This window comes from Xanthomonas hortorum, assembly GCF_024339125.1.
In the GTDB taxonomy this organism is placed as follows: Bacteria; Pseudomonadota; Gammaproteobacteria; order Xanthomonadales; family Xanthomonadaceae; genus Xanthomonas; species Xanthomonas hortorum.
The window spans coordinates 2,052,672-2,168,014 of the sequence record NZ_CP101417.1 but is presented as its reverse complement, the minus strand read 5'-3'; the positions used below and the strand labels follow the sequence as shown (position 1 = coordinate 2,168,014).

Sequence of the window (115,343 nt, the reverse complement as noted above, 5' to 3'; positions counted from 1 at the left end):
CCGCACCGCTGGCCGCCGGCCGCGTGACCCTGGTCGATGGCCGCATCGGCATCCGCGGCAATGTGTTGTTCGCCTTCAATTCCGACCAATTGCAGCCGGAAGGCCGCGAGGTGCTGAAGACGCTGGCCGCACCGTTGAAGGAGTACCTGAGCTCACGCGAAGAGATCCTGATGGTCAGCGGCTTTACCGACGATCGCCCGGTGCTGGGCGGCAATCGCCGCTACACCGACAACTGGGAACTGTCTGCGCAACGCGCGCTCACCGTGACCCGCGCATTGATCGCCGAGGGCGTGCCGGCTTCGTCAGTGTTCGCTGCGGCGTTCGGCTCGCAACAGCCGGTGGATTCCAATGCCGATGAGACGCGCCGCGCCAGGAACCGGCGTGTGGAGATTGCACCGATTGCGCGTCCTTCCACCTCGCGCGCTTCCGCCACGTCACAGCCAACACCGGCCGCAACCACGCGATGAGCACGCAGGCGACCTCCGCACACGCGCGCCTGGAGCGCTGGCGCGAGCAAGGTGCCGATCAGCTGGATCCGGTGCATTTCCATCTGATGGAAACACTGGCAGCACGTGCCGGCACGCAGGCGGATGCGGTGCGCGAAGTGCTGGAAGAAAAGCTGCGCAACTTGATCGATGCGTATGCGGCGGCAATCAAGAAAGCAGCGCGCCGTCGTGCAACTACCGATACCGCGCAGCCGTTGCAACGCAGCGCGCTTGGCGCGTTGGCCGACCAGATGGCAGGCCATGCGGCGTTGATGGAGGTGGACAGCAGAAAGACCGCCACACTCGATGCCACGCTGTTTCCCGAGCTGCCGGCGCTGGAGGATTTCCGCCGCACCTGGACCACCGTGCGCACCGCCAGCCAGGTGCGGCAATCGCTGCAGGACGCCCCTAAGGACGCCGGCCCGCTCAATTCCAGCGTGCTGGTGCATCGCTGCATCAGCCTGATGCGCGAATGCTCGCCCGGTTATCTGCAGCACTTCCTCGGCTATGTCGACGCGCTGTCGTGGCTGGAGCAACTGCACAACGGCGGCGCGTTGGCCAGCGATGACGCCGCACCCGCCGCGCCTGGCAAGAAGCGCAGCAAGCGTCCGTCCACGCGTCGCAGCTAAGAGCGACTAACAAGACGACTGACGACCGCTCGCTACGTTTTGTTAGCCGCTCTAAGAGCAACCGATCGAACCCACGGTCCGTCTCAGAACCGCAACCGCACACCCACCGTCCAGCTGCGTGGCGCGCCGGGATACACCCATTGCTCGCTGTACGAGAACGCGGCGTAGCGGCGGTCGGTGAAGTTTTCGACCTTGGCATACAGGCGCAGCCGCTCGCTCAGATCGTAGTGGCCGACCAGGCGCCACACGGTATACGCAGGCAGCACGAAATCGGTATTGCTATCCACCGAGCCCAGCCGCTCACCGGTATGCGAGACACCCACGCCCACCGCCGCACTGCGCTTGTCGGTCAACGGCTGCTCGTAGTTGACGAAGGCATTGCCACTGAAACGCGGCACATTCGGAAAACGTCGTCCCTCGGCCAGGCCGGTAACGGCGGCGGCCTCGCTGCTGCGCGTCACCTGCGAGTCGGTGTAGGCCAGGCCCACCGATGCGGCCAGGCGCGGGGTCAGCCGCCCGAGCAGATCCAGCTCCACACCCTGGCTGCGCATCTCGCCCACCGGCAGCGAAAAACTGGTGTCGGCCGGATCCAGGCTCAGCACGTTTTTCTTGTCGATGCGGAATGCCGCCAGCGTCGCTTCCAGGCCATCGCCGGGCTGCACGTATTTCAAACCGGTTTCCAGCGAACGGCTTTTCTCCGGCGCAAAACTCTGCCCGTCCGCCCCCACGCCACTGTTGGGGCGAAAGCCCGCCGCCGCGCTCGCATACAGCGACAACGCATCGTCGACATGGAAGATCACGCCCGCGCGCGGGCTGACCACGCCATCGGAGGCGCGCTGCGTGGTGCCGCGCAATTGGTTGTCGAGATCCTGCTGATAGTGGTCGTAGCGCAGGCCGAGCAAGGCCTTCCAGCGCGCGCCAAGATCGATCTGATCCTGTGCATACACGCCCCACACCTGTTGCCGCTCTTCGGTGTCGGTGATCGTGGCCAGCCGCCCCGGCTGAGCCACACCGTACTGCGGTGCAAGCACATCGATGCTGTACGGCGTGGCGGCCGAACGTGCGCGCTGCTGAAAGCGGCTGTCGTCGAAGCGATTGCCATCGACACCGAACAACACGTTGTGGGTGACGCTGCCCGCCTGCAAGGTGCCGAGCAATTCGGCACGCCCGGCGATATCGCGGCCCTGGTAATCGCGGTAGCGACGCTCGCGGCGCAGCGTGCGGTCGTCGGCCTGCAGCGTCCATGGCTCGGTGGAAAAACCGCGCATGCCGCTGTCGCGATAGGTCGCCCCGCCCTGCAACGACCAGGTCTGATTCAAGCCGTGCACCACAAACACCTGGTGCCCGGTGGAGTGAAGATCGATATCGCCATCGCGCGGTTCGCCCAGAAAACGCGACGCCGGCAGCCGATTGGCATCGCCATCGATGGCGGTGACGCCACGATCGAACGGCGCGTGGATGCGCACGAATTCCAGCTCATACGACACCGTGGTATCGGGCGTGGGCATCCATAACAACGACGGCGCCAGCAGCGTGTTGTCGCTATCGACGGTGTCGCGGAAGCTGTGCTGATCCTTGTACATCGCATTCAGGCGATAGGCCAGGTTCTCGCCCAGCGGGCCGGTGCTGTCGACCGCAGCGCGATAACTGTCGAAGCGCCCTGCGGACAGATCCACACTGTGCTGCGGCTGAAACAAGGGCTTTTTGGTGACGATATTGACTGCCCCACCCGGCTCGCCGCGCCCGTACAACGCCGAGGCCGGGCCCTTGATCACTTCGATGCTTTGCGTGTTGGCCGCATCGCGCAGGCCGTTGTAACCGCGGCTGGCATTGAAGCCGTTGACCATGTAATCCGAGCTGAAATTCGGGTCGCCGGTGAAGCCGCGCATCGAGTAGCTGTCCCACAGACCGCCCAGGTTATTGGCCTTGGTGATGCCGCTGGCCATCTCCAGCGCGCCGGCCAGATCGTTGACACCGGCATCCTCCAGCAAGGTCTGATCGAGTACGCGCGCACTGATCGGCAGATCGCGCAACGGCGCATCGGTCTTGGTGGCGCCGGTGACGCTCAACGCGCGGTACGGCGTGTACTGGCTGCGCACCTGTACCGCATCCAGATCGCGCGCCTGCGGCTCGGCGGCGTGTGCGTCGGCGCAGGCAATGACGCATGCGCAGGCCAGCATGCTGAGCAACGGCACGGTGTGTGGCATGCGTTGGCGCGACGAGAACACGGACATCGGGCAGGACTCCTGAAGGACCCAGGCACGCAATGCCCGGGTCGCAAGTGAAAGAACCAAAGGTGATGGGTGAAACGCAACGGCCGCTATGACGAGGGATCGGCCCTTGCATCGAAACGCGGCGCTCGCCCGAAGTCCTCGCGCGTAAATGGCCGGTCGCGAAACAGATAGCCGTAGTAGAACGTCCGCAACGCCTGGTGATAGGCGCGAATGCGATCTTGATAGGCCAATTGCGCACGCAGATCGGTACCTGCCAGGCGCGTCAACGCCGCCTGCAATGCAACCGGCGGCAATACGCTGGCCACACGCTGCGCCAGCGCTTCGCGTCGTTGCAGGCCTTGCCGATACGCCGCAACCTGCGGCGCCACCTGCTGATCGCCGTTTTCATGGAAGGCGAAATACCACTTGTAATGGAACGCGCTGGTCAGCGGCGCAGAATCTGCCCACTGCGGGTTCTGCGCGTAGAAGGCCAGCATGGTGTCCTGCCGCGGAATATCCCAGGCGTGGTTGACCGCCTCGCGCTGCAGCCGCGCGATCTCGCTGCCTTGGTTGACCGGCACCGCCTGATTGATCGCCACATGCGCCAGCGCCGGTGCGACCAGTGCCAAGACGACCCAGCAGCTCGCCAAGGCGGTGGCATGCGCGGCGGGGCGCCAGTGGATGCGCCCGACCAGCACCGCCAGCAACACCCAGAACAGCAGATAGGCGCAGCTCAGTGCCAGCACCGCGAGTTGTTGCAGCAGCGGCACTGCATTGAGGCTCGCGGCAATGGCAAACGGCACGCTCAGGCACACCAGCACCGCAGCGGCACGCACCACCACGCGCCGTACCAGCAACGCGGCTCCGGCACCCGGCAGCGCGGCCAGCATGCGTGCGCGCCCGGCCTCGCGTTCGCCCGAGCGCAGATCGAACAGCAACGCGATGACGAACAACGGCAGCAAAAACACCAGCACAAAGGCGTAGTCGAAGCGCCCGGCCAATGCGAGCTCCGGGTTGTAACTGTCGCCATCGTGGATCTGCGCTTCCAGCCCCAGCGCGCGAACACGCAGGATGTACGGCGAGACATCGCGCATGCCCACTGCGGCGAATGCCAATGGCGAAGGGACATCCCAGGTCGGGTGGAAGCTGTAGTAAGCCGCGCTGCCAGCGTCGTTGGTGCGCGCCACATAGTCCTCCACCGCTGCGATGTCTTCCTGCTGCAGCGCTGCGATACCTGCGATGTTGTCGCGCTGCGCAGCGATGACGTGCTGGCCGGAGATCAGGCTGCACACCGTCAACAGGGCAAGCAACAGCAATCCGGCCATCGCGGCAGGTGCGCGCAGCAACAGCAGCAGTTCGTACTTCCACAGCACCATCAGCGCGCCACTCCCACACGCCGGCCGGCTGCGATCAGCATGCACAGCGCAGCCAGCAGCCAGGCACCGACCAGACCGAGCGCAGTGCCTGCGGCACGCAGCACCTCTGTCGTGGCCGGGGGCTGGAAGGCAAACACCGGAATCTCATGCCAATGCGCGGAGGAGATGCGCTTGCGCTGGTCGGCGCCCGCATCCTGGGCGGTGTCGTCGGCCATGCTCACGGAATCGGCCTGCATTTGATTGAGCTGCTGCACCAGCGTGTAACGGTAACGCTCGGCCTGGATAAGAAAGCGCTCATGTGCGCGCAGATCGGTTTCCGCCAGTGTCATCGAGAGTTCGCGCAGGGCAACCGTTGGGCTCAGCAGGGCGAACGTGCGCACCAGCAGATTCTGTTCCTGCTGGATGGCCGAATCACGCGCGGCATACCGTTCGAACAGGCTCGATGTGAGCCGCTCGCCTTCCAGTGCGAGCAGGCCCTTGTAGTTCACCGGCAGGTCTTCCACGCGCTGTACGCCGTAGCGTGTCAGGGTCTGCTGCTTGAACTGCGCAAAGTGCGGATCGTCCGGGTTATGGCTGTCGCCGAGCGTGCGCAGATCGCGCTGGATCGCCACATCGGTTTCCAGCCGCGTGGGCAATCGATACGCGGCACTGGCCACATCCGGTGCCACGCGCGGCACCAGCAAGGCCAGCCACACCCACACCGCCAGCGATACCAGCAACGCATCGCGGCCGCGCCGGCACAGCATCGACACCGCCAGCACCAGCGCGCACCACACCAGCAGATAGACCGCATACGCCAGCACCAGCAGTGCGACCCGCAGCGCCTGGCCCGGCAACAACGCGATGGGCACCAGCCCGACCAAGGCCGGCAACAGGCACGCAGCGGCCACCGCGGCGAGCGCGACATATTTGCCGCCGAACAATTGTCGGCGCGTCGCGCCCTGCAACAACAACGCACGCAGCGTGCCGGTTTCCTGCTCGCGCGCCACTGCGCCATAGCCCAGAAACACCAGCATCAGCGGCGCCAAGACCTGCAGCACAAAGGCAGGCGTCAATTGACCGAAACGCACCAGCAGCGAGCTCTGACGCACGTCACCAAAATTGGCGGTGTTCTGGCGATGGCCTTCCAGAAACATGCTGTTGCCGGTAAACGCATCCACGCCCGCATCGAACGCGGCCAAAGCCGGCAGCGGGCGATAGATGAAGTGACCGTAATGCACCACCCGATGCGGATGGCGGTCCGGCTGCGTTTCGAAGGCCTGCTGCGCGGCCAGTTGCTGACGTGCACGAAACTCGGCCACTTCACGTTGATGATGCGCAGCGGTCAACGCCGCCACCAGCGTGAGCAGCATCAGCAACACCACACCGATGGCGGCGGAACGGTTGCGCGCCATGAAGCGCAGTTCTTCGCGCGCGACCAACAGCACAGGACTCATACGGCAACGCTCATGCAGCCTGATCCTGCGGGCGCGCGAAGCGTGCATGCAAGGTGCGCACATCGAAGCCGCTGTCGCCGGCGCCGATTTCTTCGGCAATACGTCCGTTTTCCAGAAACCCGATCCGGTCGGCCACATCCACCGCACCAAGCAGGTCGTGGGTGACCATCAGCACCGCACCGCCGCGCTCGCGCACACTGCTGACCAGGCGGTTGAAGTCGGCGATGGCGCGCGGATCCAGGCCGGAGGTGGGCTCGTCCAGCAGCAGCACCGGCACCTGGCGCAAGGTGGCGACCGCGATCGCCACTTTCTGGCGCATGCCTTTGGAAAACCCCGCCAGCCGCTGGCTCCAGGCTTCGCGTTGCAGACCGGCAGCGGCGAACGCCTGGCCGATCTCGGCCTGGCTGCGGCGTTGGCCGGCGAGCGCGAGCAGGTAATCGGCATTTTCGATTGCGCTCAGATGCTCGTAGAGCGCGACGTTTTCCGGCAGATAGGCCAGCCGCGCACGCGCGGCGCCGGGGTTGGCGACCGGGTCGATGCCATCCACCAGCAAGCTGCCGGAGCTGGGTTTGACGAAACCGAGCAAGGTGGAAAGCGTGGAGGATTTACCGGCGCCGTTGCCGCCCAATAAGGCATAGACACTGCCCGGCGCGACCTGCAGATTCAGCCCCTGCAACACCGCGCGGCCGCGGTAGGCCACGTGGAGGTTGCTGACGGAAATCGCGGGGGTCGGTGTAGCGCTGAAGGGCATGATAAGGAAGCTCGCCTACTGAAATGATATGTTATCACATTAGATGCAGGTGCCTGCGCAGCGCCGCGCTCTTCCCCTTCGATCAAGACCCCTACGCCCCACATGACCTCCGATACGCGTCCCTCCTGCCTGCACGGCTCACCTGCCCCTCCACGCAATCAGCACGCGCCCGCCCGCGCTGCCACCACTCACGCAGCCCGCACTTGCCGGCACGCCTGCGCCAGCTTGCTCGCAGCAACGTTGTTCACCGCCGCACAGGTCAACGCGCAGTCCATCGACACCAGCGCGCCGCTGCCGCCGGTGCGCGCCTGGCATGGCGCCAGCGAGGCATTGATCGTCAAGCCGGGCGATCCGTGGAGCACACCGGTGGAGCGCAACGATTTCGCCAGCACGCCCAGCTATGACGAAACGCGCGCATGGCTGGAACGCCTGGTCGCCGCCTCGCCGCTGCTGTCGTTGGAAGTATTCGGCAAGAGCAGCGAGGGCCGCGATCTGTTGCTGGTGCGCGCGCACAAGGGCGCACCCGGCAAGCCGGTGGTGCTGGCGCAGGCGGCCATCCATGCCGGCGAAATCGACGGCAAGGACGCAGGCTTGATGTTGCTGCGCGATATCGCCCAACGTGGCAAGGACCACCTGCTCGACCAGGTCGATTTCGTGTTCGTGCCGATCTTCAATGTGGATGGTCACGAACAACGCGGCCCGCTGATCGGCGCCGCCCTGCGCGGCCCGCAACAGATGGGCTGGAACACCACCACACGCGGCATCAACCTCAACCGCGATTACCTCAACCTGGAAGCGCCGGAAACGCGCGCGATGGTCGCGTTGCTGCACCGGTTGGATCCGGCGCTCTACATCGATCTGCATGTCAGCGGCGGGCTGGATCATCAGTACGACATCACCTTTACCTTCGCCGGTTGGGGCACCTATGCACGCTCGCGCGCCACTGCCGATTGGTTGCAGCAACGCTTCACGCCGGCAATGAACACCGCGCTGCGCAGCCAGGGCCATGAGCCTGCGATCTACCCGAGCCTGATCGACGAAGACGAACCGCGCTCGGGCCTGCGTTACGCACCCGAAGGCCCGCGCTATTCCACCGGCTACGGCGACTTTGCCGGCATCCCCACCGTGCTGGTGGAGAACCATCGTTTGAAGTCGTACCGGCAGCGCGTGCTCGGCGACTACGTGTTGCTGGAAGAAGCGCTGCGCGTGGTCGGCCGCGATGCAAAAAAAATCGATGCAGCCAAGCGCGCCGATCGCGCCGCACGCCCGCAGGAATTGATGGTTGCCTGGGAACGCCTGCAACAGCCGATCGCCCAGGTGCCGTTCAAGGGCGTGAGCTATACCCGCGCGCTGTCGCCGGTGTCCGGCCGGCAGGAGCTGCGTTGGGAAGGCCGCGACGAAACCTGGACCATGCCGGTGATCGGCTATCGCCAGACCCAGGCGGTGCGCTACCCGCTCGCTTGGTGGATTCCGCCCGGCAACGACGATGTGGTCGAACTGCTCAAGGCACACGGCATTACATTCGAACGCTTGCAGCAACCGCGCCAGATCAACGTGCAGCAAATCCGCGTGGTGAAGGAAGCCGGCACCCACACACCGCACACCGAGCACATGCACGAAACCTTCGCCGCCGGCAGCATCCGCGTGCCTGCAGATCAACCGATGCGCATGTTGGCGGCCGCGTTGCTGGAGCCGCAGAGCAGCGATTCGCTGCTGGCCAGCGGACGTTTCCGCAATGCCGGCAGCCCCGACAGCGGCTTGTACGGCACCGAGCTGGTGGACTTCACAGAGCGCGTATTGCGCAGCGATGCGGCCCTGCGCGACGCGTTCGAACGCAAGCTCGCCGACGATGCCGCCTTCCGCGCCGATGGCGATGCACGCTTGCAATGGATCTATGCACGCTCGCCGTATGCGGCGATCACTGGCTGGCGTTATCCGGTGCGGCGTCAGCTGGCAGAATGATTCATCGGCATTGCCGATTCCATCGTGTGGGATCGGCAATGCAGTGCGCGTTTCTGTCGCATCAGCCCGTTACCGCAGTGCAGGCGCCCCCACCGGTGCATGCTCAGCCATCAACGCAATCACCCAATCGATAAACACCCGCAGCTTGGCGCTGACATGCCGGTTGGGCGGGAACGCGATCGACAGTGGCATCGGCTCCAGTGACCAGTCATCGAACAGTTGCACCAGCTCGCCACTGGCGACATGCGCCCTGGCCATGTACACCGGCAACCACAGCACGCCCATGCCGGCCAGGCCTGCGGCCAGATAGGCGTTGCCATCGTCGGACGCCACCACGTAACGCCCCTGCAGATTCACCGCTTCATTGCCGCGCTGCATGACATAGGGCACGGTCTTGTTGTTGCTCCAACGCATGAAACCGACACAGCGATGCTGGGTGTTTTCCAACTCCTGCGGGTGCGCCGGCATGCCCAGCCGCTGCAGATACGCTGGCGCCGCATACACACCCGCCTGCAGGTCGCCCACACGGCGCGCAATCAACGATTGATCGGTGATGATGCCGCCGCGCACCACGCAATCCACGTTCTCGCCAATCAGATCCACGCGACGATCGCTCACGCCCATATCCAGCTGGATATCCGGATAGCGCGCATGAAATGTCGGCAGCGCCGGCATCAGGATCAGGCGCGCCAATGGGCTGGGCACATCCACGCGCAAGCGCCCGCGCGGCAGCGCCGATGCATCGGACAGGCTGGTCTCCGCATCGTCCATGTCTGCCAGCAGCCGCAGCACGCGCTCGTAGTACGCCGCGCCATCGGCGGTGACATGCACCCGGCGCGTGGTGCGGTTGAGCAAGGTCACGCGCAGGCGTGCCTCCAGCTGCTGCACCAACTGGGTCACGCTGGCCCGGCTCATGTGCAAGGTCTCGGCCGCTTTGGTAAAGCTGCCGGTCTCAACCACACGCGCAAACGCCTGCATCGCGTCGAACCGATCCATCGCCGCTCCCAACCCAAAGATTGTTTGGATTCTACAAATAGTGTTGGCCGGGGTTGCCGATTTATCGCAGGCGTGCAAGCGCCTACCGTGGCTGTCTGTTCCGACTCGACGCTTGATGGAGATCCCATGGCAACACGTGACGTTGTTTTTCCGCGAGGGCGCCACGCCCTGTATGAGCGCCATCGCTATTCCCCGGCGGTGCGCGCCGAGGGCTTGTTGTTTGTCGCCGGCCAGGTCGGCAGCCGCGAAGACGGCTCGCCGGAACCGGAGCTGGCCGCAGAGATCGCCCGCGCTTTCGACAATCTCGATGCCATCCTCGCAGCGGCCGGTTGCACCTCGCAGGACGTCGTCGACGTCACCTTGTTCATGGTCAACCCGGAAGTGGTCTTCGAGGCCATGTGGGAAAAGTGGGTCAGCTACTGGGGCCCGGCGCCCTACCCCACCGTCACCGCAGTGGGCGTGACCTGGCTGGCTGGTTTTCGGTTCGAGATCAAGGTGGTGGTCACATTGCCGGCATTGCCGACGAAGCAGCAGTAAGCGGTTTCAGTCACTCTGCGGCCGTTAACCGGCCACATCTGATTGCCGCTGATAACGTTTTCAATGGCGGCATGACGACTAGCGATAAATCATTAGCACGTTCGATCAAAGTCACTGAATAAAAACGCCACGCCTGGCTTGCCAGCGCGTGGCGTTTTTTGTTATCGCGCGCTCGAGAACAGTGCGGCAGGCGCCTTCCCAGGTACCCGCGATGCCTCTGTTGCCCTTATCAATCCACGACTTGTCGCGCAGGCAACCTGCAAGCACCAACGACGGACGATTATGTCCGCAGATAATCATCCAGCTGTTTTAAGCAGCCAGATCAGCCGCCTCGATAGGGCAAAACTATCGTCCATTTTTGTAGTGTCTGCGGATTTTTAAGTAGTCCATCGATTTGTAAAAGTCCCGCTAAAGCAACGATGCGAACGGCCGCTACCGGGGATCTGGGCGTTGCGACGCCCGTCACCGTTTTGCCGACGCGCGCCGATGGCGCTGCGCCCATCAAACCTTCAGCAGGGGCTTCAATGAAACTCACCGTCAAACTGCTCAGTGGCGCCATTGCCCTGGTTTCGTCGACTTGCGCCTATGCGCAGCAGGACGCGATGTTTTCCTTCAGCGGCTTCGGCACGCTGGGCGTAGTGCATTCGACCGAGGACCAGGCCGACTTCACGCCCGACATCCAGACCGAAGAAGGCGCAGGCGCCAGTCACTCCATCTCGGCCCGTCCGGACTCGCGCATCGCCGGCCAGGTCAATGCCAACTTCACCGAGAAGTTCACCGGCGTATTGCAGGTGACCAGCGAGTACGCCGAGCGCGGCGATTACGATCCCAAGGTCACGCTGGCGCATGTGAAGTATCAGTTCGGCCCGCAGTTCGCCGCCCGCCTGGGCCGCATCACTGCGCCGCTGTACATGCTCTCGGAGTACCAGCGCGTCGGTTACGCCACGCCCTGGGTGCGTCCGCCCTACGAGGTCTACAACTACCTGCTGCCGATGGACGGCGTCGAAGGCGTGTACACCATCAATGCGGGCGAGAGCGTGGTCAGCGTGCAGGGCTTTTACGGCCGCATCAATTCGAAGAAGGCCGATGTGTACGCCATGCGCGGCCTGGCGCTGGGCCTGGAATCGGGTGCGTCGACGTTCCGCGCCGCCTACATCGTGGGCACCACCGATTTCGACACCCCGCAGCTGGACCGCCTGTTCTCGGCCTATCAGCGCATCAATCCTGCGCTGGCCGATCGCCTGACCACCTATGGCGTTGACGGCAGCTTTGCCAGCGTTGGCTACGCCTACGATCCGGGCAACTGGTTCCTGCGCAGCGAAGTGATTCGCGCCGATTACTCGCCTTCGCTTAACGGCAAGACCACCTCCGGCTATCTCAGTGTGGGCGGGCGTTTCGGCACGCTGACGCCGTCGCTCACCTATGCCAATGTCGATCGCAAAGGCCCGACCATCGCCCCCGGCCAGGATCCGGTCGGGGTGATGACACGCGCCCTGGCGCAGGCCGAAAGCGGCCGTCACAGCTTCACCGCTGCGCTGCGTTGGGACGCGCGTGAGAGCGTCGCGTTCAAGCTGCAGGCCAGCCACATCAACAACAACGCGGGCTCGTTCGGGTCGTTGAACAACATCCAGCCGGGCTTCCGTCCGGGCGGCAGCTACAACCTGCTGTCGGCGTCTGTCGACTTCGTGTTCTAAGAGAGCCCCCATGACCATTTCCAAGTGTTTTGCAGTCTCCCTGCTTGCTGCGTTATCGCTGACCGCGTTCTGTGCCAATGCCGATGTTGTGGTGGTGATGTCGGCCAAGGGCGGCCCGGACAGCCTGAGCGCTGCGCAGGTGTCGCAGATCTTCCTGGCCAAATCCAACAGCCTGCCCGGCGGCGGCGCGGCCGTGCCGATCGACCAGGAAGAAGGCGTCGCCACCCGCGATGAGTTCTACAAGAAAGTGGCCTCGCGCGATTCGGCGCAGCTGAAGTCGTATTGGTCGCAGCTGATGTTCACCGGCAAGGCGCAGCGTCCCAAGCGTGTCAGCGGCGATGACGCGGTCAAGAAGGCGGTTGCGGCCACACCGGGTGCCATCGGTTACATCAGTGCCAGTGCAGTGGACGCCAGCGTCAAGGTCGTCCTGAAGCCGTGACCCGCCACCTGCTCGAGACTCAAGTCATGAGACGTATTCTGTCGCTACCGTTGTTCTGGAAAATCCTGATGCCGGCAGCGGTGGCGATCCTTTGCCTATCGAGCTATGTGGCCTTCAGTACGCTGGTGTTTCACCGCAACAACGACCGTCTGGAAGCGGTGCGCGACGTGCATTTCCCCATGCTCGATGCGATGACGCGCAACGTGGCGGCGCTGGACAAGCTCATCAACGGGCTCAATGGCGCCGCCGCTGCGGGCGATGCCGATATGTTGGCGGCCACCAAGCCGGTGGCCGACGAGATCCACGGCTCGTACGTAAAATTGCAAAAGGCCGACCCGGCCAATGCAAAAGAGCTGGCACGCCTGGGCAAGGAGTTCGATCAGTACTACAGCCTGGCGCATGGCGTGGCTGCGGCGTTCGTGGAGCAGCGCGAACCCGATGCGCAGCAGATGAGCGCGATGGCACCGGCATTGGAGACCTATCGCACCACCCTGACCGCCATGCAGAAGCGCGCCGATGCACGCTTCCGCGGCACCGTGCAGGAAGCGCTGGACAGCTCGGTCACCGCAAGCATGGGCGGCCTGATCCTGGGCCTGGTCGGCGCGGTGGTGTGCATTGGTTTTGGCTGGATCGTGGCACGTGCCATCACCCAGCCGCTCAATCGTGCCATCGGCATTGCACATGCGGTGTCGTCGGGCAAGTTGGAAAACACCATCTCGATCGACCGCAACGACGAAGTCGGCCAACTGCTGCAGGCGATGGACAGCATGCAGCGTCAGCTGCGTCGCGTGATCCAGGCGCAGACGGAGATGGGCGACAAGCACGAGGCCGGCATGGTCAGCCACCGTATTGCCGAGCAGGAATTTCCCGGCGAATTCGGCAGCATGGTGCGCGCCAGCAACACGCTGGTATCCAGCCATCTCGCAGTGACCATGCAGATCGTTGCGCTGACAGAACGCTATGCCGCAGGCGATCTGTCGCAGCAGCTGGCACCGTTGCCGGGCGAAAAAGCGGTGATCAGCCAATCGATCAACGATGTGCGGGCCAGCCTGTTGTCCATCAACGGCGAGATCAAGCGCTTGGCCGCGGCTGCGGCGGCGGGCGACTTCAGCGCACGTGGCGACGAGACCGCGTTCGAACATGATTTCCGCCAGATCGTGGTGGATCTCAATCATTTGATGAGCACCTCGGACAGGAGTCTTGGCGAGGTGTCGCAGGTGTTGCAGGCCATTGCCAGCGGCGATCTGACCACACGCATGCACGGCACTTCTTCCGGTGTCTTTGCGCGCATGCGCGACGATGCCAACACCACGGTGGACCGCCTGACCGATATCGTCGGGCGCATCCAGCATTCGTCCTCGGAGATCGACACCGCTGCCGGCGAAATTGCCGCCGGCAATCAGGATCTGTCGCGGCGCACCGAGTTGCAGGCCGCCAACCTGGAAGAAACCGCTGCCTCGATGGAAGAACTCACCGCCACCGTCAAGCAGAACGCCGAACACGCCCGTCAAGCCAACGCGCTTGCACGCAGCGCTGCCGGTGTGGCCTCGCAAGGTGGCGAGGTGGTCAGCCTGGTGGTCGGCACCATGTCGGGTATCGAAACCTCGTCCAAGAAGATCGCCGAGATCATCAGCGTCATCGACGGCATCGCGTTCCAGACCAATATCCTGGCCTTGAACGCGGCGGTGGAAGCCGCACGTGCCGGCGAGCAGGGCCGCGGTTTTGCCGTGGTGGCAAGCGAGGTGCGCACCCTGGCACAGCGCTCGTCCGGTGCGGCCAAGGAGATCAAGGGGCTGATCGATGCATCGGTGGGCAAGGTGGCCGAAGGCTCGGCACTGGTGCGCAAGGCCGGCACCACCATGACCGAGATCGTTGCCAGCGTGAATCGCGTCACCGACATCATGGGCGAGATCACTGCAGCTTCCAGCGAGCAATCGGCCGGAATCGAGCAGGTCAACCAGACCGTCATCCAGATGGACGAGACCACGCAGCAGAATGCGGCACTGGTGGAAGAAGCCATGGCTGCGGCACGGGCGATGGAGCAGCAATCCAGCACGCTCACGCAATTGGTCTCGCAGTTCCAACTGGCGCCTGCCACCGAACAGCAGCTGGTACGACACGTCGCATAGCGGGTCGCTCGATCGATCGAACCGAACGCCTCACCACACGCTCGACACCCCTCTCTGCACGCACTGCAGACGAGGGGTTTTTCGTTTTGGGATCATGCGAATGCCAAGCTGAGGCGATGTGGTGATCCGGCAATGTTGCCCGGCGAGCCGCCCCCTTCCCATCGAGGAGTGCCCCTGCGTTGCCGACAGGGCCAGCCGAAGCTGGCGTACTTCCTGACCTTCACGTCAGTGGTCCTCCGACGTTACCCACAGCGCATTGCTGATTGCGCGCTATTGCAGAAAGCACGGTTAAGACGCGCATCTGCCCGGTCCGGGCATAACCAATCACTTATCGCCTGCGTGCCGTATGCACGAAAAATCCTGATAAACATCACACTTTTATCGAAAAAAGTGGTGCGAGTGCACATTCCTCACGCCTACGTCACCAACAAGAAACATTTGCGTGAGATAGCTGTTGCGCTCGCTAACCACCGAGCCAACCTGTCCCCCTTCCAGCGCGCGTTCCGCTGAACGTCGATCTGCTCACCGGCAGCCGGCGGTGGCTTCGTGCGTCCGAATGATTCCAAGGAGATTCACTCCCATGCGCTTCAGGACCTTCTTCGCCGTTCTGCTTCTCACCGCTTTCAGTGCCACCGCAAATGCACAGGTCGTCACCCTCAACAAGGGCGGTTACACCCTGAGCTACGACTGCACCAACCACACCGCGCTGCGCTACGAATACGTCCTGCAGGCCGATACCGGCTCGGCGGCGCGTCCGTCCAGCTTCAATCTGGATACCGAACTGCCCAGCGGCTGCGCCGGCCAGACCTCCACTGCCTCCTACGCCAGCGTGCGCACCGGCTACGATCGCGGCCACCTGGTGACCTCCAACCACATGGACTACAACGCGACCTACATCCGTCGCGCCAACCTGATGTCCAACATCGTGCCGCAGGTGGCCAGCTTCAACCAGGGCATCTGGGTGCGTGCCGAAAACGTGGCCGAGTGTTACCGCGACATCGCCAGCGTGCAGGTCTACGGCGGGGTGATCTACAGCGACACCACCAACGATTACTTCCTGACCAGCCACGGCATCCGCACCCCGGATTTCTTCTGGAAGACGATCATCACCGCCAACCCGGGCGGCGGCACGCGCGCGATCAGCTGGCTGATTCCCAACAGTGCCACGCTCGGTTCGCTCGATAGCTACATCGTCAGCATCGACGAACTGGAAGACCTGTACGGCGCCAGCGCCATCGGCATCACCGCTCCGGCCGCCGTCAAGGCCATGCTGCCTGCCACCACCTGGCCGCAGCCGAGCAATTGCGACCTGAGCTGATCACCGGTCAGGGACGCGAAGTAGAAAAGCCCGGGCATGCCCGGGCTTTTTTCTTCACACCATCGCCATGCACGACGAAAGATCAGCTAAGGAACCTCTGAACAACGCACCACAGATACGCGACACTACCCGCCTCATGTTGAGGAGTGATCCATGCAACTGACGTTCGGTGACGCTGAGGGCCTGGGCAAGCGCAAGCAGACCCGGCGGGAGATCTTTCTGGCCGAGATGGAGCAGGTGGTTCCGTGGCAGCAACTGCTCGGGCTGATCGCGCCGCACTATCCCGTGTCGGGGCGGCCAGGTCGGCAGCCGTACGCACTGGCGACGATGTTGCGGATTCATCTGCTGCAGCAGTGGTATGCGCTGAGCGATCCGGCGATGGAAGAAGCGCTGCACGAGATTCCGACCTTGCGGCGCTTTGCCCAGCTCGGTGGCTTGGACAACGTTCCGGACGAGACCACGATTCTCAACTTTCGCCGCCTGCTGGAGACCCATGGCCTTGCCGCGCGGATGCTGGAAGCGGTCAACGCGCATCTGGCGCGTAAGGGCCAGAGCCTGCGGTCGGGCACGATCGTCGATGCGACGCTGATCGCGGCGCCCAGTTCGACCAAGAATGCCGACAACGCGCGCGACCCTGAGATGCATCAGACCAAGAAGGGCAATCAGTGGTATTTCGGGATGAAGGCGCACATCGGCGTGGATGAATTTTCCGGGTTGGTGCACCACGTCCATTGCACAGCCGCCAACGTCGCCGATGTCACGGTGATGCACACGTTGCTGCATGGCAAAGAAGACAGCGTGTTCGGCGATAGCGGCTACACCGGTGCGGACAAACGCGAAGAACTGCAGGCCTGCAAGGCTGCATTCTTCATCGCCGCCAGGCCCTCGACGATGCAAGCCCTCGGCAACAAGCGCGAGCGTGCTCGGGAAAGACGTTGGGAACACTTCAAGGCCAGTGTGCGCGCGAAGGTGGAGCATCCATTCCGGGTGATCAAGCGCCAGTTCGGCTACACCAAGGTCCGCTATCGCGGCCTGGCCAAGAACACCGCGCAGGTGCTGACCTTGTTTGCGCTATCGAACCTGTGGATGAAGCGAAAGCAGTTACTGCCGACGATGGGGAGCGTGCGCCTGTAACCCGGGGAATTCCCAAGGAAAGCTCCAGAAATTGCGAAAAATCCGAAGATCCAAACGCGACTCTCCGGAACGATGCGACATCCCGCACTCTCAGGCCTCATTGTTCAGACCTTCCTTAGGTAGTATGGGTTTGAAATTAGTTTGATCGAATAACGGCGTTCTGTGAGGCATGGCTCCCTCCAAGCAAAACATTTCTGGTTTAGTCGACCCAATGCGCAACTAACTTGGCATCATTCGAACTGAGAGCCTTCGCCTTGATGACCTGAGCCATGCCCGCGAATGCCCGCAAGAAGTGGCAAATGAGGCGGTTGATGTTGCTCTGTATTCCCAGCTCACTGCTGAGTCCGTTCCGCTGCGGACGGCCGCGTTAGTACTAGCTTGGACCAACTCATGCGTTTTGCACAGCGGGGATTGAGCGGGCACGTCGCCGCCCCATCACTTGAGTCTGGTGAAACCAAGCAGTTCCAGCGTCTAATGCTCCGACAATGCCTGTTCCCTAGTCAGCTGCGCGCTGATCGGCGCCTGCTCTTTCTAGCAGCTGGATGAGTCGTTGGATGCGGTCCAGAACTTGAGTTGCAGTGCGACTGAAATGGAGGCCATCGATCGCCACCAGGGCAGCGGCGTCGACCTGTGGCGGGCCTTATCAGGCATCGGACGTTCCTCAGTCCGGTCCGGAGCGAGCTGGCATTGTCGAACCTGTTTGGCATAGACCGATAAGGCCTGTTCTGATTGCGTTGGCGTTGATGTTGGCGTGGCACCACGCAAGGACTGAAGTGAAGAGAGTGATGACGTCTCCCCCGCCTCACGCAGCACGTACATTGTCCCAGTCTCCGGCCGCAATGGTTGTACGACCCGTGTCATGATGCAGCACGTTAAATCTTCTAGCTACCCTTCATACGTGCACCGAGCGGATATTCGAGGCGCGCGTCAAGGGCTTGCGCATCGACAACTAACCACGGCACCATTTGACAAGAAATTGTCGTCGTGTAATGACGTCGTCGCTAGTATTGCGACACTCAAAGAAGCAGCCTACAGCCGCTGAAGACCGCTTGCAGGAGGGAGGGTATAAATTCGCTTCGATTCATTGACCTACGATTAATTGACGACCCCGTTGACTTCGTCCGAGGTCCTGGCTCCGTATTGGATTTCTCCGAAACAAGCTTCTCGGATTTCTTCGCGTCCGAACTCAAGGTTAACATCGACGACCCGAAGTACGCGGTCAATGGGAGATCTAACGGCAAACGTCTCCGCCATTTCTTTCAGGTATGCGATGACGCGGCTGCCATTCGTGCCCTTGACGCACCGTGGGGGCATCGGGCCGGATATCTGATCCGATCCGGCAGCGCCGCCCCTGTCGCTGTTGTCCAGACCCGATGTCAAAGCCTGATCGTTCGCCTAAACCACGACGCCAAGCCGTCGCGATCGTCGGCAGGCACACAGCCCACCCGGCCCGACCACGCGTCGATTGCCAAACTCAAAGCGGACCTGATGCAGGTAGCGGCGGTAAAACCGCACGCACACAGCGACGGGCTTGACCTGTACGAGATGCTAGAACGCGAGATCCCGCTCACTCAAGTCATCGAGTCCAAAATCCGCCGCGCCACAGAAACCGGGGCGCCCTTTTTCACGTACGCGAATTTTTCCCAGCTAAAGGAAGGAACGAGGATGGCACAGTTCAGTGATTGGTGCAGTTCGGTAGATACGGTGCTGGGAAACCACCATCGGCGTGTGATGACCGCACAGGCAGCAAATCTAGCCGTCGGCATTCAGGCGACGGCGGCTATCGTGCCCTCTCACTATGCTTCGGAAGAGCACGTCGCCCGGGCACTGGCGCGGCTCGGCAAGCCAGCAGCCGCCGCGTTGATCGAGAAAAAGCTACCGACCACTAAGCAGATTCGGTCCGGTGATCTCGGTGAAATCTATGCAACGGAATGGATAGCTGCTTGCAGCGGTGGCTACAGCGCGCCGATCAAACGCCTGCGCTGGAAAGATCATCGCAATATGGCCATGCGTGGTGAAGACGTGATTGGAATCCGGCAAGATCCCCACTCGCAACGCCTTCAGTTCTTGAAGACAGAGGCGAAGAGTCGCGCCGGCCTGACCGCCCAGGTCATGACCGAAGCCCGAGCCGGGCTGGACAAGGATGGAGGATTGCCTTCAGCACACGCCCTGCACTTTATCTCTGCGCGTCTAGTGGAACTCGGCAATCTGGCGCTGGCCGATGCAATCGATGATGCGCAACTCAAGCATGGCGTCCAACCGCAGAGTGTTCAGCATCTACTTTTCACATTCTCAGGAAATGCACCAGACACATTTCTAGCCGGCTCGCTGCAAGCTTATACCGGCTCTATCAATCAGTGGGCTGTAGGAATTCGCGTGGAAGGACATGTAGCCTTCGTCAGTGCGGTCTACGACAGAGTGATCGCCAATGCCAACAACCCCTGAGTCCATTGCTGCGGATATAGCTCAAGCGACGGCTCCCGGCTTTCGAGGGCGACTGATAGCTCGGGGGCAAGCCCGCGCCATCATCTGGCGTGACGGTGCACTTCCGCTCGATGCACCGGACTTCTCATCGCAGCTTAGTTACGACCTACACAGCTACGCCTACGCCCTGCTTGGTCTTGGCTTGCGCCTCCGAGAGCTCGACGGCGACCCGGCTGTGGCTCGCACAGCCTTCGAACAGGCTGCAACTGCCCTTGAGGCGGTGATGGCAAAGGGCAATCGCCAAGAGGCCGATCGCGACTTCCACTTTGTCATGGCCGCTGCCGCCTACCATCTCGCCCACCTGTCTGCACGCGCCTATTCGCTCCTTGCAATCGTTGAGCGAGAGGAAAATTTCTCACCGATCGAGCGGGCGCTGGCTCAGTTGATGACGCGGAATTTCGATGCCTTGCGCACCAGCGTCCTCGACTACCGCACTTTCGGCAAAGGCAGTGATGAGCGGATAGCCGCGTCCATAGAATCTCGACTCGAACAACTAGAGCGCGCGAACGTATTTCCAGACACCAATGGTGACGACTTCCTCTTCGAAGGTCTGAATACCGCGATCACCGACACCTTCATGTCCGGCATGTCACTCTACCTGCTTGCGCTCGATCGCGGCGAGCGAGAGTTCGTCGATCGCGCGCTCGAGCAACTACGCGTCAACCTAGAAGTTTGCAGCCAAATGAACATGCTGCCTCAGTGGTGGGTACTTCGCGTCGCCATTGATCTCCTTTCGGACCTTTGGTCGAGCACGTTCCATGAAAGGGTGCCATTGCAGCCATTGGGAGGGACAGCGGCCGACTGGCCACATTTGCGCGAACTATTCATTGCAGCCTTGCAGCGTCGCCGCAGGGCAGAAATTGACCTTTGGCCATCGCAGATTGAGAGCGCCGCCCGCGCCGTCGATCAGTCGGACGACTTAGTTGTTTCGCTGCCGACGAGTGCCGGCAAGACTCGCATTGCTGAGCTGTGCATCCTGCGCTGCCTCGCCGGTGGCAAGAGGGTGGCGTTCATCACGCCACTGCGCGCGCTCTCGGCACAGACCGAAGCCACACTCCAACGGACATTCGGCCCCCTCGGCAAAACCATTTCTAATCTCTATGGCAGCATCGGAGTCACAGCCTTTGATGAAGACTCGATTCGCAAGCGCGACATCGTCGTGGCGACGCCAGAGAAGCTCGACTTCGCGCTCCGCAACGATCCTTCGCTGCTCGATGACGTCGGCCTTCTGGTCTTCGACGAAGGGCACATGATCGGCCTCAATGAACGTGAGGTCCGCTACGAAGTACAGATTCAGCGGCTCCTGCGCCGCGCCGACGCATCGGAGCGTCGAATCGTATGCTTATCGGCTATCCTTCCCGATGGGGATCAACTCGATGACTTTGCCGCGTGGCTGCGTCGCGATCATCCCGGCGGGCTGATCAAGAATGATTGGCGCCCAACCCGCCTACGCTTCGGTGAGGTCGTATGGACATCGCCCACTGCTCGGCTCAACCTACAAGTCGGTGAAGAACGACCCTGGGTCCAAAGGTTCCTCACTGGCGCCGCCCCTCCCAACTGGACTCCGCCCAAGCGCCGTCGCTTACAGCTATTTCCTAAGAACCAGCGTGAACTCTGCCTTGCCACTGCTTGGCGGCTTGTCGATGACGGTCAAACGGTGCTGATCTTCTGTCCAGAACGCCGCAGCGTCGAACCATACGCTGACGTCATCGTTGATCTGCATGAGCGCGGCGCCCTGCGCTCGTTGCTTGATGCCAATCCGAATGTACTGAACACCGCAATCGCACTGGGCGAGGAATGGCTTGGCTCAAAAAACCCCATCATTAAATGCCTTAGGCTCGGCGTCGCCCTTCATCACGGCGCGCTGCCTACGGCTTACCGTAAGGAGATCGAACGTTTACTACGCGAGAATGTCCTAAAAGTGACAATCTCCTCTCCGACCTTGGCGCAGGGCCTTAACCTATCCGCTACTGCCGTCATCATGCACTCCCTGCACCGCGCGGGAGAGCTGATCGAAATCAGCGAATTCAAGAACGTTATCGGTCGTGCCGGACGGGCTTATGTCGACATCGAAGGCGTAGTGCTCTTTCCAATGTTCGAGGACGCCCAAAGAAAGAGAGTGGCCTGGGACGCACTTGTCACGGACCTTCGCGCGCGGAATATGGAAAGCGGCCTTGTCCTGCTGGTCGTGGAGTTGCTGACGCGAATGAGTGCCCGTATAGGAGGTGACATCAATCAGTTAGTTGATTATGTGGTCAACAACACCGCAGCCTGGACATTCCCCGAGATAGCAAATGAAAAGCCGGAGGACCGTGCGCGTGCCATGGAAGATTGGGAGCGGCACATTGCGACGCTCGATACAGCCATCCTCGGCCTCATCGGGGAGAGCGACATTCCAGATGAAGGGATTGAGGCAGCTCTGGACGACATCCTCCAATCTTCACTATGGCAACGACGCCTGCTGCGTCTGGAACCTGAACTACAACGGTTGTTGAAGGCAGGTCTTTCGTCTCGCAGCCGGCTGATCTGGAACAAGTCGACCGCAGCCCAACGTAGCGGCTACTTTCTGGCAGGCGTTGGTTTGACCACTGGCCTCGCCCTCGACGCCATTGCCTCAGAAGTCAACATGCTTCTCATCCAGGCTAATGGTGCAATCCTAGCGGGTGATTCCGAAATCGCGATCAGCTCCATCACCAGCATCGCCGAGCGTGTATTTGCATTTTATCCGTTTATACCCGACCCGTTGCCGGCGAACTGGAGAGGCATCCTGCGACTTTGGTTGCTTGGCCAGCCTCTCATCTCCCTAGTTGAGGAGATCCCATCGGAAGTACTTCAGTTTATTGAAGGAGGCCTGATATATCGGCTCCCTTGGGCTATGGAAGCAATCAGAGTCCGCGCTAGCGCAAATGGCGACACGGTAGGGACCGATGGCTTGAGTCTAGAAGACCATGAGCTTGGCCTCGCTGTGCCAGCGGTCGTAACTGGCACACTCAGTCGCTCCGCATCGATCCTTATCCAAGCGGGCTTCAACTCGCGGCTGGCCGCAATTAAAGTGGTCACCGACACCGGCGCGAACTTCGGCACAGGAAGTGAGTTGCGGCAGTGGCTGGATGGAGATGTGGTCGCCGCTTGGAATACCCGGGCCGACTGGCCAACTAGAGAGACAAGACCAATTTGGATGGAGTTTGCTCAGACCGTCGCACCAAGCGAGGGGTCCAGTTGGGCCAATCGGCACTACTGGGCGAGCATCATCTGGTTGTCTGCACCATCACCGCCCGGCACCATCGTTCAACTGCATCACTGGGAAGGGCAGACATGGGTGCTTTCAGCGGACGGCACTCCGCTAGGCATGCTTAAGGGCGAACTCAAGCCCAATCGCAGTGGCCTACTCCGCGCTAAGGTGGCGCAGGACGTCAGCAGGATTGACATCGAGTATCTCGGTCCTGACGATCTGGCCACTGCATAGCAGTCCGAACTACCGGAAGCGCAATAGGACGGATGCAGGGAATATTGAGCATCGCTTGCCTCGTCCTAGGTCGACTGCGACGCCCATGATCACGAGGGTCGCGACCACAGCACTCTCACCATTACCTGAAGGTTGACTGGTCGCCGTTCCTGGAACCAGTCCAGTCTTGAGTTCGATTAGCTTTACATCAACTTTCGCCACCTTTGGAGAATTGAAGGCATTGATCTGTTTCAACCATGATCGGATGATTGTGCATGAGCAGTTGTTTCGGCTCTATGCTTCCGGCATCTGCAGTCCCGGCCTTCACCTCCTGAAACACAACTCCAGCATCTGCGGCTTGAGCCAATTTAGGCCCTTCTTTCCCACAAGCTACAACTAGAGCAGCCAGTGAGATCAGCAACAGGAGATTGATCACCTTCACAGGTCTTGCCTGAAATTCGTTCGTGGGCTTCCAATATGCCATCTAGATGTGGCGTCGGTTACGGTAGCGAGGCGGCCCGACACGAGCAAGCAGATCTGATACGCGCCTCCTGCCAGAGACGGCGGACGCCGCCTAATCTAAACGTGCCTGCCGCTGTCGACGTCCCCCCGATTTTGAGTAGCGCCTCAGTTTGGAGTCCAATTCCCTACCCCGAGGAGATTGGACGTGAAGAAACGTTTTACTGACGAGCAGGTCATCGGCTTTCTGCGCGAAGCCGAAAGCGGCGTGGCGATCAAGGACCTGTGCCGGCGCCATGGCTTCAGCGAGGCCTCGTACTACCTGTGGCGCAGCAAATTCGGCGGGATGAGCGTGCCTGATGCCAAGCGGCTCAAGGACCTCGAGTCCGAGAACGCGCGGCTGAAGAAGTTGCTGGCCGAGCAATTGTTCGAGAACGACCTGATCAAGGATGCGCTGCGAAAAAAGTGGTAAGCGCACCGGCGCGTCGTACGCTGGTGCGCGAGTGGATCGGGCGTGGCGCCAGCGAGCGTCGCGCCTTGGCAGCGATCGGCATGAGCGCCAGTGCGCTGCGCTATTGCCCACGCGAAGACCGCAATGGCGAACTGCGCGAGCGCATCGTTGCGTTGGCGCATCGCCATCGCCGCTATGGCGTGGGAATGATCTATCTCAAACTGCGACAGGAAGGGCGCATCGTGAACTACAAACGGGTGGAGCGGTTGTACCGCGAGCAGCAGCTACAGGTCCGACGGCGCAAACGCAAAAAGGTGCCAATAAGCGAGCGTCAGCCGCTGCTGCGGCCAGCGCAGGCCAATCAGGTGTGGTCGATGGACTTCGTGTTCGACCGCACTGCCGACGGTCGGGTGGTCAAGTGTCTGGTGATCGTGGACGATGCAACCCACGAAGCGGTCGCCATCGACGTGGAGCGCGCGATCTCGGGACATGGCGTTGCGCGCGTGCTGGATCGGTTGGCACACAGTCGCGGTTTGCCGAAGGTGATCCGCACTGACAACGGCAAGGAGTTTTGCGGCAGGGCGATGGTCGCCTGGGCACATGCCCGTGGTGTGCAGTTGCGGCTGATCCAACCCGGCAAACCGAACCAGAACGCCTACGTCGAATCGTTCAACGGCCGACTACGCGACGAATGCCTCAACGAGCACTGGTTCCCGACACTGCTGCACGCGCGCACCGAAATCGAACGCTGGCGACGCGCGTACAACGAAGAGCGACCCAAGAATGCAATCGGCGGCATGACCCCGGCTGCTTATGCCCAACATCTGGCAAACACCGATATCATTACCCCCGGACTCTAAACCAAGCCGCTACTCAGGGCGGGGGGACGTCGCTGTGTCCGTAGACCATCTAGATAGTCAGCCCACGCTTGCATCATTTTTCGGCGCTCGGTGAGATGAGCTGTGCGGTTGTAGGCTCGCCCCAATGGATCACGTACTGCATGCGCGAGCTGATGCTCGATATAGTCTGGGTACGAAAAGCCAACCAACTGGACACTCATCGGCGACGGAACTGGACACCGCCGCCAAATGAATTGGATGCGAGCGCCAGAAGCGCTGGACAGCGCCGCCAATCTTCACTTCCCGGACTTGGCCACCTTCGTCTTTCGCATGGATTCACCCTTGAGCGCTAGTTTGTGGCTGCTGTGAATCAGTCGATCCATGATGGCATCAGCCAAAGCAGGGTCATGGATAAACGCATGCCAGTCCTGCACTGGCATCTGGCCAGCCACAATCGTGGCGCCAGAGCCGACACGGTCATCGAGTAATTCCAGTAGATCTGCACGTCCGCGGCTGCTCAGCGGCGTCAGGCCGAAATCATCCAAGATTAGTAGTCCGGTCCTGGCGAGTTGATTGCGAAGCTTGGCCAGTGAGCCGTCCGCATGCCCGACCTCCATGTCTTCCAACAGGCGGCCTACGCGCCGGTAGCCTACGGTGATCCCTTGGCGTGCGGCTTGTACGGCCAGGGCACATGCCAACCAGGTCTTTCCAGTACCTGTTTGTCCAGTGACCAAAACGTTTTGGCGGTGCTCAATCCAGCCACAGGTCAGCAAATCCGCGATCACCGATCGATCCAACCCGCGCCCAACACGATAGTCAATAGCCTCCGGTTCGGCGTAGACCTTGAGCTTGGCATTGCGAATCAGGCGCGTGAAGCGCTTGCTGTCGCGCTGACTCACCTCGGCGTCAACCAGATGGCCAAGGCGCTGATCGAAGCCGAGTGCTCCGTAGCTGGATTGGGCGAGTTGATGTTCGACGCCAGCCACCATGCCGGTCAATTTGAGCGTTCGTAGCTGATCAATCGTATGTTCCAAAGACATAATGTTCTCCCTGAATTATGAGTAGTAGTTAGCACCGCGCACGTTTTCGTGCGCCTGTGGAGCGTCATCGTTGCTTGCACTGTCATCGCAAGATGCGCTGCGATCCAGATGGCGCACCAGGATCGACTTCACCGAGCTGACACTGTTTGCTTGGATGCGCACTGCCCGGTCACAGGCCGCCTGCAGCCTTTCGATCCCGTGTTCACGCGCAAGGCGTCGCAGCCCTCGACAGGCTTGCAGGGTCAGTGCCGGTCGGCGATGGGTCGCGCTATGTCGTTGCACGAACTTATGCAGGGCGCCTCCTTGCTGACGCGCCCATGTCATCAGTACGTCCGGCGTGTCTTGTGCGTAAGCGCGATGAGCCGGTGGCTGGTGCTCCGGTGACGTGCTACATCCACCCACTTCGCCGCTGCGCGGATGCATGGCCACCCGCTTGTCGCGGTGGAAGACTGCCACGGCCTCCCGGGTGACCTTCAAGTTCACCTTTGCGCCAACCAATGTGTGAGGAACCGAGTAAAAGTGGCCCTGCCAAGGGACGTGGTAATCCTGTCCCACAGGGACCTTAAGCTTCCACTCTGCGTACTCGTAGGGCATCTGCGGACAGGGACGCAGCGCGGGGCCGTCCAGTTCCTCGAACAGTTGCTGACGGCTTTTTCCGCCGGACCCACGCATCGGACGAAGGTTCATGCGGTCCACCAGCTCGGCAATGGCGCGATTCAGTTCCTCCAGCGAGAAGAACACCCGATTGCGCAGCCGCGCCAGGATCCAACGCTGGGCCAGTTGCACCCCAATCTCCACCGGCGCCTTGTCCGTAGGTTTGCGCGGACGTGCCGGCAGCACCATGGTGTCGTAGTGTGCAGCGAACTCGGCGTAGGTCATGTTCAGCAGTGCCCCGTCCTGCCCGGAAACGGAGGTCACCGCCGCCTTGAGGTTATCCGGCACCAGATAGGTGGGCACGCCCGCAAAGAACTCCAGCGCCTTTGCATTGCAAGCGATCCAGTCAACCGATTTCTGGCTTGCGACGGCATAGACGAAGGTCTTGCGGCTGGCACCCATGACCGCCACGAAGAGCTCCACCGGGGTTGTTGCGCCGGTCATCTGATCAGTGATCGAAGGGCGCACTCCGGAGAAGTCCAGAAACAGCTGTTGTCCCGGTACACGCACCTGACGCATGACCAGTCCTCGCTTACGCGCATAGCGGCGGTAGCGGCGTCGGAACTCGGTCTCTGACATCGCCCCGGCTTCCAAGCCAAGGGCATATTCCTCATGCAATAGCGCGATCGTCATGCCGCGCCGCTGCAGCTCGGCGTGCACATACGACCAATCCGGTTCAACGAGCAACTTCTTCGCACTACTTTTGCCCGGATTCAATCGGCGCGCCAGCGCGACTTCGTCCATGCTCTCGATGTCATCCCACGATTGTGAGAGGGCTCGCAGGCGTTTGCGATAGCGGCCGACCGTGGTCGGCGAGCGATTCAACTTTTGACCAACCTGCCGATCGGTCAGGTCAGTGCGCAGCAGGCACCGGCACAGGTCTTTCAACGGATTCATGGCACTCCTTGCACCGCCTTCGTTCCAGGCACCAGCATCCGGGCCAGAACAGCGGCAACAGTCCCCCGCGCCAGCGCGTAAGAGCTGGCAAACAGGGATTGACGAAGGGAGGGCGGATGCCGAGAATGCAGCGAATAGGTTCTAGCTACACCCTCAAAGCCCCCAAGCGTTGACGCGCTTGGGGGCTTTTGCATTTCCCACGTGTGGAATGGCGGTGGGAGTCGTCAGGTCATGCTGACCCCCTGTCTTCCATGTTCGCAGTCATGGCGTGTTTCCGTTTGGGTGCGATGCCCGGATGGCTTGGTCGCGCAAGCCTGCCAGCCAGTGCGCAATGTCTTTGGCAAGCGCGTATTTGCCGCGGCGATTAGGGATGGGGAACACCGGCACCGGCAGCGAGTCACGGGACAGAGCCTGCCGGAACGCATCCAGCGAGGTGTAGCCCAGTGCTTGGCGCAGATCATCCTGGCCGATCACCGGGCCGTAGTGGTGCAACAGATCCTGCTCCAGGACTTTGGCCAACGCGCCGATGTGTTCGTCACGCTCTGTCATGCCGCTAGCGTAACGATTGCACCGATAGTCGCCCAGAAGGAAACTGAGGGCTTCCGCGTTACTCTAAATTGCACCGCAATGAGTCGATAAGCCATTGATACAGATCAAGGACTACAAACTTGGCCGGGTAAAAGCGGTAGTTCGCTTAGCCGAATCGAACGCAAACCGTTCCGCTGAGAAGGCCTTGAACGTGCTGAAGGTTGGCTTATGGTTCGAGGGGCTGCGGGCGCGTATGGGCCGTCCGACGGCCTATCGCCTGGGTCAGGTTTTGCAGCCCGGCACCTACCTCAAGGGCGAGCACCATCACAATTTGTGGGCCAAGTACGCCCTGGGTAAGCACGTCCCCGGCGCCGAAACTCTCCGCACCACAGAAGCAGCCATGGCAGGCTCCAGTGAAATCCTCATGGCAGCAGCTTGGGACGCGCTGGACATCTCCCGCCCTGTTGGGGTAAGTGCCGACACGCTGCTAAAGCGGTTGGGACCCGGGATCCAGATGGCGATCTTCGATCAGCAGGCGTTGGAGCGCGGACGCTATGTGCGGCGTAAAGCAACGCGCCAAGTGACTCGACGCCTGGAGGGACAAGCGGGCCTGGATAGCCTAGCCGCGCTCGTCGTATTGCTTCGAGAAGCGCATGAAGCAGGAAATCAAGGGCGGGCTTTTGAACTCGGGCGTTCGCTGCACGCCAGCCTGTTCCTGGCCACGATTGAGGGTCCGCTGTGGGAGATCGCAGAGGAGCTGTTCGCCTACTTCATCTGCTTCATTTTTCCGTTGGCAGAAGACAAGGAGCTTGCGTTTGATCTGCATCCAAGGATCATGCAAAGGCAGGCTTTCTGCTTCTCCCGCGTCGTACTGCAGCTAGAGGACGCTGGATGGGATGGCTATCTCCCGGGCGGGCATACCCGGCAGCTGCGTCGGTTGCTGACGATTGATTTTGGTTTCGATCTGTTCTTTGGGCTCGGACCACGCTTTCGGCTGACTCAGCCGGTCGAACAATCCAGCGAGAACGCCAGGCGATGGGTCGCAGAGCAAGACATTGCATGGGAGTGGGGACTGAGGACGCTTCAAGCCGGCAGGCGCGAGCGCCTGATGCCGGATGAGGTGAGAGATCGAATTGCCGCTTCGGGCGCCTGAACTTCCTTCGCTTTGACATGAACCCTCCTCACGGCCTCAATCGGCCTTCTCGTAAGCGCCCGTGGAATCGGATGTTGAACCCCTCTGCTCCAAGACTTCGCACCGAAGTGTTCGATTACATCGATATGTAATACAAGCCGATCGAGGGTCGGGGGGGGATTCGTAAAAAAAGCAAAAAGTGATCTAACCTGCTGTCAGAAAAGGATTTTTTCAAGAATCCCTGCCAAGCCTCTATAGAGGCTCGAGAATCCCGCGCGTCAATGCTTCGTCGTCCCAGCTATGACTTCGGTGAGCCAGCGCGAATCGGAGAGCTTCTCGCCAAACTTGCTCCGACAGTCACTGTAGGAGATCAACATGGGTCTATGCGTTTCAAAGCCGAGCGTGGCGGGCTCACTTGAGGATTATGCAGCCCACGCCGCAGAGCAGACCACGCCCTCTACGCCGTCATCTCCCGAGGCGCCCATGTCACCTAGCCTGTATGGCTTGGGGTCACTCGGGGCTCGTAGGGCAAGGCGGGCTGGCGCCGGCCATTTGCCGCACAAAGTTCAGCAGCACGGGGAAAACGTAGCGCTGGCAGCTATCGACATGGCGCTGTCCAGACCGTGGGAGAAAGTGACCGTGGAACTGAAACATCGCCGCCCCCACCAGGCGCTGGCTCCAGAGGAACGAATCAGTTCTGATGTGCAGCTGCAAGTGCTTTACACCGAGGAACAAGGCGAACATACGCTCCACATTGAAAGCAGTCGCTTCCATGAGCCGAGACATCAATCCCTCACGGAGTGGTCCCAGACGTTGTTGAGGGAGGCTGCCTTCGCGGCTCTGGCGCCCGGCATGCAGGGGCTGAACCATAGTATCACCTCGGTATCGCCGCCTATCCGCAGGTCACTGCCAGGACCTGCTACCGAGTGCAGTCTGTCGCCCGCACAGGTCGCGCTGACGGGCGTGGCACGATGGCCAGATCCGCGCGTCAACCAAGAGTCAACCCCAGAGAATCAAGAGTATGGCCGCCGATTTTATGCCACTGCGCGGGAAGGTGGCGAACGTATTGCAAGCGGGCAGATCCAGACCTTCCGGCAGTTGTGGGATTTCTCAGGCGCAGCACGTCATAGCTGGGCTACACAACAAAATCCGCAGGCAGAGGGCCCCGGTCAAACGAAAGGAAATGCACAGCCATTTGCGGCGGGCTACCCACGGCAAAAGAACGTCTCCACGCCTCTTACAAAACACTATGCATATCTGCGACCAAGGGTGCGCCAGCTTCCGCTGATCCGGCAAGCGAACGACCTTGTTGCAAAAAGTGAGCAGGCGCTGCCCAAAACATTCATGGCGCATGATGTTTTCGAAATGGTAGGTGTACTGAATGGGGCAATGATACCGCTCACCCAATTAAAGCTGGCTGTGAATCCTGACGACTTCTACCATTCGCTCGCCCAGCAAGGGCGGAAAGGAAACGGTCTGCAGGTTGAAGGCTCAGCTTTTCCATTTGTCATTGAGCACACACCATTCGGAATGGTGCAGCCGATCATGAATCATGTCGAAACCTTGTTTAGCAACTTAATCGCACAACGCCACGATCCCGCCAGCCTGATGCCGACGCTGGGTAGTCTCCACTGGTGGATGGCGCATGCCATGCCTGACAGTAGAGGAAGCGCTGCGAAGACCGAATTGGCCGTCCGAGCATTGGCGCATGCGCATGGTATCGAATTACCACCTTTCGCGCATGGAATTGCAGCAGATCTGGAGGCATTCGTCACAGACCGCGAGAGCTTCAGTTCCCGCTACGCGGACTTCTTCGAACTGCCAGAGCAGGCGTGATCGGCCCGCGCCTGCTCTAGCTCTGCCGGCGTTTAGGCTCCGTGAGAATCCCTCGCTAGCAGTACGTGGCCGCGCAGTCCTCCCGCAGGCGGCGCTGGGCGCTCTATAAGCGCTGCCTCTGACCAGCAGCAGGCCAGCCGAGTTGCATCCTCCTTGCCTGGCTGCGCTGACTTTGCAAGTCACAACCGTCCAGCCTAAATGACGTCGCCGTCCAGTTTGGCTGATAGCTTCGTCCAGTTTATTTAGTGTCAGCGTCCACTTGCTTGGCTGTATGTAATTTGAGGGTGTAGCTAGAACCTGTTCGCTGCATTCTCGGCATCCGCCCTCCCTTTGTCAATTGTCCCTGTCCGTCAAACGATCATTAGTCGGTCATGCCGGACAATGTCCGGCAATGCGCTTGTTTAATGGGTTGTCGGACATTATGATAGACGGACGGAAAGGCGGACAAAAGGGGCGGTAATGGTACTGATCGGCTATGCGCGGGTATCGACGGCGGAACAGGACACCGCTTTGCAGACGGATGCGCTACGCAAGGCAGGCTGCGAGCGCGTTTTTGAGGACACGGCTTCTGGGGTCAAGGCCGACAGGCCCGGCTTGGCTGATGCGCTGGCCTACCTGCGCGCCGGCGACGTGCTGGCCGTCTGGCGTCTGGATCGGCTCGGGCGCTCGATGCCACACCTCATCGAGACAATCGCCGCGCTGGAAGCGCGTGGCGTCGGCTTCCGGTCGCTGACCGAAAGCATCGACACCACCACGCCGGGCGGACGGCTCATCTTCCACGTCTTCGGCGCACTGGGCCAGTTCGAGCGCGACTTGATCCGCGAGCGCACCAAGGCCGGGCTGACCGCTGCCGCCGCACGCGGGCGGAAGGGCGGGCGAAAGCCGGTTGTCACCGCCGACAAGTTGCAGCGAGCGCGGGAGCACATCGCCAACGGGCTTAATGCCCGAGAGGCCGCTACACGGCTCAAGGTGAGCAAGACGGCTCTATACGCGGCGCTGCAATCCACTAGTGCAGCCGACTCCTGACATTCCGTGCAGTCGTCTTCTGAGAATGACAAATCCCCCGTGTGCTGGATGGCCGTTATTTGCCGCACCCGACGCTACCGGGGCAGGTGCTAAATGAAGCTCCTGCGCCATCCTGCGTTAGCGCTGGTCAGGGGCATGATCGCAGCCGGTGGCTGCTGGCTAGCGCCGCTCCCCCTGATCTATCCGATGGTGACCACTGGCGAGTGGTCAGTTGCCCGTTGACTTCCTCAACGGTCATAGGCTCGCCTCCGGACTTCAGCTGGACAATGTCACCGGCAGTAAATGCTGGGCTCATGGACGACTCCTATGGATCTTGCTTGGGGTAGCGATGTTTGGGAAAGGCGACAGGTACACGAAACTTGATGCGGGACTCCATGCCTTTTGACTCAGTACTATTTCCGCCGGCACTCAGGTTTAGCAGTGAAGCAACAGTAAGGCCGATGCCCGCCTTGGTTTCGGTCCCAGAGTTTGCAAGGATGGCCACATCAAAATCTACATATTCAATGGCGTGAAGCCGGCCGCCAGTAACCAAGTTGCCGGTGTCGTCCTTGGTCATTGAAGTATTTATACGTGTTGTTGATCCACCCTCTTGCAGCTTTCGTTGCGCATCTTCAATGCCCCCGGATATCTGAAGCAGGGCTTCTGTGACGAATTCTTTGAGTTCCATAGAGCACTCCCAAAGCACCTAACGCCTGAATTAAGCCGACCCGCGAAGCGGGTTCGGCTTGAATGAATTGTTAGGTGCGCGCTGCAGCGAAAACCCAGTGTAGTGACCGACACTGTCACCAAGAATGGCCATTAGCACCACAGTTGCGCTCAAGAGAATCCATGACCTCGTCTGCGGTGTACTGCTTTGCACGATATGCGTCAATGTTTGTCTGAACTATTGCACGACAATTCTTGGGCAGACCCGTCTCTCCGTAGATCGGCCTAGCATTCGGGTCGCCTTGGCAGGCGACGAGCGCTGTTGTTGCTACTAGCAGGCTAAGTATGTAGCAAATTTTCATCGCGCACCTAACTACCATTGGACCGCCTAAGCGCGGCATAACAGGATCCTCGCCGACTCCCTGACTGCGGTCAACCGCTACAAGCTTTTGAAGCTCATCGCTTTCAGCTGTGTTCCTGGCTCCGATGCCATATGTTAGGCCGCGTCCTTACGGGCTCATCCTGTTACGCCGAGTTACTTGCGTCCTAGGAAAGGTCTGAACAACTCGCAGCGCTGCGAGAGAACTTGGGATTTCGCTTGATCGCCAAGGTCGCCAACGCTGAAAATCAAGCACTTGCGCGTGACGGAGATTGCTTCGGATGTTGATCGGAAAATCATAGAAGAGTTGTTCAGAGCTTCCCTAGGTGCTGTGTGAGTTGCATTCTCTTTGCCTGGTTGCATTGACTTTGGCAATTCACAGCGCTCGCGCACGCCGGGTTCCTCCTGGTCCAGCTTGCGCTCGATATCGCGCAACACCCGCCCCAAGACCGTGCGTTCGGGTTTAGAGTGCGGGGGATAAGGGTGGCGAGAACTCGCCAAGTGAATGCGGGCGGCGGGTAGGAATCGGCGTGTACGAGGGGTAGATGAGGATTCCGAGTACCGACCGCGCCCGCCTGGCTGCGCAGTCGTTTTGTTAGCTGCTCTTAGGTGCCGTCCGTAATCAGGTCGATTCCTTCCTCGATTCCGTCTGCTAAAGCATTTCCAGCCATATCCCCACGGCTGCGCATTAAGGCTATCAGCGCGGCGGCATTTTCTCTTATCAGTGTTTTTAGCAGAGTGGAGTCGTCAGATGCGATAATCAGCACCCTGAGGGTTGTTTCTATCGCCGAGATGCGTCCAAGAAGTTCCAAATGCGCTTTGCGTTCAACTTCATTCATGCCGCTCTCCATTTGTGCTCGTTAATTCATGTAAAAGACCTTTGCTGACAGCGAATTAGCTCACTTTGGCTGTTTTTTTTACACGAATCCCTGCCGACCCTCAACCCGATTAGGACTCACCAGTGCCCGGGCTTATCGATTGACCTGCCAGGTTTGCGAACGCGCTCGGGAAGCTGCGCTGCGGCCAGCTCATCATCCAATATGTAGTGACGTATCCAGTCAGCGCATCTCGACAGCGAGACGCTGACTCTTCTGTCCGCTTCACCATCGACCGGCGGCCTACGTGGCGTGACCATGCCTAGCACGATGGTCGGGAAGTCCTCGCGGATCGCCGCAAGGGCCGGCGCGATATCGCTATCGTTGGAGCACACAACCAGCTGCTGATAGCGCGCCGACGCAGCATCGCGATACATGGCCAGCGCCAGGTTCACATCGGTCTGTTTCTCTTCGAGCTTCCAGACCCGGACCCGGCGTGTCCGATCATACGGCTGGCCGCTAACAAACTCCGCCAGAAGGGTTCCGCCTTTGTCCCAGCTGTGTTTGCCTAATGTCGTGGTGAATCGTTGCGGGTGGGTGTGTGCTAAGGCGCGCAGGTAAGTTGTTTGCCCGATTTCCGAGGCCTGCTTGTGAGTCGCAAACCGACCCAGCGCTGGCGCTGTGAAATACCGGACGTGCAGCAGATCGGTGGTCGGGTCTTGGTCATGCAGGAGGCGATCGAACAGTGCGACCACATCGAGCCACTTGAATGCGGTCCCACGGATGCGCCCGTAGTACAGGTTGTAGCCATCGATGTAGACGGCAGTCGCTTTGGCGATGGTCACATGGAGCTTCCTGCGGACATGAAAAAACCGCCTTGCGGCGGTTTTTTCGTCCCAAGCCGTTACCCAACTGAATGGGGCGACAGGGGAGGAGTGGTGAGGCTAGCCTAACGGATGCGCCCGGGCGATGCAAGGATGCATAAACCCCCGTCATGCGACTGCCCGCCCGCCCTGCTGGGCCAGGCAGCCATCGTGCCACTGCGTGGAATTGGCCGTTATGTGCGCTGGCGTCCTCGCCGCGAGAGTGCTTGCAGCGCAGCCTTGAATGATCGAACATCAAACATCACTGTTTGATAGATCGATCATGACATCGCCCATGTCCATCACCACCCTCGCCGCCCTCGCCAGTGCCGGCGTGCTGCGCACCGTGCAGCTGGTCGGCCAGGTCGGCGGCTACACCGTGATGGTGCGGGTGGGCCAAACCGAAAAGCAACTGACCGGCCAGCGCGGCACCCCGCGCGTGTTTGCCTCCCTCGACACCGCCGCCACCCAGCTGCTGGCGCTCGGGGTGACGGTCTTCGAGGTGTTGCCGGCCAACTACGTGCGCGCGCCCAAGGTCTACCGACGCGGCCGCCCTGCCGCGTTGAAGGCGTTGGCCAAGCTCCAGCGCGAGGGCAAACCCGCCAAGCCCAAGCCGGGCAGGAAGCCGGCCGGCGCGGCGACGGTGGCCACCGCCGCCACCATCCTGCCCAGCGAGCGGGCGCAGCTGAAATTGCCCGGCCTGCCGCGCACCCGCAAGACCGCCCGCACCGCTGGTGCCGGCGCATGAGCGCCACCGTCCCGGTGGAAGGCATGACATGGGATCTAGGAGCCTTGCGCGAGGACGTCAGGGCGGCGTTTGGCCCCGACCAGCGGCGACTTGTAGCGCAGAGCATCCAGTCCGTGAGTGACCGGCGCAGGTTCAGTGCCTATCACTACCAGGAGGCCATGCGGATCATTGCCGCCAAAGTGGACGGCCGGCCTGGCGATGAACTGTTGCCGATCATGATGGGAGTCGATGACAACGACACAGGCTCATTTGAAGATGCCAGGTTTATTGCTTATGCCAACATCGTTGCCTGCATGCATAGCATGCGCTCGGTGGCGGATAACTTGGTGCACCTAGTCTATTACGCCACCGGAATGAATCGCGATGCGGCGACCTGCATCAAGAAAGAGCAGTACATTACGTGGGAGACTGTCCGTAAAAATCTGATCCCAGCTGCCGTTAAAGCGGAGTTGGATGCGCTACATGAGCATGCCGATTTCAAGTACCTCCGTGCGCTCGACAACCATTGCAAACACCGCAGCATCGTCGATATTGGCTATGCGATCAGCTTCACTGAAGAAACGCACGGCCTGCGCATCAAAGCCTTCACCCATGATGGGATCGATCACGCTCCCCAGTGGGTCAGGCCATTTCTCACATCCGAATATCAACGTCAGGACGCGGCGATCATGCGTGCAGGCAATCATCTAAACGGCTACGTGGCGCAATGCCGCAAGGACTGACGCCGTGCAGCGACAGCCAGTAATGGAATTGCCCGGTCTGTCCGCCGATCAGCGATGCCGGCACAAGGCCGGCATCAAGTGTCGTTAGGTCACGGACATTCGGGAAGGCTCAGCAAATTGTCCGGAGTATCGTGATCGGCAGTGGTCCGCAGATATTTCCTTCCGCTTCTTGACGTTGCCACGATCACATCTCTCTCATGACCTCCGACATGAGTGAAGAAGGCATATTTGTCTGTCTCGATCCCATTGATGGCTTCATCAAGGCTTAGCTTCCATCGCTTGCCGTCAGAACCCGTGCCGCCAACGTGCGTGATGCGGTTATATTTATCTTGGCGATCATCTTTATTGATGCAACCAATCTTGTGTCGACTTGCCACGTACTTTCTCCTTGATATGCCGGAGATCCTCTCCGGTCAGGTAATATATCCAGAAATACAAAGAAATTCATTGTCAGGTCGATAAAGCTAGAGCTCGCTAGTCTAGTTCGCCTAGCTTTTGAACAGCACATCTTGAACCCAGCAACTGCCAACGGAGCAACACTCATGACGATCAGAGCAAGTGCATTCGTGCTTAAAAGGGACATTGATGTCCCCTTGGGTTCAGTGTTCACTTTCGAGGAAAATTGGTTTTTCAGGGCACAGGTGGGCGATCGTCGCAACATCCAGGACGTCGGGATCAACCTAACGGACGGTGCCCAATCTATTGAACTCACGGATCCCACAAACGCAATTACCCTTGCGCCCGATCTAGAGCTTGAGTACCGCGTGATTGGTGCAATCCGCGGACCAGGCACGCCACCGCTCGCGTCACTCGCATGGAGCGTTGGTGGCGGTCACGCCATTTCAATGGTGGACAAATTTATTGCTCTTGACGGCGGTAAAGAGACAACAGATGTCCGCATAGGCCACGTGTTTTTTGCGACGCACTGGGGCGTATGGGTGATCGATACCAACGGTAAGCCGATCAGTCCCGATCCGCTGTTTGTGATCGGCGCCGACCCATAACAAGCACCGTGCCGGTTGCAGGCCTACCGTTTCCACACCGCAATCGGCGCCGGTAAATCCTCACCAAACTCGCTGTGGCGTGCAACAACCGACGCCCAGCAGCGCCGTAACTCATCAACATCGATGTCCTCGCGTGGCGTCGACACATAGCCGCGACCGCCGCAGTCGCTGCAAAACACGTCCAAGCCTTTGCAGCTCGGGCAGCGTGCAAATTGCCAGAACGAGCGGTGCATGAACACGCCAGCGAAACAGAAGTAGCAGACGATCCCCGCTTGATCCATCGTTCCGCACGGGCCGCCGCACGCGTCACACACGCCAGGTGGGCCGAATAGCCACGGATCGAGTCGAGGTCGTTTCCGATTACCCATGCAGCAGATTACACATGCGGCAGTGCCGTAGGGTAGCGCTCTTCGAGGCGACGGTGGCCACCGTCGCCTCGCTGCGGATTTGGCCTCCCCTGGTAATTGGTCCTCGCTCGGCAATCGCAGCCGATGAGACGTGGATGTGTAGTCTGGTAGAACACCGGCAAGAGGTCCAAATTATGAAAAGGCAAACCAGCAACGCGTTCTTAACCCTATTCGTCATCGGATCGATCGGCGGCGCATCCCTCGTGCTGACGGCAACCTATCTCATGCTCGGGGGCAAGCAGGCCGATCCAATGGTGTTAGGACTAGGGCTGGCCGCTGTCGTGCTGATGCTTGCTGGCCTAGGGCGTGCTGCCTTCCGGGCTGGATTCGGGTTTATGGACGATGTGATGGACGCTAAGCAGGACGAACCACGCAAATGACGAGCAAAGCGCGTGCAGCTCGGGTGCAGCGATCCTCACGTTGACGGAGTTTGGCTGCAACCAAGCCAAACTACGCCCGAACTAGATGAAGAAGAGATAACCTGCATGGCTCATCGGGATGCGAATGAGCCACAGGACCGCCAGGTGCAACGGGTAATAGGCGTAGAAGGCCCAGCGTAGGCGCGGAACATGCAGATCCACGCCACTGGCGGCGATGACCAGCGGCAGTGCCGCCAGCGCCCACAGATTGCCGTTGATGAACCACAGAGAGGCGCAGGCCAGCAGCCCGAGCAATGCAGCAGGCCAGCATGGCCGCTTGCAGTACCACCAGACCGCAGCGGCCAGCGTCAGCGCTGGCCACCAGAACTCGACTACCGCGCCAGCGACGGCAAAGACCGCTAGGCCGGCGACAGCCTGGCCGCGTTCGACCAGGTACAAAATGCCGGTCGCGACCAGCAGCGTGAACATCACGTTGAGCGGCCACCAGCCCCACAAGACGCCGCCCAAGTAGATAAACGGGACACAGGCAGCCGCGCCGAAGAGCGCTAGGCGCAGCATCGTCCGGCGATGTGCGCCGCGCTCAAGCACGCCTGGCCGCGCGAGGTTGTACGCCAGGACAATGACGAAGAGAGGCAGAGCTAAGCGGCCGGCCTCAAACAGATAGGGCAAGGTGCCGTTGAACAGGTACTTGTTGACGTGATCGCCGGTCATCAACAGCAACGCCGCCCACTTCAAGGCTTCAATGCTGCCATCGGTTATGACCAGAGCCGGAAGCGTTCCCCGCCACGCCCTCTTCCCTTGGAGGAAGTACGCCCAGGCGGTCACTGGCGACCGCACCGGTGCGCGTATTGCATTAGCACATGGAAGGCGAAAGGCAGCGCCGCGACCAGCAGTGCCGCGCCGCCGACATAGCTGGCCCACGTGGGCAGGAATCTAAGCAGCGTAATGACGATGACGGGCCCGAACCCGAGAACCAATAGGTCCAGCGGAGCCTTCGCCTGGTCTGCGGCCCACAGTGCATACGCCTTTGCCCCGTTCCAATACCGCTTCATGACGTTCTGAATGCCCATATTTAGCCGCTAAAGCGGCATTCCTCCTGCCCTTATGGTTGGTCGCTGGTGATGAGCTTGCGGGATACATATCCCGAGCTGCGGAACGAGGCTCGCGACGTAACTCCCTGTGGCTTTGGCCCCGGCCGGATTGCCTCGCCCGCTGGGGCGGGCGAAGACGCGACCTTCTGCGCCGCACGGGATACCTGGGCGACCGCCGCACCTTTGGGCGCATAGCTGATGGTCACGAACCGGGCATCAAGCCAGTCCGCCCACTTCGCAGCCTTTGCCTTGAGATCGGCGCGGTAGATCGCGTTGTAATACTCCGTGCGCGAGTGGTAATTCGCTGCTCGCTTCCAGAGATCGCCCTTGTCCTTTAGGATGTGTCCACGCAGCCGCCAGGCAGCCAGGTCGAAGGCGTAGCAGCCCGCTGCCGCCACATCATTGGCACCGATCCCGTATTTCGCCAGGTCCGAGAGGTACGCGGTGTTGAACTGCATCGCACCTACGTCGTAGGTGTCGTTGTCGTTCCTGACCCACTGCCCTGGCTTGCCTCCTTCTTTTTCGGCGATCGCGAGGACGATGTTGGCCGGGATCTCGTACTTCGCCGCTGCCGAGATCGAGCAGACAACGCGCTCTTCAAGCCGGGGCGACAAGTCGGGAAACAACCTCGCTTCGCCGGCGATCGCCGCGCCTGGCACACCGGAAATGACGACGGCCAAAGTGGCGGCCGTCGTGAGGTGGTGCCATCGCAGAAAGTCAGCGACTCGCATTGCTGCGCCCTCCCCTTATCTGTCGAAACGGCCGTAGTCGTTCCGGCCATGCTGCTGTCCGCGTTGCCGGGCTTCGTACTCTTTCAGAGCACGCTCATAGTCGGCCGCTTCAACCCAATAGCCGCCGTCCCCTGGCGTGCCGACGTAGCGCGGTAGCGTCGTCTTGAAGTCGGTGTAAGCATGACCTGTGTACGCGCCGCAGTAATCCGGCAACTCGTTGCTGATGTAGAAGGTGTCGTCCCAACCCCGCCAGGAGCGCAGCGACGTGTTGAGCGAGGTTGCATCGCACCGGCCTGCGCCACTCGAAATCGCAGACACCAGCGACTCCATTTCTGACGTTTGGTTCGACGCCGGGCACAGCTTGAGGAAGTTCCCTCGCGCTTTCAGCGTGTCGGATAGCTTGCGCTTATGGATGCTGAAATAACGCGTCAGCGATGGCTGGCACTCGCTGGGGCGGCGACCTGTCGATAGGCATAAGATCGCCTCACATGCATACCGGGTGTCGCCAGTCAGTAGCTCTTGTGCGCCGGCTTGGCCAACCGCGGCGAATGCAGTGGCGATCACCAGGGTGGCGGATGCAAACACTTTTTTTAGTTGCATAGTGAAACCTCCTAGGAATTGAACTGCTGGTCTTGCGCGGGCTTGTTCGCGAAGCTCGCGACTTCAGAATCCGCATCGACGGTTTGATCCTTGTCGCGTGTGGCTCCAAGGCTGTTGTCGTCGAACGTCGGGGATTGCGCGGGCTGGGCAGGTGGAGTTTCCTGCGGCTGTCCGCTGGCGCTGTCCGCCAAGACGGATGCCGTATTGGCAGTGCTACGGATCGCGTTGGCGATCCGACCACCGACGGTGTCGCTGATGCGCTCCTGTGCGCCCACCCGTATTTCGCCGGCCTTCGCCTTCGCGACAGAGCCGACGCCCTTGGCCAGGTTGGCAACGGTATCGGCCGCAATGCGGCCGCCTCTTGCAACTGCGCTGCCACCGCTCGCGCCGCCGCCCTTCGTGCCGCTGCTGTTGTCGCCGGCGGCCGATGCCATCGGTGTTTCGCCGCTCGAACCACCACCCGAGTTGCCACCACCACCACCACTACCGCTATCCCCGCCGCCGGTCGGGGCGCTGCCACCACCGCCACCACCGCCGAAGCCGCCTAGCAGGCTGGACATGATGTCGGAGCCAGATGAAACGTTTTCACTGGCCTTCCCGGCCGCCGCCATGACGGCAGAAGCCCCGCCCGCTGCTGCTGCTGCGCCGGCGGCCAGAGCCGCGCCGCCAGTCGCTACGGCCGCGCCGGCCATACCTGCGGCCGCTGCAAGCGTGCCAGCACCGACCATGCTGCCAACACCGCCGCCGCCTACGGCCGCGCCAGTGATGATTCCAGCAAGAAGCGGAGGAATCCTGGAGGTCAACGCCAGGAGAACAACGCACGCCATCAAGAGCGCGGCCATTGATTTCAGGTTCGTGGCGGTAATGTCGGCTTGGAGGGTCGCGTAATACTGTTCAAGGAAGGTCTTGCCGATGGCAATCAGAAGCACCATTGCCAGAATCTGGACGGCCAGGCCAAGCACGGTCTTGTAGTAGTTGATCGCCATGTCGGAAGTCCAACGCGATCCACCAAAGCCAAGGAAGAAGATGCCGGCATACGCAAGAAACCAGGCCGACACCAGGAGCAACAGCATGTTGATGCCGATAAGGCACAGCATGACCAGGATGCCCAGGCCCATGAGGCTACCCATAAGGCTCAGGTGGAACTTGTTAGGCCAGAATACGAAAAGCCAACCAACTGGACACTCATCGGCGACGGAACTGGACACCGCCGCCAAATGAATTGGATGCGAGCGCCAGAAGCGCTGGACAGCGCCGCCAATCTTCACTTCCCGGACTTGGCCACCTTCGTCTTTCGCATGGATTCACCCTTGAGCGCTAGTTTGTGGCTGCTGTGAATCAGTCGATCCATGATGGCATCAGCCAAAGCAGGGTCATGGATAAACGCATGCCAGTCCTGCACTGGCATCTGGCCAGCCACAATCGTGGCGCCAGAGCCGACACGGTCATCGAGTAATTCCAGTAGATCTGCACGTCCGCGGCTGCTCAGCGGCGTCAGGCCGAAATCATCCAAGATTAGTAGTCCGGTCCTGGCGAGTTGATTGCGAAGCTTGGCCAGTGAGCCGTCCGCATGCCCGACCTCCATGTCTTCCAACAGGCGGCCTACGCGCCGGTAGCCTACGGTGATCCCTTGGCGTGCGGCTTGTACGGCCAGGGCACATGCCAACCAGGTCTTTCCAGTACCTGTTTGTCCAGTGACCAAAACGTTTTGGCGGTGCTCAATCCAGCCACAGGTCAGCAAATCCGCGATCACCGATCGATCCAACCCGCGCCCAACACGATAGTCAATAGCCTCCGGTTCGGCGTAGACCTTGAGCTTGGCATTGCGAATCAGGCGCGTGAAGCGCTTGCTGTCGCGCTGACTCACCTCGGCGTCAACCAGATGGCCAAGGCGCTGATCGAAGCCGAGTGCTCCGTAGCTGGATTGGGCGAGTTGATGTTCGACGCCAGCCACCATGCCGGTCAATTTGAGCGTTCGTAGCTGATCAATCGTATGTTCCAAAGACATAATGTTCTCCCTGAATTATGAGTAGTAGTTAGCACCGCGCACGTTTTCGTGCGCCTGTGGAGCGTCATCGTTGCTTGCACTGTCATCGCAAGATGCGCTGCGATCCAGATGGCGCACCAGGATCGACTTCACCGAGCTGACACTGTTTGCTTGGATGCGCACTGCCCGGTCACAGGCCGCCTGCAGCCTTTCGATCCCGTGTTCACGCGCAAGGCGTCGCAGCCCTCGACAGGCTTGCAGGGTCAGTGCCGGTCGGCGATGGGTCGCGCTATGTCGTTGCACGAACTTATGCAGGGCGCCTCCTTGCTGACGCGCCCATGTCATCAGTACGTCCGGCGTGTCTTGTGCGTAAGCGCGATGAGCCGGTGGCTGGTGCTCCGGTGACGTGCTACATCCACCCACTTCGCCGCTGCGCGGATGCATGGCCACCCGCTTGTCGCGGTGGAAGACTGCCACGGCCTCCCGGGTGACCTTCAAGTTCACCTTTGCGCCAACCAATGTGTGAGGAACCGAGTAAAAGTGGCCCTGCCAAGGGACGTGGTAATCCTGTCCCACAGGGACCTTAAGCTTCCACTCTGCGTACTCGTAGGGCATCTGCGGACAGGGACGCAGCGCGGGGCCGTCCAGTTCCTCGAACAGTTGCTGACGGCTTTTTCCGCCGGACCCACGCATCGGACGAAGGTTCATGCGGTCCACCAGCTCGGCAATGGCGCGATTCAGTTCCTCCAGCGAGAAGAACACCCGATTGCGCAGCCGCGCCAGGATCCAACGCTGGGCCAGTTGCACCCCAATCTCCACCGGCGCCTTGTCCGTAGGTTTGCGCGGACGTGCCGGCAGCACCATGGTGTCGTAGTGTGCAGCGAACTCGGCGTAGGTCATGTTCAGCAGTGCCCCGTCCTGCCCGGAAACGGAGGTCACCGCCGCCTTGAGGTTATCCGGCACCAGATAGGTGGGCACGCCCGCAAAGAACTCCAGCGCCTTTGCATTGCAAGCGATCCAGTCAACCGATTTCTGGCTTGCGACGGCATAGACGAAGGTCTTGCGGCTGGCACCCATGACCGCCACGAAGAGCTCCACCGGGGTTGTTGCGCCGGTCATCTGATCAGTGATCGAAGGGCGCACTCCGGAGAAGTCCAGAAACAGCTGTTGTCCCGGTACACGCACCTGACGCATGACCAGTCCTCGCTTACGCGCATAGCGGCGGTAGCGGCGTCGGAACTCGGTCTCTGACATCGCCCCGGCTTCCAAGCCAAGGGCATATTCCTCATGCAATAGCGCGATCGTCATGCCGCGCCGCTGCAGCTCGGCGTGCACATACGACCAATCCGGTTCAACGAGCAACTTCTTCGCACTACTTTTGCCCGGATTCAATCGGCGCGCCAGCGCGACTTCGTCCATGCTCTCGATGTCATCCCACGATTGTGAGAGGGCTCGCAGGCGTTTGCGATAGCGGCCGACCGTGGTCGGCGAGCGATTCAACTTTTGACCAACCTGCCGATCGGTCAGGTCAGTGCGCAGCAGGCACCGGCACAGGTCTTTCAACGGATTCATGGCACTCCTTGCACCGCCTTCGTTCCAGGCACCAGCATCCGGGCCAGAACAGCGGCAACAGTCCCCCGCGCCAGCGCGTAAGAGCTGGCAAACAGGGATTGACGAAGGGAGGGCGGATGCCGAGAATGCAGCGAATAGGTTCTAGCTACACCCTCAAAGCCCCCAAGCGTTGACGCGCTTGGGGGCTTTTGCATTTCCCACGTGTGGAATGGCGGTGGGAGTCGTCAGGTCATGCTGACCCCCTGTCTTCCATGTTCGCAGTCATGGCGTGTTTCCGTTTGGGTGCGATGCCCGGATGGCTTGGTCGCGCAAGCCTGCCAGCCAGTGCGCAATGTCTTTGGCAAGCGCGTATTTGCCGCGGCGATTAGGGATGGGGAACACCGGCACCGGCAGCGAGTCACGGGACAGAGCCTGCCGGAACGCATCCAGCGAGGTGTAGCCCAGTGCTTGGCGCAGATCATCCTGGCCGATCACCGGGCCGTAGTGGTGCAACAGATCCTGCTCCAGGACTTTGGCCAACGCGCCGATGTGTTCGTCACGCTCTGTCATGCCGCTAGCGTAACGATTGCACCGATAGTCGCCCAGAAGGAAACTGAGGGCTTCCGCGTTACTCTAAATTGCACCGCAATGAGTCGATAAGCCATTGATACAGATCAAGGACTACAAACTTGGCCGGGTAAAAGCGGTAGTTCGCTTAGCCGAATCGAACGCAAACCGTTCCGCTGAGAAGGCCTTGAACGTGCTGAAGGTTGGCTTATGGTTCGAGGGGCTGCGGGCGCGTATGGGCCGTCCGACGGCCTATCGCCTGGGTCAGGTTTTGCAGCCCGGCACCTACCTCAAGGGCGAGCACCATCACAATTTGTGGGCCAAGTACGCCCTGGGTAAGCACGTCCCCGGCGCCGAAACTCTCCGCACCACAGAAGCAGCCATGGCAGGCTCCAGTGAAATCCTCATGGCAGCAGCTTGGGACGCGCTGGACATCTCCCGCCCTGTTGGGGTAAGTGCCGACACGCTGCTAAAGCGGTTGGGACCCGGGATCCAGATGGCGATCTTCGATCAGCAGGCGTTGGAGCGCGGACGCTATGTGCGGCGTAAAGCAACGCGCCAAGTGACTCGACGCCTGGAGGGACAAGCGGGCCTGGATAGCCTAGCCGCGCTCGTCGTATTGCTTCGAGAAGCGCATGAAGCAGGAAATCAAGGGCGGGCTTTTGAACTCGGGCGTTCGCTGCACGCCAGCCTGTTCCTGGCCACGATTGAGGGTCCGCTGTGGGAGATCGCAGAGGAGCTGTTCGCCTACTTCATCTGCTTCATTTTTCCGTTGGCAGAAGACAAGGAGCTTGCGTTTGATCTGCATCCAAGGATCATGCAAAGGCAGGCTTTCTGCTTCTCCCGCGTCGTACTGCAGCTAGAGGACGCTGGATGGGATGGCTATCTCCCGGGCGGGCATACCCGGCAGCTGCGTCGGTTGCTGACGATTGATTTTGGTTTCGATCTGTTCTTTGGGCTCGGACCACGCTTTCGGCTGACTCAGCCGGTCGAACAATCCAGCGAGAACGCCAGGCGATGGGTCGCAGAGCAAGACATTGCATGGGAGTGGGGACTGAGGACGCTTCAAGCCGGCAGGCGCGAGCGCCTGATGCCGGATGAGGTGAGAGATCGAATTGCCGCTTCGGGCGCCTGAACTTCCTTCGCTTTGACATGAACCCTCCTCACGGCCTCAATCGGCCTTCTCGTAAGCGCCCGTGGAATCGGATGTTGAACCCCTCTGCTCCAAGACTTCGCACCGAAGTGTTCGATTACATCGATATGTAATACAAGCCGATCGAGGGTCGGGGGGGGATTCGTAAAAAAAGCAAAAAGTGATCTAACCTGCTGTCAGAAAAGGATTTTTTCAAGAATCCCTGCCAAGCCTCTATAGAGGCTCGAGAATCCCGCGCGTCAATGCTTCGTCGTCCCAGCTATGACTTCGGTGAGCCAGCGCGAATCGGAGAGCTTCTCGCCAAACTTGCTCCGACAGTCACTGTAGGAGATCAACATGGGTCTATGCGTTTCAAAGCCGAGCGTGGCGGGCTCACTTGAGGATTATGCAGCCCACGCCGCAGAGCAGACCACGCCCTCTACGCCGTCATCTCCCGAGGCGCCCATGTCACCTAGCCTGTATGGCTTGGGGTCACTCGGGGCTCGTAGGGCAAGGCGGGCTGGCGCCGGCCATTTGCCGCACAAAGTTCAGCAGCACGGGGAAAACGTAGCGCTGGCAGCTATCGACATGGCGCTGTCCAGACCGTGGGAGAAAGTGACCGTGGAACTGAAACATCGCCGCCCCCACCAGGCGCTGGCTCCAGAGGAACGAATCAGTTCTGATGTGCAGCTGCAAGTGCTTTACACCGAGGAACAAGGCGAACATACGCTCCACATTGAAAGCAGTCGCTTCCATGAGCCGAGACATCAATCCCTCACGGAGTGGTCCCAGACGTTGTTGAGGGAGGCTGCCTTCGCGGCTCTGGCGCCCGGCATGCAGGGGCTGAACCATAGTATCACCTCGGTATCGCCGCCTATCCGCAGGTCACTGCCAGGACCTGCTACCGAGTGCAGTCTGTCGCCCGCACAGGTCGCGCTGACGGGCGTGGCACGATGGCCAGATCCGCGCGTCAACCAAGAGTCAACCCCAGAGAATCAAGAGTATGGCCGCCGATTTTATGCCACTGCGCGGGAAGGTGGCGAACGTATTGCAAGCGGGCAGATCCAGACCTTCCGGCAGTTGTGGGATTTCTCAGGCGCAGCACGTCATAGCTGGGCTACACAACAAAATCCGCAGGCAGAGGGCCCCGGTCAAACGAAAGGAAATGCACAGCCATTTGCGGCGGGCTACCCACGGCAAAAGAACGTCTCCACGCCTCTTACAAAACACTATGCATATCTGCGACCAAGGGTGCGCCAGCTTCCGCTGATCCGGCAAGCGAACGACCTTGTTGCAAAAAGTGAGCAGGCGCTGCCCAAAACATTCATGGCGCATGATGTTTTCGAAATGGTAGGTGTACTGAATGGGGCAATGATACCGCTCACCCAATTAAAGCTGGCTGTGAATCCTGACGACTTCTACCATTCGCTCGCCCAGCAAGGGCGGAAAGGAAACGGTCTGCAGGTTGAAGGCTCAGCTTTTCCATTTGTCATTGAGCACACACCATTCGGAATGGTGCAGCCGATCATGAATCATGTCGAAACCTTGTTTAGCAACTTAATCGCACAACGCCACGATCCCGCCAGCCTGATGCCGACGCTGGGTAGTCTCCACTGGTGGATGGCGCATGCCATGCCTGACAGTAGAGGAAGCGCTGCGAAGACCGAATTGGCCGTCCGAGCATTGGCGCATGCGCATGGTATCGAATTACCACCTTTCGCGCATGGAATTGCAGCAGATCTGGAGGCATTCGTCACAGACCGCGAGAGCTTCAGTTCCCGCTACGCGGACTTCTTCGAACTGCCGGAGCAGGCGTGATCGGCCCGCGCCTGCTCTAGCTCTGCCGGCGTTTAGGCTCCGTGAGAATCCCTCGCTAGCAGTACGTGGCCGCGCAGTCCTCCCGCAGGCGGCGCTGGGCGCTCTATAAGCGCTGCCTCTGACCAGCAGCAGGCCAGCCGAGTTGCATCCTCCTTGCCTGGCTGCGCTGACTTTGCAAGTCACAACCGTCCAGCCTAAATGACGTCGCCGTCCAGTTTGGCTGATAGCTTCGTCCAGTTTATTTAGTGTCAGCGTCCACTTGCTTGGCTGTATGTAGTCTGGGCGAAACCCCAGAACTTCATCCAGCACGGTGCGCGCCATTGCACGAAAGCCGTGACCTACGATGGTTTCGCCATCGAAACCCAAATTGCGGAGCGCGGCATTGACCGTGTTCTCGCTCATGGGGCGATCGGCGCTACGCACCCCGGGAAACACGTAGTCGCTGCGCTTGGTTAGTGGCCACAGTTCCTCAAGCACTGCCACTGCTTGTGCGGACAAAGGAACGATATGCGCGGTCTTGGTCTTGCTGGTGACGTAGCGCCACTCACCGGCTTCCAAGTCGATATCCGTCCACTTGGCCTGCCGCAGTTCGCCAGGGCGCACGAAAAGCATAGGAGCCAGCTTGAGGGCCGCGCAGGTCACAGGGGAGCCCCGGTAAGCCCACAGCGCGCCTAGAAGCTCGCCAATTCGCCCAGGCTCGGTCAGGCTTGCGAAGTGCTTGGTTTGCGGCTGCTCCAATGCACCCACAAGGTCTTCGGCAGGATTTCGATGAGCCCTACCCGTCACAATCGCGTACCGGAAAACTCGTCCTGCATGAGACCGCGCCCGGTGGGCAGTCTCCACCACGCCCCGTTGCTCCAGCTTCCTCAGAGCAGCCAGAAGAATGGGAGCACTGACATCAGTGATCGGCATGTCAGCAATAAAAGCCAAATCCTTTTCGATCAGACGGCGCTCTCGCTTTACCGAACCTGGACCTAGACCCTCCTTAGCTCGCTTAGCCAACAGCTCAAGCGCAATGGTTCCGAATGTAGTGTTCACGCGCTCGGCTTGGACCGCTCGCTCAATCCGAGCGACATGGGCCGGGTTAGCTCCACCCTTCAGCAGCATGCGTAGCTTGTCGCGCTCTGCACGAGCCTGCATCAGTGAAAGCGCCGGGTACTCGTCGATGGTCACCATGCTTGGCTTGCCTGCATACCGGTAGCGATACCGCCAAACCTTTGCACCAGTGGTACGCACCTCAATGCACAAACCGTTTGAGTCAGCCACCCGAAAGGCAGCATCCCTAGGTTTAAGCGCGCGAAGCTTTGTATCTGTAAGCATGTGAGTCAGGCACCTGTGAGTCGGGCAGGCAAAATGCAATAGGACGACTCACAGCCTGACTCACTTCACACGCGGATGCAACTGGATACAGCTGGACTTTTCAAGACAAAATATCAACGGCTTTCAGGGAATTTCTTGAACTTTCCGGACTACATTGGACGTTCTTGAACTGAAATTTGGTGGGCCCACCAGGATTCGAACCTGGAACCAAAGGATTATGAGTCCTCTGCTCTAACCGTTGAGCTATAGGCCCGGCGGGGTGGGTGGCGAGATGCGAGGCATGTCGGACCGTCCAGCTGACGCGAAAGTTTACCTGTCTGAGCGCGTCGCTGTCTGCTGGCACCAGGTGTCAATGAGGACGCGTGTGGCCGCATCTACCTGTGTTTGCGCATGCAGACACAGAAAAGCCCGGCGTGAGCCAGGCTTTAAAGGTGTACGCGATCAATCTGTCCTGCCGCACTATTCGAGGGTGAACCATCTAGCGCTACACATACCTCAGCAATTCCGAATCACTAATCCCCAATCCTCAGCCCGGCCACTACGCCATCTCAAACTGCGCATCGATCAACTTCCGCCCCGCGTGAAACCCTTGCGCAATAGCGTCCTGATACGTCTCCCAACCAGGCCCCTGATCGTCGATGCGTGGCTGGCGTTGGCCGCAAAGCGCATACACATCGACCTGAAACGTCCAGTTGGCCTCCGGCGCAGCGCGCTCAACGCGTACGCGGATTTCGTGATCGCGGTACGTGGTGGTTTCAAAGCGGCTTTGCCTGCTCATAAGGCGGTCTCGTGTGCGTACGTCCGTCAACTTAGAAGGCACGGTTAGAACACCACGTGAGCTTTGGAGAAGCGCCGATTTCATGTTGCGGCGCCGTGCGGCTTCGTCGCTGATGCGTGAATGCCGTAGCGCTGCAATACGCTGCCGTGGCGCGCATCCCCCGCACTTATTGCAACTATCGTCCTTCGACTGACCCATAACGCAACAGCCCCGCAGATGCGGGGCTGTTGTAATCACTGCGCTGAAATCGCCCTGATATCAGTCGATATCGAGGAACGAGCGCAGCTGCTCCGAACGGCTCGGGTGACGCAGCTTGCGCAACGCCTTGGCCTCTATCTGACGAATCCGCTCACGGGTGACGTCGAACTGCTTGCCGACTTCTTCCAGCGTGTGATCGGTATTCATGTCGATACCGAAGCGCATCCGCAGCACCTTGGCTTCGCGCGGGGTGAGGCCGGCCAACACATCACGCACCGTCTCGGAGAGATTGATGTTGGTGGTGTTGTCGATTGGGGACTCCACATTGGTGTCCTCGATGAAGTCGCCCAGATGCGAATCCTCGTCGTCGCCGATCGGGGTTTCCATCGAGATCGGCTCCTTGGCGATTTTCATCACCTTGCGGATCTTGTCCTCGGGCATGTCCATTTCCTTGGCCAGTTCCTCCGGCGTGGCCTCGCGGCCGAACTGCTGGAGCATCTGACGGGAAATGCGGTTCAACTTGTTGATCGTTTCGATCATGTGCACCGGAATACGGATGGTGCGCGCCTGATCGGCGATCGAACGGGTAATGGCCTGACGGATCCACCACGTGGCATACGTCGAGAACTTGTAACCGCGACGGTATTCGAACTTGTCCACCGCCTTCATCAGGCCGATGTTGCCTTCCTGGATCAGGTCGAGGAACTGCAGACCGCGGTTGGTGTACTTCTTGGCGATGGAGATGACCAGACGCAGGTTGGCCTCGACCATTTCCTTCTTGGCCTTGCGTGCCTTGGCTTCGCCATAGGCCATCGCGCGGCTGATCTCCTTGATCTCGCCCAGGGTCAGGTAGTTGGCCTTCTCCATCTCGATCGAGCCTTGCTGCTCGGAGACGATCTGATCCTTGACATCGCGCAGCGCCGACGACCACTTCTGCTTGCGCTTGAGTGCGTCTTCCACCCATTCCAGGTTGGTCTGGTTGCCTTCCCAGGAGCGGATGAAATCCTTGCGCGGCATGCGCGCCACGGTGGTGGCCAGGTGCAGCACCTTGCGCTCGTGATCCTTGATGCCGTTGACCACGCCACGCAGCTGGGTGACCAGCGCGTCGGTCAGCGGCAACGGCAGCTTGAGCGTGGTGAAGATGGCGGCCATGTCCTCGCGTGCCTTGACCACCAGCTTGTGCTCGGCGCCGTTCTTGGCATAGATCTTTTTGAACTTGGCGTATTCGTTGGCCAGGTTCTCCATGCGCGTGGCCACTTCCACCGGGTCCGGACCGGTCGGGCCGGCCTCTTCTTCGGCAGCGTCGTCGTCGCCATCTTCGGCATCGTCGTCGTCGGCAGCATCGTCTTCGGAGACAGTAACCGGGCCGGCGGCCGCCAGCGCAGCGGCGGCGGCGTCGGCTTCTTCGATCAGGTCGTTGAAACCGACCACGATCTCGGCCAGACGCTTCTTGCCTTCCTTGTGCGCTTCGTAATCGGCCAGCAGCATTTCGGTCGACAGCGGGAACACGCCCAATGCTGCCTGGACCTGGCTCAGGCCTTCTTCGATGCGCTTGGCGATGGCGATTTCGCCTTCGCGGGTCAGCAGCTCGACCGTGCCCATTTCGCGCATGTACATGCGCACCGGGTCGGTGGTACGGCCACCTTCGGTGTCGAGCGCAGTCAGCGCGGCGGCAGCTTCTTCGGCTGCGGTATCGTCAACCTCGCGGTTGCCGGTGTTGCCATCGTTGAGCAACAGGGTTTCAGCATCGGGCGCAACTTCATGGACATCGATGCCCATGCCGTTGATCATGCTGATGATGTCTTCAATCTGCTCCGGGTCGACCAGGTCGTCGGGCAGATGGTCATTGACTTCGGCGTAGGTCAGATAGCCCTGTTCCAGGCCCTTGCTGATCAGTAGCTTGATGTCGGATTGCTGGGCAGGACGTTCGTTGGCCATGGATGCTCGCGCCACCGGCTTTGAGATTGGAAAGAGGACCTAGCATTATACCAGCGTGAAGCCCCGTCTGCCGGATTCAAGACGAGACCGCTGGTGTAGCGCTGGCTAGGGCCTGAGAAGGAAGGTCACCGGGCCATCGTTGACCAGGTCGACAACCATATGGGCACCGAAACGCCCGGTTTCCACCCCGCCACGATGTTTTTCGCGGCAGATCGCCACCAATTGATTGAACGCCCGTTCAGCCTCCAGCGGCGGTGCGGCCGTGCTGAAGCCTGGGCGGGTGCCGGAGCTGGTGTCGGCAACCAGGGTGAACTGGCTGACCAGCAGCAGCCCGCCCGCGGTATCGGTGAGTGAGCGGTTCATCTTGCCGGCGTCGTCGGCGAAGACGCGATAGCCGAGCAGGCGTTCGGCCAGGCGCCGGATCTGCGCATCGCTGTCGCCGGGTTCGACCCCGACCAGGGCCAACAGCCCGGGACCGATCTGACCGACGCGCTCCGCATCGACAGTGACCGAGGCACGGGTGACGCGTTGGATCAGTGCAAGCATGGGCATTGTGGTTGAGCAAACTGTGTCGCGCAGCATGCCCAGCACTGCCCGTACTGTCACGCGCGGGCCTTCGGCGACCGCGCTGTTTAGAATTACGTCGATGAAACCTGATGCTCGCGCTCGCCTGCTCTACGCCACCGCCGCCACCGTGGGTCGCCTGCCGTGGCCGCTGCTCAAACGTGTGGCCGATACGCTGGCCTGGAGCTGGCGCAAACTCGATGCGCGCGAGAGCCGCGTGGCACGTCGCAACCTGGAGTTGGCGTACCCGGAACTGGATGCCGGCGAGCGCGCGCAGCTGCATGCGCAAGTGCTGCGTTCGACCGCCCGGCAGACGCTGGAAGTGCTGCGCACCTGGACCCGCCCGCCGACCGAAAACCTGGCGCGCCTGCAACGCAATGGCCAGGAGCTCTACGACGCAGCGCTGGCCTCCGGACGCGGGGTGATCGTGGCAGCACCGCACTTCGGCAACTGGGAACTGCTCAATCAGTGGCTGTCCGAACGCGGGCCGATCGCGATCGTGTACCGCCCGCCGGAGTCGGACACGGTGGACGGCTTCCTGCAACTGGCCCGTGGCGGCGACAACGTGCGTCAGGTGCGTGCCGAAGGTCCGGCGGTGCGGCAGTTGTTCAAGGTACTCAAGGACGGCGGCGCGGTCGGCATCCTGCCCGACCAGCAACCGAAGATGGGCGATGGCGTCTTTGCGCCGTTCTTCGGCATTCCGGCCTTGACCATGACCCTGGTCAACCGGCTTGCCGAACGTACCGGCGCGATCGTGCTGTACGGCTGGTGCGAACGCGCCGGTGGCGATCTGCAGTTCGCGCTGCATGTGCAGCCGTCCGACCCGGCGGTGGCCGATGCAGACCCGGTGCGCGCGGCCAGCGCGCTCAATGCGGGCATCGAACAGATCGCCCGGCGCGACCCGGCGCAATACCAGTGGACCTACAAGCGCTACACGCTGCGCCCGCCAGGCAGCGGCGAGGCCAATCCGTATGCGACGGAGCGGCATCCGCACTAGATTGGCTAGCACACCGACGGCACGGCTACGTTTTGCTAGCCGCTCCTGGCTGCAGATCCTGTGCAACAGATCCCGTGCAACGCTGCGTTGACACGCAGCGCATTCCGATCGCCTCCATCGCAGACAGGCACTGGGTGAGGCCGCGTCGCAGTAACTCGCTACATCGCCCGACCGCTCAGCCCGGCTCAAACAAGGGTGCGAACAGAGCGCGGCACGCCGTGTCGGCGCCAGGCAGCACTATTCAATCGTCGTGTGGATCGGCCGGCGTGGCCAGAATGCGCTGATAGAACGCCAGATCCAGCCAACGCCCGAACTTGAAACCGGCCTCGCGCACCGTGCCGGCGTGGGTGAAGCCGAATTGTTCGTGCAAGGCGATGCTGGCCTGATTGCTGGCATCGATGCCGCCGACCAGTACATGCACACCGCGCTCCTGCGCTGCGGCGATCAAGGCCTGCAGCAGCGTGCGCCCCAGCCCTTTGCCGCGATGGTCGCGGTGCACGTAGATCGAATGCTCCACGCTGTACTTGAACGCCGGCCAGGCGCGGAACGTGCCGTAGCTGGCAAAGCCCATCAACGTGCCGTCGGTGTCTTCCACACCAATCACCGGAAAGCCGCCCGCCCGCTTGGTCGCAAACCAGCCGACCATGCTCTCCGGCGGCCGCGGCTTGTAGTCGTACAGCGCCGTCGAGTTGGCGATGGCGTCGTTGAAGATGTCCAGGATGGCGCTGGCGTGGCGGGCTTCGCTGCAGTCGATAAGAGACATGGGGTCCTAGGCGGGCAGAGGGTCTTGGGATTAAAAAGCATTGCCGGGCGATGAACAACGCGACCGGCATGCAACCAATCGGCGCCTGCTGCGCCACCCAATCTGCATCCGCTGGATGCAGCGTTCCACAGCGCCGTGGCGACCGGGCGTTGCGAACCACGCGACAATGGCGTCACGCGACCACCCAGTGGCTGCGGCGGCGTCCGCCTTGAAGCGGCCGTGGCAATCCCCATCTGGAGTCGTGCATGAGCAGCCCCGTCCTCTCCCCCAGCGCACACGCCTTCGGTGATCCGGCGGCGATCCGCTGTGAGCGCGCCGCCTCCGAACTGCGGTCCGGCCGCCCGGTGCTGCTGACGGCTGCTAACGGGCAGGCGCGCGCGGTACTGGCGTTGGACAGCAGCACCGCGCAGTCGTATGCGGCCTTCGCGCGTGCGGCGCAGGGGCGTCACTATCTGTTCGTCACCCCGACCCGCGCCCAGGTACTGGGTTTGAGCGCGCCACAGGGCGCGCGCGTGGCGCTGATCGAACACAGCTACGACCAGCTTGCCGCGCTGGCCTACCTGCGCGACACCCCGGTGCCGACGCAGTGGACCGCAGGCGATGCGCTGGACGCAGGCGCGGTGGAGATCGCGCGTCTGGGGCTATTGCTGCCGGCGATGCTGGCGGTAGACCTGCGCGACGCGGACGACCAGGCTGCCTTCGCCGGCTGCCAGTCGCTGGCGTTGGACGACCTGAGCACCGGCTGCGCCAAATCCGCCGCCGCCGGCTATGAGCTGGTCACGCGTACGCCGGTGCCGTTGCGCGGCCTGGGCATGAGCGAATTCGTGGTGTTTCGAGGCGGGGTGGCGCAGCGCGACCAGGTGGTGATCGTGGTCGGCCAGCCCGACCTCTCGGCGGCGGTGCCGGTACGCGTGCATTCCTCGTGCCTGACCGGCGATCTGTTCGGCTCGCTCAAATGCGATTGCGGCGATCAACTGCGGCACGGCCTGGCCAAGCTGAAAGACCTCGGCGGCGGCGTGCTGCTGTATCTGGACCAGGAAGGCCGCGGCACCGGCATCGCTGCCAAGATGCGCGCTTACGGCTACCAGCACGCGGGCTTGGACACCATCGATGCCGACGCGCAGCTGGGCTTCGGCCCGGACGAGCGTCGCTACGGCAGCGCGGTGGCAATGCTGCGCGGCCTGGGCATCGGCCGGATCCGGCTGTTGACCAACAACCCCGCCAAGGCCGAACGCCTGCGCGCGGCAGGCATCAGCGTCGAAGACCGCATCCCGGTCACCGGCGACATCACCCCCGAAAACGAGCAATACCTGCGCACCAAGGCCGCCCGTGCCGGCCACGCGCTGGATGTGGATGCGCTGATTCTGGCCGCGCAGTAAGCGCGGCCTGCGCCGGATGCGCCCGCCCTCGGCGCCCGGCTATGCTTGCGCACCGCTTCTGCAGGCCAGCCTCGTGCACGACGCTCCACCGCCGCACCCCGATGTCATCGTCCCAGCCGCTCCGGCAGAAAGTCCGGCCGTGGACCACACGCAGTGGCAGTCGCTACCGCAGCGTGGCGCCTATGTGGCTGGGGTGAACGGCGCGCTGGGCGGCGGATTCGCCGGGCTGATTGCCGCTGGCGTGATGGCCACCGCGCTGCACGCCTGGGGTTACTGGCCGGTGGTGCTGGGTGTGACGTTGGTGGCCGCTGCACTGGGTGCCTGGTTTGCGGTCAAACGCCATCGGCTCACCCATTGGAAGCTCGACCAGCATGGCCTGGCGCTGCAACGCGGCCACCTGTGGCAGAGCGACACACGGATTCCGATCTCGCGCGTGCAGCATGTGGATCTGCGCCGCGGCCCGATCGAGCGCGCCACGCGCCTGACCACACTGGTGGTGCACACCGCCGGCAGCCGGCTCAATGCGGTGGCGTTGTCCGGCCTGGATCAGGACGATGCCGAGCGGTTGCGCGACCGCCTCGCGCGCCAGCTCGATCACGACGACGACGCGCTGTGAGCGCGATCGAACATCCCGGCAATGCCGAGCAGCGCCTGCATCCGCTGTCGTGGATGTTCGTGCTGCTGCAGCAGATCCGCCAATTCCTGATTCCGCTGGCCGCGCTCGTGTTGTTCGGCAGCCGCGACGGCAGCCGCGATTTTGCCGACCACATCGCCACCGGCGTGGTGATCGCGGTGCTGGTGGCGATTTCGGTGCTGCGCTACTTCACCTACCGCTACCGCATCGGCACCGACGGCGTGGCCATTCGCAGCGGCCTGCTGGAACGCAGCCGGCGCGACATCCCGTTCGCGCGTATCCACAACGTGGTGGTGCATCAATCGCTGCTGCACCGGCTGGCCGGCGTGGCCGAAGTGCGGCTGGAATCGGCCGGTGGCCACAAACCCGAAGCGGAAATGCGCGTGCTGCGGCTGGATCAGGCCCTGGCGCTGGAAGACCTGATCCGTCGCCGCGCGCAGCACACCGATGCCGCCGCGCCGCAGCTCGACAACAACAGCAACACGCTGCTGCGCCTGCCGATGGGCGAAGTGATCCGGCTGGGGCTGATTTCCAATCGCGGCATGGTGGTGGTGGCAGCCAGTTTCGGTGTGATCTACCAGATGATTCCGCGCCGCACGGTGTCCAACTTCGTCGAACACAACGGCGAGCTGGCGTATCGCTATGTCAGCCAGATCCATCCGGGCACGGTAGTCACCGCTGCGTTGGTGCTGATCGGCTTTTTAGCGGTGTTACTCGCTATGCGCGCGCTCTCTGTGGCCTTGGCGGTGGCGCAATACCATGGCTTTCATCTCAGTGAATCCGAGCGCCGTCTCACCGTGGAGCGCGGCCTGTTGACGCGCGTCCGCAGCAGCGTGGCGTTGCGGCGGATCCAGTCGTGGACGCTGTACGAAAGCCGCCTGCATCGCCTGTTCGGCCGGCGCCAGTTGCGCGTGGACACTGCCGTGGCAGGCACTGGCGATAACGAAGGCAGCGCGTTGAAGGAACTCGCACCGATCGCCGACCCGCCGCGCTGCGATGCCTTGTTGCAGCGCCTGCTGCCCGGTGCTGCTTGGCCGCCTGCGCAGTGGCAGTCGATCGCCACGCATTGCTGGTGGCGGCTAAGTCTGCCTACGTTGCTGTTGCTGCTGCCGCTGATGGCCGGCCTGGCCTGGCAATTCGGCAGTCAGGCGGCGTGGGTGCTGCTGTGGTTGCCCTGGAGTGCGTTCAAGGCGTATCGCCAGGTGCAACGCATGGGCTATGCGCTGGATGCGCGCTATGTGGCCGTGCGCGGTGGCTGGTGGAAGCGTTGGTGGCGGCTGGCCGAACTGGACAAGCTGCAGGCGCTGCAACTGCAACGCTCGCCGCTGGATCGGTTGTCCGGCACCGCCACACTCTGGCTGGACACCGCCGGCGCCAGCGCAACCGGCCCGGCTTTACGCCTGCGCTTTGTGCCGTTGGCGCAGGCGCAGCAGCTGCAGGCACAACTCGGTGCGGCGTTGACGCGGCGCAAGCTGCGCTGGTGATTGGTGATTGGTGATTGGTGATTGGGGATTGGGGATTGGGGATTGGGGATTGGGGATTGGGGAATGGGGAATGGCAGTTTGGATCAGCGTCGCTGATCGGCACTGGCATTGCGCACCACCAGCAATCAACGTTGCGCCGGCCCCCAATACCCGAGTTCGCGCCGAATCTGCAGCCCGCGCCATAGCGCGCCCAACGGCTTGCGTCGCAACGGGCCGAGCTTGCCGGCGATGAAGTCCTCGGTCGCGGCAATCACCCGCGCCGACGACTGCCCATCGCGATATGGATGGATCGCGTCGGCATAACTGGCTAGCGCGCTACGTAGCACCGCATCCGGCGCCAGGGCGCGCGCCAGTTGCTGCGGCAGTTGATCAGGCTGCTGAAAGTCGAGCATATGCGGCTGCGGCACGCGGTTGCGAAAGGTCACCACCGGTTTGTGTTGCACCACAAACTCGGAGACGATCGATGACGTATCCGACACCAGCACATCGGCCGCACGCTGCGCGGCCATGACCTCTTCGGGTTCGACGAAGCGGGCATTCGGCCCGGCCAGCGCGCGATAACGATCGAACAAGTCCGGCGCGCACTTCGGGTGCAAGGTCAGCAGCCAATAATGCGCGCCGCGCGCGATATCGGCGGCGATCTCAGCATAGAGCGCAGGCGCAGCGCTCAAGCGCTCGGTAAACGTGGAGCCGAACAGGATCACAGGCCGCCCGTTGGCTGGCGCGCGCAACGCGGCGCTGCGTCCGCCATCGTCGCGGAACACCGGGTCGAGCTTCGGCCAGCCAGTTTCGACCACTGCAAAATGCCCTTCGCGCGTGGCCAATGCACGAAACGGTGCCGTGGTGGCCGGACCTTGCGTGCAGTACAGATCGAACAGACCGCGCACGCGGAAATGGCCGCGATTGTCTTCGCGCTTTTGCACGTTGAAGCCATGGAAGAGCTGCACCTTGGCGCCGGAGATAAACGGCGGCACCCAGTTGGCTGCGCTGAACACCGCACGCGGACGCAGCGCCAGCGCCTCGCGCAGGCCGACCTCGCGCACACCCGGCAAGGCCAGCCCACGCGCACCGCCCTCGAACCAGGCCGACACGGAGTGGCCGCGGGTCTGTAATGCCTGCGCCAATGGCGCCAGAATAGGCAACGCGTAACGCTCCGTTGCGAACAGCAGGTACTCGGCCATCACATGTCCTCTTTGACCGCACCCGACGAACGGCCGCGCATCAGCGCCTGCATTATCGCGTTCAACGAGGCCGATCGCCTACGCGACTGTCTGAGCTCGCTGGCGTTCTGCGACGAGATCGTGGTGGTGGACTCCGGCTCCACCGACGCCACCGTGGCGCTGGCCACTGCGCTTGGCGCACGCGTGTTGCAACGCGACTTCGACGGCTATCGCAGCCAGAAGGCGTATTGCGTCGAACAGGCCAGCCACGACTGGGTGCTGTGCCTGGATGCCGACGAACGCATCAGCGATGCCTTGCGCAGCTCGATCATCGCCGCGCGCGATGCGGGCTTCACCGAGGCGGCCGGCTATCGCTTCGCGCGGCTGTCGGATTACTTCGGCCGCTTTCTGCGCCATGGCAATGCCTATCCGGATCGTGTGCTGCGCCTGTTCGATCGCCGGCGTGGCGGCTGGCGCGGCAAGCGCGAGATCCACGAAGCGGCGAGTGTGGATGGAACCGTCGTCACCCTGCCCGGCGATCTGATCCATTACCCGTATCGCTCACTGGCGCAGCAGCTGGCCAAGACCCAGCGCTATGCGCAGATGATGGCCGAGCACGAGTACGCACGCGGCAAACGCGCGACCTGGAGCAAGCTGGTGCTGGCGCCGGCCTGGCGTTTCTGGCGCGGCTATCTGCTGCGTGGCGGTTTTCGCGATGGCTGGCACGGGCTGATCTACGCCTATGTGCGTGCCAACTACGTGCGCCAGAAGACCATCATGTTGTGGCTGCTACAGCACAACCAACCGGTGCAGGACCCGCCGCGCGCGGACGATCAACGCAGCGACTGAGCTGCGGCCTGCTGCGCCTGACGCGCTGCCAGGCCAACCAGCACACCGACCATCGCCGTGTAGAAACTCGCCGAGACCTGATGCGCGAACATCGATTGGGTCAATCCACATAGCGCGTAGCTGATCACGATCATCACGCCGGCCGCTGCCGGCCCGCGAAACTGGCGCTGCCCGCTGCGCCGATGCAGTCGCACGAAGATCCACAGCGGCACGCCATACACCGCGATCAACAACAACAGGCCCGGAACGCCCTGCGTGGCGCCCCATTCGGCCAGATCGTTATGCGCGTGACCAAGATGACAACGCAGCAACCAGGTATCGCCGGCACACACCGGCAACTCGCGCATCGCATCGTCGAAACGCCCGACGCCCACGCCGGTGAGCGGATGCGCGCGCAAGGTATCCCAGGCCACATGCAGCCGCTCGATGCGGGCGCCGGCAGACGAATCGCTGTCGCCGACCTCGTAGCGTTGCAGATCTCTCTGCAATTCACCTAGACGCATTTGATCGGTCAAGGCCGGCACGCTGACGATCACGCCCACCGCCAGCACGCCGCTGCCGATGAAGGCCAGCAAACGCATGCGCGGGCTATGCCAGGCCGCGCCCCAGATCAGCACACCGAGTGTCACCAGCAACGACAGGTACACACCACGGCTGCCACTGAGCACGATGACCACCACCGCCGCGATGGCCGCGCCGACCAGCCAGCGCACGTTGCCCACCGGACGACAGAACACCGCCACAACCAGCAGCATCAGCGTGATATCGGCGAACACAATCGCGTTGGTAAAGCCTTCCGCGCGGTCGGCACCGTTCATCACCTGCAACAAGGCGATCAACATGGCTGCGAACACGCCGGCCAGTGCACCGCGCCACAACCAGACCTGGCGCGGTTGCAGCGCGTACGCCCACAACGCAGCCCACGGCAATACCAGAAAGCGCGAGCGGTTATCGACGTCGCGCAGCCCATGTTCGAACAGGGCGATCGACAGCAGCGACATCGCGATGACCGCCGCCGTCAGCCAGCCCAGCGCACGCAGCGACCCATCGCGCGTCACGATGCCCGCACGCAGGTTGCGCCAACCCACCAGCGAACCGAGCAGCAGGCACACGCCGAACGGCAGCAGGCCGCTCGGCATGCTGACCACCAGCGCGGTCATCAGGAACACGCCCAGTTCGGCGATGCGCACGCCTGCCCGCGATGCGATGGGGGCAGTCTGCGACAGCGAAGCGGGTTGAGTGGGCAAGGAATTCATCGAGCATCGGTGGCGAAAGGGAGGTAAAGCGGGCAACACACAGCGGCAACGCCGGCCAAGCTAACGATGCCCCGCATGAATCGTCGCTAGACAGCGGCCAGCGGCGGCATTGACGCAGCGCAAATCGTGTCCGGGAGGTCTGCTTGGCGCCCTCATTCGGTCTCCAGGTTGCCCTGCTCCTGTGCTTCCACCGCCCGCTCGTTGGAGCTTGCCACGCAGCTGCCGCGCACCGCATCGGCCGGCACCAGCCACCAGCGACGACGGTTGGCCACCCCCACCAATTGGCTGCGACTGCGATCCACGCAGGCCAGTAACGCCGTTTCCTGTACCAACAGCCAGCGTTGCGCAGGCTGCTCTGCCTGCCAGGTCACCCCGCGTTGCAGCTGTTGTTCCCACGGCACCTTGAAGCCGAAGGTCTGCGCGGGGCGGTCGGCCATCAGCAGGTTCTGCTCTTTCCAGGCCACCAGCCCAAGCTGCGCATCCACCCCGATCCGGCGCCCGGCTTCCCGCATCACCGCGCCCGACGAGCTGGAGTCGTTGAAAATTGGGTAGCAGACCAGCCCGAATGCCACCCACCACGCGCCCAGCAGCGAGGCGACCGCAAGCGCGGAGCGGCGCACCCGCAGCAACAGCAAGCTGGCCACGCCCCACACCCCCACCGCCAGCAACAGCCAGCCGAGCGGGTCAGTCGCCTCGCTGCCGACTCCGCGGCTGTCCATGATCTTCTGCTCGAAGCCCGGATGCCCGATCAGCATCGCCACCCCGCCAACGCTGAAGACCAGCGTCAGCAGCAGCGTGAAACCGAACAACATGCGTTGCACCCCGGCCCGCCGCAACAGCCCCGCCGCCAATGGCGCCAGCGCCAGGCAGAACATCGACAGCGCCGGCAGGATGTAGACATCGCGCTTGCCACTGGGAATGGTGAAGAACACCAGCACCAACAGCCACCACGCCAGCGGCAGCAGATAGCGCGGATCGCGGCGCTTGAGCCGGCGCCGCCAGGCCGGGATTGCCCATGGCAGCAGCAGGATGGTCGGCAGCCACATCGTGGCCATGCCCTTCAAGTGGTACCAGACCGGTTGCGCGTGGTCCCAGGAGCTGGCGTAGCGCTTGGCGGTCTGGCGCAGCAGGATGTCGTTGAGATACACGCGGTATTCGGGCTGGCCGGCGGTCAGCGCGGTCACCATCATCGGCACGAACCACAGCAGGATCGCGACAAAGAAGAACAGCGGCCCCAGCCAGAAGCGCTGATCGCGCACATGCACGCGTACGCCCGGCCAACCGCGCGCCGACGCAATGCCGGCCGGGATCAGCATCAGCAACGCGATCACGCCAACGCCTTTGGTGATCACGCCCAGCCCGGCGGCGAACCAGCCTAGCGTCCACCAGCGCCAGGCCGGGCCCATCAACAGATGCCGCAAAAGGCCGTAATTGGCCAGGGTGATCCAGAACACCACCAGCGGGTCGATCTGCGCCTTCTTGGCCTGGAAGGTGAAGTGCAACGTGAACAGCAGCATCCAGGCCGCATACAGGCCCACGCGCCGGGTCCACAGCCGCCGCCCCAGGTCGTACACGCAGGCCAGCGTGCCCAAGGCTGCCAGCAGCGACGGCAGCAGGAACGCCACCCGCCAATTGCCCAGCAGCGTGTAGAACAGCGCCTGCAGCCACATCAGCATCGGCGGCTTGTCCGAGTACAGCTCGTTGCCGCGATGCGGGAACAGCCAGTCGCCGCTCAGCACCATCTGCTTGGCGACCAGCGCAAAACGCGGCTCATCCGCCGGCCAGGGGTCACGCAATCCCAGGCCGGCACCGATGACCAATACAGCGGTGATGGCCAGCAGCCAGAAATCGGTGGAAGCACGGGTCTTGAGCATGGCCGGCGGCAGTGGGAAACAGGAGGGAACGCCGACTCGGCGCGCGATCAGGAGGTTTTTAGCAAAAGCGCGTAGAAAAATCCGTCGCAGTGCTGCTCGCCTGGAAACCGCTGGCGCCCCGGCCCTGCCGCATGACCAAACTGCGCACCCAGCGGCTGCGCCTGTGCATCGGCGGTGTGTTGCAAAAACGCCTCCACCTGGGCCTGGTTCTCACGCGCGAGCAAGGAGCAGGTGGTGTAAAGCAACTGCCCGCCCGGACGCAGCGTGCGCCAGGTCGCATCGAGCAGGCGTGCCTGCAAGGCGCTCAAGGCATCGATATCGTCGGCGCGGCGATGCAGCAGCACATCCGGTTGACGACGCACCACGCCGGTGGCCGAACACGGCGCATCCAGCAGCACCGCATCGAACGGCTGCCCGTCCCACCACGCGGCGGGATCGGCGGCGTCGGCCGCATGCAGCGCCACCTGCGCGCCCGGCACGGTGCGCTGCAGGGTCTGCTGCACGCGTTCCAGCCGGCGCGCATCCACATCCAGCGCGGTGAGCTGCAGGCCGGGATGGCGTTCCAGCAGATGCGCAGCCTTGCCACCGGGCGCGGCGCAGGCATCGAGCACGCGCGCCGATGGAGCCAACGGCAGTGCATCGGCCACCTGCTGCGCAGAACCGTCCTGCACCGAGACTTCGCCTTCGGCAAAGCCCGGCAACTGACTCACCGGCAGCGCGCTGTGCAAGCGCACCGCATCCGGCAACACCGCATCGATTTCGGCAGCGATGCCCAGTTCGGCCAGGCGCGCGACATACGCGGCCGGATCGGTGCGCCCGCGATGCACACGCAGCCACATCGGCGCCATCAGCGCGCTTGCAACGAAGATATCTTCGGCGTCATCGCCCCAATCGGCGCGCAGCTGCTTGCGCAACCAGGACGGCCAACCGGCATCGGCAGACACCGCCGGGAAACCCTCGCGCTGCGCACGCCGCAGGATCGCGTTGACCATGCCGGCCTGACGCGGCCGGCCCAGCGCACGACACGCGTCCACGGTGGCCGACAACGCCGCATGCGCGGGCAGTTGCAACACGTCGAGCTGGGCGAAGCCGGCCATCAGCAGCGCTTTCAGTTCGGCATCGCGCGGCGGCAACGGGCGCTCCAGCCACTGCCGCAGCGCTACGTCGTAGGCCGGGCGGCGGCGCAACACCGCAAAACAGATCGCCTCCACCAGCGCGCGGTCACGCGGATCGCTCAGGCCGGGCAAGCTCGCAGCCAGCTCGGCCTTGAGCGAGCGACCCTGGTCGAACACCGCCGTCAGCACCCGCGCTGCGGCCAGACGCGAGGCAACGCCGGCAGTAGCGGCTTCCGTCGACATCAGGTCAGCGCCGGCAGATCGCGGCGCGCGTTTAGGTAGTCGGCGGCGGTGATCGCCTTGCCGCCCTCGCGCTGCAAGACGCGTACCCGCAACGCGCCCGCACCGCAGGCGATATCGATGCCCTGCTTGCTGGCGGCCAGCAGGGTGCCCGGCGCCTGCCGATGTGCCAGCTCCAGCGCCACTGCACCATGCAGGCGCACACGCTCACCGGCCAGCATCGCCTCGGCCACCGGCCATGGATTAAATGCGCGCACGCGCCGCGCCAGTTCCTGCGCCGGCTGCGCCCAGTCCAGCCGCGCCTGCGCCTTGTCCAGCTTGTGCGCGTAGGTCACGCCCTCGGCCGGCTGCGGTTGCGCCACCGGGCGAACGCCGGCACGCAGCAACCCCAGTCCATCGGACAGCACCTGCGCACCCAGCGCGGCGAGGCGGTCGTGCAGCTGCCCGCCGGTTTCCTGCTCCCCGATCTCCAGACGTTGCGACAGCAGCACCGGGCCGGTATCCAGACCGGCTTCCATCTGCATCAGGCACACGCCGGTTTCGGTATCGCCGGCCTCGATCGCACGCTGGATAGGCGCGGCGCCACGCCAGCGCGGCAGTAACGAGGCATGCACATTCCAGCAGCCGTAGGTCGGCGCGGCCAGCACTGCCTTGGGCAGGATCAAGCCGTAAGCCACCACCACCATCAGGTCGGCATCGAGCGCGCGCAGCGTCGCCAGGGCCTCGGGCGAGCGCAGCGTCTGCGGCTGAAACACCGGGATGCCGCGCGCGATCGCTTCCAGCTTGACCGGCGAGGCGGTCAGCCCACGGCCGCGGCCTGCAGGCCGATCCGGCTGGGTATAGACCGCCACCACTTCATGTCGCTGCGCGGCAGCGCGCAACGAGGCGACGGCAAAATCCGGCGTACCGGCGAAGATGATTTTCATTGGGCGGGGGATTCGGGAGTGGAAATTGGGGAGTCGCAGGGGCGGATTCGGCAATCGGTGAGAGAACCGGCCTTCCGAATCCCGACTCCCGAATCCCGGCCGTCAGGCAACGTGTTTGCGCTGCTTGGCCAGTTTCTTGCGCACCATCTCGCGCTTGAGCGGCGACAGATAATCGACAAACAACTTGCCGTCCAGGTGATCCATCTCATGCTGGATGCACACCGCCAGCAGGCCTTCGGTGCTCAGTTCCTGCGCCTGCCCGTGGCGGTCGACATAGCGCACCGTGATCGCATCGGCACGGCTGACATCGGCATAGATGCCCGGCACCGACAGGCAGCCTTCCTGATACAGCTGCTCGCCCTGTTTGCTGACGATTTGCGGGTTGATGAACACCTGCGGCAGGTTCTTCTCGTCGCTGACGTCGATCACCATGAAACGCTTGTGCACATCCACCTGACTGGCGGCCAGGCCGATGCCGGGCGCCTCGTACATGGTCTGGAACATGTCGTCGAGCAAGCGTTGAAATGCCGGGCTGGTGACCTCGGCAGCATCGACCGGCACGGCCTTGGTGCGCAGCCGCGGGTCGGGAAATTCGAGAATAGGGAGCAAAGCCATGGGGTTACCCGTGCTGGGAACACCGGCGCGGCGCCGGCAAGACGCTCCTATTCTAGCGCACTGCTTGCGTAACGCCGGGGTTTCTGGACTATAGTGCGCGGACCTGTTGGGGAATCAGGCAAGAAGGCACTCATGTTGAACCGACTTCGTACGGTCGTCGCTGCGGCGATGCTGACCGTCGCGACCTACGCTGCCGCGCAAGCGGTGGGCGAACATCCAGAGACTTACGTGGTGCGCAAGGGGGATACCCTTTGGGACATCGCTGGGCGTTTTCTGCAAAAGCCGTGGCTGTGGCCGGAAATCTGGCAGGCCAATCCGCAAATTCAGAATCCGCACCTGATCTACCCGGGCGATGTGATCAGCCTGGCCTACCTGGATCGCGTCGCCAAGGGCACTGTGCAGCCCGGCCCGCGTCAGGAAGCGCCGATCAATGCGATTCCGCTATCGGACGTCGAGCCGTTTCTCAAAAACCTGCGCGTCACCGACGACTTCGACGGCCTGCCGTATGTCGTCGGTCTGGAGGGCGGTCGTTCGCGTGCCACCACTGGCCAGTTGGCGTATGTGGTCGGCCTGGACGACGCGCAGCCGGGGCAGCGTTTTGCAGTGGTGCGCCCGACCGTGAAGTTCAGCCTGCCCAAGCCCAACGATGATCTGGATATGGCCGGCAATAGCGTCGCCGGCTCCGGCAACATCTGGAAGAACTACATCGCACCGAGCAGTCGCCGCGAGTTCCTGGGGTATGAACTGGCGCAGGTCAACGTCGGCACCATTACCCGCAGCGCGGCAGGCGGCAATTCCAAGGCGGCGACTTTGCTGCTGCAGGACAGCGGCCGTGAAGTGCGTGCGGGCGATCGCATCATCGCGGTCGAGGCACAGCCCTACGATCTGCAGTTCATTCCGCATCCACCGTCGGAACAGGCCACGCAGACCGAGTTGCGCGTACTCGCCATCTCCGATGCCTTCATCGTCGGCGGTACCCGCGACGTGATCGCCATCTCCGGTGGCGCGCGCGAGGGCATCAACAACGGCACGGTGTTCTCGATCTGGCGCAAGGGCCGCACGGTCAGCGACCGCGTCAAGCACTCGCGTTTTTCGCGGACCGATGACGATTTCAGCGGTCCGGCCGGTTCCACCGTCGGCCTGCCCGACGAATACGTCTCGCACGCGATGGTGTTCCGCACCTTCGACAAGGTCAGCTATGCGCTGGTGATGGAAAGCGTCAAGCCGACCGGCCTGGGCTACATCGTCAAGCATCCAGACGCGCAGTAAGCGCGACAAAATCCGATGCTGTAACGCGACGGCGCCTGAGGGCGCCGTCGTCGTTTGCGGCCTACGCTGACTGCATGGCCCTGATTGCTCCCGACCTGCGTGCGTTGTTGATCCTGCTGCTGGCCGGCGGCCGCAGCCCGCCGCGCCGTACGCTGCTGACGACGTTCGCCTCGCCGGCCGAGATCCTAGCCGCCGGCTCCGATGCATGGCGCGCTGCCGGCTGCGACGCGCTGCAATCGGCCCTGCTGCGTCTCCCCGACGCGCAGGCGCTGGACGCTGCGCTGCACTGGTGTGCGCAGCCCGGGCATCACCTCATCGGTTGGCAGGATCCGGACTATCCCGCGCTGCTGCGGCATCTGGTCAATCCGCCGCTGGCCTTGTTCGTGGACGGCGACCCCAATGCGTTATGGCATCCAGCGGTGGCGGTGGTCGGCAGCCGTGCGGCCACGGCCGGAGGGCGGGAGCACACCCGCGCGTTTGCTTCCAGCCTGGCGAGCGCCGGGCTGGGCATCGTCAGCGGCATGGCGGCAGGCGTGGATGCGATCGCCCACGAGGCCGCGCTTGCCCGCGCCGACGGCATCACCGTGGCGGTGGTCGGCACCGGCACCGATGTGGCCTATCCCGCACACCATCACGGCTTGCGCGATCGCATCGCCGCGCGTGGTGCGGTCGTCAGCGAGTACCTGCCCGGCACAGCGGCGGCCGCGGGGCACTTCCCGGCCCGCAACCGGATCATCGCCGGGCTGGCATTGGGCACGCTGGTGGTCGAAGCGGCCATGCGCTCGGGCGCGCTGATCACCGCGCGGCTGGCAGCCGAGGCCGGGCGTGAAGTGTTCGCCCTGCCCGGCTCGCTGCACAATCCGCTCGCGCGCGGCTGCCATCACCTGATCCGGCAGGGTGCCACCCTGGCCCAGGAGCCGGCCCAGATCATCGACGGGCTGCGCCTGCTCTCGGGCGAGTTGGCCGATGCCTTGCGCCAGCGCCTGGCCGCCCCCACTGATCAGGCCAGGACGGCGCCCAAGGCCTTTACCGCGCGCCCGGATCCGGACTACCAGCGCTTGTGGCAGGCACTTGGCCACGACCCAACCCCTATGGATGCATTGGTCGAACGCACCGGATTGACGGCCGCCACGCTGTCCTCCATGCTGCTCATCATGGAACTGGAGGGAGACGTGGTCACCGAGCACGGTCGCTATACCCGCAATCCCTAGTTTCTTCACCTCCACAGCGTCGCGCGACGCAGGCCGAGGGGCAATGAAAGAGAGCATTCTTGATGTACTGCTGTACCTGTTCGAACATTATTTCAGCGAAGACGCGGACCTGGTCCGTGACCGTGACTCGCTTCAGAATGGCCTGATCCACGCTGGCTTCAGCCCTGCAGAAATCAGTAAAGCCTTCGATTGGCTGGACGCGCTCTCCGAGCAGCGGCCTAGTGTTGCGCGCCCGCACGTCGACGGGCCGGTGCGTATCTACCACGGCCCGGAACTGGACAAGCTCGATGTGGACTGCCGTGGGTTTCTGATGTTCCTGGAGCAACACCGCATTCTCGATGCCGATCAGCGCGAGTTGGTGCTGGACCGCGCCATGGCGCTGGACCAGGACGAGCTTGATCTGGACGACCTCAAGTGGGTGGTGCTGATGGTGCTGTTCAACCAGCCGGGTGCCGAAGCGGCCTATGCCTGGATGGAAACGCAGATGTTCCTCGACGAGCCTGAACCCGTACACTGAGGGTCGAAGCCGCGATGGAAGCGCGTGCGTGGGGACGGGAATGAGCAGTTGGTATTACGCCGAGGGCAACCGCCATCGGTGTGGCCCGGTGGCCGGCGAGGCCTTGCTGGGCCTGTATCGTGATCGCGCGATTGCCCTGGATACCCTGGTCTGGCGCAAAGGCCTGACCCAATGGGTGCCCTTGTCTGCCTGCGCCGAAGAGCTCGGGCCGCCGATTTCCACCGAGTTGGGCGCTGCAGCGCGGCCTCCGCCACTGCCATCGGCGGCGGCACACATGTCGCCTGCCCACGTGTCTGTACTGCCAGCGCATCGCCTGCCGAACCACGGGCCGGGATGGTCGCTGGCGGTGGTGCTGGGCGCGGTGGTGGGGATGTTTGTCCTGGTGGCGGTGATCGGCATTCTGGCTGCAATCGCGCTGCCGGCTTATCAGGACTATGTGGGACGCACCAAGGTCGCCAAGGCGGTGGCCGCATTGGCGCCATTAAAGCCGCAGATCGCCGAATTTCTCGCGCAGGAAGGCCGTTGTCCAGTCAATGGCGACAGCGGGTTCCAGGCGCCCGAGCATTATGCAAACGACGTGCTGACCAGCGTGCGGGTCGGCCGTTTCGACACCACCCAGTGCGGCATCGAAGCGGTGATGCATGCACCGAAATCGGCCAAGCTCGATGGCAAGGCGTTGTGGCTGGATTTCGACGCTGATGCCAGCAGTTGGCAGTGCAGTTCCGAGATCGACGACAACCAACTTCCGCCGGACTGCCGCGGTTAGAGCGCGTTAGCTCAAATGCATCTCACGCTCAAGCCAATCGTTTCACCAAGGGGACATCAATGACGCAGTGGTATTACGCCGACGCCCAGCGCGAACGCCAGGGGCCGATCGACACCGACACGCTGGTTGCGCGCCTGTCGCAAGGCATCATCGACCGCTCCAGCCTGGTCTGGCGCGAAGGTCTGCCGCAGTGGGTGGCGCTGCGCGAGGTCGCGGCCGAACTGGGCGTCGATACAGCAGTGTCGGCGCCCCCCGAGCCGACCGGATATACATCAGTGGACGTTCCGGCCAGTGAACCGCAAGCGACGGTTTACCCGACCAGCGCCCCGGTGGATAACGCGCCCGCCGCAGCGGCGCCGTTTGCCGGCTCCGCTGCAGATGCCTCGTTCGCGCAGACCGAATCTGGCCTTGCCAATCACCCTGCAGCAGTGGATCAGCAGCAGATTCCGCCAAGCGAGCACGCTGCACCGGCAGATCCGGTAGCGTGGTCCACCACGCCGGCAGAGGCAGCGACACCCCCGGCGGCCTCAAGCCCCATCCTGACCGAGGCCTCGGACGCGCCTGCGACGCCTGCCGATGCCTCGTCGCAGACACCCGCTGGCGTGCCAATTCCCAGCGCCTGGGACTCCGTAGCCGCCGCCGCACCCACCGCAAGCGTTGCTTTGCAGGATGCCCCGGTTGTCTACGCCGGCCTGTGGCGGCGCGTGGCGGCCAGCATCCTGGACAGCTTCGTGACCACCTTCGCGGTATATCTGATCGTGATCCCGTTGGTGTTCGTCGTGGCGCTGGCAACCACCCGCGGCGATTCCGGTTCGGCGTTGGACGACGGTAGCGCGCTTGGCATCGCGATCATGGTGGTGTCGTATGGCATCGGTCTGGCCATCCCGACGCTGTATTTCGCCTGGATGCAGTCCAGCCGGCACCAGGCCAGCCTGGGCAAGCTCGCCTGCGGCATCAAGCTGGTGCGCGCCGACACCAACGGCGGCCGGGTCGGTTTTTGGCGCAACGTGTTGCGCTATCTGGCCTACATGCTGATCAGCGTGCTCACCCTGGGCATCGGCGCGATCGTGGCGGCGTTCATGGCCGGCATGACCCAGCGCAAGCAGGCCCCGCACGACAAAGTGTGCGAGACCCTGGTGGTGGATCGCTGGGCCTTCACCGATCACCCGGAGCGGCAATCCACGGGGCTGGACACAGTCACGATTGTGGTGCTGGCCATTTATGCGGTGATAGTAGTGATTGGCGTGATCTTCGCCGCAATCATGATTGCAGCGATCGGAATGAGCCAGAACTGAGGGTTCGTGGCCGAAGCCGCTTGACACGGCGGCGTCTGCCGTGATCTTTCTAATAAGAGAACTGAACGCCCGGGCTACCATCCCGGGCGTTGACGTGTGGGAAACAGGCGATCTGCTTCCCTCCACCGGCCAATTAGGCCACGCTACCTGCCCCCCGGGCCCTGCCCAAAGAATTAACCACCATGCCCAAGCACCTGCTCATCGTCGAATCGCCCGCCAAGGCCAAGACGATCAATAAATACCTCGGCAAGGACTTCACCGTCCTGGCCTCGTATGGGCACGTGCGCGACCTGGTCCCCAAGGAAGGCGCGGTCGATCCGGACAACGGGTTCGCGATGCGTTACGACCTGATCGAAAAGAACGAGAAGCATGTCGAAGCCATTGCGCGTGCAGCCAAGACCGCCGACGACATCTTTCTGGCGACCGACCCGGACCGCGAGGGCGAGGCGATCAGCTGGCACATCGCCGAGATCCTGAAAGAGCGCGGTCTGCTCAAGGACAAGCCGATGCAGCGGGTGGTGTTCACCGAGATCACCCCGCGTGCGATCAAGGAAGCGATGCTCAAGCCGCGCGCGATCGCCGCCGACCTGGTCGATGCGCAGCAGGCACGTCGCGCGCTCGATTATCTGGTCGGCTTCAACCTGTCGCCGGTGTTGTGGCGCAAGGTGCAGCGCGGCCTGTCGGCCGGCCGCGTGCAGTCGCCGGCGCTGCGCATGATCGTCGAGCGCGAAGAAGAGATCGAAGCCTTCATCGCACGCGAATACTGGTCCATCGATGCGCAATGCCGGCATCCGTCGCAGCCGTTCAATGCGCGTTTGATCAAGCTGGACGGGCAGAAATTCGAGCAGTTCACCGTCACCGACGGCGACACCGCCGAAGCGGCGCGCTTGCGCATCCAGAAGGCGGCGCAAGGCCTGCTGCATGTTACCGACGTGGCCAGCAAGGAGCGCAAGCGCCGCCCCGCCCCGCCGTTCACCACCTCCACGTTGCAGCAGGAAGCCTCGCGCAAGCTCGGTTTCACCACCCGCAAGACCATGCAGGTGGCGCAGAAGTTGTACGAAGGTGTGGCACTGGGCGACGAGGGCTCGGTCGGCCTGATCAGCTATATGCGTACCGACTCGGTGAACCTGTCGCAGGACGCGTTGGCGGAAATCCGCGACGTGATCGCGCGCGATTTCGGCACCGCCTCGTTGCCGGATCAGCCCAATACCTACACCACCAAATCCAAGAATGCGCAGGAAGCGCATGAGGCGATCCGCCCGACCTCGGCATTGCACACACCCGCACAGGTGGCGCGCTTTCTGTCCGACGACGAGCGCCGTCTGTACGAATTGATCTGGAAGCGCGCAGTCGCCTGCCAGATGATTCCGGCCACGCTCAACACCGTCAGCGTCGATCTGTCGGCCGGCAGCGAACATGTGTTCCGTGCCAGCGGCACCACCGTCGTGGTTGCGGGCTTTCTGGCCGTGTACGAAGAAGGCAAGGACACCAAGAGCAGCGAAGACGAGGACGAGGGCCGCAAGCTTCCTCCGATGAAGGCCGGCGACAACATCCCGCTGGACCGCATCGTCACCGATCAGCATTTCACCCAGCCGCCGCCGCGCTTCACCGAAGCGGCGCTGGTCAAGACGCTGGAGGAATACGGTATCGGCCGTCCGTCCACCTACGCCTCGATCATCCAGACCCTGCAGTTCCGCAAGTACGTGGAAATGGACGGCCGCAGCTTCCGCCCCACCGACGTGGGCCGTGCGGTGTCCAAGTTCCTGTCCGGGCATTTCACCCGTTACGTGGATTACGACTTCACCGCCAAGCTCGAAGACGATCTGGATGCGGTCTCGCGTGGCGAAGCGGAATGGATTCCGTTGATGGAGAAGTTCTGGGGCCCGTTCAAGGAACTGGTCGAAGACAAGAAGGATTCGCTGGACAAGACCGACGCCGGCAGCGTGCGCGTGCTTGGCGCCGACCCGGTCAGCGGCAAGGAAGTCAGCGCGCGCATCGGCCGCTTCGGCCCGATGGTGCAGATCGGCACGGTCGAAGACGAAGAAAAGCCCACATTCGCCTCGTTGCGCCCGGGCCAGAGCATCTTTTCGATCTCCATCGAAGATGCGCTGGAACTGTTCAAGATGCCCCGCGCGCTGGGCCAGGACAAGGACCAGGACGTCAGCGTCGGTATCGGCCGGTTCGGGCCGTTTGCGCGCCGTGGCAGCGTGTATGCCTCGCTGAAGAAAGAAGACGACCCGTACACCATCGATCTGGAACGCGCGGTGTTCCTGATCGAAGAGAAGGAAGAGATCGCACGCAATCGGGTGATCAAGGAATTCGACGGCAGCGATATCCAGGTGCTCAACGGCCGCTTCGGCCCGTATATCAGCGACGGCAAACTCAACGGCAAGATCCCCAAGGATCGCGAACCGGCGTCGCTGAGCTTCGAAGAAGTGCAGCAGTTGCTGACCGACACCGGCAAGCCGGTGCGCAAGGGCTTCGGTGCAAAGAAGGCCACGCTGAAGAAGAATACGGTCAAGGATTCGTCGCCGAAGAAGACGGCGGTCAAGAAGACCGCCACCAAGACTGCTGCGACCAAGACCGCTGCCAAAAAGGCCCCGGCCAAGAAAAAAACCGCCGCCAAGAAGGCCGCCAAGCGTGTGGTCAAGAAAGTGGCGAGTAAGGCGGCAGGCTGAGTCGCACGATGCAATCGGCACCCAGCCCCGCGCTCAGCTTGGATAACGCCGTCGCTGCCCTGACCCGGGGTGGCGTGATCGCCTATCCCACCGAAGCGGTGTGGGGACTGGGTTGCGACCCGCGCCAGCAAGCGGCCGTGCTGCGGCTGCTGGCGATCAAGCGGCGCCCGGTCGACAAGGGCGTGATCGTGGTCGCTGCCAGCGTGGATGTCCTGCACGAATGGGTGGATTTCGACGCGCTGGAGCCTGCGCGCAAGCAGGAGGTGCTGGCCAGCTGGCCGGGCCCGCACACCTGGATCCTGCCAGTCACCGCACAGGTGCCGCGCTGGGTCACTGGCGCGCATGACGGGCTAGCAGTGCGCATCAGCGCGCATCCGGTCGTCGCCGCGCTCTGCGCAGCCTGGGGCGCCCCGTTGGTGTCCACCAGCGCCAACCTGGCCGGTGAGCCACCCGCACGCAGCCGTCAATCACTGGATCCGGCGCTGCTGGCCAGCATCGATGGCGTGGTGGATGGCGAGGTGGGCGCACTGGCGCAGCCGACCCAGATCCGCGATGCGCGCAGCGGGCAGATCCTGCGCGACTGAGTGAAGCGGTGAGATGGATTCAACGAGTTTGGCTGCCGTGTGATGGATACCTCAGGCCCAGCTCGATTGGCACGCTTGGCAAAGCGCGAAACCACGTGCAACGGCCGTCGCTGATCCGCCCGCCTGCATCGTCCGAAACCAGTTCAGCCGCCCCCCCTTTGCCCACAGCCGGACAGACGCGCACACTGCGGTCATGCGTACCGTCCTGACCCTTCTGTTGCTGGCCACCGCGCTGCCTGCGTCGGCGGCCAGTACCGCCAGCAAACCCGATCCGAACGTGCGGATCTACCGCTGCGTCAGCAGCACCGGCACCGTGGCGCTGCAGGATGCGCCATGCAGCAGCGGGCGCCAGCAGGTGCTGGACCTGCAACGCCCGCAGGATCCGCCGCCACGACCGGAACGCGCTGTCGTCGCCCCTGCCGCCGTCGCGACGCAGCCGCCGCGCGAGGTGCGCATCATCACCGTGCAACCGCCGCAGCCGATGTACGAGTGCACCACCGAAGACGGCAACCGCTACACAAGCGACAGCCCGGAAGGCAATCCGCGCTGGGTGCCGACCTGGGGGCCCGCCTATGTGGGCAACGGCATTGCCCCGCCGGTCAACGGCGGCGGCATCCAGCGTCCGCCGATCTCGGTGAGCCCGCGCCCGGCGGTATCGGTGCAAGGTGGCTCCGGACGGGGTGGAAGCCTGCGCGGAAGCGCAAGCTTCGGAGGCGGCGGCTATCAGGGCGGCTACGGCGGCGGCTACGGCGGCGGCACGGTGATCGTGCCGTACGGCAATGTGCAGATCCGCGACGAATGCCATGCCCTGCCGGAGCAGGAAGTCTGCGGGCGGCTGGCCGATCGCCGCTGGGAGCTGATCCGGCGCTATAACAGCGCCTTGCAGAGCGAGCGCGAGGACCTCAGCCGCGAACAACGCGGCATCGACGCACGCCTGCAACGCGATTGCGGCGGCGCATGAGGCGCTGCCTGTTGTTGTTGATCGGATGGACGTCGGTTGCCAGCGCCCAGGACGTGACCATCTACCGCTGCACCGATCCGACCGGCGCGCTCACGGTGCAGAACATGCCGTGCCCGAAAGGCGTGCAGCAGCAAAAGAAAGTGATGACTGCGCCGGCCGCCGTGCCGTTTGCGCCGGGCGGATCGAGCGCGGCATCGCCCGCGCGCACAGCGCCCTCTGCACAATCGCGCGCCACCCCGAAAACCGAGGCGCCCGCTGCTGCACCCGTTGCGGCACCAGCACCGGTTGCGCCGACGTCACCTGCCTCTACCTCCACACTGCCACCGCCGCCGTTGTTCGAATGCACCGCGCACGACAACGGACGTTATTTCACCGAAGACCGCGAACCGGCTACGCGCTGCCTGCCGATGCAGACCACCAACCTGGCGGGCGGGCCGGCCACCGGCGGAGGCAGCGCCTGCGAGGTGGTCACCGATCGCTGCGCGCCGGTACCGGATCAGAGCCTGTGCGAGGCCTGGCGCAAACGCGCCGAGCAGGCCGAGGCAAGCTGGCGCTTCTCCGACGAGGCGCAATCGGCCGAACGCAAGCAGCGCTTCGATCAAATGCGCCGGGTGCTGGACGAAAGCCGCTGCGCGAATCCGTCCACCACGCCTTGATGCTGCAACCAGCGGTCCAGCGCAGGTCAGTCAGTTCGACGGCGCTGCGTTTGCTGGGCCGATGTTTTAAAGCCACTGGCAACCTACAGCGATCACCAGATGGCATGTGCGGTGCACCGACCAGCAGCGCAAGCGAGCAACCTCGCGGCCCCCTGACTCGCGCGCAGGCGGGTTAAAACCCGTAACGCAAGAATCCGCCATCCACCGCGATGCATTCGCCAGTGATGTAACTGGCCGCAGGCAGACATAGAAAACCGACTGCAGCGGCAACTTCTTCCGGTTCGCCGATGCGGCGCATCGGGGTGCGTTCGATCACCTGCTCGTAGTAATCCGGGTCCGACAGCGGCCCGGATGTGCGACGGGTGCGGATGTACCACGGCGCCACCGCATTGACGCGGATGCCGTCCTCGGCCCATTCCACCGCCAGATTGCGTGTCATCTGCTGCAACGCGGCCTTGGTCATGCCGTACGGCGCGCCGCTGCGCACATGGGTGATGCCGGAGACGCTGCCCACGTTGACGATCGCCGAGGCCGCGTGGCGGGCAAGCAACGGGTGCGCATAACGCGACAATTCGAAGGCCGCGAACACGTTGGTTTCGAAGATGCCGCGCCACTGGTCTTCGGTGTAGTCGATCGCCGCGCGGGTGATGTTGCCGCCGGCATTGTTGATCAGCAGGTGCAGGCCATCGGCGTGGTCTTCCACCCAATCGAGAATGGCACGACGTTCTTCATCGTCGGCCACATCGGCGGCCAGGCCATGCAATTCGCGCTCGGGGAATTCTTCGGCGAGCTCGTCGCGTGCCTGCGCCAGTGCATCGGCATCGCGCGCCACCATCAGCAGATCCGCGCCGAAGCCGAGCAGCTCGCGCGCGATGGCAAAGCCAATGCCGGCGCTGGCGCCGGTGATGAGCGCGGTCTGTCCATCCAGCCGCCAACGATGGGTTGTCACGTGGGTGATCCTCTTTCAAGACGCAGGAAACGGCCACTGCAGCGTGATTGACGCCTGCGTGCGGCCCGAGCGTTAGGATACCGCCACCCCAAGCGAGGTCACGACGATGAAACTGCATTGGATTCCTGCAGCCAGCCTGGCGTTGTTGCTTGGTGCCTGTCAGCGACCGCAACCTGCGCCCACCGATCAGAAGCCCGAGCCGCAGGCCACCGCCTTGCGCGACCACATCCAGGAACCGTTGAACAAGGCGCACGCGGTGCAGGCGGCGACTGACCAGGCAGCAGACGATCAACGCAAGGCGATCGACGCAGCCACGCAGTAGAAACGACAACGCCGGCACAAGGCCGGCGTTGTCGATGCATCACCTTGAAAACGTACTGCGTCAGAACCCGCAGAAGCAATACGCCAGCGATTTGACCGGCGTGCCCCCGGCCTTGCTGTCATGCACGGCGTCTTCGACGAAGCGCAACTGGGTGTCCACTTCCGGCAGCGAGCGCGCCAGCATGGCGCGTGCCATGGCCGAATCGCCCAGCATCCAGGCGCCCATACGGCTGCCGGCAAAGCCGCTCATGAACTGCGAGAACGGCGTGGCCGGCTTCTCGACATAGCGCACGCGAAACTTGCCCTTGCTCAACTTGGCCCGATCGGCCGCATCGGCCACCGCTTCCTGCATGCCGCCGAACGCATCCACCAGGCCATGCTGCTTGGCCTGCGCCCCGCTCCACACGCGGCCGCGTGCGACCTTGTCGATGGCGTCCACCGACTGGTGACGCGCCTGCGCCACCTTGCCGGTGAAATCGGCATAGCCCTTGTTGATCACCGCCTGGATGACCTGGCCGGCGGCCGGGTCCAGCGGACGGGTGATGTCGAACGCGCCGGCAAAGCGCGTGGTGCCCACACCATCGGTATGCACGCCGATCTTGTCCAGCGCACGGGTCAGATTCGGCACCATGCCGAAGATGCCGATCGAGCCGCTGATGGTCGACGGGTCGGCATAGATGCGATCGGCATTCATGCTGATCCAGTAACCGCCGGAGGCGGCGAGATCGCCCATCGACACCACCACCGGCTTGCCGGCCTGCTTGAGCGCGACCACTTCGCGACGGATCTGCTCGGAGGCGAACACTTCGCCGCCGGGCGAATCCACGCGCAGCACCACCGCCTTGACCTCTTCATCGTCGCGCGCCTGACGCAGCAACGCGGCGGTCGATTCGCCACCGATGCGGCCAGCCGGCTGCTCGCCGCCGCTGATCTCGCCAGCGGCCACCACCACGGCCACCTGCGGGCGGCTGTCCATGGACCGCCGCGCCTGCAACTGGGTGAGATAGCTGGCGAAATCGATGTTGCGGAAGCCGGCATCGGCATCGCTGTCGGCCACGCCGCGCTTGGTCAGCAAGGCATCGACCTCTTCGCGGGTCTTGAGCCCGTCGACCAGCTTCTGCTGCAGCGCGAACTTGGCCAGGTCGCCACCGGCGGCGGTCACGCCTTCGGGCAGCGTATCGATGCCGGCGGTCAGCTGCGCCGGGCTCAGCTTGCGCGCAGTACCGACGTCAGCCAGGTAGCGCTGCCACACGTCGTTCATCCAGAACAGATCCGCTTCCTTGGCATCGGCCGAGGCCGCGTCGAGGATGTACGGCTCGGCCGCGGACTTGTACTCGCCCACGCGGAACAGATGCACGTCCACGCCCAGCTTGTCCTGCAGGCCTTCGCGGAAATACTGGCGATAGCGGCCAAGACCTTCCAGCAGCACGCTGCCCATCGGGTCGAGATAGACCTCGTTGGCTTGCGCGGCCAGCAGGTACTGGCCCTGGCTCATGCTCTCGCTGAAGGCCACGATCTGCTTGCCGGAGGCGCGCAGCTTCTGCAGGGCCGCGGCAACTTCGCGCTGTGAAGCGAAACCGGAGGGCTGAAACTTGTCCAGGTTCAACAGCACCCGTTCGATCTTGCGATCCTTGCCGGCCGCCTCGATCACCCGCACCAGGTCGCGCAGCTGCACCTCTTCGGCGCTCTTGTCGCCGACTGCCTTGGCCAGCGAACGGCTCACCGGGTCGGCGCTGAACTGCTCGACCAGGGTGCCTTCCGGGTTGATCACCAGCGTGGTGCGCTCGGCCAGCGGCTTGGTGCCGTCGCCACGCGCGATCGCCACCACAAACAGCAGCAGCATCAGGAACAGAAAGCCGAAAAACGCCAGGTTGAAGATCAGGCGCCGGGTGAAATTCATCACATCCCACAGGCCAACGAAGAAACTGGCGATGGGATTGCGACGCACGGGGTGGTTCATGGAAAACTCCGTCGAAATGACGCTGCATGCAAGTAATGCTGCCCAGCATACCGGCTGCGCAGCACGCACGGCATGCGCTGGAAGTCAGGGGGTCGCGTCGGCAGTCAGGCGCCGGCTGGTCTGGCGGAAACGCAGGCCCATCAGGATCGACGCCACGGTCAGGCCCAGAATCAGGCCAATCCACATGCCTTGCGGGCCCCAGCCAAGTCCCAGGCCGAGCCCGGCACCGATCGGCATGCCCACGCCCCAATACGAGAACATCGCCAGGAACATCGGCACACGGGTGTCCTTGAGCCCACGCAGCGCGCCGCTGGAGAGCACCTGGATGCCGTCGGGAAACTGGAAAGTAGCTGCGTACAGCAGCAGCACCGAGGCCAGCGCCGCCACCGCCACATCGTCGGTATAGACACTCACGATGGCGTCGTGGCCCAGCAACAGCACGCTGGCCGACAACGCCTGGGTGCCCAGCACGATGGCGTAGCCGGCCCAGGCCGCACGCCGCATGCCGAGCGGATCGCCGCGCCCCACCGCATGCCCGACCCGTACCGTGGTGGCCTCGGCCACGCCCATCGGGATCATGAAACACAGCTGCGCAACGTTGATCGCAATCTGGTGCGCCGCCGCTTCGGTGGAGCCGAGCCGGCCGATCAGCAAGGCGGTGACGATGAACAGCCCGCCTTCCATCAACACGGTGATGCCGATCGGCAGGCCGGTGCGCAGCAGATCGCCGATGGCACGCCAGCGCGGCCCTTCGAGGTGATTGAACAATTCCAGATGCGCGAAGCGGCGCGCGCGCCACAGATACAGCGCAAACGCGAGTGCCTGCACCCACATGGTGATCGCCGAGGCCATGCCCAGGCCTTGCGCACCGTGCTCGGCAAAACCGAACTTGCCGTAGGTCAGCGCATAGCCCAGCGGCGCCAGCACCAGCAGGCCACCGAAGCCCAGCAGCATGGTCGGCAGCGTCCAGTGCATGCCTTCGCTGAGATAGCGCATGCAGAAGTAGAACGTCAGCGCCGGCCCGCCCCAGCGCACCGCATGCAGGAAGTCGGTCGCCCCCGGCACGATGTCCGGCGCAATCCCGAAGGTGGGCAGCAGCGGCGGTACCGCGCTCAGGAAGGCGAACATCACCGCGCCCAGGCCTAGGGACAACCACAACGCCTGGCGGAACAACGGGCCGATCTCGCGCTCGCGGCCGGCACCGACCAGTTGCGAGACCGAAGCGGTCAACGAGATCAGCGTGCCGATCGGCACCAGCATCGGCAGCCACAACAACGAGGTGCCGATGGTGACCGCCGCCAACGTGGCGGTGCCGTGGTGGCCGGCGATGACGTTGTCGACAAAGCCAATGAGGCCGGTAGAGACGTGGCCGAGCACCAGCGGCAGCGCGAGCAGGCCGGTGGTACGCACTTCCGCAGCGAAGCCTGGCGTCGCGGACGTGGGTGCAGGAGAAACAGACATGACAAACCGATCGCTGCGCGGACTACGGCCGTGCCGGGAGGCGCTGGCACCGGGTCGCGCGGGGCCGACATCTTACCCGCACTGTGCGACGTGGGTCAGTCAGCCTCCCATGCGCCAGCGGCGCGTGGACGCGCGACGGTGCGTTGAGGGTTTCGACAGCGACGGTTTCGACGTCAGCGCGCCAGCTGCCGCTTCAACCATGCATTGCGCGTTGCAGGCGCCTCGGCCAGCAATGCATCACGCAGGGCATCGCGCTCCTGAGGCGGGGTGCGTTGTGCCAGCAGCGCCAACTGCTCCAGTTGCCCGGCATCCAGGCTGCGCAACACGCTCAAGAGCGCGTCGCGCTGTGCCGGCGGTACGTAGCCGATCAACGGCTGCAACGGGGAATAGAACGCGCCCAGCTGCGAGCCCAGGCGCCAGCCATCGCGATGCAGGCGATCCATCACGGTGAACTGCGTGCGCAGTGCGCGCTGCTGGTCTTCGGGCAAGGCACGCAGACGCTCGCGTGCCTGCCGCAGCACCACCCGGTCGGTGGCGGTGAGCCCTTTCCACGCGGCATAGCGGGCGCGCAGCTCGGCCTGCTGTGCAGGCGTCAAGGCGTCCCAGCGCGCGCGTTGCTGTGCGGCGCTCGGGGTCGCGGAAGTTGGAGTCGCGGGCGTCGCGGTGCCGGGCGTTGGGGCGCCGGACGGCGCGGCAGCGCTGCCTTCTTCCAGGGGCGCCGGCAGGGCTTGCGCACCCGCCAGACCGGCGGCGGCGCACAACAGCAGGCCCCACCACTTAATTCTCGTCATCGACGGTCTCCATCGGGGCGGCAGGCGGCTCGGCGGCGGTGGCATGGGCGCCGGATTCGTCGGCCGGCACCGGATGGCCGGCCGCATACCAGGCGTAGAAATCCGCCGAGCGCGCCAGTTCCAGATCCGGGTCGGCCAGCATCGCCTGGTCGCGCGGGTCCATGCCGGGGGTTGCCGCTGCGTCCGGCAGGTCGGCGGCGGGAAGTTCTTCCACCAGCACCGGTGCGGCGTCGGTGACATGCAACACACCGGCCGGCGCCTGCGAGACCGGCTCGGGCGGCAGTGCGGGCCGGCGATGGGTCCACCACCAGCCCAGCACCGCGAACAACAGTGCCAACGCCAGCACCGCCAGCACGATGCCGGCGTGGCGGCGCGAGATCCGCGGCCAATGCCACTGACGGGCGGGGCGCGCACGTGGCGCCGCCGGACGACGCGGCTCGGCAGCGGCGACCACAGGCGCTGCCGCCGCCGGTTGCAGCGGCATGCCGGCCAGGGCCGAATCGCGGAGTTGCCCCAGTCGACTCACCTGGGCCGGGGTGAGTTCGCGCAACTCCTGCTGCGCCGCCTCGGCCAGCACCCGCCAGGCCTGCGCGTCCGGATTGCCGGCCGCATCGCGCGGGCAGGCGCGGGCCAGCGATTGCCGATACGCCGCCACGTCGATGCCCTGTACCTCGCTGGCGGGCTCTTCTTCCAGCCCGGCCACGATGCGCAGCAGCAGCGCCAGCCGGTCGGTGGTCTGCATCCGCCCCAGCGCGGTGAACGGGGGCAGCCAGGTGCCCGGCATGGGCTCGCGCCGCAGCGGCGGGGCAGCTGCCAACAGGCTCCAGAAGCGCATCGGCCAACCGGCCATCGGGCGTCCTGCCGCCTGGCTGCTGAAGGCACGTAGCGCCGCAGCCAGGGCCCGCTCGGCCGCCGCCACATCGCCGCATTGCAGTTGCGCGAGCACCAGACCCCGGCGTTCGACACCGCGCAGGAAGGCTGACAACGCGGCAGGGGTGACAGGGGCGTCGGGGACTACGGTCATGAGAACTCCAGCATCGGCCGGCATGATACCGACGCAACTGGCCCCCGCCGATGGCTTGACAGATCGAGACGGCCTTGCTCCGCCCTTACCTTGGCCGCGACCGCCACCCGTGCGGGTTGTGCACAGCGGCAGACATACCGATACGCAGACGTCTGTCAACTGTTGATTTTTCTTTGTTGCAATCGTGTTTCACGCCTAAAGCATTGATATTGATAGACTTATCTGTGTTGGCTAAAAAATGTCCAAGAGGTTGCAGAGGCTAGTGAATCCGCCTTCAACGCGTGGAGCACGAGACTAATTCACAGGTTTATCCACAGGCAGTGTGGATAAACCGGTTTCCTTAACCCTCACATAGGTTTACGTCGTATTTATCACTTGCGTCACAGAAACGCGCCGTAAGCCAAGGTGCCGATTTGGGGCGATCTGATACCCGACTGCCGACCTCTGGAAAGGGTCGGTAGACTGACTGGATGTCTTCGACCGTCGCCACCCTGCGCGTCGCCCTGCCGGTGCCGCTACCCCAACTGTTCGACTATCTGCCTCCGGCCGACGCGCCGCTGACAGACCCGGCGCGGGTCGGCTGCCGGGTGCGGGTGCCGTTCGGGCCGCGCGAGCTGGTCGGGGTGGTGGTGGAGATCGGGCAGCTGGCCTCGGCCGAGGGGCTGCGCCCGGCATTGGCCTGGTGTGACGACGCCCCGCTGCTGGTCGAGGAGCTGGCCCGCTCGCTGCACTGGCTGGCGCGCTACACCCACGCACCGCTTGGCGAAACCCAGGCCAGCGCGCTGCCCGGCCCGTTGCGCCGTGGCGAACCGCTGGCCGATACCCATGCCTGGGCCTGGCAGCTGACCGAGACCGGGCGCACCGGAGCTGCCGGTCTGCGCGCAGGCAGCCGCCCAGCCTTGCTCGCAGCCCTGCTGCTCACCGGCGCAATCGGCGAAGAACAATTGGACCCGTTGCTGCCGCAATGGCGCGAGGCCGCGCGCAGTCTGGCCAAGCGCGCCTATGTCGAGCGCGTGGCGGTGCCCGCCGACGCCATCCCGCCGCGGCCCGGCACTGGCCCGCAGCTCAACGACGAGCAACAGGCAGCCGCCGCCGCCGTCCGCGCGCACACCGGCTTTGCCACCTATCTACTCGATGGCGTCACCGGCAGCGGCAAGACCGAGGTCTATCTGCAGGCGATCGCCGACTGCCTGGCCGCCGGACGCCAGGCGCTGGTGCTGGTGCCGGAAATCGGCCTGACCCCGCAGACGCTGGGCCGCTTCCGCGCCCGCCTCGGCGTACCCGTACATGCGCTGCACTCGGGCCTGTCCGATGGCGAACGCGCACGCGTGTGGGCGGCGGCCTGGCGTGGCGAGGCCAAACTGATCGTCGGCACCCGCTCGGCGATCTTCATTCCGCTGCCCAAGGCCGGCCTGATCGTGGTCGATGAAGAACACGACGGCAGCTACAAGCAGCAGGACGGCATCCGCTACCACGCCCGCGACTTCGCGCTGGTGCGCGGCAAGGCGCTGGATGTGCCGGTGATTCTGGGCAGCGCCACGCCATCGCTGGAAAGCCTGCACAACGCCTACAGCGGCCGCTACCAGCATCTGCGCCTGTCGCGTCGGGCCGGCGAGGCGCGTCCGCCGCGCGTGCGCGTGCTCGATGTGCGCAAGCGCCCGCTGAAAGACGGCCTGTCGCCGGAGGTGCTGGCCGGCATCGGCGCCACCCTGGCGCGCGGCGAGCAGGTACTGGTGTTCAAGAACCGCCGCGGCTACGCGCCGGTGCTGCTGTGCCACGACTGCGGCTGGACCGCCGCCTGCCAACGCTGCAGCACGCCGCTGCACCAGACCCCGATGACCGTGCACGCCGGCGGCCGGCGCCTGCAATGCCATCACTGCGGCGCGCGCCAATCCGCACCGCTGGCCTGCCCGGCCTGCGCCAGTCTGGCGCTGCAGCCGCAAGGCATCGGCACCGAGCGGCTGGAAGAACGCCTGACCGAAGCGTTCCCGGAGTTTCCGGTGGTGCGTATCGATCGCAGCACCACCCAGCGCCGCGATGCACTGGAAACCCAACTCGCCCGGCTCGGTACCGAAGCCGGCATTCTGGTCGGCACCCAGATCCTGGCCAAGGGCCACGACCTGCCACGGCTGACCATGGTGGTGGTGGTCGGTATCGACGAAGGCCTGTTCTCGGCCGATTTCCGTGCCGCCGAAAAACTCTCCCAGCAACTGATCCAGGTGGCAGGACGCGCCGGGCGTGCCGACCGCCCTGGCGAGGTCTGGTTACAGACCCACCACCCGGAACATCCCTTGCTGCAGACCCTGGTCAACGGCGGTTATCACGCCTTTGCCGATGCCGAACTGCAACAGCGCGAGGCCGCTGGATTTCCACCCTTCGCGCACCTGGCGCTGTTCCGCGCCGAGGCCAAGGATGTGGCGGCCGCCAATCAGTTTTTGATGGCAGTGCGTGGATTGACCACGTCAGACACCACGACGCAATCGCCCGCGTTTGCCGCAGTGGAATGCTACGGCCCGATGCCCGCACCGATGCCGCGCCGCGCCGGTTTCCAGCGCACGCAGCTGTTGTTGTCTGCGCAACAGCGCTCGGCCTTGCATCGTTTGCTCGATGCGCAACTGCCGGCCATCTACGCATTGCCACAGGCGCGGCGCGTGCGCTGGTCGCTGGATGTGGACCCGATCGATCTGTATTAGTGCAGGGCATGTCGAACACGCGGCTGCAGCCAGACTCACGTTTTGCGCGGTCTGCTCACGTTTTGTAGGAGCGCGCTTGCGCGCGATGGGGCGTTACCGGTAATGCCCTCGCGCACGAGTGCGCTCCTACATACAACACGAAGTCGGCAGGTCACGCGGTGTACTCAGGTTTTGTAGGAGCGCGCCTGAGCGCGATGCGGCGTTACCGGCGATGCCCCTCGCGCACGAGTGCGCTCCTACAAAAAAGCGAGCCGGCAGGCCGCACGGTGTATGTGGCCCACCCCTTTGCAGCGCTGAGACTCGCAGCTCACGTCAGCGCCGTCATCACTCCACGCTGGTACGCGGGCCGCGCGCGCAAGCGCTCATACCACGCCTGCAGGTGCGGCAACTCGGGTCGGTCGATCGGCATTTCGAACCAGGCATAGATAAAGCTGCCGAGCGGAATATCGCCCATCGCGAACTGTTCGCCGGACAGATACGGCTGTTGCGCCAATGCCGCGTCGGCGCGTGCAAGCAGCTCACCTGAGCGCATCAAAGCAGCGGCGATGCGTGCGTGATCGCGCTCGGCCTCGGCGGTGCGCAGCACGCCCCAGAACAGATCGCGAAACACGCCGGCAAATGTCGAGGTGGTCCAGTCCATCCAGCGATCGCCCAGCGCGCGTTCTGCCGGCGATTGCGGATACAGGGCCGGCGCATAACGCGCGGCCAGATAACGTACGATCGCGTTGGACTCCCACAGCACCAACTCGCCATCCTGCAGCGTCGGCACCACCCCATTCGGATTCAACGCGCGGTACGCAGGCGTGTCGTTACCACCGAAAGCGCCGCCCACTTCGATCGAGGTATACGGCAGGCCAGCTTCTTCGGCGCACCACAACACCTTGCGCACATTGCTGGAATTGCGCCGCCCCCATAACGTGATCGTTGGTGTCTGCGCGGTGGGCTGCGTTGCAGCGGGTGCCAGGGTCATTTCCCTGCCGCCGGCTTGGACGTCGCGCGCGCCGCGGGCTTCGCAGCGGAGGCTTGCGCCGATCCAGCAGCAGAGGGCTGCGCAGCCTTCGCTCGCCCGCCCTTGGGTGCATCGCGTAGCCACAGCGCCTGCTCGTCCTGCTTGATCTCGAACAAGCCGATCGCGCGCACCAGATCGCTGAGTTTGCGGTAGCCGTAGTTGCGCGGATCGAACGAGGCCTGGTTGGCCACCTGCTTGCCCACCGCACTCAGTAGCGCCCAGCCATCGTCTTCGCGGGCACTGTCGATCGCATTGCGCAGCATCTGCACCAGACGCGTATCGCTACGCAACGCCGTGGCGTCCTTGCGCCCGGCAGCGGTGTCGCCGGCTGCTGCAGCCTGCTCGCCCAGCGCTTCGACGTAGGTGAACTTGGAGCAGGCGTTGACGAACGGCGCCGGGGTTTTCTTCTCGCCGAAGCCGTACACCTTCATGCCATCGGTGAGCAGACGCATCACCAGAGGGGTGAAATCCGCATCGCTGGACACGATGGCAAACCCATCCAGATTGCGCGCGTACAACAGGTCCATCGCGTCAATCACCATCGCCATGTCCGAGGCGTTTTTGCCCGAGCTATAGGCAAATTGCTGGATCGGGCGAATCGCGTAATCGTGCAGCGCCGCTTCCCAGTTTTTCAGGTGCGGGCTCTTCCAGTTGCCGTAGGCGCGGCGCACGTTGGCCACACCGTAGCGCGCCACTTCGGCCAGCACCACGTCGATCTTGCCGGCCGGCGCGTTGTCGGCATCGATCAGCAAGGCGATGCGTTTGTCGGGGTTGTCGATCATGCTCATTGCTCCCAGGAATCGGCAGAGTCGGTTTCGGTATTTTCAGCAGTTGCGCCCGGCAACGCGTATTCGCTGCCATCGCGCATGGTGAGCGTCCCGTTGGTCAGCGTCTCGCTTTCTGCCCCGGCACTGACCCAGGTGGCATGCACCCGCCCCGCGCCACGATCGCCTTCCACATTGAAGACAAAATCATCGCCGCCCGGCGCAAGACCGGTGCGATACAGATCCACCCGCATCGTGTGGATCTGGCCGATCCGCTCCTGCACCACCGCATCGTCCTGCAGCGCGGTGCGCGCCTGATCGGCGAACAGCGACCAGCCGGTGACGATCAGCCAGCCAAGCGCCCCGAGCACCAGCATGCCGAACAGCATCGCGCAGGCTGCCAGGCCGATCAGGCCGATCGCGACCCCGCTGAGCCGCTTTCGGACGGGACGCACTGCCGGCGCGGACGGCGCTGCGGCAGACGTGGAGGAGGGAAACGGCGATTGCGGCGGAGGTGACAACGGCGATTGCGGCGGAGGTGACAACGGCGGCAAGGGCGGTGGCAGCAGCGACATGCGGTGACCGGATCGACGGGATGCGACATGATGCCGCAGGCAGGCCTGATTCAGGCGTCATGTTCAGTGCAAATGCGGCATGCTGATGAGCCCGCGTCGCATTCCATCGGACTCTACGATGACTTCTCCTCCCTCCCAGGCTCCACTGCATTTGGTCGTGGTTGGTGGCGGTTTTGCCGGCTTATGGGCGACCCGCGCGCTCGACGATCCCGGCATCCGCATCACCCTGATCGACCGCCAGAACCATCACCTGTTCCAGCCGCTGCTGTATCAGGTGGCCACCGCCGGCCTGTCGGCACCGGATATCGCCGCGCCGCTGCGACACATCCTGCGCGAACAACGCAATGTGGAAGTGTTGCTCGGCGACGTCGCCGAAATTGCTCCAACCCGTCGCGAAGTGGTGCTTGCCGATGGCAACACGCTCGGCTACGACATGCTGCTGCTGGCCACCGGCGCCACCCATGCCTACTTCGGCAACGATCACTGGGCCGAGCATGCGCCCGGCCTGAAAACGCTGTACGACGCGCTGGTGCTGCGGCGCAAATTGCTGCTGGCCTTCGAGCGTGCCGAAGCCGAATCCGACCCGGCCGCACGCGCCGCCTGGCTCAGCTTTGCGGTGGTCGGCGGCGGTCCGACCGGCGTCGAACTGGCCGGCACGCTGGCCGAGATCGCCCGCCACACGCTCAAGGACGAGTTCCGCCATATCGATCCGCAGCAGGCGCGCGTGCGTCTGGTCGAAGCCGGCCCGCGCGTGCTGCCCTCATTCCCGGAAGATCTCACAGACAAGGCACGCAAGCAGCTGGAACGGCTCGGCGTTGAAGTGCACACCGGTACGCCGGTGACGCATATTGACGCGCTCGGCTATCAACTCGGCGACACCTTCGTGCCCGCGCGGACCGTCGTCTGGGCTGCCGGCGTGGCCGCCTCACCGCTGGCGCGCACGCTGGGCGTGCCGCTGGATCGCGCCGGACGCGTGCTGGTGCAGCCGGACCTGAGCGTGCCCGGCCATCCGGAAATCTTCGTCGGCGGCGATCTAGCCTCGGTGCAGCAGGACGGCCGCCCGGTGCCTGGCGTGGCGCCGGCGGCCAAGCAGATGGGCAAGCACATCGCCAAGGCGATCCGCGCACGCCATCGCGGCCAGGCCACGCCGGCCTTCCGCTATCAGGACTACGGCAATCTGGCCACCATCGGCCGCATGGCCGCCATCGTGCATGTGGGCAAGCTCAAGCTCTCCGGCATTGTCGCCTGGTGGTTCTGGCTGGCCGCGCACGTGTACTTCCTGATCGGCTTCCGCAACCGCTTCGTGGTGCTGGTGAACTGGGCAATGGCGTACTGGAGCTACCAGCGCGCCGCACGCATCATCTTCGGCGGCGCAACCGACGACCCGCCGCCCAACAGCAAGGACGGATGACAGCGCGACGGGCGGTGCGCGATGCTGTGCCGCCCGTTCCCACTGCGGCGCCGTGACCACTCTCCTGTTCCTGCTGGATCTGCTCGGCACCTTCGTGTTCGCTCTCAGCGGCGCCACCGTGGCGGTGCGCAATCGCCTGGATCTGTTCGGCGTGCTGGTGCTGTCGTGCGCGGCAGCGGTGTCCGGCGGGATCGTGCGCGATGTACTGATCGGCGCCACCCCGCCTGCCGCGTTGGTGCATCCGCAGTATTTGCTCATCGCCTGCCTGGCCGGGGTGGCCGGTTTCCGCTGGCATGCCGCGGTGGAACGGCTGCGCAACCCGGTGCAATTGTTCGACGCAGCCGGGCTGGCCTTGTTTGCGGTCTATGGCACCAGCAAGGCGCTGGACTATCAGCTCAGCCCGCTCAGCGCGACCTTGCTCGGCATGCTTAGCGGCATCGGCGGCGGCATCGCGCGTGATCTGCTGGTAGCGCGCACGCCGGTAGTCCTACAAGCCGAGCTGTATGCCGTCGCCGCACTCGCAGGCGGTGGACTGGTCGCGATCGGGCATGTGCTCGACGTGCCGCAAGCCTGGTCACTGGCAACCGGCGCCGGCGTGTGTTTCGGGCTGCGCTTCATGGCGATCCGTTATGGCTGGCATCTACCAGTGGCGCGTCTGCCGGAATAGCTGTCGTCGGCCAAAGCGACAATGCCGGGCGCATCATCCGGACGGTTCGTCAGCTTCTTGAAGGACATGAAAACTGCATACCTGCAACGCAAACGGCCCGGAAAACCGGGCCGTTTTTTGCAACCTGACGCGCGTAATCGAACCGATCAGGCGACGAACAGTGCCTTCATCTTCTTCAGCGCGTTCGCCTCGATCTGGCGAATCCGCTCGGCCGACACGCCGTACTCGTCGGCCAGCTCCTGCAAGGTCACCTTGGAATCGGAATCCAGCCAGCGGCGCTTGACGATGTCGCGCGAACGCGTATCCAGACCGGACAGCCCTTCGCGCAACAGCTGCAGCTGGTTGTCTTCGCTGTCGTGACGCTCGTAGGCCTGCGACGGGTCTTCCTCGTTGGCGACCAGATAGCTCACCGGCGACGGCGGACCATGATCGTCGTCTTCGTCGGACGAGGCGTCGAAGCCGATATCGCGACCGGACAGACGCGACTCCATCTCCATCACTTCGCGCTCGGAGACGTTCAGGTCCTTGGCGACCGCAGTCACTTCGGAGGCATTGAGCCAGCCCAGACGGGTCTTGGACTTGCGCAGGTTGAAGAACAGCTTGCGCTGCGCCTTGGTCGTGGCGACCTTGACGATGCGCCAGTTCTTCAAAATGAACTCGTGCATTTCTGCACGGATCCAGTGCACTGCGAAACTGACCAGGCGCACACCCATTTCCGGGTCGAAGCGCTTGACCGCCTTCATCAAGCCGATGTTGCCTTCCTGGATCAGGTCGCCCAGCGGCAGGCCGTAGCCGTTGTAGCCGCGGGCCACGTGGACCACGAAGCGCAGGTGGGAATGGACCAGTTCGCGCGCGGCGTCCAGATCCAGCTCGTCGCGAAAGCGACGGGCGAGATTCTGTTCCTCATCGACCGACAGCACCGGGATCTGGTGCACGGCACCGATGTAGGCGTCCAGCGAACCGAGCGCACTGGGAATCGGGAGATTGTTTGCCACAAGGACAGTCGAGGTAGTCTGGTTCATAGGCACCATCTTAGCAGTCGAACTATTGGACTGCCGGGTACAGTAAGAGTTCCCAGCGTTCCATTTATAGGACGTTCGGGCTTTTGACCATGCCGGCGTTCCAGCGGCCAACTCCACGAATCGATGAGTAAGTTATCACCGCCACGCTGCGAAGACCGTGACAAAACCAATGCGAAATGCGGTGCCGCCCGACCCGTTCAGCCGCGGGCGGGCGTGGTGTCGAGCGCGTTACGCGGTGGGAGCGACCAGTCGATCGGGCCGAGCCCGCGCCGTTGCAGATGGTCGTTGGTCTTGGAGAAGTGCTGGCAGCCCAGAAAGCCGCGGTGCGCCGACAACGGCGAGGGATGCGGGGCCTTGAACACGCGATGGCGCGCCTGGTCGATGACCTTGCCCTTGGACTGTGCATAACTGCCCCACAGCAGGAACACCAGGCCTTCGCGCTCGCGGTTGAGCGTTTCCACGACGTGATCGGTAAAGCCTTCCCAGCCCTTGTTCTGGTGCGCGCCGGCGCGGCCCTGCTCCACCGTCAGCACCGCATTGAGCAGCAGCACGCCCTGGCGCGCCCACGGCATCAGATAGCCGTGGTCCGGCCGCGCGATGCCCAGGTCGTCCTGAATCTCTTTGTAGATGTTGAGCAGCGACGGCGGCACCGGCACGCCGGGCAGCACCGAAAAACACAGCCCATGCGCCTGGCCTTCGCCGTGATACGGGTCCTGGCCCAGGATCACCACCTTGACCTGCTCGAACGGGGTGGCATCGAAAGCGGCAAAGATCTGCGGGCCCGGCGGAAATACCCGCGCGCCAGCCGCCTTGCGCTGACGTAGGAAGGCGGACAGTTCCTGCATTTCCGGGCGCAGCAACCAATCGCCCACGCGCGCCTTCCACGACGGTTCCAGCTGGATACGTGCTTCTACTTCGGCCACATCTAACATTTCAGTCATAGCGTGACAGCCTGATCCTCAAGCCGTGCCAGGCGCAGCTGGAACAACACCTTGGTCACCAGCAGACGCTCTTCGATCGGCTTTTGCACCAGATCGTTGGCGCCGGCGCGCAGCAGCTCGGACTGATTGCGCGGGTTGGTGTCGCCGGTCATCACCAGCACCGGCAGGCGGCGCTTGCCGTAGGCGAAATCGATGCGGATGCGCTCGACCACGTCGCGGCCGTTGAGCTCGCCTTTCAAGGTCACATCGGTCAGCACCACGTCGATGCGGCGCTCGGTGCGGCCCAGCGATTCGGCGGTGAGCAGCGCGAAGGCATCTTCGGCGGTGAGCACATGGATGACCTTCAGGCTCTGACGCTCGAGCATGCGCTTGGTCGCCTCCGCCACCACGCGGCTGTCTTCGATGTACAGCACAGTCGCGCCGACGATCGGCTCGGGCTGCACGTAGCCGCGGATGAAGGTCGCCAGGGCTTCGTGGCCCAGCGCCTTGTCGAAATAATCGGTGACGTACTCGGTGAAGCGACGCTCCACCAGATGCTGCTGCGCATCGCCGGAGACCACGATCACCGGCACGTAGGCCTGGCCGGCCGCTTCGCGCACGCTGCGCGCCAGGGTCAGGCCATCGCCATCGGGCAGCGACAGCGAGGTGGTGACCAGATCCACCGTGCCGGCTTCCAGCGCCTGACGCGCCTCGGCAATACTGGAGCAGCCGATCACCTGCACATTCGGCAGGTCGCGGGTCAGCACATCGGCAATCAGCTTGCGCACCAGTTTCGAGCCATCGACCACCATCACGCGCGGCGCGTCGCTGATCAGGTGTTTGAGATCTGGTGGATGCATGGCAGGCCTCAGGTCTCGGTGGGACGGGTCTGGCGAAGGAAATGGCCGGTCACCAGCCAGGCGCCCAGCCAACCCAGGACCAGGGTGCCGACCAGCACCATCGCAGAATGCAGCAGATCGAGCCCGTGCAGGGTAAAAGAACTGCCATAGCTGTCGGCCAATGTCGCCAACGGTGCCTGCAAGGCCAGCCCGGAGGCGGTGATCAGCGCGAGCGCAACCGCGCCGGCACCCAGCCCGTACCACGCACCCAGATACAGAAACGGGCGCCGGATGAAGCCATCGCTGGCGCCCAGCAACTGCAGCACGCCGATTTCCTCGCGCCGCGACTGGATGTCCAGCCGCACGGTATTGCCGACCACCAGCACCGCGCCGACGCCGAGCAGCGCCGACAGCACCTGCACCAGACGCTCGCCAAAGCGCAGCCAGCCATCCAGGCGTTTGCGCCACAGCGCGTCGTGCTGCACCTGGTCGGTCTGCGGCAAGGCCTGCAACGCGCCGGCCAGTTGCGCATCGTCGGCCGCATCGGTCGGGGTGACGATCAACAGCGTGGGGAGCGGGTTGTCGCCAAGCGCATCGATCGCCTCATTGAGCTTGGCGCTTTCGCGCAGCTCGGTCAGTCCTTGTGCGGGCGTGCGCAGGGTGACCTGGGCGACGTCCGGGCGCGCACGCAATTCGCCGGCCAGCGCCTGTGCGGCATCGGCGCCGATATCCACCTTCAGGAACAGATTGATCTCGCGCGATTGCTGCACGCTGCCGGCCAGCAGCTTGACGTTGTCCAAGGCGATCGACAGCCCCAGCGGCAAGGCCAGTGCCAGCGCCATCACCACGATGGTCAGCAAGGTGGCCCACGGCTTGCGCATCGCGCGGCCCAGGCTGAAGGCGATGCTGTGCAGATGGTGGTCGATCCACACGCCGAACCGCGAGGGTGCGGCGGCTTCGGTATTGGCGGGCTTGCTCATTCGGCCAGATCCTGCGGCGAGATGTCGTCGACCAGCCGGCCGTGATCCAGGATCAGCACGCGCTTGCGCATCTGCTTGAGCAAGGCCAGGTCGTGGCTGACCACCAGCACGCTGGTGCCGCGCGCCGGCAACTCGGCGAACAACTGCATGATTTCGGCGGCCAGCGCCGGGTCGAGATTGCCGGTGGGCTCATCGGCCACCAGCAAACGCGGCTCGCCAACAATGGCACGGGCGATGCCCACGCGCTGCTGCTCGCCAGCCGACAACTGCGACGGCAAGGCTTTCTCGCGATGGGCCAACCCGATCCGCTCCAGCGCCGAACGCACGCGCTTGCCGATCTCGGCGCGGCGGGTGCCACGCAGGATCAATGGCAATGCCACGTTCTCGGCGATGCTGCGGTCGGTGAGCAGGCGATGGTCCTGATAGACCGCACCCACCTGGCGACGATGCAGCGGGATGTGCCGGCCGCGCACCTTGAGCAGGTTGCGCTCACCCAGCAGCACCGCGCCCTGGCTCGGGCGCTCGCTGAGGTGGATCAATTTGAGCAAGGTACTTTTGCCGGCGCCGGAGTGGCCGGTCACGAACAGCATCTCGCCATCGGCCACTTCGAAGCTGACATCGGTCAGCGCCTGGTGGCCACCGGCGTAGTGCTTGCTGACGTTGTCGAAACGCAGAACGGTCATCCAGCGATTATGCCGGAGCGCCAGCGCTTGCGTCGCATCGCCGAAGCCCGGCGATGCGATTGCAGCGGCAACAGATCAGTTGCCGGAGACCAGCGAACGCAATCTGCGGCCGATACGACTCAGCAGCGACGGGCTGCCCGACGGCTTGGTCGCACTGCGCACCGGCTTTGCGACCACCTGGGTCGGCTTGCGCGGTGCGGCCGGCGCAGCAACCGGTGTGGACGCCACGGCTGGCTCGGCACCTTCGACCGGACGACCGTTGCGGCGACGACGACGCTTGCGCGGTGCGCGCTCGGCATCGGCCACGATGGTCGACGGCGCTTCAGTCGTCGCTGCGGCGACCACAGGCGCTTCCGAGGCTGCGGCAACGGTTGCGGTCTCGGCGGCAACGTCGCCTTCGACACGCGGCTTGCGGCGCGGACGCGGCTTGGCATCGGCACTGCCGCCATCACGGCGACCACCACTGCTGCTGCCACTGCGCGAAGCGCCACCCGGGCCACTACGGCCACCGCCACGGCGCTGCTCTTCGGCAGCACGCTGTTCGCGCGCCTCGCGGAAGATCGTGCCCACGCTGTCGCCGGCGTCGGCGTCGACCTCTTCGCCTTCCACCGGCACGCGTGCGGTACGCGGCAACGGGATCAGCAGTTCGGAGGTCACCGGCTCGACCGGGATCTTCTGCGCGATGTAGGCCTCGATGTCCGGCAGACTCATCGCATAGCGCTCGCAGGCGAAGCTGATCGCATCGCCTTCTTCGCCCAGGCGCGCGGTACGGCCGATGCGGTGCACATAGTCTTCCGCATCGAACGGCAGGTCGTAGTTGTAGACGTACTTGACGCCATCAATATGCAGGCCGCGCGCGGCAACGTCGGTGGCGACCAGGATCTCGAGCTGGCCCTTCTGAAAGCGGTTGAGCAGCGACTCGCGCTTCTTCTGCGGCACATCGCCGGACAACACGCCGACCCGGTAGCCATGACGCTCCAGCGTGCGCGCCACGCGCTCGACGAACGCCTTGGTATTGACGAACACCATGGTGCGCGCACCTTCGCTACGCGACAGCAAGCCCAACAGCAGCGTCTGCTTCTCTTCGTCGGAGGGGAAATAGATGCGCTGGCGTACGCGTGCGGCAGTGATGGTCTCGGTTTCGACCACCAGCTTCTCCGGCTCGTTCATGTGCTCGTAGGCGAGCTCGAGCACGCGGTGGCTGAGCGTGGCCGAGAACAGAAGGGTCTGGCGAGTGCCGCGCTCGGGCATGCGCCGCAGCAGGAAGCGGATGTCCTTGATGAAGCCCAGGTCGAACATGCGGTCGGCTTCGTCCAGCACGCAGATTTCGCAGGCGTGCAGCGAGACCACCTTGTGCTGCTTGACGTAGTCGATCAGCCGGCCCGGGGTGGCGATGATCACGTCCACGCCCTGCTGCAGCAGCTCGCGCTGCTTGTCGTAGTCCACCCCGCCGTAGACCAGCGCAAAGCGCAGGCCCAGGTCGGCGCCGAACTTGACCGCATCCTTGTGGATCTGGATCGCCAGCTCGCGGGTCGGGGCCAGGATCAGCGCGCGCGGGTCTTCCGGTTTGCGGTCGGCCAGCGCCGGGCGGTTCAACAGGCGGTTCACCACCGTCACCAGGAACGCCAGGGTCTTGCCGGTGCCGGTCTGGGCCTGGCCGGCGACATCGCCGCCTGGCAGCGCGACCGGCAGGGTCAGCGCCTGGATCGGGGTACAGCGGGTAAACCCGGCGCTCTCCAGCCCGGCGATCAGCGCCGGATGCAGGTCGAACGTGGAAAAGGTCAAATCGGTCAGCGGTTTGTCGCTCATTATTCCGTCTTCGTGAGGCGCCCTGGGCAGCCCGGGCGCGGCTTGCATCGATGCCGACAGCGTCGCAAACTGCGGCTGTTGTGGCGGACAGCGCGGCTTCAGGACTGACACTTGATTCAGTCGCGCAATGCCCCAGTTTAACGCAATGTAGCGGCCTGCCCGTTCGGGCGGGCCGTTTTGGTTTCCAGGAGACCCAACGTGAGCGACAAGGTTCAACATGTCGGCGATGCCGACTTCGATACAGCTGTACTGCAATCCGGCGAACCGGTCCTGGTGGATTTCTGGGCCGAATGGTGTGGCCCGTGCAAGATGATCGCCCCGGTACTGGACGATCTGGCCGATACATACCAGGGCAGACTGAAGGTTGCCAAGGTCAATGTGGACCAGAACCGCGCCCTGGCCATCAAGTACCACGTGCGGTCGATCCCGATGCTGCTGCTGTTCAAGGACGGGCAGGTGCAGGCAACCCAGATCGGGGCGGTTGGCAAGGGCCAACTCACCCAGATGATCGACAAGGCCCTGGGCGGCGCGGCCGCCTGAGCGAGCGGGCGTCCCAGCGATGGGCGCCCCCGATGTTGCGCCAGCAGTTAAATCCTGCCCCGGCAGACGCTTGCGCGGTTGAGCGCAGCGGTGATAGTGTCAGTCGATCCGGAGCACGTTCGTGCGCCGCCGTACCCCTCTAGAAACGTCTCCCTAGACTCCCATCACCATAGTTCGCCCCCCAGCCGGGCGCTCGCACTCTTAGCGAGGAATCAAGCACTTGTCCGATCATCCTTCTTCCGATACCGGGAGCGTCGACGCTCCTGTCGAGAAACGCGTGCGCAAGCCGCGCGTGAGCAAGACCGCCGTTGCCAATGACGACGGTGGCGCGCAACAGCCCAACCTGCCCTTGCCCGCCAGCCCCGCGCCCGATGTTCCGCGCGCGCCGCAGGCACCGTCGCACGCTGCCGATTCGGCACCGGCGCAGACGTCCAGCGATGGCGCATATGCCGGTAACGCCCCCAGCGCCAGTCAGGGCAACCAGGGCGGCGACAACCATGGCGAGTCCCGCGAGGGTGGCCAGTCGCAGCAGCAGCGCTTCAACCAGGCGCAGAACCAGCAGAACCAGAATCAGGCGCAAAGCCGGGGTCAAGGCCAGAACCAGGGTCAAGCCCAGGTCCAGGGCCAGCCGCAAAATCAAGGTCAAGGTCAGGACCAAGGTCAGAACGCCGGCCAGAATCAGCAAGGTCAGGGCCAGGGGCAGAACCAGCAGGGCAATCGCCGTGACCGATTCCGCAACCGCCGCGACCGTGGGCCGCGTGATCGGTTCGGTAATGAAACCGGTGGTGGCATGCCGTCGTCCGATGGCAGCAACGAGCCGTTTATCGCGCGTCCGCACCCGGCCGTGCCGGAAGGCTTCCCGGTGTATTCGCTGAGCGATCTCAAGCGGATGCCGGCGCAGAAGCTGCTGGATATCGCCGACCAGCTCAACATCCAGGAAGGCGTGGCGCGTGCGCGCAAGCAGGACGTGATCTTCGCCCTGCTCAAGGTGCTGACCCGCCACGGCGAAGGCGTTGCCGCCGACGGCGTGCTGGAAATCCTGCCCGACGGCTTCGGTTTCCTGCGTGCCGCCGAAGCCAGCTACCTGGCCGGCCCGGACGATACGTATATCTCGCCCAGCCAGATCCGCCGCTTCAACCTGCGCACCGGCGACCATCTGTCCGGCCGCATCCGCTTCCCGAAGGACGGCGAACGCTATTTCGCGCTGTCGATCGTCGACACCATCAACGGCGAGCCGCTGGAAGCCAGCAAGAACAAGGTGCTGTTCGAGAACCTGACTCCGCTGTTCCCGCGCCGGCGTTTCCGTCTGGAGCGTGGCGATGGGTCCACCGAGGACATCACCGGCCGCATCCTGGATCTGATGGCGCCGCAGGGTAAGGGTCAGCGTGCGCTGATCGTCTCCCCGCCCAAGGCCGGTAAGACGATGATGATGCAGCAGGTGGCCACGGCCATCACCAGCAATCATCCCGAAGTGCACATGATCGTGTTGCTGATCGACGAGCGCCCGGAAGAAGTGACCGAAATGCAGCGCACCGTGCGCGGCGAGGTTATCTCTTCCACGTTCGATGAGCCGGCTGCGCGTCACGTGCAGGTTGCCGAGATGGTGATCGAGCGCGCCAAGCGCTTGGTCGAGCACAAGAAGGACGTGGTGATCCTGCTCGACTCGATCACTCGTCTGGCACGCGCCTACAACAACGTGGTGCCCAGCTCCGGCAAGGTGCTCACCGGTGGTGTGGACGCCAACGCGTTGCATCGCCCGAAGCGCTTCTTCGGTGCGGCCCGTAATGTGGAAGAAGGCGGTTCGCTGACCATCATCGCCACGGCGCTGGTCGAGACCGGCAGCAAGATGGACGAGGTGATCTACGAAGAATTCAAGGGCACCGGCAATAGCGAAGTGCATTTGAATCGTCGCATCACCGAAAAGCGCGTCTACCCGGCGATCGACATCAACCGTTCGGGTACGCGTCGCGAAGATCTGTTGATCGAGCCGGAGCTGCTGCAGAAGATCTGGATTCTGCGCAAGCTGCTGCACCCGATGGACGAAATCGCAGCGATGGAATTCCTGCTGGACAAGATGAAGACCACCAAGTCCAACGACGAGTTCTTCAGTTCGATGAAGCGCTGATTCGATCGGCATTCTCGATAAGAAAAAGCCCCGCATTGCGGGGCTTTTTTTTGGGTGCGCGATTGCTTGCAGTCACAAACCTGGTTGGCCGAGTGCGCGGTGCCCTCACCGCTCGCGGGACACGCCGTGAATCCGTCCATGGAGGCTCGGTGGCGGCATCCATGCCGCCACACGGTCCCGTTCGATAAGAAAAAGCCCCGCATTGCGGGGCTTTTTTGTGAGTGCGCGATTGCTTGCAGTCACAAGCCTGGTTGGTCGAGTGCGCGGTGCCCTCACCGCTCGCGGGACACGCCGTGAATCCGTCCATGGAGGCTCGGTGGCGGCATCCATGCCGCCACACGGTCCCGCAATCGGTAAGGACACCGCACCAGAAAGTTAGCTGACTACTTTGTTGAAAACCATGCGCACCGACCATCTCAACTGGTCCTTGCCCGCCCACCGTCGCGGGACCTTACGCGGCATGGATGCCGCGTAAGAGCCTACATGGACGTACTTGCGGCGTGTCCCGCGATGGTGGGTGGGCAAGGGCCCTGCAGCCAAATCGCAGATCAGCCGCCCTGCCGCCAAGCATCAGATAATCCGCCCCGCAGCGAAGGCCCAGATCGTCGGCTCCGCAATAGACCGGCATGAAGTAGTTTGCCAGCCGCTCTGATGTTGGCGTTGCGCCTAACTTCCTTGCAGCGGTGTCACCAGGCGCACACCTACTCCGCGTGCCGAGAACAATCCGCTTCCAGGTAGCGCATCCGGACTGTCGGTCGATGCTGACGCACCGCGCTGTTCGTGCCAGGGCGCCGGCTGACGCGGGCCCGGCAAATAGGATTGCCACTTTTTGGCTTGCTTTGCAGCGGTCAGATTGCCTGGCCAGGTTTCGATGTCGAAGGTGACCGGAACCCGCATGACCCAGTACGGCGCGTCGGCCTCGGCGCCTTGCGTTGGCGGCACAAATGTCCAGCGCTGCGCCTTGGCGATTGCGGCATCGGCAAACGCCTTGCGCCAGCGCTGGCGCTTGGATTCCGGCGCCAGCGTGGTCAGGTTGACCTGCTCTGCGACCAGATCCTCGACCTTGCCATCACGGCCGATCTTGAGCAGCAGATAGACCACCCCTGTCGCACCTTCGCGAAACGCATGCTCAGGGTAGGCCGGTGGCGGCATGTCCTTGGCAGCGACGCTGGCTGCACCTTGCTCCTGGCTGCCGAAATGCGCGCTGCGAATCGATACCGCATACGTGTTGTTGTCGCCCGGCTTGGCGACCAGCAGCAGATTCATCGGTAGTTGCGCGGGCAATGCGCTTCCATCGTCTTTGACAGGGTCGAAGCGCCAGGAGGCGATCGATTGCTTGACGCGGTCGCGGACCACTGGCGGCAAGCTTGCTTCGTCGGTGAGCTTGACTGCCGTGACAGTGCCGTCCGGGGTCAGCGTCAATTCGCCCGCGACATTCATGCTGGCCTCCATCTGCGCCTGCACCTGCGCGGCACTGGGACGTGCCTGCACGCCGTTGATACTCGCCATTGCCAACAAAATCCCCAGGCCCAAACGTTGCTTCCACTGCATGACCGCGCTCCATCGTGATTGAATCTTCGTTGTACCAGCCTTGGTGCATACGCGTAAATCCTGGACCAGATTTATCCATTTCTACGTCGGTAACGGCGGCGTGCCGGGGTGCTTGAATGCCTGCGACGCGACTGCGCAGTTGCGATACACCGACAGCGGATGGAGGTACGCGCACACGCCTCAGCGCTGCAGCAAATGGACGTGCGCGATCTGCGCGGCATCGGACGATTCGGCAGTCAGCACTATTGCGCCTTGCGTGAGTCGGATCGTCTGCAATTGCGGTTGCAGGCGACGCAGCGGATCGAGTTGCGCCAGCAGATCGCAGGCCGCCGATGCCCATGCGGCAGCCGGCCCGATCCAGCGACCATCGGCAGCGACCGGGTTGTAGGGATAGGCCACGATCCAGCGCGCGGCGCCGGAGGGCGCAGTGACAATCGAGGGATCTGGCGCGTACATCGCGGGTGCCAGCTGCAACATGGATGTTGGCTGTGCGGAGATGTCGTGATCGGCATGGACAGGGCGCAGCCACAGCCTGGCGGATTCATCGGAGCGCCAGGGACGCAGCATCAAACCTGTGCGCGGCGCCAGTGCAACCACGTGGCGATACAGCTGCGCGCTGAGCGGATCGTCGGGATCGTAGGTGATCGCAAGGCTGCGATGGCCACGCGCCTGCGCCACGTCGAGCAGGCGTGCCAGCTGTGCCTGTACGCCGGGAAATGCGTAATCCCAGCGCGCGCCCTGCGGTGCGTCCAGCATGGAGAACGGCAGCGCAGTGACGATGTTGCGACCATGCATCAGATCGGCGTACGTCTGTTCCCAGCCGGCAATAAACGGTGCCAGCAACAAGGTGTCGCGCGATGGATGCAGCTGCGACTGCAATAGCTCGGCGGCCTCTTCGGGCGTATCGAAAGACACCACGTCGAAGGCGGCCAGGCGCCCGGCTTCGGCAGGACGACAGCTGCGCAGCGCATCGTGCAATGCATCGGCAATCGGCTGACGGCCGGGGCGCGGCAACAGCAGTGCGATGCGCAACGAAGCATCGCGCTGCGCAACCGGATGCGACAGCTCCTGCAGATAGGCCAGCAAGGCCTGCACTTCGTCGTCGGCCAGTGCGACGCGCGGCATGATCGGGTCCAGACGGCGACCGTCCGGCGCGCTGCCGGCGCGCACCGCATGCGTCAGTGCTTGCACGTCGTAGCGAGTCAATGGCGCATCGGCGCGACGTGCGGGGAACCGCGCCGATAGCTGCGACCACCGAATATCCGGCGCATGCACGAAGCCCTCGGATTTACCGCGGCCGTCGTCGCCATGACAGCCGGCGCAGCCGTGCACGCCGAGGCCGGCGACGTTGCGTCCATCGCGCCCGACGCCGGTTGCATACAGCGACCGGCCAAGCTCGGCTGGCGGCGCGCCCTGGGCAAATGCAGCCGCCGCCGCACACGCGCACGCGATGAACAACCAGGCGTAAAGGCGGCGATGCATCGGCGCGCGCTCAGGCTTCGTCGGCAAGCCGCAGCAGATCCAGCGCGATCCGCTCCGCCGGCGCATCCGGACGCAGCTTGAGCCAATGCTGGCGCCCGGCACGCCCGGCGATCAGCATCGTGCTGTGGCTCTCGGGCTCGCCACTCCATTGGCCCAGCTTACCGAGCACCTGCTGCATCGTCTCGGGGGCGGCGACGACAAAGCGCCAACCATCTACGTCGGCACCGTACTTGGCAGCGAAGGCCTTCATCGATTGCGGGGTATCGCGCTCGGGATCGATCGACAGCGACAGAAAGCGCACGTCCTTGCCGAAACGCTCGCCCAGCTGCCGGCGCACCTGCTGCAGCATCTGCGTCTGCATCGGGCAGGCGTTGGGGCAGTTGGTAAACACCAGGTTGACCAGCACCACGCCTTCGCTCAACAGATCGGTATAGAAGCGGTGGCCGACGCCATTCTGGTCAACCAGGGTGTCGTCGCCGAAGTAGTCGCGTGCGCGCGTCTCGGGCGCGCCGGTGGAGGTGCCGCGTGCAGCCGCCAATGCCGGCCACGCCAGTACCAGCGCCAGACACAAGCGCCGCCGGTTCATGGCGCACCTCGCGCGCCGGCATCGGCCGCCAGCGCGTCGACGGCGGCCAGCAATCGCGCCGGCTCGGGCATGCCGACCCATCGCCACCAGCGTCCCTGGCGCGCATCGCCGACCAGCATCACCGGGCCGTGGTCTTCCGGGCGGCCACCGACCGGCAGCCCGAAGCCGCGCAGGACCCGGTCGATATCGGAAGGCGAGCCGGTGAGCCAGTACCAGCGCTCGCCAGCGCGTACGCGCCGACTGAAATCGAGCAGTTGCGCGGGGGTGTCGTGGCGCGGGTCCAGGGTGATCGAAATCAGCGTGACCTTGCCGCGCGGCCGCAGCGCCAGCTCGCGCTGCACGCTGCCCATCACGGCGGTGAGCGCCGGACAGATGGTGGTGCAGCGGGTGTACATGAAATCGACCACCACGATGCCTTCCTGCAGCAGCGGCTGCAGATCGTGTGGCTGACCGTGGGCGTCCAGCAACGCCACTTCCGGCGCCTGCACCTCGGTGGGACTGGCGGCCAGGGTCTGCGCCTGTGTCATGCGGTGATGGGCAGCGTGCGGGCCGTGCTGGGCCGCAACCGCCACGGCAGTGGAAGACAGCAGCATCAGGCCGCAGGCCGAGAGCAGGAACATGCGCATTTAGTTGGCTCCTTGCAAAACGGTGGGCTCACGAACGAACAAGGTGGCAAAAACCAGCTGCACCGGTGTAGCTGCGTCCAGATAGGCGTAGTAACCGCCGCTGGCCTGCAACGCGCCGTGCGCGACCCAGACCCCTGGCTGCGCAGTGTCCGGATGCATTGGCCAGGTGGCGGTGACGTTGCCGTTGGCCATGACGATGCGCAGCCGCAATGGCTGGCCGGCGATGCGGGCGGCCGCCTGCGCATCGCGCGCGGTAACCCGCAATGCGAAACGTTCGCCCGGCGCCAACGAGCGCGTCGAATCGCCTTCCCAGCGCATCGCCACCTGCGCAGGCCCCGCTGCAGGCGCGGCAGCGTCGACCTGCAGGCCGATGCATTCCTGCACCTTGGGCAGGGCGCTGGCGATGGCCATCACCATCTGCCCGGCGGCGGGCAGGCGCACGATCGCGGTGTATTCGCCCACACCGGTCTGGCGCAGGCCGCGACGCGCCAGCAGTGCGGCCATCGGCGTATGCCCATAGGTGCGCACGCCCGCATCCGGCGCGTTCATGCCTTCCATGTAGTGATACAGCGTGCGCTCGGCGGGAGTGGCGATGAAGGCGCCGTTGCCCTCGTAGCTTTCGGCCATGCTGGAGGCGCGCGGCAACTCCGCACTGGCCGAGGGCGCGGCGGCACCGGCGGGGACGAATTTCAAAAACGGCGCGGCGGTGTCCAGGCTGGCCAGCGACAACAATGCGACCTGCTCGCTGTCCAGCGCGCGCACGTAGGCGTATTGCGCGGAGAAGGCGATGTCGTACGGCCGCCCGGAAATGGTGATGGCATGCCGCAGCGCGCCGCTGCCTGCATCGTGGGCGAGCAGGCGATGCTGCGCGGGATTGGCCAGCAGCACGTGGCGGGCATCCGGGGTGAGCCGGGCCGGGCCGCTACCCCGCTCCACCACGCGCGTGTCCACCGCTTCGCCATCGCGGCTATAGCGCCAGATGCGCCCGGCGCGGGCGCTCACCACCCACAGCAAGCCATTGCCGGGGGCGAACAGCACCGCGGATGGTTCGTCGTCCAAAGACAGCCGACGCACGATCGCCAGGCTGTCGGTGTCGACGATCGCCAGCGCGCGTCCTTCGCGACTGCTGACATAGGCCAGGCGGCCATCATCGGAGAAGGCGATTTCGTGATGCCCGGCTGGCAGTGGCAACTGCGCCACGATGCGTGCCTCCACGGTGTCGAATACATCCACGCCGCTATCGCCGGCATCGCCGACACGGCCGATCCACAGCAGGCGTTCCCCCGGCTGCAACGCCAACCGCGTAGGGCGGCCCTGCAACGCGACATGCGCGAGTGTCTTCAGGCCTTGGACATCGAGCACGGCGAGTTTGCGCGCCTCCGGCAAGGCCACGTACAGCCGCGCATCGTCGCTGGTCTTGACCCAATCGAAGCCGCGCCCTTCCAGCCGCATCGCGGCTAGCAGGCTGGTGCGTCCGCTGAAACTGACCGCCGGGTCCAGCACCGAGACGCTGGGTTCGGCATCCAGACTGAGCAGGTAGTAGCCGGTCAGATCGAGCAAGGGGCGCTGCAGCAGATTGGCGCTGAGAAAACCGGCGATGCGCTGGTGGCAGACCGGCACCGCGCCGGACAGCGGATCGGTGGCCCGATCCAGCCAGGCACCCGGCGCCCAGTTATTCAATGGCTGCCCATCGGCCAACCGCCTGGCATCGATACGCAGCCGCAGTTGCTGCCCGGCGACCGGCTGCCCCGGTGCGCCCGGCTCCAGCGCTTCCAGGCGCAGACGCAAGCCCACGCCTTCCGCCTCCAATGCCCGATCCAGATAGACCGGCGTCGGCGGTTTGGGCGGCGGCGCGGCCAACGCCAGCGCGCACAGCAGCAGCCCGGCGAGTGCACTGCCTGTTCGCAGACTCCGGCGCGGACGCGGCGGTGCCATCAGCGGCAATCGCGGCGTAACGGTGCGGCCGGATACGTCGCTGCCGCCGCCTGCACCCGCACGATCGCCCACAGGCCGTTGGTGATGCCGAAGCCGCCGTGGTCGCGCCACAGGTAATCGCCGGTGACGCCGGCTTGCCCACCGGCCTTGGGCAGCACGATGTCGAAGTGCGACAGCGGGGTGACGCTCTCCTGCCCGCCCATCGCCATCTGGGTCGGGTTGTCGCCGATGCACTGCGATGGCACGCCCCAGTCGGCCGGTTTGCCGCCTTGCGGGAATCCCGCTGCGGTGACGCGCTCGGCCAGGTACGGGTCGCGCGGCCAGCTGTGGCCGTGCAGCTCGACCACCGAGGCGCGGCCGACGCCGGTCGGCATCACACTGCGCAAGCGGGTTTCTTCGCCTGCGTAGGCCAGCAGCACGGGCACGAACGGTTCGCCGAGATTGGCCGTGGCACCGGTGCCGCAGCATTGATTGTCGAACGCCTGCCAGGCCTCATCGATGCCACCCAGTCCATCGCCGCCGAACGGCGCATCCGGTGCGATGCCGAAGCGGAACCACATCGGTTCGCTGCCGTAGTTGATTGCCATATGCCCGGAGTCGTGCGCATCCTCCGGTGCGGTGCGCAGCGGATCTTCGTTGGCATCCACGCGTTCTGCAGCGATGTTCTGTACCGCCTTGCCATCGGCGTAGCGCAGGTTCAACCCTTTCTGATGGACCAGGGCCAGATCGCGGAAGCTGCGATTCTGGGTGGCCCCCGCCGCATCGACGATGCGGTAGCTGACATCGGCGGTGGCACGGCTGCGGGTCTGCGGAAAGCTGGCCGATGCCGGGTCCTGGCGATTGCGCATGCGGTCGTCGCTGTACTCGCGCCAGCGCGCGCCCTTGGGCTCGATCACCAGCGCGCCCACTGCCGCCTTCTGGCCCTGCTTGATCCGGTCCGGCGGGGTCAGGTTGCTGCCGCCGAACTCGACGCCGACATAGCGGCAGGCCCTGGCCGACAACGCGACCAGCTCGGTGCTGTCCAGGGTCAGATCCGGATAGCGCAGCTCGCGCCAGGCGTAGGCGCGCCTGGCGCCGGAAGGATCGTTGGCGGCGCTGTCCACGCCCTCGACTTCGTAGCGGAAGCTGGCGGTGATGCGCGCGGTCAAGACGTGGGCTTCTTCGCGGGTTTTTTCCTGCTGCAAACGCTCCAACACCACCTGGCGCAGCGCAGGATCGGCGACGCATTTGCCACGCGTGTCGGCCAGGCGTTCGCGATACAGATAGGCGTCGCCGTCGAGCAGTGCGGCTTCGTCGAGCTGCGCATCGGCGCCTTCCTTGGGGTCGCGCAGCGCCGGCTGCGTGGCATAGGCGCGCAATGCCTCGCCGGCCAGCGGCTTGCCGTCCGGCACGCTCTCCAGGCAGGCCTGTACGGGCGCCTGGCGCAGCAGATCGCTGGCAAGGGCACGCGAGCGCTCGTTGGCACTGCCCTCCAGTGCGTACCCGGGTTCGAGCGCGCTGAGCACCACGTCCTCGAATGCGGCGGCGGTCATCAGCTCGGTCAACGGGCGCAGGTTCGGTTCGCGTGCGAACTGGCTGAGCAGGTCCAGAAACGGCGCCTTGTCGCCTGCGTAGATCGGGCATAGCCCGGCCGAGGGCAGCGTGTCGATCACCCCGGCGTACCACTGATAGACCTTGCTCCAGTTCGGCGAAATGGTGCTGATCTTGTTGGTGCCGACGTTGTTGCCGTCGTAGGACTGCACATCGTAATGCACCAGTTGCGGGTGCAGGCCGACGCAGTTGGAGGCGTGCACGAGATTGTTGTTGAACGACTGCATGCTCGAGGTACCGCTACCGGCCGAGCGCCGCACCGTGCCGGACATCGAGGTATAGCCCTCCAGATCCGGCATGCCGGCACGCGCGCGCGGCAGGCGGTTGTGCAGCACCACCTGCAGGCACTCGCCGGCGGATGCGCGCAGCACCAGTGGTTCGACGGGGCGATCCGGCCGCAGCATGCCCTTGGCATCGAGATCCTCGTTGCGCACGAACAGGATGGCGGAGGGATCGTGCAGCGGGCCGCTGCCGTAGTGCTGGGTGGTGATGACTCCCTTCTCGTCGGTGGTTTGCAAGGTGATCTCGGTGGCGCGCGGGTTGTAGACCAGCGTGCCGCCGCGCGGGTTGAGCCGGCTGCCGGCGAGACCTGCCGGAATCGTCACGCCCAACGCGTTGCCGAGCACGGTATTGGCCAGCACTGCGGCCACGTGATACCGCCGCACCGGCGCATTGACCGGGCAATCGTTGAACAGCCCGCGCCCCTGCTGCGGGGCCAGCAAGGACGGGCGCGGTTGGCTGGGCAAGGCGACCAGCCGGTCGCTACGCACATCGCGGCGGTTGTGGCTGCGCAACACGCCCCACACCCCGCTCCACAGGCCGTCCTGGCTGCTGTCGATGGTGTACATGCGGTCGTTGAGATGGGTGGCGCTTTCGTAATCGGTGATCCGCGCCGAGAAGGTGAACTGCTCGGACAATCCGGCGTTCTGGCTGTTGCGCCAGCCCGAATGCGGCGCCTGGCCGAAACCGGAGCCGCCCTGCATCCACGCCATGCCGTTGATGGAGGCGTTGTGTTCGTGTTCGTGCGCGCCGGCCTGGATCTTCACCCGCACCAGATCGCCGGAATAGGCACGCAGGATCGGCGTATACGGATCGCCGGCCAGGCGACGCGCGTTGATGTCGGCGGGATAGTGCGGGCTGCTGCCGGCCAGCGACGGATCTTCGCCACCGATGCCGTTGAGCACACTGATCGCGCGATCGGTGCGGGTCTGCAGCGCGAACGCCAGATCGCCGCGGTAGCTGTCGGCCTGCGCGCCGGACTTGCCATCGGCCGCAGTGGCGCTGGGGTTGTAGACGCGCAAGCCGAGCGGCTCGTTGCGATAGTTCACCACCATCATGCCTACGTCGTCGGCCGAGATCGCCTCCGGACACGGCCGCAGCGGTGCGTTGCCGGACACATACACCGCGCCTGGCAAGCCGCTTTCGCCACCGGGGCAGCGCGGCTCGTAGGCGATGACATCGGGCAACACGGGCGAAGCGGGTTTGCGCACCGATGGATGAATCGCCTGGCGGAAACTGTTGGCGGTGGGCAGCGCCGAGGCATCGATGGTGGACGGCACGCCCTTGCTGGTAACGCCGTAGAAATAGCCCTTTTGATAGGCGTGCTGGAAATCGCCGAATTGCAGAAAGAACTCGCGATGCGCGTCGTCGCGGCCATCGCCATCGCTGTCCAGCGGCTTGCCGCCCTTGTCGGTGATCACCGCCTGCCAGGAGGTCGGGCCACCGTCCATGCGCGTGGCCGCGTCGTACAACACCTTGCCGGTTTCGTTGTGCCGCCATAGCGCGCCGGGCGGCTCGGTGAGCATGGTGGCGTAGAGCCCGAGCTGTTGATGCGTGGACGGGCCGAGATGGTCGTGGGTGAAGGTGATGCCCAGGCCGCGATGCACGCCCTGCGCATTGACCAGCGGATCGGAGAACCAGCGTTGCAACGTGGTGCGCGCGCCCAGCCAATCGCAGGCGCCGGGGAACCCATAGCTGTGTTCGAACTTTTCGAAATCGCCACCGAGTGCGCGCCAACGCGCTTCGCAATCGGCATATTGATGCCCGGTCAATGTGCCGAAATACGGATGCGAACTCGGCACCAGGGGCGCCTGCGTGCCGTCGTAGGGGTTGACCACGTCCGGCCGCCCCGCCGCGCGTTGCGCCTCGTTCCAGGCGTTGACCGCGTGGATGCGCTCGCGCACCGCACCGGGCGAAAACGTGCCGTCTTCGTAGTTCCATCCGTTGGCGCTGCCATCGGCCGAGGTCAGGTCCCACTTGGGCAGGTGAATATGCTGGCCGATGACATCGGTTGGCGTGGTGATCTGGTAATCGTCGGCATAGAAATCCTTCGGCACCAGATTGGTGTGCGCGTACATCGCGCAATCGAAGGTGTTCATGCGCAGCACCAGCGGCTCGGGCGGGCGGGTCTTGTCGAGCAGCGACGACACGTCTTCCCACAGGGTGAGGATGCGCTGCTGCGGATAGTGATAACCGACCTTGTTGAACACCACGTCCAGTTGCAGATTGGCGCCGCGATACACGCGTGGGCTGTCGGCGCCAAATTCGATACCGCCCGGCAATGCGGCCGTGGCAGTGATCCAGGCACCGTTGCTGCCACCGAAAAAACGCCCATCGCCGCCGCGCTTGAGCAAGCTGCCCTGATCGTCGATGCAGGGTTCGTTGTACGGCGCGCCCGGCACCGATGGCGCACCGTTGGTGATGAAACGCGAGGCGCTGACCGTGCCCGCCATATCCACCGCATGGGTGGGATGCTCGCGCACCGCATGGAACTTCATCGCGACCTGTTCCAGATCGGTGCCGGCCTCGGGGTAATACACCGGCTTGGCCAGCTTGATGTGCTTTTCTGCGGTCATGCGATCGAGCTTGGCGTCGGTCACGCCGCCGGCCGAATAGCCGGCCAAGGCATGCCGTGGAATGCCGCCGTCGTGGCCTGCCACCACACCGGGAATGCTGGACATATCCAGCGGCGGGGTGGTCGGGCGCGAGCCCATCGTGGTTTCCGCACCGGCCACCCAGAACGGATAGCCGGGATTGCGATCGCGCTGCTGCACGCGCGCCACCGAGCCGTATTGCACACCATCGACGATGCGCGGTTCCACCTGCACCGCCGCCGGCATCACCGCCATGCCCTTGCCCGGTAACGGCACGACTGCGGGAATCGGCGTACCGGCGACAATCTCGCCATCGGGCAAGGCGCGCGACTGGCTGGCGGGGCGCCCGTTCTGCAACCCGAACGGCGTTTCGTGGAAGCCAGAACGGGTCTGGCTGACCTGCAGCCGCGTGCCCGCTTCGAACACATCGTGATTGCGCCACATGTACCACATGCCTTGCGCGAAATGCGGGTAGAAATGGCAGTGGAAAATCGCATCGCCCACGGTCTTGTTGCGATTGCCCGAGCCGCCGTACGCGATCTCGTAGGTGTAGCCCGAACCCGGCCCCAAGCCCTGGGCATCGATGTAGTTGGCGTTGTCGTCGTTGGGATTGAACAACCACTGATGGTTGTGCAGATGAAAAATGTGCTGTTCCTTGCCGGCATGCAGATTGCGGAACTTGACGAAGTCGCCGATGTAGCTGTGGTGCACGTTGGCCGGATCGTGCGGGTAGTAGGCCTGGGTGGCGCGCTGCTCCTTGGGCTGCACGCAGTATTTGGCGCGCTGCGCCGCATAGCGCCGGTCGGTGAGATATTCCGGCTGGCACTGGCTGATCACCAGGTTGGCGGGGTTATCGACCAGCGTGGCGGCATCGCCAACCGCAAACGAAGAGAGAAAGAATTCTTCGTAGGCGCAATCCAGGCAATCCTGCATCGGGCCCGCCTTGAGCCGGTTGGCGATGATCTCCGCACCCACGCCGCCGGAACCGTAATTGATCATGAAGCCATCGCGCACGCCATGCAGCGTGTGCGAGAGCTCGGGGTGTTCGAAGAAATACGGAAATGCCTGGGTGGCAGCGTTTTCGTCATGAAAGACCGAGACGAATTCGCGGAACGGCTCCAGCCGATTCGGTAGCGCGGGATTGCGCTTGCCCTGCCCTTCAAGCGGATAGGTACGCGCAGGAAAATTGCCATCTTTTTCCGGCCCCACGACAATCGCATTGACCTCGCCGTGCACCAGGCGTTGCCCCTGCAGCATGTTGAGGATCGGCAGGCCCGCCTTGCCCTCGCGGCACCACACTCCGGCGCTGGCGCAATCGTTGGGGTAGGTCGCTTCGTAGTTGAGGATCGGTTGCCCGGAGGGCGTGGCACCCACCGTGGCCAGGCGCAGTTCTTCTTCGGTCAATTGCGCGCGGTAGAAACGCGCATTGAGCGGCTGCACGGTGACCGCAGCAAACAAGCCGACGCCGCTATTGCCGGCACTGCCTTCGCCGCCGAACACCGCACCATCGTTGCCGACCAAATAAGCGCCTTCGTGCGGCGCATGGAAACAGTAGTCGCGGGTCTGTCCGGGCTTGGCCAGGCTGTCTGCATTTGCACCGGTGTTGGAACTGTCGCTGTCGATCGAGCCGACCAGTTCCAACCCTTGCGGATGGAAGCCGACGACGCGGCTGTCGACTTGATCGTCGATGCGATAGAGCGGCTCGGTGCCCACTGCATCCTTGACCGCATGTTCCATTGGATGGTCCACACCTGGGAGCGGATCGGGATAAGAGTTGAAAGGATTTCCAGATGTCTCAAGTAGATTGGTCAAGCGCACATGCAGATAGCCACCGGCGGCCACTCGCACTACCAACGGACGCGGACGCAGGTCAGGACGCAGCGCGATATCGCGGCTTTGGTTGTTGGCAACCACGCGTGCAAACAAGGCCTGGCCCTGCGTGGAATAGTCGAGCACCTGGCTGTTGCTGCGGTGAATCAGATCGTGGCGCAACGCGTACATCGCCCAATTGACGTTCTGCGCGCCCAGGCGGTTGAACACCATCGGGTGGTCGATGGCCACGACATCGGCGAACACGGCCGATTGCGGGCAACTGAACGCGGCGCGTTGGGTCAGCTGCCCACGTATCCGCTGCAGCGCGCTGTCAGACACGCGCAGGCCTTGATCAAGGCGCAGATCCACACGCTCAAGTGGTCGCGCCGGCTGCGCCATTGCCATTGCGGCAAGCACACACAGAGCCACGCAAAACAGACAGCGAGACATCGAGGAACGAACATCCATCACGTTCTTCTCCCACGCAAGACTGCACGAGTTGTCGCGGAGCAAGTCGCTCCGTCAGAGTGATGCACACAGGCAACAACAGCCGCACGAACGTACAGGCATGCACGTCGTCCGGCCGCGCCAGACGACGGATTGGTCTAATGCAGAAAGCGTGGTGAGAGGCGTCCGACTGCCTCGAAGTGAACATCCACTGTCGTGCCGATATAGCACAGCCAATCTGAGGTGCAAACAAGTTTCGGAGCAACGGTCAGCACATTTGCAACAGGCCCAAGCGTGTTGCAGCGCACTGTTTGCGATTTTGCACAAACCCGCAGAGATCACTGATAAGCGTCTCGGCTAGTCGGGTTCGTTACATCGCATCGCCATGCGTCGGCGATGCAATCGACGCTCAGGCCAGACGGCGCGAGTCCGCATAGGGCGGCGTGTCCGGGTAATCGTCTTCGCGCAGTCGCGCTTGCAGATCGCGCCACCATTGCGGCTCGAACAGTTCCGGATGCGTGTGCTTGACCGCTTCCAGCTGCGACGCCGGCAAGCCCATAAACAGCGCAAAACGCTCGGGAAACACATCGCGCGGGCCGACATGAAACCAGGGCTCGGCGGACATTTGTTCTTCGTAACTGGTGGGCGTGGGCCAATCGCGGAACGTGCATTCGGTGATCAGGCACAGCTCGTCGTAGTCGTAGAACACCGCACGCTGATGCCGGGTGATGCCGAAGTTCTTCAGCAGCATGTCGCCGGGAAAGATGTTGTTGCGCGCCATGTCCTTGATCGCCTGCCCGTAGTCCAGCGCTGCGGCATGCGCGGCCTCGGGCAGTTGTTCGCGCAGGTACAGATTGAGCGGGCGCAGCCGGCGCTGCACGTAGCACAGCGCGATCAACACATCGGCGCCATCTTCGCTCAGGCTCATCGCACAGCTGGTCTGCAGTTCTTCCAGCAACGCCGGCGAAAAACGCGCCTTGGGAAAGCGCAGAAAGCGGTACGGCTGCGCGTCGAGCAGGCGGCCGATGCGGTCGAGCTGGAACACCAGTTCGTATTTGCCTTCCACCTGCGCGCGGCTCATTGTTTTTGGATACGCAAAGCGGTCGCGGATCAGCTTGAACACCAGCGGATAACTGGGCAGCGTAAACACCACCATGACCATGCCGGGCGTGCCATCGGCATGCACCAACTGCTCGGCAGGATGCGCCTGAAAATGGCTGAAAAACGTGCGATAGCGTTCGGTCTTGCCCTGCTTGGCACGCCCCAGCATCGTGTACAACTCATCGATGGGCTTGTGCGTCAGCAGGCTGCGCAGAAACACCACTGCATCACCGACGGTGGATAGATCTGCCTGGAAATAACTGCGCGAGTTACTGAACAATTGCGCGACATCACTGCGCCGGGTCAGCACCGCTTCGGCACGCAGGCCGGCACCATCGTTGACCAGTGCGATCACGCAGGGAGAAAAGCGATGTTCGCCGAACACGCGCCCGATCAGATAGGCGCGACGTTCGCGGTAGAACACCGTTTCCAGCAGTTCCACACTGCGCACAGGATGCTCGCCCCAATGCGCAAGATCGTCCTGCAGCCGCACTGCAATTGCCGCCGCGCAACGGGTGCGGTGCAGGTACGCCACATCGAACGCATAATCGCCAAGCACGCGCACCAGCATGTCGGTCAGCCGGCCCGGCGAGACCGCGTAGGTATGCCGCGCAACCGGCAGCGTGATCGCATCGGTCGGCTCGATATCCAGCGCGATGAATTCGATCTCCGCATCCACACCATGGGTGCCGAAGTAACGCCGGGTCAGGGTGTTGTAAAAGGTCTTGTACAGCTCCTGATCGATCAACCCGGTCAGCAGCGCGGCGTAATGCTCGCGTGCGCGCATCCACAGCGCGCGATCGTGCGCCTGCCCCAGCAGCACCGCACGCAGCCGCAGCATGCATTCGCTGATGTATTGATCGTAGAGCGCAATACGCGCCACCGCATCCTCGCGCGCGCCGTTCCAGTCACGTGTCTCGAAGCGCTGCTTGGCGCGTGCGGTAATCTGCGCAAAGCGCGCGTGGTAATCCTCGAACGCTTCATACACGGCGCGGCCGATCGCCAGCGCGCGACGCTCGGACTGCGGCGGTAACGGAACAGGGCTCATGGTGGCAGTGTACTCAGCACTTGCGACAGCGCGCAGCCAGTGCGGGCGATCGAGCACGTAATAAGCGGGCAAACACCTGCATCACGCGTCAACCTGCCGCAGCACGCGGTGCGCGCGCCGGCCCTGCTGATCCTGGCAAGGCAGCGCACGTTGCCAAGAACTCTCGTCAGCCAAGGCCACACCGGGCAACCCAGCCGCGGGCAATCCACTGCAAAGCGGCGGCAAGGCCGGATGCATGACGGTTGCGCTGTCTCCATTGCGCTGAAACGACAAGGCCCGCCTCTGAACGAGGCGGGGCCCTGGATGTCGCACTTGCTGAGCGCACCGATACGCGGTGCGCTGGATCAGGCCTTCAGCGTCGCCAGCACGTCGTTGAAGGTCTTGCTCGGGCGCATCGCTTCGCTGACCTTGGCCAGATCGGGGTGGTAGTAGCCGCCGATATCCACCGGCTTGCCCTGCGCGCCGTTGAGCTCGGCCACGATGGTGGCTTCGTTGTCGGTCAGGGCCTTGGCCAGCGGTGCAAACTTGGCCTGCAGCGCGGTGTCTTCGGTCTGTGCGGCCAGGGCCTGCGCCCAGTACATCGCCAGATAGAAGTGGCTGCCGCGGTTGTCCAGTTCACCGACCTTGCGTGCCGGCGATTTGTTGTTGTCCAGGAACTGGCCGTTGGCCACGTCCAGCGCCTTGGCCAGCACCGTGGCCGAGGGGTTGTCGTAGCGGTTGCCCAGATGCTCCAGCGAGGCGGCCAGGGCCAGGAACTCGCCCAGCGAATCCCAGCGCAGGCTGTTCTGTTCGACGAACTGCTGCACGTGCTTGGGCGCCGAGCCACCGGCGCCGGTTTCGAACAGACCGCCACCGGCCATCAGCGGCACGATCGAGAGCATCTTGGCGCTGGTGCCCAGCTCCAGGATCGGGAACAGGTCGGTGAGGTAATCGCGCAGCACGTTGCCGGTGACCGAGATGGTGTCCTGGCCCTTGCGGATGCGCTCCAGCGAGAAGGTGGTCGCTTCCACCGGCGGCAGGATGCGGATATCCAGCCCGCTGGTGTCGTGATCCTTCAGATAGGTTTCGACCTTGGCGATGACCTGCGCGTCGTGCGCGCGCGCCTTGTCCAGCCAGAACACGGCCGGGGTATCGCTCAGACGTGCGCGCTCGACCGCCAGCTTCACCCAGTCCTGGATCGGTGCGTCCTTGACCTGGCACATGCGCCACAAATCGCCGGCTTCCACCGTGTGTTCGAAGATGGTGGTGCCGGTGTCGTCGGTGACCTTGACGGTGCCGGCGGCGGGAAGCTGGAAGGTCTTGTCGTGCGAGCCGTATTCCTCGGCTTTCTGCGCCATCAGCCCGACGTTGGGCACCGAGCCCATGGTGGACGGATCGAACGCGCCGTGCACTTTGCAATTGTCGATCACGGCCTGGTAGACATCGGCGTAGCAGCGATCCGGGATCACCGCCTTGGTGTCCTGCAGCTTGCCTTCGGCGTTCCACATCTGACCCGAATCGCGAATCATCGCCGGCATCGATGCATCGACGATCACATCACTGGGCACATGCAGGTTGGTGATGCCCTTGTCGGAATTGACCATCGCCAGGGCCGGACGCTGCGCGTATTCGGCCTGGATATCGGCCTTGATCTGCGCCTGCTGCGCTTCCGGCAGCGTGGCGATACGTGCGTACAGATCGCCGATGCCGTTGTTGGGATCGAAGCCGACCGACGCAAGCGCATCGGCATGCTTGCTCAGCGTGTCCTTGTAGAACTCGCCGACCACCACACCGAACAGCACCGGGTCGGAGACCTTCATCATGGTGGCTTTCAGATGCACCGAGAACAGCACATCCTTCACCTTGGCATCGGCGATCTGGGCATCGATGAAGCTGGCCAGTGCGCGCTTGCTCAACACGGCGGCATCGACGATTTCGCCTGCCTTGACCGCCACTTTTTCCTTCAGCACGCTGCTGCTGCCATCGTTGCCGACGAATGCGATCTTCAGCGTGCCCGCCGCTGCCACCGTGGTGGACTGCTCGCTGCCGAAGAAGTCGCCATCGTCCATGTGCGAGACATGCGACCTGGAGTCGCTGCTCCACTTGCCCATGCGGTGCGGATGCTTGCGTGCGTAGTTCTTCACCGACAGCGGTGCGCGGCGATCGGAGTTGCCTTCGCGCAGCACCGGGTTGACCGCGCTGCCCTTGACCTTGTCGTAGCGCGCCTTGATGTCTTTTTCGGCGTCGTCCTTGGGCGTGTCCGGATACGCCGGCAGCGCATAACCCTGGCCCTGCAGTTCGGCGATCGCGGCCTTGAGCTGCGGCACCGAGGCGCTGATGTTGGGCAGCTTGATGATGTTGGCTTCCGGCGTGGTGGCCAGCGCGCCCAGCTCACCGAGGTCGTCGGCGATCT

General features: G+C 63.5%; 97 protein-coding genes, 1 tRNA gene and 2 pseudogenes (2 of these 100 cut by a window edge). 43 read left to right on the top strand and 57 right to left on the bottom strand.

All coding sequences use genetic code 11. The features are described from left to right. Window positions 1-467, top strand: partial view of an OmpA family protein gene (locus NMB96_RS09090; RefSeq protein WP_255086712.1) — the 3' portion only. It extends 208 nt beyond the left edge of the window; 467 of the gene's 675 nt are visible here — the last part of the coding sequence; the start codon falls outside the window, past its left edge; its stop codon occupies window positions 465-467. Beyond that, window positions 464-1,114, top strand: a complete 651-nt coding sequence (locus tag NMB96_RS09085; RefSeq protein ID WP_255086710.1) for a DUF2894 domain-containing protein — start codon at window positions 464-466, stop codon at window positions 1,112-1,114. Before NMB96_RS09090 ends, NMB96_RS09085 begins: the two co-directional genes overlap by 4 nt. Before the next feature lie 83 nt (window positions 1,115-1,197). On the opposite strand, the gene NMB96_RS09080 is transcribed toward NMB96_RS09085, so the two are convergent. From NMB96_RS09080 to NMB96_RS09065, 4 genes are all read right to left on the bottom strand, one after another. After that, a complete protein-coding gene (locus NMB96_RS09080; protein ID WP_255086709.1) occupies window positions 1,198-3,348 on the bottom strand; it encodes a TonB-dependent siderophore receptor in 2,151 nt (716 codons plus the stop codon). Between the two features lie 86 nt (window positions 3,349-3,434). Next, the gene (locus tag NMB96_RS09075; RefSeq protein WP_255086708.1) at window positions 3,435-4,703 is read right to left on the bottom strand and encodes a DUF3526 domain-containing protein; all 1,269 of its coding nucleotides are present in this window, start codon (window positions 4,701-4,703) and stop codon (window positions 3,435-3,437) included. Then, window positions 4,703-6,139 carry an ABC transporter permease gene (locus NMB96_RS09070; RefSeq protein WP_255086707.1) on the bottom strand — a complete coding sequence of 479 codons (1,437 nt, stop codon included), beginning with the start codon at window positions 6,137-6,139 and terminating at the stop codon, window positions 4,703-4,705. The genes NMB96_RS09075 and NMB96_RS09070 overlap by 1 nt, the downstream gene beginning before the upstream one ends. A 10-nt stretch (window positions 6,140-6,149) precedes the next feature. Continuing rightward, window positions 6,150-6,890, bottom strand: a complete 741-nt coding sequence (locus NMB96_RS09065) for an ABC transporter ATP-binding protein (RefSeq protein WP_023905346.1) — start codon at window positions 6,888-6,890, stop codon at window positions 6,150-6,152. 102 nt (window positions 6,891-6,992) lie between these two features. On the opposite strand from NMB96_RS09065, the gene NMB96_RS09060 reads away from it, so the two are divergent. Continuing rightward, entirely contained in the window at window positions 6,993-8,852 is a 1,860-nt protein-coding gene (locus NMB96_RS09060) for a M14 family metallopeptidase (RefSeq protein ID WP_043889490.1), read from the top strand. 69 nt (window positions 8,853-8,921) lie between these two features. Here the strand turns inward: NMB96_RS09060 and NMB96_RS09055 are convergent, their stop codons facing one another. After that, entirely contained in the window at window positions 8,922-9,848 is a 927-nt protein-coding gene (locus NMB96_RS09055; protein ID WP_023905348.1) for a LysR family transcriptional regulator, read from the bottom strand. A 126-nt stretch (window positions 9,849-9,974) separates the two neighbouring features. On the opposite strand from NMB96_RS09055, the gene NMB96_RS09050 reads away from it, so the two are divergent. After that, window positions 9,975-10,385 (top strand): Rid family hydrolase, encoded by a 411-nt coding sequence (locus tag NMB96_RS09050; RefSeq protein ID WP_023905349.1) that lies wholly within the window; start codon window positions 9,975-9,977, stop codon window positions 10,383-10,385. Window positions 10,386-10,707: 322 nt separating this feature from the next. Here the strand turns inward: NMB96_RS09050 and NMB96_RS09045 are convergent, their stop codons facing one another. Further along, on the bottom strand, window positions 10,708-10,920 hold the full coding sequence (locus tag NMB96_RS09045; RefSeq protein WP_152025594.1) for a hypothetical protein: 213 nt from the start codon (window positions 10,918-10,920) through the stop codon (window positions 10,708-10,710). Here NMB96_RS09045 and NMB96_RS09040 point away from each other — a divergent pair. From NMB96_RS09040 to NMB96_RS09010, 7 genes are all read left to right on the top strand, one after another. Next, on the top strand, window positions 10,910-12,079 hold the full coding sequence (locus tag NMB96_RS09040; RefSeq protein WP_183086906.1) for a hypothetical protein: 1,170 nt from the start codon (window positions 10,910-10,912) through the stop codon (window positions 12,077-12,079). The genes NMB96_RS09045 and NMB96_RS09040 overlap by 11 nt on opposite strands. Window positions 12,080-12,089: 10 nt before the next feature. After that, window positions 12,090-12,518 carry a type 2 periplasmic-binding domain-containing protein gene (locus tag NMB96_RS09035; protein ID WP_023905351.1) on the top strand — a complete coding sequence of 143 codons (429 nt, stop codon included), beginning with the start codon at window positions 12,090-12,092 and terminating at the stop codon, window positions 12,516-12,518. Beyond that, window positions 12,515-14,647 (top strand): methyl-accepting chemotaxis protein, encoded by a 2,133-nt coding sequence (locus NMB96_RS09030; RefSeq protein WP_183086907.1) that lies wholly within the window; start codon window positions 12,515-12,517, stop codon window positions 14,645-14,647. Before NMB96_RS09035 ends, NMB96_RS09030 begins: the two co-directional genes overlap by 4 nt. A gap of 580 nt (window positions 14,648-15,227) precedes the next feature. Continuing rightward, the gene (locus NMB96_RS09025; protein WP_006449698.1) at window positions 15,228-15,965 is read left to right on the top strand and encodes a DNA/RNA non-specific endonuclease; all 738 of its coding nucleotides are present in this window, start codon (window positions 15,228-15,230) and stop codon (window positions 15,963-15,965) included. 153 nt (window positions 15,966-16,118) lie between these two features. Beyond that, window positions 16,119-17,099, top strand: coding sequence for an IS5 family transposase (locus NMB96_RS09020; RefSeq protein ID WP_183086603.1), 981 nt, complete (start codon window positions 16,119-16,121; stop codon window positions 17,097-17,099). Between the two features lie 1,140 nt (window positions 17,100-18,239). Next, window positions 18,240-19,544, top strand: a complete 1,305-nt coding sequence (locus NMB96_RS09015; protein ID WP_255086706.1) for a DUF1837 domain-containing protein — start codon at window positions 18,240-18,242, stop codon at window positions 19,542-19,544. After that, window positions 19,528-23,049 carry a DEAD/DEAH box helicase gene (locus NMB96_RS09010; RefSeq protein ID WP_255086704.1) on the top strand — a complete coding sequence of 1,174 codons (3,522 nt, stop codon included), beginning with the start codon at window positions 19,528-19,530 and terminating at the stop codon, window positions 23,047-23,049. The genes NMB96_RS09015 and NMB96_RS09010 overlap by 17 nt, the downstream gene beginning before the upstream one ends. Window positions 23,050-23,236: 187 nt before the next feature. Here the strand turns inward: NMB96_RS09010 and NMB96_RS09005 are convergent, their stop codons facing one another. Further along, window positions 23,237-23,470, bottom strand: coding sequence for a hypothetical protein (locus tag NMB96_RS09005; protein WP_255086703.1), 234 nt, complete (start codon window positions 23,468-23,470; stop codon window positions 23,237-23,239). A 225-nt stretch (window positions 23,471-23,695) separates the two neighbouring features. On the opposite strand from NMB96_RS09005, the gene NMB96_RS09000 reads away from it, so the two are divergent. After that, window positions 23,696-24,798 (top strand): IS3 family transposase gene (locus NMB96_RS09000; protein WP_183086658.1). Its coding sequence is split into 2 segments (ribosomal slippage): window positions 23,696-23,954 and window positions 23,954-24,798, totalling 1,104 coding nucleotides; the frame shifts between segments, so codons are not numbered across the junction. A 275-nt stretch (window positions 24,799-25,073) separates the two neighbouring features. On the opposite strand, the gene istB (NMB96_RS08990) is transcribed toward NMB96_RS09000, so the two are convergent. From istB (NMB96_RS08990) to NMB96_RS08980, 3 genes are all read right to left on the bottom strand, one after another. Further along, window positions 25,074-25,817: an IS21-like element helper ATPase IstB gene (istB, locus tag NMB96_RS08990; protein WP_053051498.1), complete on the bottom strand. Its 744-nt coding sequence runs from the start codon at window positions 25,815-25,817 to the stop codon at window positions 25,074-25,076. Between the two features lie 15 nt (window positions 25,818-25,832). Next, window positions 25,833-27,368: an IS21 family transposase gene (gene istA / locus NMB96_RS08985; RefSeq protein WP_229009178.1), complete on the bottom strand. Its 1,536-nt coding sequence runs from the start codon at window positions 27,366-27,368 to the stop codon at window positions 25,833-25,835. Between the two features lie 261 nt (window positions 27,369-27,629). Then, window positions 27,630-27,917, bottom strand: a complete 288-nt coding sequence (locus tag NMB96_RS08980; RefSeq protein WP_046932707.1) for a hypothetical protein — start codon at window positions 27,915-27,917, stop codon at window positions 27,630-27,632. Between the two features lie 94 nt (window positions 27,918-28,011). Between NMB96_RS08980 and NMB96_RS08975 the strand changes: the two genes are divergently transcribed. The 4 genes and pseudogenes from NMB96_RS08975 (at window position 28,012) to NMB96_RS08965 (ending at window position 31,890) form a co-directional block, all read left to right on the top strand. After that, on the top strand, window positions 28,012-29,049 hold the full coding sequence (locus NMB96_RS08975; RefSeq protein WP_255085065.1) for a hypothetical protein: 1,038 nt from the start codon (window positions 28,012-28,014) through the stop codon (window positions 29,047-29,049). A gap of 354 nt (window positions 29,050-29,403) precedes the next feature. Next, a pseudogene (locus tag NMB96_RS23375) lies at window positions 29,404-29,601 on the top strand (XopE/AvrPphe family type III secretion system effector); the annotation flags it as partial. A gap of 33 nt (window positions 29,602-29,634) precedes the next feature. Continuing rightward, window positions 29,635-30,864 carry a XopAH/AvrB family type III secretion system effector gene (xopAH, locus tag NMB96_RS08970; RefSeq protein ID WP_425520922.1) on the top strand — a complete coding sequence of 410 codons (1,230 nt, stop codon included), beginning with the start codon at window positions 29,635-29,637 and terminating at the stop codon, window positions 30,862-30,864. Window positions 30,865-31,323: 459 nt separating this feature from the next. Next, the gene (locus NMB96_RS08965; RefSeq protein WP_255086702.1) at window positions 31,324-31,890 is read left to right on the top strand and encodes a recombinase family protein; all 567 of its coding nucleotides are present in this window, start codon (window positions 31,324-31,326) and stop codon (window positions 31,888-31,890) included. 127 nt (window positions 31,891-32,017) lie between these two features. On the opposite strand, the gene NMB96_RS23525 is transcribed toward NMB96_RS08965, so the two are convergent. From NMB96_RS23525 to NMB96_RS08950, 4 genes are all read right to left on the bottom strand, one after another. Continuing rightward, window positions 32,018-32,185: a DUF2158 domain-containing protein gene (locus tag NMB96_RS23525; protein WP_425520914.1), complete on the bottom strand. Its 168-nt coding sequence runs from the start codon at window positions 32,183-32,185 to the stop codon at window positions 32,018-32,020. Between the two features lie 9 nt (window positions 32,186-32,194). Continuing rightward, window positions 32,195-32,557, bottom strand: a complete 363-nt coding sequence (locus NMB96_RS08960) for a hypothetical protein (RefSeq protein ID WP_255086701.1) — start codon at window positions 32,555-32,557, stop codon at window positions 32,195-32,197. 962 nt (window positions 32,558-33,519) lie between these two features. Further along, window positions 33,520-33,753, bottom strand: coding sequence for a hypothetical protein (locus tag NMB96_RS08955; RefSeq protein WP_255086700.1), 234 nt, complete (start codon window positions 33,751-33,753; stop codon window positions 33,520-33,522). Window positions 33,754-33,869: 116 nt separating this feature from the next. After that, on the bottom strand, window positions 33,870-34,574 hold the full coding sequence (locus NMB96_RS08950) for an NYN domain-containing protein (protein ID WP_255086699.1): 705 nt from the start codon (window positions 34,572-34,574) through the stop codon (window positions 33,870-33,872). Between the two features lie 301 nt (window positions 34,575-34,875). Here NMB96_RS08950 and NMB96_RS08945 point away from each other — a divergent pair, with 301 nt between their 5' ends. After that, window positions 34,876-35,340: a hypothetical protein gene (locus NMB96_RS08945; RefSeq protein ID WP_255086698.1), complete on the top strand. Its 465-nt coding sequence runs from the start codon at window positions 34,876-34,878 to the stop codon at window positions 35,338-35,340. Beyond that, complete coding sequence (locus NMB96_RS08940; RefSeq protein WP_042825937.1) at window positions 35,337-36,062, top strand: hypothetical protein; 726 nt, start codon at window positions 35,337-35,339, stop codon at window positions 36,060-36,062. The genes NMB96_RS08945 and NMB96_RS08940 overlap by 4 nt, the downstream gene beginning before the upstream one ends. Window positions 36,063-36,151: 89 nt before the next feature. Here the strand turns inward: NMB96_RS08940 and NMB96_RS08935 are convergent, their stop codons facing one another. Continuing rightward, entirely contained in the window at window positions 36,152-36,439 is a 288-nt protein-coding gene (locus NMB96_RS08935) for a DUF3892 domain-containing protein (RefSeq protein WP_005918301.1), read from the bottom strand. A gap of 165 nt (window positions 36,440-36,604) precedes the next feature. Between NMB96_RS08935 and NMB96_RS08930 the strand changes: the two genes are divergently transcribed. Together NMB96_RS08930 and NMB96_RS08925 are read left to right on the top strand one after the other, a co-directional pair. Then, window positions 36,605-37,066, top strand: a complete 462-nt coding sequence (locus NMB96_RS08930; protein ID WP_005918303.1) for a hypothetical protein — start codon at window positions 36,605-36,607, stop codon at window positions 37,064-37,066. 541 nt (window positions 37,067-37,607) lie between these two features. Beyond that, on the top strand, window positions 37,608-37,853 hold the full coding sequence (locus tag NMB96_RS08925; protein ID WP_131705189.1) for a hypothetical protein: 246 nt from the start codon (window positions 37,608-37,610) through the stop codon (window positions 37,851-37,853). 81 nt (window positions 37,854-37,934) lie between these two features. Here NMB96_RS08925 and NMB96_RS08920 read toward each other — a convergent pair whose 3' ends face one another. The 8 genes from NMB96_RS08920 to NMB96_RS08885 form a co-directional block, all read right to left on the bottom strand. Then, the gene (locus NMB96_RS08920; protein ID WP_255086696.1) at window positions 37,935-38,678 is read right to left on the bottom strand and encodes a TraX family protein; all 744 of its coding nucleotides are present in this window, start codon (window positions 38,676-38,678) and stop codon (window positions 37,935-37,937) included. Continuing rightward, entirely contained in the window at window positions 38,675-38,923 is a 249-nt protein-coding gene (locus NMB96_RS08915; protein ID WP_255086695.1) for a conjugal transfer protein TrbO, read from the bottom strand. The genes NMB96_RS08920 and NMB96_RS08915 overlap by 4 nt, the downstream gene beginning before the upstream one ends. A gap of 32 nt (window positions 38,924-38,955) precedes the next feature. Beyond that, window positions 38,956-39,675 (bottom strand): transglycosylase SLT domain-containing protein, encoded by a 720-nt coding sequence (locus NMB96_RS08910; protein ID WP_255086694.1) that lies wholly within the window; start codon window positions 39,673-39,675, stop codon window positions 38,956-38,958. A gap of 15 nt (window positions 39,676-39,690) precedes the next feature. Continuing rightward, the gene (locus tag NMB96_RS08905; RefSeq protein WP_255086693.1) at window positions 39,691-40,275 is read right to left on the bottom strand and encodes a TrbM/KikA/MpfK family conjugal transfer protein; all 585 of its coding nucleotides are present in this window, start codon (window positions 40,273-40,275) and stop codon (window positions 39,691-39,693) included. An 11-nt stretch (window positions 40,276-40,286) separates the two neighbouring features. Continuing rightward, window positions 40,287-41,393, bottom strand: a complete 1,107-nt coding sequence (locus NMB96_RS08900; protein WP_255086692.1) for a type IV secretion system protein — start codon at window positions 41,391-41,393, stop codon at window positions 40,287-40,289. A 146-nt stretch (window positions 41,394-41,539) separates the two neighbouring features. Continuing rightward, entirely contained in the window at window positions 41,540-42,283 is a 744-nt protein-coding gene (gene istB / locus NMB96_RS08895; protein ID WP_053051498.1) for an IS21-like element helper ATPase IstB, read from the bottom strand. A gap of 15 nt (window positions 42,284-42,298) precedes the next feature. Further along, window positions 42,299-43,834, bottom strand: a complete 1,536-nt coding sequence (gene istA, locus NMB96_RS08890; protein WP_229009178.1) for an IS21 family transposase — start codon at window positions 43,832-43,834, stop codon at window positions 42,299-42,301. Window positions 43,835-44,095: 261 nt separating this feature from the next. Continuing rightward, window positions 44,096-44,383 carry a hypothetical protein gene (locus NMB96_RS08885; protein ID WP_046932707.1) on the bottom strand — a complete coding sequence of 96 codons (288 nt, stop codon included), beginning with the start codon at window positions 44,381-44,383 and terminating at the stop codon, window positions 44,096-44,098. Window positions 44,384-44,477: 94 nt separating this feature from the next. Between NMB96_RS08885 and NMB96_RS08880 the strand changes: the two genes are divergently transcribed. The 3 genes and pseudogenes from NMB96_RS08880 (at window position 44,478) to xopAH (NMB96_RS08875) (ending at window position 47,330) form a co-directional block, all read left to right on the top strand. Then, window positions 44,478-45,515 carry a hypothetical protein gene (locus NMB96_RS08880; protein ID WP_255085065.1) on the top strand — a complete coding sequence of 346 codons (1,038 nt, stop codon included), beginning with the start codon at window positions 44,478-44,480 and terminating at the stop codon, window positions 45,513-45,515. Between the two features lie 354 nt (window positions 45,516-45,869). After that, a pseudogene (locus NMB96_RS23370) lies at window positions 45,870-46,067 on the top strand (XopE/AvrPphe family type III secretion system effector); the annotation flags it as partial. A 33-nt stretch (window positions 46,068-46,100) separates the two neighbouring features. Continuing rightward, window positions 46,101-47,330, top strand: coding sequence for a XopAH/AvrB family type III secretion system effector (xopAH, locus tag NMB96_RS08875; RefSeq protein WP_425520922.1), 1,230 nt, complete (start codon window positions 46,101-46,103; stop codon window positions 47,328-47,330). Here xopAH (NMB96_RS08875) and NMB96_RS08870 read toward each other — a convergent pair. The 5 genes from NMB96_RS08870 to dtd form a co-directional block, all read right to left on the bottom strand. Continuing rightward, entirely contained in the window at window positions 47,220-48,650 is a 1,431-nt protein-coding gene (locus NMB96_RS08870) for a tyrosine-type recombinase/integrase (RefSeq protein ID WP_255086691.1), read from the bottom strand. The genes xopAH (NMB96_RS08875) and NMB96_RS08870 overlap by 111 nt on opposite strands. 177 nt (window positions 48,651-48,827) lie before the next feature. Continuing rightward, window positions 48,828-48,903: transfer RNA gene (locus NMB96_RS08865), tRNA-Ile, on the bottom strand. A gap of 285 nt (window positions 48,904-49,188) precedes the next feature. After that, complete coding sequence (locus tag NMB96_RS08860) at window positions 49,189-49,512, bottom strand: DUF6566 family protein (RefSeq protein ID WP_043889494.1); 324 nt, start codon at window positions 49,510-49,512, stop codon at window positions 49,189-49,191. Window positions 49,513-49,686: 174 nt separating this feature from the next. Continuing rightward, window positions 49,687-51,564 carry an RNA polymerase sigma factor RpoD gene (gene rpoD / locus NMB96_RS08855; RefSeq protein WP_023905370.1) on the bottom strand — a complete coding sequence of 626 codons (1,878 nt, stop codon included), beginning with the start codon at window positions 51,562-51,564 and terminating at the stop codon, window positions 49,687-49,689. A gap of 105 nt (window positions 51,565-51,669) precedes the next feature. Continuing rightward, the gene (gene dtd, locus NMB96_RS08850) at window positions 51,670-52,110 is read right to left on the bottom strand and encodes a D-aminoacyl-tRNA deacylase (protein ID WP_043889495.1); all 441 of its coding nucleotides are present in this window, start codon (window positions 52,108-52,110) and stop codon (window positions 51,670-51,672) included. Between dtd and NMB96_RS08845 the strand changes: the two genes are divergently transcribed. Further along, window positions 52,109-53,125 (top strand): lauroyl acyltransferase, encoded by a 1,017-nt coding sequence (locus NMB96_RS08845; protein ID WP_183086911.1) that lies wholly within the window; start codon window positions 52,109-52,111, stop codon window positions 53,123-53,125. The genes dtd and NMB96_RS08845 overlap by 2 nt on opposite strands. Before the next feature lie 241 nt (window positions 53,126-53,366). Here NMB96_RS08845 and NMB96_RS08840 read toward each other — a convergent pair whose 3' ends face one another. After that, window positions 53,367-53,888 (bottom strand): GNAT family N-acetyltransferase, encoded by a 522-nt coding sequence (locus NMB96_RS08840; protein ID WP_023905373.1) that lies wholly within the window; start codon window positions 53,886-53,888, stop codon window positions 53,367-53,369. Window positions 53,889-54,133: 245 nt separating this feature from the next. Between NMB96_RS08840 and ribA the strand changes: the two genes are divergently transcribed. The 3 genes from ribA (at window position 54,134) to NMB96_RS08825 (ending at window position 57,385) form a co-directional block, all read left to right on the top strand. Continuing rightward, window positions 54,134-55,267, top strand: a complete 1,134-nt coding sequence (gene ribA, locus NMB96_RS08835) for a GTP cyclohydrolase II RibA (RefSeq protein ID WP_023905374.1) — start codon at window positions 54,134-54,136, stop codon at window positions 55,265-55,267. Window positions 55,268-55,406: 139 nt separating this feature from the next. Next, window positions 55,407-55,883 (top strand): PH domain-containing protein, encoded by a 477-nt coding sequence (locus NMB96_RS08830; RefSeq protein ID WP_043889904.1) that lies wholly within the window; start codon window positions 55,407-55,409, stop codon window positions 55,881-55,883. After that, the gene (locus NMB96_RS08825; RefSeq protein WP_023905376.1) at window positions 55,880-57,385 is read left to right on the top strand and encodes a PH domain-containing protein; all 1,506 of its coding nucleotides are present in this window, start codon (window positions 55,880-55,882) and stop codon (window positions 57,383-57,385) included. The genes NMB96_RS08830 and NMB96_RS08825 overlap by 4 nt, the downstream gene beginning before the upstream one ends. 125 nt (window positions 57,386-57,510) lie before the next feature. Here NMB96_RS08825 and NMB96_RS08820 read toward each other — a convergent pair whose 3' ends face one another. Beyond that, entirely contained in the window at window positions 57,511-58,569 is a 1,059-nt protein-coding gene (locus NMB96_RS08820; protein WP_255086690.1) for a CDP-glycerol glycerophosphotransferase family protein, read from the bottom strand. Here NMB96_RS08820 and NMB96_RS08815 point away from each other — a divergent pair, their 5' ends adjacent. After that, the gene (locus NMB96_RS08815; protein WP_023905378.1) at window positions 58,570-59,394 is read left to right on the top strand and encodes a glycosyltransferase family 2 protein; all 825 of its coding nucleotides are present in this window, start codon (window positions 58,570-58,572) and stop codon (window positions 59,392-59,394) included. On the opposite strand, the gene NMB96_RS08810 is transcribed toward NMB96_RS08815, so the two are convergent. From NMB96_RS08810 to def, 5 genes are all read right to left on the bottom strand, one after another. Then, window positions 59,379-60,650, bottom strand: a complete 1,272-nt coding sequence (locus NMB96_RS08810; protein ID WP_023905379.1) for an O-antigen ligase family protein — start codon at window positions 60,648-60,650, stop codon at window positions 59,379-59,381. The genes NMB96_RS08815 and NMB96_RS08810 overlap by 16 nt on opposite strands. Before the next feature lie 152 nt (window positions 60,651-60,802). Continuing rightward, the gene (locus NMB96_RS08805; protein WP_023905380.1) at window positions 60,803-62,524 is read right to left on the bottom strand and encodes an ArnT family glycosyltransferase; all 1,722 of its coding nucleotides are present in this window, start codon (window positions 62,522-62,524) and stop codon (window positions 60,803-60,805) included. 47 nt (window positions 62,525-62,571) lie between these two features. Further along, complete coding sequence (gene rsmB, locus NMB96_RS08800; RefSeq protein ID WP_023905381.1) at window positions 62,572-63,882, bottom strand: 16S rRNA (cytosine(967)-C(5))-methyltransferase RsmB; 1,311 nt, start codon at window positions 63,880-63,882, stop codon at window positions 62,572-62,574. Then, complete coding sequence (fmt, locus tag NMB96_RS08795; protein WP_006453164.1) at window positions 63,882-64,805, bottom strand: methionyl-tRNA formyltransferase; 924 nt, start codon at window positions 64,803-64,805, stop codon at window positions 63,882-63,884. The genes rsmB and fmt overlap by 1 nt, the downstream gene beginning before the upstream one ends. Before the next feature lie 102 nt (window positions 64,806-64,907). Further along, entirely contained in the window at window positions 64,908-65,420 is a 513-nt protein-coding gene (gene def, locus NMB96_RS08790; protein WP_006453163.1) for a peptide deformylase, read from the bottom strand. Between the two features lie 132 nt (window positions 65,421-65,552). Here def and NMB96_RS08785 point away from each other — a divergent pair, with 132 nt between their 5' ends. The 9 genes from NMB96_RS08785 to NMB96_RS08745 all read left to right on the top strand — a co-directional run bounded on the left by NMB96_RS08785 (window position 65,553) and on the right by NMB96_RS08745 (window position 75,357). Continuing rightward, complete coding sequence (locus NMB96_RS08785) at window positions 65,553-66,689, top strand: LysM peptidoglycan-binding domain-containing protein (protein ID WP_006453162.1); 1,137 nt, start codon at window positions 65,553-65,555, stop codon at window positions 66,687-66,689. A gap of 74 nt (window positions 66,690-66,763) precedes the next feature. Next, a complete protein-coding gene (gene dprA, locus NMB96_RS08780) occupies window positions 66,764-67,900 on the top strand; it encodes a DNA-processing protein DprA (protein WP_255086689.1) in 1,137 nt (378 codons plus the stop codon). 43 nt (window positions 67,901-67,943) lie between these two features. Beyond that, complete coding sequence (locus NMB96_RS08775; RefSeq protein ID WP_023905385.1) at window positions 67,944-68,417, top strand: DUF494 family protein; 474 nt, start codon at window positions 67,944-67,946, stop codon at window positions 68,415-68,417. 40 nt (window positions 68,418-68,457) lie between these two features. Next, window positions 68,458-69,183, top strand: coding sequence for a pilin (locus NMB96_RS08770; protein WP_255086688.1), 726 nt, complete (start codon window positions 68,458-68,460; stop codon window positions 69,181-69,183). A 59-nt stretch (window positions 69,184-69,242) separates the two neighbouring features. Beyond that, window positions 69,243-70,478 carry an RDD family protein gene (locus NMB96_RS08765; RefSeq protein WP_023905387.1) on the top strand — a complete coding sequence of 412 codons (1,236 nt, stop codon included), beginning with the start codon at window positions 69,243-69,245 and terminating at the stop codon, window positions 70,476-70,478. A 182-nt stretch (window positions 70,479-70,660) separates the two neighbouring features. Next, the gene (locus tag NMB96_RS08760) at window positions 70,661-73,156 is read left to right on the top strand and encodes a DNA topoisomerase I (protein ID WP_255086686.1); all 2,496 of its coding nucleotides are present in this window, start codon (window positions 70,661-70,663) and stop codon (window positions 73,154-73,156) included. 8 nt (window positions 73,157-73,164) lie between these two features. Then, on the top strand, window positions 73,165-73,740 hold the full coding sequence (gene tsaC, locus NMB96_RS08755; RefSeq protein ID WP_255086685.1) for an L-threonylcarbamoyladenylate synthase type 1 TsaC: 576 nt from the start codon (window positions 73,165-73,167) through the stop codon (window positions 73,738-73,740). Between the two features lie 193 nt (window positions 73,741-73,933). Next, window positions 73,934-74,701 (top strand): DUF4124 domain-containing protein, encoded by a 768-nt coding sequence (locus tag NMB96_RS08750; RefSeq protein WP_255086684.1) that lies wholly within the window; start codon window positions 73,934-73,936, stop codon window positions 74,699-74,701. Then, window positions 74,698-75,357, top strand: coding sequence for a DUF4124 domain-containing protein (locus tag NMB96_RS08745; RefSeq protein ID WP_255086683.1), 660 nt, complete (start codon window positions 74,698-74,700; stop codon window positions 75,355-75,357). Before NMB96_RS08750 ends, NMB96_RS08745 begins: the two co-directional genes overlap by 4 nt. 172 nt (window positions 75,358-75,529) lie before the next feature. Here the strand turns inward: NMB96_RS08745 and NMB96_RS08740 are convergent, their stop codons facing one another. Then, complete coding sequence (locus tag NMB96_RS08740; RefSeq protein WP_006453153.1) at window positions 75,530-76,306, bottom strand: SDR family oxidoreductase; 777 nt, start codon at window positions 76,304-76,306, stop codon at window positions 75,530-75,532. A gap of 106 nt (window positions 76,307-76,412) precedes the next feature. Between NMB96_RS08740 and NMB96_RS08735 the strand changes: the two genes are divergently transcribed. After that, window positions 76,413-76,628: a hypothetical protein gene (locus tag NMB96_RS08735; protein ID WP_074056551.1), complete on the top strand. Its 216-nt coding sequence runs from the start codon at window positions 76,413-76,415 to the stop codon at window positions 76,626-76,628. 60 nt (window positions 76,629-76,688) lie between these two features. Here the strand turns inward: NMB96_RS08735 and sppA are convergent, their stop codons facing one another. The 4 genes from sppA to NMB96_RS08715 form a co-directional block, all read right to left on the bottom strand. Then, window positions 76,689-78,587, bottom strand: a complete 1,899-nt coding sequence (sppA, locus tag NMB96_RS08730; RefSeq protein WP_023905393.1) for a signal peptide peptidase SppA — start codon at window positions 78,585-78,587, stop codon at window positions 76,689-76,691. An 84-nt stretch (window positions 78,588-78,671) separates the two neighbouring features. Further along, window positions 78,672-80,048 carry an MATE family efflux transporter gene (locus tag NMB96_RS08725; RefSeq protein ID WP_023905394.1) on the bottom strand — a complete coding sequence of 459 codons (1,377 nt, stop codon included), beginning with the start codon at window positions 80,046-80,048 and terminating at the stop codon, window positions 78,672-78,674. Between the two features lie 173 nt (window positions 80,049-80,221). Then, window positions 80,222-80,839, bottom strand: coding sequence for a DUF3106 domain-containing protein (locus NMB96_RS08720; protein WP_023905395.1), 618 nt, complete (start codon window positions 80,837-80,839; stop codon window positions 80,222-80,224). Then, entirely contained in the window at window positions 80,826-81,863 is a 1,038-nt protein-coding gene (locus tag NMB96_RS08715) for a hypothetical protein (protein WP_023905396.1), read from the bottom strand. Before NMB96_RS08715 ends, NMB96_RS08720 begins: the two co-directional genes overlap by 14 nt. A 470-nt stretch (window positions 81,864-82,333) precedes the next feature. On the opposite strand from NMB96_RS08715, the gene NMB96_RS08710 reads away from it, so the two are divergent. After that, on the top strand, window positions 82,334-84,556 hold the full coding sequence (locus tag NMB96_RS08710; RefSeq protein WP_023905397.1) for a primosomal protein N': 2,223 nt from the start codon (window positions 82,334-82,336) through the stop codon (window positions 84,554-84,556). A gap of 307 nt (window positions 84,557-84,863) precedes the next feature. Here the strand turns inward: NMB96_RS08710 and NMB96_RS08705 are convergent, their stop codons facing one another. Genes NMB96_RS08705 through NMB96_RS08695 form a run of 3 tightly spaced genes read right to left on the bottom strand, consistent with a single transcriptional unit; the run spans window position 84,864 to window position 86,904 of the window. Next, a complete protein-coding gene (locus tag NMB96_RS08705) occupies window positions 84,864-85,526 on the bottom strand; it encodes a glutathione S-transferase family protein (RefSeq protein WP_023905398.1) in 663 nt (220 codons plus the stop codon). Next, window positions 85,523-86,353, bottom strand: a complete 831-nt coding sequence (locus tag NMB96_RS08700) for an NYN domain-containing protein (protein ID WP_043889498.1) — start codon at window positions 86,351-86,353, stop codon at window positions 85,523-85,525. The genes NMB96_RS08705 and NMB96_RS08700 overlap by 4 nt, the downstream gene beginning before the upstream one ends. Further along, a complete protein-coding gene (locus NMB96_RS08695) occupies window positions 86,350-86,904 on the bottom strand; it encodes a hypothetical protein (RefSeq protein WP_023905400.1) in 555 nt (184 codons plus the stop codon). Before NMB96_RS08695 ends, NMB96_RS08700 begins: the two co-directional genes overlap by 4 nt. Window positions 86,905-87,022: 118 nt before the next feature. Between NMB96_RS08695 and NMB96_RS08690 the strand changes: the two genes are divergently transcribed. Together NMB96_RS08690 and NMB96_RS08685 are read left to right on the top strand one after the other, a co-directional pair. Then, a complete protein-coding gene (locus NMB96_RS08690) occupies window positions 87,023-88,315 on the top strand; it encodes an NAD(P)/FAD-dependent oxidoreductase (protein WP_183086912.1) in 1,293 nt (430 codons plus the stop codon). A 52-nt stretch (window positions 88,316-88,367) separates the two neighbouring features. Beyond that, the gene (locus NMB96_RS08685) at window positions 88,368-88,982 is read left to right on the top strand and encodes a trimeric intracellular cation channel family protein (protein WP_006453142.1); all 615 of its coding nucleotides are present in this window, start codon (window positions 88,368-88,370) and stop codon (window positions 88,980-88,982) included. A gap of 146 nt (window positions 88,983-89,128) precedes the next feature. Here the strand turns inward: NMB96_RS08685 and rpoH are convergent, their stop codons facing one another. The 6 genes from rpoH to rhlB all read right to left on the bottom strand — a co-directional run bounded on the left by rpoH (window position 89,129) and on the right by rhlB (window position 95,235). Next, entirely contained in the window at window positions 89,129-90,004 is an 876-nt protein-coding gene (gene rpoH, locus NMB96_RS08680) for an RNA polymerase sigma factor RpoH (protein ID WP_043889500.1), read from the bottom strand. A 197-nt stretch (window positions 90,005-90,201) separates the two neighbouring features. Next, on the bottom strand, window positions 90,202-90,927 hold the full coding sequence (gene ung, locus NMB96_RS08675; RefSeq protein WP_043889906.1) for a uracil-DNA glycosylase: 726 nt from the start codon (window positions 90,925-90,927) through the stop codon (window positions 90,202-90,204). A 14-nt stretch (window positions 90,928-90,941) separates the two neighbouring features. Further along, the gene (locus NMB96_RS08670) at window positions 90,942-91,784 is read right to left on the bottom strand and encodes a response regulator (protein WP_006453139.1); all 843 of its coding nucleotides are present in this window, start codon (window positions 91,782-91,784) and stop codon (window positions 90,942-90,944) included. Between the two features lie 8 nt (window positions 91,785-91,792). Then, the gene (gene ftsX, locus NMB96_RS08665; RefSeq protein ID WP_255086682.1) at window positions 91,793-92,743 is read right to left on the bottom strand and encodes a permease-like cell division protein FtsX; all 951 of its coding nucleotides are present in this window, start codon (window positions 92,741-92,743) and stop codon (window positions 91,793-91,795) included. Next, window positions 92,740-93,426, bottom strand: coding sequence for a cell division ATP-binding protein FtsE (ftsE, locus tag NMB96_RS08660; RefSeq protein ID WP_023905405.1), 687 nt, complete (start codon window positions 93,424-93,426; stop codon window positions 92,740-92,742). Before ftsE ends, ftsX begins: the two co-directional genes overlap by 4 nt. Window positions 93,427-93,501: 75 nt before the next feature. Then, window positions 93,502-95,235 carry an ATP-dependent RNA helicase RhlB gene (gene rhlB, locus NMB96_RS08655; RefSeq protein ID WP_255086681.1) on the bottom strand — a complete coding sequence of 578 codons (1,734 nt, stop codon included), beginning with the start codon at window positions 95,233-95,235 and terminating at the stop codon, window positions 93,502-93,504. Between the two features lie 198 nt (window positions 95,236-95,433). Between rhlB and trxA the strand changes: the two genes are divergently transcribed. Both trxA and rho read left to right on the top strand, forming a co-directional pair. Further along, window positions 95,434-95,775, top strand: a complete 342-nt coding sequence (trxA, locus tag NMB96_RS08650; RefSeq protein WP_255086680.1) for a thioredoxin TrxA — start codon at window positions 95,434-95,436, stop codon at window positions 95,773-95,775. 220 nt (window positions 95,776-95,995) lie between these two features. Then, entirely contained in the window at window positions 95,996-97,900 is a 1,905-nt protein-coding gene (gene rho, locus NMB96_RS08645) for a transcription termination factor Rho (protein WP_180315243.1), read from the top strand. 666 nt (window positions 97,901-98,566) lie between these two features. On the opposite strand, the gene NMB96_RS08640 is transcribed toward rho, so the two are convergent. From NMB96_RS08640 to NMB96_RS08605, 8 genes are all read right to left on the bottom strand, one after another. Beyond that, window positions 98,567-99,451 carry an energy transducer TonB gene (locus NMB96_RS08640; protein ID WP_255086679.1) on the bottom strand — a complete coding sequence of 295 codons (885 nt, stop codon included), beginning with the start codon at window positions 99,449-99,451 and terminating at the stop codon, window positions 98,567-98,569. A gap of 180 nt (window positions 99,452-99,631) precedes the next feature. Further along, window positions 99,632-100,933: a c-type cytochrome gene (locus NMB96_RS08635; RefSeq protein ID WP_255086678.1), complete on the bottom strand. Its 1,302-nt coding sequence runs from the start codon at window positions 100,931-100,933 to the stop codon at window positions 99,632-99,634. Between the two features lie 10 nt (window positions 100,934-100,943). Continuing rightward, entirely contained in the window at window positions 100,944-101,519 is a 576-nt protein-coding gene (locus tag NMB96_RS08630) for an SCO family protein (RefSeq protein ID WP_255086677.1), read from the bottom strand. Next, entirely contained in the window at window positions 101,516-102,145 is a 630-nt protein-coding gene (locus NMB96_RS08625; protein ID WP_255086676.1) for an SCO family protein, read from the bottom strand. The genes NMB96_RS08630 and NMB96_RS08625 overlap by 4 nt, the downstream gene beginning before the upstream one ends. After that, window positions 102,146-104,080 (bottom strand): YncE family protein, encoded by a 1,935-nt coding sequence (locus tag NMB96_RS08620; protein WP_255086675.1) that lies wholly within the window; start codon window positions 104,078-104,080, stop codon window positions 102,146-102,148. Continuing rightward, a complete protein-coding gene (locus tag NMB96_RS08615; RefSeq protein WP_255086674.1) occupies window positions 104,080-110,694 on the bottom strand; it encodes a hypothetical protein in 6,615 nt (2,204 codons plus the stop codon). Before NMB96_RS08615 ends, NMB96_RS08620 begins: the two co-directional genes overlap by 1 nt. 517 nt (window positions 110,695-111,211) lie before the next feature. Continuing rightward, a complete protein-coding gene (gene aceK / locus NMB96_RS08610) occupies window positions 111,212-112,951 on the bottom strand; it encodes a bifunctional isocitrate dehydrogenase kinase/phosphatase (RefSeq protein ID WP_255086673.1) in 1,740 nt (579 codons plus the stop codon). Window positions 112,952-113,295: 344 nt separating this feature from the next. Beyond that, on the bottom strand, window positions 113,296-115,343 hold the 3' portion of the coding sequence (locus NMB96_RS08605; RefSeq protein WP_255086672.1) for an NADP-dependent isocitrate dehydrogenase. It continues 184 nt past the right edge of the window; the window shows 2,048 of its 2,232 coding nt (coding positions 185-2,232); its start codon lies beyond the right edge, outside the window; the stop codon is at window positions 113,296-113,298.

Bases quoted from the DNA above. Each gene is read 5' to 3' on its own strand.
- NMB96_RS09040 (WP_183086906.1), top strand. From the start codon at position 10,910: ATGAAACTCACCGTCAAACTGCTCAGTGGCGCCATTGCCCTGGTTTCG.
- rpoD (WP_023905370.1), bottom strand. From the start codon at position 51,564: ATGGCCAACGAACGTCCTGCCCAGCAATCCGACATCAAGCTACTGATC.
- NMB96_RS09055 (WP_023905348.1), bottom strand. From the start codon at position 9,848: ATGGATCGGTTCGACGCGATGCAGGCGTTTGCGCGTGTGGTTGAGACC.
- xopAH (WP_425520922.1), top strand. From the start codon at position 29,635: ATGGCGCTGTCCAGACCGTGGGAGAAAGTGACCGTGGAACTGAAACAT.
- NMB96_RS08735 (WP_074056551.1), top strand. From the start codon at position 76,413: ATGAAACTGCATTGGATTCCTGCAGCCAGCCTGGCGTTGTTGCTTGGT.
- NMB96_RS08860 (WP_043889494.1), bottom strand. From the start codon at position 49,512: ATGAAATCGGCGCTTCTCCAAAGCTCACGTGGTGTTCTAACCGTGCCT.
- NMB96_RS08905 (WP_255086693.1), bottom strand. From the start codon at position 40,275: ATGCAACTAAAAAAAGTGTTTGCATCCGCCACCCTGGTGATCGCCACT.
- NMB96_RS09085 (WP_255086710.1), top strand. From the start codon at position 464: ATGAGCACGCAGGCGACCTCCGCACACGCGCGCCTGGAGCGCTGGCGC.
- NMB96_RS08625 (WP_255086676.1), bottom strand. From the start codon at position 102,145: ATGCGCATGTTCCTGCTCTCGGCCTGCGGCCTGATGCTGCTGTCTTCC.
- dtd (WP_043889495.1), bottom strand. From the start codon at position 52,110: ATGCTTGCACTGATCCAACGCGTCACCCGTGCCTCGGTCACTGTCGAT.
- aceK (WP_255086673.1), bottom strand. From the start codon at position 112,951: ATGAGCCCTGTTCCGTTACCGCCGCAGTCCGAGCGTCGCGCGCTGGCG.
- NMB96_RS08750 (WP_255086684.1), top strand. From the start codon at position 73,934: ATGCGTACCGTCCTGACCCTTCTGTTGCTGGCCACCGCGCTGCCTGCG.
- NMB96_RS09025 (WP_006449698.1), top strand. From the start codon at position 15,228: ATGCGCTTCAGGACCTTCTTCGCCGTTCTGCTTCTCACCGCTTTCAGT.
- rhlB (WP_255086681.1), bottom strand. From the start codon at position 95,235: ATGAGCGACAAACCGCTGACCGATTTGACCTTTTCCACGTTCGACCTG.
- NMB96_RS08620 (WP_255086675.1), bottom strand. From the start codon at position 104,080: ATGGCACCGCCGCGTCCGCGCCGGAGTCTGCGAACAGGCAGTGCACTC.
- NMB96_RS08640 (WP_255086679.1), bottom strand. From the start codon at position 99,451: ATGCAGTGGAAGCAACGTTTGGGCCTGGGGATTTTGTTGGCAATGGCG.
- NMB96_RS08845 (WP_183086911.1), top strand. From the start codon at position 52,109: ATGGGCATTGTGGTTGAGCAAACTGTGTCGCGCAGCATGCCCAGCACT.
- NMB96_RS08885 (WP_046932707.1), bottom strand. From the start codon at position 44,383: ATGACAGAGCGTGACGAACACATCGGCGCGTTGGCCAAAGTCCTGGAG.
- NMB96_RS08840 (WP_023905373.1), bottom strand. From the start codon at position 53,888: ATGTCTCTTATCGACTGCAGCGAAGCCCGCCACGCCAGCGCCATCCTG.
- xopAH (WP_425520922.1), top strand. From the start codon at position 46,101: ATGGCGCTGTCCAGACCGTGGGAGAAAGTGACCGTGGAACTGAAACAT.
- NMB96_RS08915 (WP_255086695.1), bottom strand. From the start codon at position 38,923: ATGGGCATTCAGAACGTCATGAAGCGGTATTGGAACGGGGCAAAGGCG.
- istA (WP_229009178.1), bottom strand. From the start codon at position 27,368: ATGAATCCGTTGAAAGACCTGTGCCGGTGCCTGCTGCGCACTGACCTG.
- NMB96_RS09020 (WP_183086603.1), top strand. From the start codon at position 16,119: ATGCAACTGACGTTCGGTGACGCTGAGGGCCTGGGCAAGCGCAAGCAG.
- NMB96_RS08700 (WP_043889498.1), bottom strand. From the start codon at position 86,353: ATGAGCATGATCGACAACCCCGACAAACGCATCGCCTTGCTGATCGAT.
- NMB96_RS09065 (WP_023905346.1), bottom strand. From the start codon at position 6,890: ATGCCCTTCAGCGCTACACCGACCCCCGCGATTTCCGTCAGCAACCTC.
- NMB96_RS08770 (WP_255086688.1), top strand. From the start codon at position 68,458: ATGAGCAGTTGGTATTACGCCGAGGGCAACCGCCATCGGTGTGGCCCG.
- NMB96_RS08710 (WP_023905397.1), top strand. From the start codon at position 82,334: ATGTCTTCGACCGTCGCCACCCTGCGCGTCGCCCTGCCGGTGCCGCTA.
- NMB96_RS09035 (WP_023905351.1), top strand. From the start codon at position 12,090: ATGACCATTTCCAAGTGTTTTGCAGTCTCCCTGCTTGCTGCGTTATCG.
- NMB96_RS23525 (WP_425520914.1), bottom strand. From the start codon at position 32,185: ATGAGCCCAGCATTTACTGCCGGTGACATTGTCCAGCTGAAGTCCGGA.
- NMB96_RS08925 (WP_131705189.1), top strand. From the start codon at position 37,608: ATGAAAAGGCAAACCAGCAACGCGTTCTTAACCCTATTCGTCATCGGA.
- NMB96_RS09080 (WP_255086709.1), bottom strand. From the start codon at position 3,348: ATGTCCGTGTTCTCGTCGCGCCAACGCATGCCACACACCGTGCCGTTG.
- NMB96_RS08955 (WP_255086700.1), bottom strand. From the start codon at position 33,753: ATGAATGAAGTTGAACGCAAAGCGCATTTGGAACTTCTTGGACGCATC.
- dprA (WP_255086689.1), top strand. From the start codon at position 66,764: ATGGCCCTGATTGCTCCCGACCTGCGTGCGTTGTTGATCCTGCTGCTG.
- tsaC (WP_255086685.1), top strand. From the start codon at position 73,165: ATGCAATCGGCACCCAGCCCCGCGCTCAGCTTGGATAACGCCGTCGCT.
- sppA (WP_023905393.1), bottom strand. From the start codon at position 78,587: ATGAACCACCCCGTGCGTCGCAATCCCATCGCCAGTTTCTTCGTTGGC.
- ribA (WP_023905374.1), top strand. From the start codon at position 54,134: ATGAGCAGCCCCGTCCTCTCCCCCAGCGCACACGCCTTCGGTGATCCG.
- NMB96_RS08775 (WP_023905385.1), top strand. From the start codon at position 67,944: ATGAAAGAGAGCATTCTTGATGTACTGCTGTACCTGTTCGAACATTAT.
- NMB96_RS08930 (WP_005918303.1), top strand. From the start codon at position 36,605: ATGACGATCAGAGCAAGTGCATTCGTGCTTAAAAGGGACATTGATGTC.
- NMB96_RS08815 (WP_023905378.1), top strand. From the start codon at position 58,570: ATGTCCTCTTTGACCGCACCCGACGAACGGCCGCGCATCAGCGCCTGC.
- NMB96_RS08720 (WP_023905395.1), bottom strand. From the start codon at position 80,839: ATGACGAGAATTAAGTGGTGGGGCCTGCTGTTGTGCGCCGCCGCCGGT.
- NMB96_RS09050 (WP_023905349.1), top strand. From the start codon at position 9,975: ATGGCAACACGTGACGTTGTTTTTCCGCGAGGGCGCCACGCCCTGTAT.
- NMB96_RS08945 (WP_255086698.1), top strand. From the start codon at position 34,876: ATGACATCGCCCATGTCCATCACCACCCTCGCCGCCCTCGCCAGTGCC.
- NMB96_RS08715 (WP_023905396.1), bottom strand. From the start codon at position 81,863: ATGACCGTAGTCCCCGACGCCCCTGTCACCCCTGCCGCGTTGTCAGCC.
- NMB96_RS09060 (WP_043889490.1), top strand. From the start codon at position 6,993: ATGACCTCCGATACGCGTCCCTCCTGCCTGCACGGCTCACCTGCCCCT.
- ftsX (WP_255086682.1), bottom strand. From the start codon at position 92,743: ATGAGCAAGCCCGCCAATACCGAAGCCGCCGCACCCTCGCGGTTCGGC.
- istB (WP_053051498.1), bottom strand. From the start codon at position 42,283: ATGTCTTTGGAACATACGATTGATCAGCTACGAACGCTCAAATTGACC.
- istA (WP_229009178.1), bottom strand. From the start codon at position 43,834: ATGAATCCGTTGAAAGACCTGTGCCGGTGCCTGCTGCGCACTGACCTG.
- NMB96_RS08980 (WP_046932707.1), bottom strand. From the start codon at position 27,917: ATGACAGAGCGTGACGAACACATCGGCGCGTTGGCCAAAGTCCTGGAG.
- NMB96_RS08760 (WP_255086686.1), top strand. From the start codon at position 70,661: ATGCCCAAGCACCTGCTCATCGTCGAATCGCCCGCCAAGGCCAAGACG.
- NMB96_RS08705 (WP_023905398.1), bottom strand. From the start codon at position 85,526: ATGACCCTGGCACCCGCTGCAACGCAGCCCACCGCGCAGACACCAACG.
- ftsE (WP_023905405.1), bottom strand. From the start codon at position 93,426: ATGACCGTTCTGCGTTTCGACAACGTCAGCAAGCACTACGCCGGTGGC.
- NMB96_RS08630 (WP_255086677.1), bottom strand. From the start codon at position 101,519: ATGAACCGGCGGCGCTTGTGTCTGGCGCTGGTACTGGCGTGGCCGGCA.
- NMB96_RS09010 (WP_255086704.1), top strand. From the start codon at position 19,528: ATGCCAACAACCCCTGAGTCCATTGCTGCGGATATAGCTCAAGCGACG.
- NMB96_RS08900 (WP_255086692.1), bottom strand. From the start codon at position 41,393: ATGGGCCTGGGCATCCTGGTCATGCTGTGCCTTATCGGCATCAACATG.
- NMB96_RS08635 (WP_255086678.1), bottom strand. From the start codon at position 100,933: ATGCATCGCCGCCTTTACGCCTGGTTGTTCATCGCGTGCGCGTGTGCG.
- NMB96_RS09070 (WP_255086707.1), bottom strand. From the start codon at position 6,139: ATGAGTCCTGTGCTGTTGGTCGCGCGCGAAGAACTGCGCTTCATGGCG.
- NMB96_RS08810 (WP_023905379.1), bottom strand. From the start codon at position 60,650: ATGAATTCCTTGCCCACTCAACCCGCTTCGCTGTCGCAGACTGCCCCC.
- NMB96_RS08805 (WP_023905380.1), bottom strand. From the start codon at position 62,524: ATGCTCAAGACCCGTGCTTCCACCGATTTCTGGCTGCTGGCCATCACC.
- NMB96_RS08695 (WP_023905400.1), bottom strand. From the start codon at position 86,904: ATGTCGCTGCTGCCACCGCCCTTGCCGCCGTTGTCACCTCCGCCGCAA.
- NMB96_RS08910 (WP_255086694.1), bottom strand. From the start codon at position 39,675: ATGCGAGTCGCTGACTTTCTGCGATGGCACCACCTCACGACGGCCGCC.
- fmt (WP_006453164.1), bottom strand. From the start codon at position 64,805: ATGAAAATCATCTTCGCCGGTACGCCGGATTTTGCCGTCGCCTCGTTG.
- NMB96_RS08870 (WP_255086691.1), bottom strand. From the start codon at position 48,650: ATGCTTACAGATACAAAGCTTCGCGCGCTTAAACCTAGGGATGCTGCC.
- NMB96_RS08745 (WP_255086683.1), top strand. From the start codon at position 74,698: ATGAGGCGCTGCCTGTTGTTGTTGATCGGATGGACGTCGGTTGCCAGC.
- NMB96_RS09075 (WP_255086708.1), bottom strand. From the start codon at position 4,703: ATGGTGCTGTGGAAGTACGAACTGCTGCTGTTGCTGCGCGCACCTGCC.
- rpoH (WP_043889500.1), bottom strand. From the start codon at position 90,004: ATGAACCAGACTACCTCGACTGTCCTTGTGGCAAACAATCTCCCGATT.
- NMB96_RS08765 (WP_023905387.1), top strand. From the start codon at position 69,243: ATGACGCAGTGGTATTACGCCGACGCCCAGCGCGAACGCCAGGGGCCG.
- NMB96_RS08960 (WP_255086701.1), bottom strand. From the start codon at position 32,557: ATGGAACTCAAAGAATTCGTCACAGAAGCCCTGCTTCAGATATCCGGG.
- NMB96_RS08785 (WP_006453162.1), top strand. From the start codon at position 65,553: ATGTTGAACCGACTTCGTACGGTCGTCGCTGCGGCGATGCTGACCGTC.
- NMB96_RS08725 (WP_023905394.1), bottom strand. From the start codon at position 80,048: ATGTCTGTTTCTCCTGCACCCACGTCCGCGACGCCAGGCTTCGCTGCG.
- def (WP_006453163.1), bottom strand. From the start codon at position 65,420: ATGGCTTTGCTCCCTATTCTCGAATTTCCCGACCCGCGGCTGCGCACC.
- NMB96_RS08965 (WP_255086702.1), top strand. From the start codon at position 31,324: ATGGTACTGATCGGCTATGCGCGGGTATCGACGGCGGAACAGGACACC.
- NMB96_RS08940 (WP_042825937.1), top strand. From the start codon at position 35,337: ATGAGCGCCACCGTCCCGGTGGAAGGCATGACATGGGATCTAGGAGCC.
- NMB96_RS08690 (WP_183086912.1), top strand. From the start codon at position 87,023: ATGACTTCTCCTCCCTCCCAGGCTCCACTGCATTTGGTCGTGGTTGGT.
- istB (WP_053051498.1), bottom strand. From the start codon at position 25,817: ATGTCTTTGGAACATACGATTGATCAGCTACGAACGCTCAAATTGACC.
- NMB96_RS08670 (WP_006453139.1), bottom strand. From the start codon at position 91,784: ATGCATCCACCAGATCTCAAACACCTGATCAGCGACGCGCCGCGCGTG.
- rsmB (WP_023905381.1), bottom strand. From the start codon at position 63,882: ATGTCGACGGAAGCCGCTACTGCCGGCGTTGCCTCGCGTCTGGCCGCA.